The 115,343-nt window shown below is 66.2% G+C and carries 83 protein-coding genes, 2 pseudogenes and 1 other annotated feature (1 of these 86 running past the window's edge); of the genes and pseudogenes, 48 read left to right on the forward strand and 37 right to left on the reverse strand.

Annotation, left to right across the window (positions count from 1 at the left end):
- Positions 1-241 precede the first annotated feature (241 nt).
- From B2W22_RS04655 to B2W22_RS04675, 5 genes and pseudogenes are all read left to right on the forward strand, one after another.
- Positions 242-1,231 (forward strand): N-carbamoyl-D-amino-acid hydrolase, encoded by a 990-nt coding sequence (locus B2W22_RS04655; protein WP_286936390.1) that lies wholly within the window; start codon positions 242-244, stop codon positions 1,229-1,231.
- A gap of 35 nt (positions 1,232-1,266) precedes the next feature.
- Complete coding sequence (locus tag B2W22_RS04660) at positions 1,267-2,295, forward strand: threonine ammonia-lyase (protein WP_286936391.1); 1,029 nt, start codon at positions 1,267-1,269, stop codon at positions 2,293-2,295.
- Between the two features lie 139 nt (positions 2,296-2,434).
- The gene (locus tag B2W22_RS04665; RefSeq protein ID WP_286936393.1) at positions 2,435-3,421 is read left to right on the forward strand and encodes a Bug family tripartite tricarboxylate transporter substrate binding protein; all 987 of its coding nucleotides are present in this window, start codon (positions 2,435-2,437) and stop codon (positions 3,419-3,421) included.
- A 5-nt stretch (positions 3,422-3,426) separates the two neighbouring features.
- Positions 3,427-4,881, forward strand: a complete 1,455-nt coding sequence (locus B2W22_RS04670; RefSeq protein ID WP_286936395.1) for an N-acyl-D-amino-acid deacylase family protein — start codon at positions 3,427-3,429, stop codon at positions 4,879-4,881.
- A 224-nt stretch (positions 4,882-5,105) separates the two neighbouring features.
- Positions 5,106-5,609 (forward strand): annotated as a pseudogene (locus B2W22_RS04675) (type 1 glutamine amidotransferase); the annotation flags it as partial.
- A 192-nt stretch (positions 5,610-5,801) separates the two neighbouring features.
- On the opposite strand, the gene B2W22_RS04680 reads toward B2W22_RS04675, so the two are convergent.
- The 3 genes from B2W22_RS04680 to B2W22_RS04690 form a co-directional block, all read right to left on the reverse strand.
- Positions 5,802-6,506, reverse strand: coding sequence for a ribonuclease activity regulator RraA (locus tag B2W22_RS04680; protein ID WP_175121516.1), 705 nt, complete (start codon positions 6,504-6,506; stop codon positions 5,802-5,804).
- Between the two features lie 65 nt (positions 6,507-6,571).
- The gene (locus B2W22_RS04685) at positions 6,572-7,507 is read right to left on the reverse strand and encodes a dihydrodipicolinate synthase family protein (RefSeq protein ID WP_286936397.1); all 936 of its coding nucleotides are present in this window, start codon (positions 7,505-7,507) and stop codon (positions 6,572-6,574) included.
- Positions 7,508-7,549: 42 nt separating this feature from the next.
- The gene (locus B2W22_RS04690; protein WP_286936399.1) at positions 7,550-8,335 is read right to left on the reverse strand and encodes an SDR family oxidoreductase; all 786 of its coding nucleotides are present in this window, start codon (positions 8,333-8,335) and stop codon (positions 7,550-7,552) included.
- Between the two features lie 278 nt (positions 8,336-8,613).
- Between B2W22_RS04690 and B2W22_RS04695 the strand changes: the two genes are divergently transcribed.
- The 4 genes and pseudogenes from B2W22_RS04695 to B2W22_RS04710 form a co-directional block, all read left to right on the forward strand.
- Positions 8,614-9,522 carry a LysR substrate-binding domain-containing protein gene (locus B2W22_RS04695; RefSeq protein ID WP_286896269.1) on the forward strand — a complete coding sequence of 303 codons (909 nt, stop codon included), beginning with the start codon at positions 8,614-8,616 and terminating at the stop codon, positions 9,520-9,522.
- 67 nt (positions 9,523-9,589) lie between these two features.
- On the forward strand, positions 9,590-9,916 hold the full coding sequence (locus B2W22_RS04700) for an ArsR/SmtB family transcription factor (RefSeq protein WP_175121987.1): 327 nt from the start codon (positions 9,590-9,592) through the stop codon (positions 9,914-9,916).
- 39 nt (positions 9,917-9,955) lie between these two features.
- Positions 9,956-11,035, forward strand: coding sequence for an ACR3 family arsenite efflux transporter (gene arsB, locus B2W22_RS04705; RefSeq protein ID WP_286936401.1), 1,080 nt, complete (start codon positions 9,956-9,958; stop codon positions 11,033-11,035).
- 25 nt (positions 11,036-11,060) lie between these two features.
- Positions 11,061-11,156: pseudogene (locus B2W22_RS04710) on the forward strand (arsenate reductase); the annotation flags it as partial.
- A 38-nt stretch (positions 11,157-11,194) separates the two neighbouring features.
- Here B2W22_RS04710 and B2W22_RS04715 read toward each other — a convergent pair.
- The 4 genes from B2W22_RS04715 to B2W22_RS04730 form a co-directional block, all read right to left on the reverse strand.
- Positions 11,195-12,193 (reverse strand): HAD family hydrolase, encoded by a 999-nt coding sequence (locus B2W22_RS04715; RefSeq protein WP_175136783.1) that lies wholly within the window; start codon positions 12,191-12,193, stop codon positions 11,195-11,197.
- Between the two features lie 112 nt (positions 12,194-12,305).
- Positions 12,306-13,448, reverse strand: a complete 1,143-nt coding sequence (locus B2W22_RS04720) for a formylglycine-generating enzyme family protein (protein ID WP_286936402.1) — start codon at positions 13,446-13,448, stop codon at positions 12,306-12,308.
- A 55-nt stretch (positions 13,449-13,503) separates the two neighbouring features.
- Positions 13,504-14,826 (reverse strand): tetratricopeptide repeat protein, encoded by a 1,323-nt coding sequence (locus B2W22_RS04725; RefSeq protein ID WP_286936403.1) that lies wholly within the window; start codon positions 14,824-14,826, stop codon positions 13,504-13,506.
- 144 nt (positions 14,827-14,970) lie between these two features.
- Positions 14,971-16,014 (reverse strand): hypothetical protein, encoded by a 1,044-nt coding sequence (locus B2W22_RS04730; RefSeq protein ID WP_349679448.1) that lies wholly within the window; start codon positions 16,012-16,014, stop codon positions 14,971-14,973.
- A gap of 139 nt (positions 16,015-16,153) precedes the next feature.
- Between B2W22_RS04730 and B2W22_RS04735 the strand changes: the two genes are divergently transcribed.
- Both B2W22_RS04735 and B2W22_RS04740 read left to right on the forward strand, forming a co-directional pair.
- Entirely contained in the window at positions 16,154-17,815 is a 1,662-nt protein-coding gene (locus B2W22_RS04735; protein WP_286936404.1) for an arylsulfatase, read from the forward strand.
- Between the two features lie 154 nt (positions 17,816-17,969).
- Positions 17,970-18,905, forward strand: a complete 936-nt coding sequence (locus B2W22_RS04740) for an SMP-30/gluconolactonase/LRE family protein (RefSeq protein ID WP_175136495.1) — start codon at positions 17,970-17,972, stop codon at positions 18,903-18,905.
- Between the two features lie 8 nt (positions 18,906-18,913).
- On the opposite strand, the gene B2W22_RS04745 is transcribed toward B2W22_RS04740, so the two are convergent.
- Together B2W22_RS04745 and B2W22_RS04750 are read right to left on the reverse strand one after the other, a co-directional pair.
- Positions 18,914-19,399 (reverse strand): DUF6644 family protein, encoded by a 486-nt coding sequence (locus B2W22_RS04745; protein ID WP_286936405.1) that lies wholly within the window; start codon positions 19,397-19,399, stop codon positions 18,914-18,916.
- A gap of 13 nt (positions 19,400-19,412) precedes the next feature.
- On the reverse strand, positions 19,413-19,799 hold the full coding sequence (locus B2W22_RS04750; protein WP_286936407.1) for a DUF6152 family protein: 387 nt from the start codon (positions 19,797-19,799) through the stop codon (positions 19,413-19,415).
- A 537-nt stretch (positions 19,800-20,336) separates the two neighbouring features.
- On the opposite strand from B2W22_RS04750, the gene B2W22_RS04755 reads away from it, so the two are divergent.
- The 3 genes from B2W22_RS04755 (at position 20,337) to B2W22_RS04765 (ending at position 23,165) form a co-directional block, all read left to right on the forward strand.
- Entirely contained in the window at positions 20,337-21,686 is a 1,350-nt protein-coding gene (locus B2W22_RS04755) for an APC family permease (RefSeq protein ID WP_175121528.1), read from the forward strand.
- Between the two features lie 118 nt (positions 21,687-21,804).
- Complete coding sequence (locus tag B2W22_RS04760; protein ID WP_414631940.1) at positions 21,805-22,611, forward strand: SAM-dependent methyltransferase; 807 nt, start codon at positions 21,805-21,807, stop codon at positions 22,609-22,611.
- A gap of 89 nt (positions 22,612-22,700) precedes the next feature.
- Positions 22,701-23,165 (forward strand): Rrf2 family transcriptional regulator, encoded by a 465-nt coding sequence (locus tag B2W22_RS04765; RefSeq protein WP_286896287.1) that lies wholly within the window; start codon positions 22,701-22,703, stop codon positions 23,163-23,165.
- 7 nt (positions 23,166-23,172) lie between these two features.
- Here B2W22_RS04765 and B2W22_RS04770 read toward each other — a convergent pair whose 3' ends face one another.
- The 7 genes from B2W22_RS04770 to B2W22_RS04800 form a co-directional block, all read right to left on the reverse strand.
- A complete protein-coding gene (locus tag B2W22_RS04770; protein ID WP_286936410.1) occupies positions 23,173-24,480 on the reverse strand; it encodes a type II toxin-antitoxin system HipA family toxin in 1,308 nt (435 codons plus the stop codon).
- A gap of 16 nt (positions 24,481-24,496) precedes the next feature.
- A complete protein-coding gene (locus tag B2W22_RS04775) occupies positions 24,497-24,841 on the reverse strand; it encodes a helix-turn-helix transcriptional regulator (protein ID WP_175136502.1) in 345 nt (114 codons plus the stop codon).
- A 138-nt stretch (positions 24,842-24,979) separates the two neighbouring features.
- The gene (locus B2W22_RS04780; RefSeq protein ID WP_286936412.1) at positions 24,980-25,921 is read right to left on the reverse strand and encodes a S66 peptidase family protein; all 942 of its coding nucleotides are present in this window, start codon (positions 25,919-25,921) and stop codon (positions 24,980-24,982) included.
- Between the two features lie 269 nt (positions 25,922-26,190).
- Entirely contained in the window at positions 26,191-26,898 is a 708-nt protein-coding gene (locus tag B2W22_RS04785) for an RNA pseudouridine synthase (protein ID WP_254594280.1), read from the reverse strand.
- Between the two features lie 626 nt (positions 26,899-27,524).
- Positions 27,525-28,601 (reverse strand): AI-2E family transporter YdiK, encoded by a 1,077-nt coding sequence (gene ydiK, locus B2W22_RS04790; RefSeq protein ID WP_175121533.1) that lies wholly within the window; start codon positions 28,599-28,601, stop codon positions 27,525-27,527.
- A gap of 479 nt (positions 28,602-29,080) precedes the next feature.
- Positions 29,081-29,437 carry a hypothetical protein gene (locus B2W22_RS04795; protein ID WP_175121534.1) on the reverse strand — a complete coding sequence of 119 codons (357 nt, stop codon included), beginning with the start codon at positions 29,435-29,437 and terminating at the stop codon, positions 29,081-29,083.
- A gap of 37 nt (positions 29,438-29,474) precedes the next feature.
- Positions 29,475-30,242, reverse strand: a complete 768-nt coding sequence (locus B2W22_RS04800; RefSeq protein ID WP_175121535.1) for a hypothetical protein — start codon at positions 30,240-30,242, stop codon at positions 29,475-29,477.
- A gap of 137 nt (positions 30,243-30,379) precedes the next feature.
- On the opposite strand from B2W22_RS04800, the gene B2W22_RS04805 reads away from it, so the two are divergent.
- The 4 genes from B2W22_RS04805 to B2W22_RS04820 all read left to right on the forward strand — a co-directional run bounded on the left by B2W22_RS04805 (position 30,380) and on the right by B2W22_RS04820 (position 38,711).
- The gene (locus B2W22_RS04805) at positions 30,380-33,226 is read left to right on the forward strand and encodes an ATP-binding protein (RefSeq protein WP_286936415.1); all 2,847 of its coding nucleotides are present in this window, start codon (positions 30,380-30,382) and stop codon (positions 33,224-33,226) included.
- Positions 33,193-34,428, forward strand: coding sequence for an EAL domain-containing response regulator (locus B2W22_RS04810; protein WP_286936416.1), 1,236 nt, complete (start codon positions 33,193-33,195; stop codon positions 34,426-34,428). The genes B2W22_RS04805 and B2W22_RS04810 overlap by 34 nt, the downstream gene beginning before the upstream one ends.
- A gap of 9 nt (positions 34,429-34,437) precedes the next feature.
- A complete protein-coding gene (locus B2W22_RS04815) occupies positions 34,438-37,707 on the forward strand; it encodes a hybrid sensor histidine kinase/response regulator (RefSeq protein WP_286936418.1) in 3,270 nt (1,089 codons plus the stop codon).
- A gap of 335 nt (positions 37,708-38,042) precedes the next feature.
- Positions 38,043-38,711 (forward strand): response regulator transcription factor, encoded by a 669-nt coding sequence (locus B2W22_RS04820; RefSeq protein WP_175121538.1) that lies wholly within the window; start codon positions 38,043-38,045, stop codon positions 38,709-38,711.
- 118 nt (positions 38,712-38,829) lie between these two features.
- On the opposite strand, the gene B2W22_RS04825 is transcribed toward B2W22_RS04820, so the two are convergent.
- A complete protein-coding gene (locus tag B2W22_RS04825; protein ID WP_286936419.1) occupies positions 38,830-39,888 on the reverse strand; it encodes a DNA-binding protein in 1,059 nt (352 codons plus the stop codon).
- 340 nt (positions 39,889-40,228) lie between these two features.
- The gene (gene poxB, locus B2W22_RS04830) at positions 40,229-41,956 is read right to left on the reverse strand and encodes a ubiquinone-dependent pyruvate dehydrogenase (protein ID WP_286936420.1); all 1,728 of its coding nucleotides are present in this window, start codon (positions 41,954-41,956) and stop codon (positions 40,229-40,231) included.
- Between the two features lie 219 nt (positions 41,957-42,175).
- Between poxB and B2W22_RS04835 the strand changes: the two genes are divergently transcribed.
- The 3 genes from B2W22_RS04835 (at position 42,176) to B2W22_RS04845 (ending at position 46,981) form a co-directional block, all read left to right on the forward strand.
- On the forward strand, positions 42,176-43,294 hold the full coding sequence (locus B2W22_RS04835; RefSeq protein ID WP_414631937.1) for a site-specific integrase: 1,119 nt from the start codon (positions 42,176-42,178) through the stop codon (positions 43,292-43,294).
- 112 nt (positions 43,295-43,406) lie between these two features.
- The gene (locus B2W22_RS04840) at positions 43,407-44,957 is read left to right on the forward strand and encodes a sensor domain-containing diguanylate cyclase (RefSeq protein ID WP_286936422.1); all 1,551 of its coding nucleotides are present in this window, start codon (positions 43,407-43,409) and stop codon (positions 44,955-44,957) included.
- Between the two features lie 269 nt (positions 44,958-45,226).
- Positions 45,227-46,981, forward strand: a complete 1,755-nt coding sequence (locus B2W22_RS04845) for a GGDEF domain-containing protein (RefSeq protein ID WP_286936423.1) — start codon at positions 45,227-45,229, stop codon at positions 46,979-46,981.
- Between the two features lie 156 nt (positions 46,982-47,137).
- Here the strand turns inward: B2W22_RS04845 and B2W22_RS04850 are convergent, their stop codons facing one another.
- Positions 47,138-47,293, reverse strand: a complete 156-nt coding sequence (locus tag B2W22_RS04850; protein WP_175121543.1) for a hypothetical protein — start codon at positions 47,291-47,293, stop codon at positions 47,138-47,140.
- 331 nt (positions 47,294-47,624) lie between these two features.
- Here B2W22_RS04850 and B2W22_RS04855 point away from each other — a divergent pair, with 331 nt between their 5' ends.
- The 4 genes from B2W22_RS04855 (at position 47,625) to B2W22_RS04870 (ending at position 50,975) form a co-directional block, all read left to right on the forward strand.
- Positions 47,625-48,203 (forward strand): TetR/AcrR family transcriptional regulator, encoded by a 579-nt coding sequence (locus tag B2W22_RS04855; RefSeq protein WP_286936425.1) that lies wholly within the window; start codon positions 47,625-47,627, stop codon positions 48,201-48,203.
- Between the two features lie 55 nt (positions 48,204-48,258).
- Entirely contained in the window at positions 48,259-48,738 is a 480-nt protein-coding gene (locus B2W22_RS04860; RefSeq protein WP_286936427.1) for a DUF1348 family protein, read from the forward strand.
- Between the two features lie 236 nt (positions 48,739-48,974).
- On the forward strand, positions 48,975-49,445 hold the full coding sequence (locus B2W22_RS04865; protein ID WP_175121546.1) for a tripartite tricarboxylate transporter TctB family protein: 471 nt from the start codon (positions 48,975-48,977) through the stop codon (positions 49,443-49,445).
- Between the two features lie 3 nt (positions 49,446-49,448).
- Positions 49,449-50,975: a tripartite tricarboxylate transporter permease gene (locus tag B2W22_RS04870; protein WP_175121547.1), complete on the forward strand. Its 1,527-nt coding sequence runs from the start codon at positions 49,449-49,451 to the stop codon at positions 50,973-50,975.
- Between the two features lie 118 nt (positions 50,976-51,093).
- Here the strand turns inward: B2W22_RS04870 and B2W22_RS04875 are convergent, their stop codons facing one another.
- Positions 51,094-51,540, reverse strand: coding sequence for a carboxymuconolactone decarboxylase family protein (locus B2W22_RS04875; RefSeq protein WP_175121548.1), 447 nt, complete (start codon positions 51,538-51,540; stop codon positions 51,094-51,096).
- A gap of 150 nt (positions 51,541-51,690) precedes the next feature.
- Complete coding sequence (locus B2W22_RS04880; protein ID WP_175185278.1) at positions 51,691-52,011, reverse strand: SelT/SelW/SelH family protein; 321 nt, start codon at positions 52,009-52,011, stop codon at positions 51,691-51,693.
- Between the two features lie 88 nt (positions 52,012-52,099).
- Between B2W22_RS04880 and B2W22_RS04885 the strand changes: the two genes are divergently transcribed.
- Positions 52,100-53,305 carry a multidrug effflux MFS transporter gene (locus tag B2W22_RS04885; protein WP_286936430.1) on the forward strand — a complete coding sequence of 402 codons (1,206 nt, stop codon included), beginning with the start codon at positions 52,100-52,102 and terminating at the stop codon, positions 53,303-53,305.
- Here B2W22_RS04885 and chrA read toward each other — a convergent pair.
- Positions 53,302-54,558 (reverse strand): chromate efflux transporter, encoded by a 1,257-nt coding sequence (gene chrA, locus B2W22_RS04890; protein ID WP_175121551.1) that lies wholly within the window; start codon positions 54,556-54,558, stop codon positions 53,302-53,304. The two genes, B2W22_RS04885 and chrA, sit on opposite strands and share 4 nt — an antisense overlap.
- A 239-nt stretch (positions 54,559-54,797) precedes the next feature.
- Here chrA and B2W22_RS04895 point away from each other — a divergent pair, with 239 nt between their 5' ends.
- Positions 54,798-55,277 carry a carboxymuconolactone decarboxylase family protein gene (locus tag B2W22_RS04895; protein ID WP_175121552.1) on the forward strand — a complete coding sequence of 160 codons (480 nt, stop codon included), beginning with the start codon at positions 54,798-54,800 and terminating at the stop codon, positions 55,275-55,277.
- A gap of 21 nt (positions 55,278-55,298) precedes the next feature.
- On the opposite strand, the gene B2W22_RS04900 is transcribed toward B2W22_RS04895, so the two are convergent.
- Positions 55,299-56,750 (reverse strand): PLP-dependent aminotransferase family protein, encoded by a 1,452-nt coding sequence (locus B2W22_RS04900; RefSeq protein ID WP_286936432.1) that lies wholly within the window; start codon positions 56,748-56,750, stop codon positions 55,299-55,301.
- A 111-nt stretch (positions 56,751-56,861) separates the two neighbouring features.
- On the opposite strand from B2W22_RS04900, the gene B2W22_RS04905 reads away from it, so the two are divergent.
- From B2W22_RS04905 to B2W22_RS04920, 4 genes are all read left to right on the forward strand, one after another.
- Positions 56,862-57,320 (forward strand): GNAT family N-acetyltransferase, encoded by a 459-nt coding sequence (locus tag B2W22_RS04905; RefSeq protein WP_175185282.1) that lies wholly within the window; start codon positions 56,862-56,864, stop codon positions 57,318-57,320.
- Positions 57,317-57,955 (forward strand): FMN-dependent NADH-azoreductase, encoded by a 639-nt coding sequence (locus tag B2W22_RS04910; protein WP_175185283.1) that lies wholly within the window; start codon positions 57,317-57,319, stop codon positions 57,953-57,955. The genes B2W22_RS04905 and B2W22_RS04910 overlap by 4 nt, the downstream gene beginning before the upstream one ends.
- Positions 57,956-58,580: 625 nt before the next feature.
- Entirely contained in the window at positions 58,581-71,477 is a 12,897-nt protein-coding gene (locus B2W22_RS04915) for an autotransporter-associated beta strand repeat-containing protein (RefSeq protein ID WP_286936435.1), read from the forward strand.
- Between the two features lie 192 nt (positions 71,478-71,669).
- Positions 71,670-72,269 carry a hypothetical protein gene (locus B2W22_RS04920; RefSeq protein ID WP_286936436.1) on the forward strand — a complete coding sequence of 200 codons (600 nt, stop codon included), beginning with the start codon at positions 71,670-71,672 and terminating at the stop codon, positions 72,267-72,269.
- A gap of 25 nt (positions 72,270-72,294) precedes the next feature.
- Here the strand turns inward: B2W22_RS04920 and B2W22_RS04925 are convergent, their stop codons facing one another.
- The gene (locus tag B2W22_RS04925) at positions 72,295-73,872 is read right to left on the reverse strand and encodes a TerC family protein (protein ID WP_175185286.1); all 1,578 of its coding nucleotides are present in this window, start codon (positions 73,870-73,872) and stop codon (positions 72,295-72,297) included.
- 395 nt (positions 73,873-74,267) lie between these two features.
- Positions 74,268-74,675, reverse strand: a complete 408-nt coding sequence (locus B2W22_RS04930) for a hypothetical protein (RefSeq protein ID WP_239213311.1) — start codon at positions 74,673-74,675, stop codon at positions 74,268-74,270.
- A 113-nt stretch (positions 74,676-74,788) separates the two neighbouring features.
- On the opposite strand from B2W22_RS04930, the gene B2W22_RS04935 reads away from it, so the two are divergent.
- From B2W22_RS04935 to B2W22_RS04950, 4 genes are all read left to right on the forward strand, one after another.
- Entirely contained in the window at positions 74,789-75,547 is a 759-nt protein-coding gene (locus B2W22_RS04935; RefSeq protein WP_239213312.1) for a gluconate 2-dehydrogenase subunit 3 family protein, read from the forward strand.
- Complete coding sequence (locus B2W22_RS04940) at positions 75,540-77,312, forward strand: GMC family oxidoreductase (protein ID WP_175136521.1); 1,773 nt, start codon at positions 75,540-75,542, stop codon at positions 77,310-77,312. Before B2W22_RS04935 ends, B2W22_RS04940 begins: the two co-directional genes overlap by 8 nt.
- On the forward strand, positions 77,309-78,238 hold the full coding sequence (locus tag B2W22_RS04945) for a c-type cytochrome (protein ID WP_286936440.1): 930 nt from the start codon (positions 77,309-77,311) through the stop codon (positions 78,236-78,238). Before B2W22_RS04940 ends, B2W22_RS04945 begins: the two co-directional genes overlap by 4 nt.
- 97 nt (positions 78,239-78,335) lie before the next feature.
- Positions 78,336-78,388: a sequence feature (sul1 is cis-regulatory element that is thought to sense ions involved in sulfur or methionine metabolism; They are found in Alphaproteobacteria), on the forward strand.
- 117 nt (positions 78,389-78,505) lie between these two features.
- Positions 78,506-79,972, forward strand: a complete 1,467-nt coding sequence (locus tag B2W22_RS04950) for a SulP family inorganic anion transporter (protein ID WP_286936443.1) — start codon at positions 78,506-78,508, stop codon at positions 79,970-79,972.
- Positions 79,973-80,019: 47 nt separating this feature from the next.
- On the opposite strand, the gene B2W22_RS04955 is transcribed toward B2W22_RS04950, so the two are convergent.
- Genes B2W22_RS04955 through B2W22_RS04970 form a run of 4 tightly spaced genes read right to left on the reverse strand, consistent with a single transcriptional unit; the run spans position 80,020 to position 85,076 of the window.
- A complete protein-coding gene (locus tag B2W22_RS04955; protein WP_286936445.1) occupies positions 80,020-81,657 on the reverse strand; it encodes an ABC transporter ATP-binding protein in 1,638 nt (545 codons plus the stop codon).
- Positions 81,654-82,484 carry an ABC transporter permease gene (locus B2W22_RS04960; RefSeq protein WP_175185293.1) on the reverse strand — a complete coding sequence of 277 codons (831 nt, stop codon included), beginning with the start codon at positions 82,482-82,484 and terminating at the stop codon, positions 81,654-81,656. The genes B2W22_RS04955 and B2W22_RS04960 overlap by 4 nt, the downstream gene beginning before the upstream one ends.
- A 3-nt stretch (positions 82,485-82,487) precedes the next feature.
- A complete protein-coding gene (locus B2W22_RS04965) occupies positions 82,488-83,462 on the reverse strand; it encodes an ABC transporter permease (protein WP_239213319.1) in 975 nt (324 codons plus the stop codon).
- A gap of 9 nt (positions 83,463-83,471) precedes the next feature.
- Positions 83,472-85,076, reverse strand: a complete 1,605-nt coding sequence (locus tag B2W22_RS04970; RefSeq protein ID WP_286936449.1) for an ABC transporter substrate-binding protein — start codon at positions 85,074-85,076, stop codon at positions 83,472-83,474.
- A 197-nt stretch (positions 85,077-85,273) separates the two neighbouring features.
- On the opposite strand from B2W22_RS04970, the gene B2W22_RS04975 reads away from it, so the two are divergent.
- Genes B2W22_RS04975 through B2W22_RS04995 form a run of 5 tightly spaced genes read left to right on the forward strand, consistent with a single transcriptional unit; the run spans position 85,274 to position 90,110 of the window.
- Positions 85,274-86,041 carry an endonuclease/exonuclease/phosphatase family protein gene (locus B2W22_RS04975; RefSeq protein WP_175121567.1) on the forward strand — a complete coding sequence of 256 codons (768 nt, stop codon included), beginning with the start codon at positions 85,274-85,276 and terminating at the stop codon, positions 86,039-86,041.
- On the forward strand, positions 86,038-87,228 hold the full coding sequence (clsB, locus tag B2W22_RS04980) for a cardiolipin synthase ClsB (RefSeq protein WP_175121568.1): 1,191 nt from the start codon (positions 86,038-86,040) through the stop codon (positions 87,226-87,228). The genes B2W22_RS04975 and clsB overlap by 4 nt, the downstream gene beginning before the upstream one ends.
- Positions 87,225-88,226: a lysylphosphatidylglycerol synthase domain-containing protein gene (locus B2W22_RS04985; protein WP_175121569.1), complete on the forward strand. Its 1,002-nt coding sequence runs from the start codon at positions 87,225-87,227 to the stop codon at positions 88,224-88,226. The genes clsB and B2W22_RS04985 overlap by 4 nt, the downstream gene beginning before the upstream one ends.
- An 8-nt stretch (positions 88,227-88,234) precedes the next feature.
- A complete protein-coding gene (locus B2W22_RS04990) occupies positions 88,235-89,365 on the forward strand; it encodes a DUF3182 family protein (protein ID WP_175185296.1) in 1,131 nt (376 codons plus the stop codon).
- Positions 89,352-90,110 (forward strand): alpha/beta hydrolase family protein, encoded by a 759-nt coding sequence (locus tag B2W22_RS04995; RefSeq protein WP_286936451.1) that lies wholly within the window; start codon positions 89,352-89,354, stop codon positions 90,108-90,110. Before B2W22_RS04990 ends, B2W22_RS04995 begins: the two co-directional genes overlap by 14 nt.
- Before the next feature lie 37 nt (positions 90,111-90,147).
- On the opposite strand, the gene B2W22_RS05000 is transcribed toward B2W22_RS04995, so the two are convergent.
- The 6 genes from B2W22_RS05000 to B2W22_RS05025 all read right to left on the reverse strand — a co-directional run bounded on the left by B2W22_RS05000 (position 90,148) and on the right by B2W22_RS05025 (position 95,240).
- Positions 90,148-91,254 carry a DUF748 domain-containing protein gene (locus B2W22_RS05000; RefSeq protein WP_286936452.1) on the reverse strand — a complete coding sequence of 369 codons (1,107 nt, stop codon included), beginning with the start codon at positions 91,252-91,254 and terminating at the stop codon, positions 90,148-90,150.
- A 176-nt stretch (positions 91,255-91,430) separates the two neighbouring features.
- Positions 91,431-92,117 (reverse strand): PIG-L family deacetylase, encoded by a 687-nt coding sequence (locus B2W22_RS05005; protein ID WP_286936453.1) that lies wholly within the window; start codon positions 92,115-92,117, stop codon positions 91,431-91,433.
- A gap of 37 nt (positions 92,118-92,154) precedes the next feature.
- Entirely contained in the window at positions 92,155-92,583 is a 429-nt protein-coding gene (locus tag B2W22_RS05010) for a PRC-barrel domain-containing protein (RefSeq protein WP_175121574.1), read from the reverse strand.
- A 213-nt stretch (positions 92,584-92,796) separates the two neighbouring features.
- Entirely contained in the window at positions 92,797-93,138 is a 342-nt protein-coding gene (locus B2W22_RS05015; RefSeq protein ID WP_175121575.1) for a DUF883 family protein, read from the reverse strand.
- Between the two features lie 88 nt (positions 93,139-93,226).
- The gene (locus B2W22_RS05020) at positions 93,227-93,427 is read right to left on the reverse strand and encodes a hypothetical protein (protein WP_175121576.1); all 201 of its coding nucleotides are present in this window, start codon (positions 93,425-93,427) and stop codon (positions 93,227-93,229) included.
- Between the two features lie 40 nt (positions 93,428-93,467).
- On the reverse strand, positions 93,468-95,240 hold the full coding sequence (locus B2W22_RS05025) for a thiamine pyrophosphate-requiring protein (protein WP_286936455.1): 1,773 nt from the start codon (positions 95,238-95,240) through the stop codon (positions 93,468-93,470).
- 286 nt (positions 95,241-95,526) lie between these two features.
- Between B2W22_RS05025 and glgA the strand changes: the two genes are divergently transcribed.
- The 8 genes from glgA (at position 95,527) to treY (ending at position 114,596) form a co-directional block, all read left to right on the forward strand.
- Positions 95,527-97,095, forward strand: a complete 1,569-nt coding sequence (gene glgA / locus B2W22_RS05030) for a glycogen synthase GlgA (protein ID WP_175121578.1) — start codon at positions 95,527-95,529, stop codon at positions 97,093-97,095.
- Positions 97,096-97,239: 144 nt separating this feature from the next.
- On the forward strand, positions 97,240-100,305 hold the full coding sequence (locus tag B2W22_RS05035) for an alpha-1,4-glucan--maltose-1-phosphate maltosyltransferase (protein ID WP_414631941.1): 3,066 nt from the start codon (positions 97,240-97,242) through the stop codon (positions 100,303-100,305).
- Positions 100,302-103,679: a maltose alpha-D-glucosyltransferase gene (gene treS / locus B2W22_RS05040; RefSeq protein WP_414631938.1), complete on the forward strand. Its 3,378-nt coding sequence runs from the start codon at positions 100,302-100,304 to the stop codon at positions 103,677-103,679. The genes B2W22_RS05035 and treS overlap by 4 nt, the downstream gene beginning before the upstream one ends.
- The gene (glgB, locus tag B2W22_RS05045; RefSeq protein WP_286936462.1) at positions 103,676-105,880 is read left to right on the forward strand and encodes a 1,4-alpha-glucan branching protein GlgB; all 2,205 of its coding nucleotides are present in this window, start codon (positions 103,676-103,678) and stop codon (positions 105,878-105,880) included. Before treS ends, glgB begins: the two co-directional genes overlap by 4 nt.
- Before the next feature lie 4 nt (positions 105,881-105,884).
- Positions 105,885-107,996 carry a glycogen debranching protein GlgX gene (gene glgX / locus B2W22_RS05050; RefSeq protein WP_286936464.1) on the forward strand — a complete coding sequence of 704 codons (2,112 nt, stop codon included), beginning with the start codon at positions 105,885-105,887 and terminating at the stop codon, positions 107,994-107,996.
- Positions 107,993-109,780, forward strand: a complete 1,788-nt coding sequence (gene treZ / locus B2W22_RS05055; RefSeq protein ID WP_286936466.1) for a malto-oligosyltrehalose trehalohydrolase — start codon at positions 107,993-107,995, stop codon at positions 109,778-109,780. Before glgX ends, treZ begins: the two co-directional genes overlap by 4 nt.
- Positions 109,777-111,972: a 4-alpha-glucanotransferase gene (gene malQ, locus B2W22_RS05060; RefSeq protein WP_286936467.1), complete on the forward strand. Its 2,196-nt coding sequence runs from the start codon at positions 109,777-109,779 to the stop codon at positions 111,970-111,972. Before treZ ends, malQ begins: the two co-directional genes overlap by 4 nt.
- Positions 111,969-114,596: a malto-oligosyltrehalose synthase gene (gene treY / locus B2W22_RS05065; protein ID WP_286936470.1), complete on the forward strand. Its 2,628-nt coding sequence runs from the start codon at positions 111,969-111,971 to the stop codon at positions 114,594-114,596. The genes malQ and treY overlap by 4 nt, the downstream gene beginning before the upstream one ends.
- A gap of 117 nt (positions 114,597-114,713) precedes the next feature.
- Here treY and B2W22_RS05070 read toward each other — a convergent pair whose 3' ends face one another.
- Together B2W22_RS05070 and B2W22_RS05075 are read right to left on the reverse strand one after the other, a co-directional pair.
- On the reverse strand, positions 114,714-114,890 hold the full coding sequence (locus tag B2W22_RS05070; protein ID WP_175121586.1) for a hypothetical protein: 177 nt from the start codon (positions 114,888-114,890) through the stop codon (positions 114,714-114,716).
- Positions 114,891-115,053: 163 nt separating this feature from the next.
- On the reverse strand, positions 115,054-115,343 hold the 3' portion of the coding sequence (locus B2W22_RS05075; protein WP_175121587.1) for an EAL domain-containing protein. It continues 622 nt past the right edge of the window; 290 of the gene's 912 nt are visible here — the last part of the coding sequence; its start codon lies off the right edge, out of view — the gene reads right to left on this strand; it ends in the stop codon at positions 115,054-115,056.

Here is a 115,343-nt window from a genome sequence, read left to right on the forward strand (position 1 = left end):
AGCGCCGCTGCGCGCACACAACGGCTCCGCCATGACCTTTTGCGCGCACCCCATAACTAAATGCACAGTCCCCGCGCCGGTCCGCAAGGCCTGCGTAGCGCACAAAACGCATTGTTTTCAAGGCTTGGCGAGTCCCGGGTGCGAGCGCCGGACGGGTCATTTCGCTGGGCGGGCCGTCTTTGCGCGCCGCCGGCGCCGCGTCATGCTGCGAGCCATATCGCAACCCATCTCAGGATTTTCCATGTCCCGCATCGTCACCGTCGCTGCCGCCCAATTGGGTCCGATCCAACGTTCCGAAGGTCGCGATGTTGCGATCGGCCGCATGATCCGGCTGATGGAGCGCGCGCATCAGCGCGGCGCCCAGGTCGTGGTGTTCCCGGAGCTGGCGCTGACGACCTTCTTTCCCCGCTGGTATTGCGAGGACCTGGACGAGGCCGACGCCTGGTTCGAACCCGGCCTGCCGTCACCCGCCACACAGCCGCTGTTCAATGCCATCAAACGCTTCGGCTTGATGGTTTACCTCGGCTACGCGGAACTGGCGTGGGAACCGGACGAGCTAGGCGTGGTGCGCAAGCGCCGGTTCAACACGTCTGTCGTGATCGCGCCGAACGGCGAAATCGTGTTCAAGTACCGCAAGGTCCATTTGCCCGGCCACGCCGAGTTTGCCGAGCATCGCCAGGTCCAGCATCTGGAAAAGCGCTACTTCGAAGTAGGCAACCTGGGCTTTCCCGTCGTGCGCGCGCCGGTCGCACCCGGTGTCGACGCCAATCTGGGCATGCTGATCTGCAATGACCGGCGCTGGCCGGAAGCCTGGCGCGTGCTAGGCCTGCAACAGGTCGAACTGGTGATGCTGGGCTACAACACGCCCAGCCGGAACCAGGACAATCGCGGCTTCGAGGCGCACCACCTGAGGGTGCTGCATTCGCATCTGTCCATCCAGGCCGGCTGCTACCAGAACGCCACCTTTGCCGCGGCCGTCGCAAAGGCCGGCACCGAGGACGGCCACGAACTGCTGGGCCATTCCATCATCGTCAATCCGCAGGGCGAGATCATCGCGATGGCTGCGACGTGGGACGACGAGCTGATCGTCGCCGACTGCGACCTGGACTTGTGTGAATTGGGCCGCAGCACGGTCTTCAACTTCGCCAAGCATCGCCGGCCCGAAGCCTATAGCCGGCTGATCGAGCAGACCGGCAGCGTCGCGCCCGCCGTCTGGACGCCGTCCGCCTGATGCGTCCCAATTCTTCTCCCTTGCTGGATAGCTCCATGACCGCGATGCCCCTGCCTCTGACCATCGAACACGAAATGCTCGGCACCCTGCGCGTGCCGGTATACGCCGACGTGACCGCCGCCGCCCAGCGGCTGGCGCCCCATGTGCGCCGTACCATGCTGTTGCGCTCGCCCGTCCTTGATGAACTGGCGCAGGCGCCAGTCTGGCTGAAGCTGGAGAACCTCCAGGTGACGGGTTCGTTCAAGGCCCGTGGCGCGTTCAATGCCTTGCTGAACATGGAGCCAGCCCAACGCGAGCGTGGCGTGGTGGCGTATTCGACCGGCAATCACGGCCAGGCTGTCGCGTGGGCCAGCCGCTGCCTGCGCGTTCCCGCCACCATCGTGATGCCGGTCGACGCGCCGGAAAACAAGGTGGAAAAGGCGCTGCGCCATGGCGCCAGGGTCGTGCGCTACGACCGCACACGCGAAAGCCGTGAAGAGATTGGCATGCGTCTCCTGGCCGAAACCGGCGCCACGCTGCTGCCGCCCGGCGACCATCCCGACGTGCTGGCAGCCCAGGGCACGCTGGCGCTGGAAGCCCTGCAGGACCTGCCCGCCGCAGCGCTTGCAAACCTGGGGCTGTTCGCGACGCCGTGCGGCGGCGGAGGCATGGCGGCGGGCTGTTCACTGGTGTTGCGCGAGCTTGCGCCACAAGCCCGGATGGTGGCCGTGGAGCCCCTCGAATTCGACGACACGGTGCGGTCGCTGGCCTCCGGCAAGCGTGAAACCAATCCGGCGGGCGCCAAGACCTTGTGCGACGCGCTGCAGGCTGCGACGCCGGCCGAACTGCCCTATGCGATCAACAGCCGGTCCCTGAGCGCTGCCGTGTCCGTGAGCGACGACGAAGTCGCCGCCGCCATCCGTTTCGCGCTCGAAGAACTGCGCCTGGTGATCGAGCCGGGTGGGGCGGTTGCGCTTGCCGCGTTGCTGGCGGGAAAGCTGTCGGCCGACGGCCGCGATGCGGTCATCGTGCTCTCAGGCGGAAACATCGATCTACCGCTTTTGCGTCAGATCGCCCTGGACTAAGCGCTCGCGCCGCAGTCCGGAACGGCGGGACCCTTTCAGGCCTGCCGAGCAGTAAGGGCGCCCATCAGGCGCCTTGCACAACCCACGCGGGACGCAGAGCCCGCGCGGATACACCTATAACAGTCCAAGGAAGAAAACCATGTCCACGTACCAAAGCAGCGCCAAGCGCTGGCTCGCGGCCGCGAGCGCAGCATTTACCTTGATGGCGGCGTCCGCCGCGCAGGCCGCTTATCCCGAACATCCGGTCACGATCGTCGTGCCGTTCAATACCGGCACCACGCCCGACCTGGTGTCGCGCCTGCTGGCCGCGGAAATGGCCAAGCAGACGGGCGGCAACTTCGTGGTGCAGAACCGCACCGGCGCGTCGGGCATCATCGGCACCCAAGCGGTGGCGAACGCCGCGCCAGATGGCTACACGATTGGGTTTGCCAACGTCGCTACGCTTGCCATCAATCAAAGCCTCTACGCCAAGCTGCAGTACGACGCCGACAAGCAGTTGGCGCCTGTCGCGCTGACGGGCTCCGTGCAGAATCTGCTGGCCGCGCGCCCCGGCTTGAACGTTAAGAGCGTCGCCGATCTGATCGCCATGGCCAAGAAGGACCCGGGCAAGCTGGTCGTCGCCTCGGGCGGCAATGGCACCACCGGGCACCTGAGCGCCGCGATGTTCGGCACGATGGCGGGAGTGGAATTCATGCACGTGCCGTACAAGGGCGGCGTCGAGGCAGACCTGGCCGTGCTGCGCGGCGAAGCCGACCTGGTGTTCGACAACATTTCGTCCATCGCGGGTTTCGTGGAGCAGGGTAAGGTCGTGCCGCTGGCCGTCACCGATCTGCAGCGTGATCCGTCCATGCCCGATCTGGCGACGCTGGATGAGCAGGGACTGAAGGGCTACCGCGCCGTGGCCTGGACCGGCTATGTGGCGCCGGCGGGCACCGATCCGAAGGTTTTGGACTATCTGAACGCCGCCTTCAACAAGGCGTTGCAATCCCCAAACGTGCAAGAGAAGCTCAAGAGCATGGCCTACGTGCCGAACATCGGGCCGCGCCAGCAGCTCTTTGAGCGTGCGCATGCGGAGCGCCCGGTCTGGGCTCAGGTAATCCAGCAAGCCAACGTCAAGATTGACTGAACCTTATGAACGACGAACGCTACGACCTGCTGATCCGTGGAGGCACGGTAATTGATGGAACGGGCGCTGACCGCGTCCGGGCCGATGTGGGCCTGCGCGGCGGCCGGATTGCGGCCGTCGGCGACCTGGATGGCGCCCACGCCGATCAGGTGCTGGAGGCGGGCGGCCGGATCGTGTCGCCCGGCTTCATCGATACGCACACCCACGACGACCGCTACCTCTCGATGGATCCCGGCATGCCCGCCAAGCTGAGCCAGGGCGTCACCACGGTCGTGACCGGCAACTGCGGCATCAGCCAGGCACCGTGGCGTCCGGGTTGGCGAGGCGAGGTGCCGGCGCCGATCAGCCTGCTGGGCAACGAGTTGGCCGACTTCCCGTACGAGACCTTCGGCGCCTACCTGGAAAACCTGGACCGGCATCCGCCCGCCGTGAATGCGGCTTGTCTGGTGGGACACACGTCGCTGCGCGCCGCCGCGATGGCCGACCTGAACCGCCCCGCGACGGCGGCCGAGATCGAACACATGCAGGCCTTGCTTCGCGAAGCCATGGAGAGCGGCGCGATCGGCCTGTCGACCGGCACTGCATATCCGGCGGCCATGCCAGCCACGTTGGATGAACTGATGGCTGTTGCCAGCGTGCTGCGCGAGCATCGCGGGCTTTACGCCAGCCATATCCGCGACGAGGGCGACCGCATCTTCGCCGCGCTGGATGAGGCCTTCGCCGTGGGCGCCGCCGGCGATGCGCCCGTCCTGATCTCGCATCACAAGCTGATCGGTCCACGCAATCATGGCCGCTCGGTTCAAACGCTTGCGCACATCGACAAAGCGGGGCAGGGGCAGAAGGTGGCGCTGGATTGCTATCCCTACGTTGCAGGATCCACCATCCTGCGCAAAGACCGCCTGGCGGTGTCCAGTCGCGTCATCGTGACCAAGTCGGTGCCATATCCCCAGTACGCCGGACGCGATCTGGACGACATCGCGCTCGATATGGGTCTGAGCCCGGAGGACGCGGTCGATGCGCTGCAGCCGGCTGGCGCGATCTACTTCATCATGGACGAGACGGACGTCCAGCGCATCCTGGCGTACCCGGGCACCATGATCGGCTCGGACGGCATGCCGCACGATCCCGCGCCGCACCCGCGCCTGTGGGGCACGTTCCCGCGGGTCCTGGGCCATTACTGCCGCGACATCGGATTGTTCACGCTGGAGCAGGCCGTGCACAAGATGACGGACAAGCCCGCCGCTTACTTCCGCCTGCCGCAACGCGGCCGCATCGCGGTGGACTACGCGGCCGATCTCGTCGTTTTCGATGCAGACACCATCGCCGACACCGCAACCTGGTCGTCGCCGACGAGCCAGGCAGTGGGCATTGACTACGTGCTGGTCAACGGCAGCGTTGCGTGGCAGGCGGGAGTCGCCACTGGATCGCGCCGTGGCAAGGTGATTCGGCCGGGCCGCTGAGCACGCATGACCGGCGACTTGACCGGCTGATTGCACCGGGACAAAGTGGGCCACGGGAAGATCTCTCCTGGCCCTAATCAATTACGCATAATGTGTATTATGTAAAGTACTAAATAGGCGTTTTTGTCACGCCACCACGCCGCCATCAGATAAGATGCGCGCCAAGCCTCCCAACCCATCCCCATCCAGACTCCATGACCCCGCGCGTCGCCATCATCGAAACCATGGAGAACACGCAGCTCGGCCTTCTGCTGAGCGCGCTGAATGAAGCCCAGGCCGACATCACCTGGTTCCGCGTCTATCGCGACGGTCTTGGCGACATTGCCCTTGACGACTTCGACGCCCTGATCGTTCCCGGCGGCTGGCCGAGTGCGCAGGACGATGATCTTTATCCTTACCTGCCCAAACTGGTCGCGCTGATGCGCACATTTGGCGACGCCGGCAAGTCCGTGCTGGGCATCTGCTTAGGTGCGCAGGTGCTGGCCCGCGCCTACGGCGCCGACAACCTGTTGGGAGTGGCGCGGGAGTTCTCCTGGACGCCGCTGACCGTGACGGACGATGGGCGCGCCGATCCGCTGTTTGCCGAATTGCATGGCGGCTTCACCAGTTTCCAGTGGCACGTCGACACCTACACCCTGCCCCCGTCCGCCCTCCTTCTGGCCCGATCCGAAATGGTCCAGAATCAGTGTTTCCGCCTGGGACGGGCAACTTACGGCATGCAATTCCACTTTGAAGCCAGTGGCGACGTGGTTCACGACTGGACGCGCGGCAATCCCGAGCGGGTCAATCGCATTGCGCCGGGCTGGCTGGAGACCCAGGCGGCCGAGGACCGGGCCCGCTTTGCCGCCGACTCGACACCGGCCCGAACAAAAAAGGCGATGCCAGGTTTCCCGGCATCGCCTTTTTGCTTTCACCGAGGGTCAGCGCTTCTTCGACGCCTCGTATTTCGCCTTGTTGGCTTCGTTCGGCGGGTACAGGCCCGGCAGCACGGCGCCATTGTTGACCTCGTCCATGATCCAGCCTTCAAAACGTTCCTGCTCGACGGCGGCGTCAACCACGTCGGCCAGCAGCGCGGCCGGGATGACGACGGCGCCGTCCTGGTCGGCAACGATCACGTCATCGGGAAAAACGGCCACGCCGCCGCAGGCGACGGGCTGCTGCCAATCCACGAACGTCAGGCCGGCCACCGACGGAGGCGCCGCCGCCCCGCTCGCCCAGACGGGCAGCTTGGTGCCCAGCACACCGGCCAGATCGCGCACGACGCCGTCGGTCACCAAGCCTGCAACGCCGCGCTTGGCCATGCGGGCGCACAGGATGTCGCCCCAGATGCCGGCGTCTTTCACGCCCATGGCGTCGACCACCGCGATGCAGCCAGAGGGCATCTGCTCGATCGCGCCGCGGCTGGATTTGGGCGAGGACCATGATTCTGGCGTGGCCAGGTCTTCGCGGGCCGGCACGAAGCGCACCGTGAACGCGCGGCCGACGATGCGTTCGAGGCCTTGCGCCAACGGGAAGGCGCCGCGGATCCAAACGTTGCGCAGCCCTTTCTTGAGCAGAATCGTGGTCAGTGTTGCCGTCGTGACGCCGGACAGCGCCTTGAAATGAACCTCGTCCGAAACGGTCATGGGTTTTTCTCCCTGTGAAATCAGAATGGGCGCTCAGCGCGCCCGAGTTCGATGCGGCAGATGCCTTAAACCAGATCCCGCGCGCGCGCGTCGCGCTTGCCCAGGCGCGCCAACAGATGATCGACCTCGGTCCGCGCCTGGTTGGTCAGCGCAGCACCCGGCCGGCGTTGCGCCGCACTGGTCAGGATGCCCCGGCGCATCATCACGTATTTGCGCACGGCCAGGCCGACACCCGGCTGCTGTTCGTAGCGCAGCAGCGGCAGGTGCGCATCGAACAGATCATGCGCCTCTTCGGTCCTGCCCTCGCCTACCCATTTGACGAAGTCGCACAGCATGTCCGGAAAGCAGTATCCGGTGTTGGCGCCGTCGGCGCCGCGCGCCATTTCGTAGTCCAGGAACAGGCCGTTGTTGCCGCACAGGATCGAGATATGCCGCATGGAGCCTTCGGCTTCAAAGCGGCGCAGCGCCGAGATCTTCTCCAGGCCCGGCCAGTCTTCGTGCTTGAGCATGACGCACGAAGCCAGATCGGTCACGATCCGCCGGATGACCGTGGGCGCCATCTGCACCGAGAACGTCAGCGGATAGTCCTGCAACACAAACGGAACGTCGTCGCCAATGGCCTCCACCGCCTGGTGGTAGTAGTTGACGATCTGATCGTCGGTGCGCAAGGTGTTGGGCGGCGCGATCATGACGCCGGCCGCGCCGCGGTCCATCACCTCGCGCGTGAGCGAACGCATGGAGGCGAAGCCGGGCGCGGACACGCCCACCACGATGGGAATGCCCTGCGATTTGCCGATCACCTGCGAAGCGATTTCCAGGGATTCCGCGAAGTCCAGTTTGGGCGCTTCGCCCAGTTGGCCCAATACGGTCAGGCCGGTCGAGCCGCAAGCCAGATAGAACTCCATCATGCGGTCGATCGAGGCGTGGTCGACGGAACCATCGTCAAAGAACGGCGTCGGGGCGATGGGATATACGCCTTTCGCGTCAGCAGTCAGTTTCATGGTCTGTTTCTTCAAGAAGTGGGTTGAGTCAGGCGTCAGGCCTTAGATGCTTGCGATGAGGCCGCCGTCCACCCGGATCGTCGATCCGGTGATGTAGCTGGCCCGCGCGCTGGCCAGAAACGCAACTGCATCGCCGTATTCCTGCGGGTCACCGTAACGGCCCACCGGAATGGCGCTGGTGCTTTCGCGGCTGACGTCCTCTACGCTGCGCCCTTCGCGCTTGGCCCGGGCTTCGTCCAGAAAAGAGATGCGCGCCGTCGCAATGCGGCCCGGCAGCACGATGTTCGACGTGACGCCGTCCTTGCCCACTTCGCGCGCCAGCGTCTTGGACCACCCCACCAGCGACATGCGCAGCGCGTTGGAGATGCCCAGATTCGGAATCGGCGCGATCACGCCCGACGAAGTGCTGGTGATGATGCGGCCCCACTGCCGTTCCCGCATGCCCGGCAGGATGCGATCAGTCAGCTTGATGACGGACAGCACCATGCCTTCAAAATGCTCGCGCCAAAGATCGGCTTGCTGCCCGAAAGACGGCGTGGGCGGCGGGCCGCCGGTGTTGTTGACCAGGATATCGACAGGACCCACGTTGGCCTCGATCCACGCCACCTGGCTGTCAAAGGCGTCCAGTGCACGCAGATCCCATTGCAGGGCAAAGGCAGACAGGCCCTGAGCCTTGATGCCGTCGGCGGTGGCCGTTGCGGCGTCAAGGTTCAGATCGGCGACGACCACCTTGGCGCCTTCGCGCGCCAGCGACTGTGCAATGGCGCTGCCCAGGCCACCGCCGCCGCCCAACACCAGCGCCGTCTTGTCTTTGATACCCAAATCCATCTTTACCTCCGTACGTAAAAAGCGTGATCAGTCAGCGATGAGCGCTGGCAGGCCTATCTTGACCGCGTCGCGCCACCCTGCGCCTGATGGATCGCAAGGTGAACCATGTAGACCTCATTTTCTTGCCAAAGCGCGTCGCGGAAAAACGGAAAATTGTTGGATAGATCATTCGTTTTATGAATGATTTGCCAGTTGCAACGTATGCGTCTCCCAGCGTGAAAACTGTCAACGCGGGCAATTCCGCTATATTGGGGCCACCATTTTCATGCACGAATTGAATGAACCCGCGCCGCCTCACCCCCTCCATGTCCCTGCTGTTGGCCTTTGAAGCCAGCGCCCGTCATCTGAGCTTTACGCGAGCGGCTACCGAGCTTGCGCTGACGCAAAGCGCGGTTAGCCGGCAGGTGCAGGCGCTGGAGGATCTTCTGGAAGTCGCGCTCTTTCGCCGGGAAAAGCGGCGGATTGTGCTGACCGAGGCGGGCACGGGATACCAGAAAGAACTGGCCGCCGCCCTGCAGCGCATCCGCAGCGCATCGCTTCAGGCGATCTCGCACCGCACTGGCCGAGGCGCCTTCCACCTGGCCGCGTTGCCCACGTTTACGGCCAAGTGGCTGATGCCCAGGCTGCACCGCTTCTATGCGCGCCATCCCGGCATTCTGGTTCACCTGCATTCACGCGTGACGCGCTTCGACCTGGATCTGGCCGGCATCGACGCCGTCATTGCCGTGGGCGATGGCGACTGGCCGGGACTGGTCCCGCATCGGCTGATGAATGAACACGTCATCCCGGTCATCAGCCCCGACATCGCCGCGCGCCAGACCATCCGCAGGCCCGCAGACCTCATCCAGCACGTGCTGCTGCAAGTCGCGGCCCGGCCGGCCGTGTGGCAACGCTGGTTCGAAGCCCACGGCCTGCCCGTGCGCTCGATGCGCTGGGGCGCGCAGTTTGAACTGACAACGCACCTGATCCAGGCGGTGGCGTCGGGCTTGGGCGTGGGGCTGTTGCCGACCTTCCTGGTGGAGGATGAGTTACGGCAAGGCGTGCTGGCGCCCGCATTGGATGAGGAATTCAGCACGGGCGCGGGATACTTTTTCCTTGCGTCGCCAGACAAGTTGGCCATCCCGGCGGTGGCGGCGTTTCGGGATTGGTTGCTGGATGAGAGCGCGGGGGGTGAATTCCCGCGTTGATCTCAAGCGGGCCGCATCCGCGTTCACCACTATTCAACAGTTCAACAATCGTTGTATTATCCGGCGCATGAATGAAGAACATGCCGTGCTCGCCCTCGCCGCCTTGGCCCATTCCCAACGCCTGCGCGTATTCCGCGCCCTGGTCGTCGCCGGACAAGAAGGCCTGACCCCCAGCGTGCTTGCCGACCAGCTTGCCGTGGCGCGCAACACGTTGTCATTCCATCTGAAAGAGCTGGCGCATGCGGGACTGGTCTCCATCGAACAGCAAGGCCGCAACCTGATCTACCGCGCCGACTTTTCCCGCATGAACGGCCTGCTGGGCTATTTGACCGAGCACTGCTGCGCGGGCGCGCCTTGCGCAGTCACCGATCGCGGCGCGTGTGAATCCTGCTGACCCAGCCCCCCTACCTACCGCCCTTCTCTCCTGCAACCCATGCCCTCCACCGCACCCGCCGCACGTCTGGCGCCCCAGCGCCCTTCCATGAGCGTCTTCGAGCGCTATCTCACCTTGTGGGTCGTTCTCTGTATCGTCCTGGGCGTGACATTGGGCCAGGCGGCCCCCGGCGTGTTCCAGGCCATCGGTCGCATGGAAGTCGCCCAGGTAAATTTGCCGGTCGGCATTCTGATCTGGGTGATGATCATCCCGATGCTGCTGAAGGTGGACTTTGGCGCGCTGGATCAGGTCAAGCAACACTGGCGTGGTATCGGCGTGACGCTGTTCATCAATTGGGCAGTCAAGCCGTTCTCCATGGCCTTTCTGGGCTGGCTGTTCATCCGCCACCTTTTCGCCGCCTGGCTGCCGGCCGACGAGCTCGACAGCTACATCGCGGGTCTGATCCTGCTTGCCGCCGCCCCGTGCACGGCAATGGTGTTCGTCTGGAGCCGGCTGACGGGCGGGGATCCGGTTTTCACGCTATCTCAGGTGGCGTTGAACGACACGATCATGGTGTTTGCCTTCGCCCCGGTGGTTGGACTGCTGCTCGGCCTGTCCGCCATCAGCGTGCCGTGGGACACGTTGCTGGTTTCCGTTGGGCTGTACATCGTGGTGCCGGTCATCCTGGCACAGGTGTGGCGCCGCGCGTTGCTGCGGCGCAGTCAGGCGGCGTTCGATGCCGCGTTAGCGCGGATCGGTCCGTTCTCGATGGCCGCCCTGCTGCTGACGCTGGTCCTGCTGTTCGCGTTTCAGGGCGAAGCCATCATCGGGCAGCCCTTGGTGATAGCGATGCTGGCGGTGCCCATTCTGATCCAGGTGTTCTTCAATTCCGGCCTGGCGTACTGGCTCAACCGGCGCGTCGGTGAAAAGCACAGCATCGCGTGCCCGTCCGCGCTGATCGGCGCGTCCAACTTCTTCGAACTCGCGGTCGCAGCTGCGATCAGCCTGTTTGGCTTTCAGTCCGGGGCGGCGCTGGCAACGGTGGTCGGCGTGCTGATCGAGGTCCCCGTCATGCTGCTCGTCGTGCGGATCGTGAATCGGAGCAAGGGCTGGTACGAAGCCGGCGCCGCGCGCAACTGACGCTGCGATGGCCATCGGACATGCCATGAGTTCGATCACGATCAATCACAACCCTGCTTGCGGAACCTCCCGCAAAGTCCTTGCGCTCATTCGCAACAGCGGCGAAGCCCCCACCATCGTCTGGCCCGGACGATAGGCGCCGCCGCCCTCCGCTGCGGATCACTGCCAATCCTGCGCGTAGATCCGCTTCCACTCCTTCTCCATATCGACAACCGTCCATCCATTGGCCCGCGCCGCGTCCAGGGCCTTGTCCAGACGGCCGACGCTCGAATCCCGGTCGTAGGCCCATTCGCGCTTGGCGTCGGTGTGGTGAACGATGCCGCCAAAGCGCTTGCCCGGCCCGGCGGTGGTCCATTGCAGCATCTGCAGGTCGCCGTCCGAGTTGCCGAAGGCCAGTATGGGACGCTTGCCGATGTGACGCTGGATGGCCACCGGTTTGCCGGGGCCGTCGTCGTTGAAGTCCAGCTTCGGCAACCGCATCAGCGCGTACCCGTCGCCGCTTGCCACGAATTCGCTGCCGAACGCCGTGCCGATGACCTGTTCCGGCGGGATGCCGTAGGCCTTCTGCGTCCAGGCCCGCATGAACTCGGTTTCGCCGCCCGACACGATGTAGGTCTTGAAGCCGCGCGCGCGCAGGTAATCCAGCAGCTCCCGCATCGGCACGTACGTCATGCTGTCGTACGGCAGTTTGGTGCGCGGATGGCGCGCGGTTTGCAGCCACTGATCGACGCGCTGCGTGAACTGCGCGACGGGCATGCCGGTGTTGGTCGCCAACACGATTTCCATCATGCCGCGCTCGCCGGACTTGGCCACCGCGGCATGATCGTTCTGCAGCACCGCCATGAACGGCTGACGCGTGGCCCAGTCCGGATGCGATGGCGCCAGCGCGTGGACCTCGTCCATCGAGAACATCACCTGGAAGTAGATCGGCTTTTCGCTCCACAGCGTGCCGTCGTTGTCGAACACGGCGATACGATCTTCCTCGGGCACGAAGTCCGGGCTGCCCGGTTCGGTGACTGCCTTCACGAACGCGACGATGGCCACACGGGATGGCCCGTCGGTCCAGGACGCCAGCTCCGCCTGCTTCTGGCGGTCGGACGCGGCGCAGCCGGCCAGCAGGCACACGATGCAGAGCCACATCCAGGCCAGCCGCCGCATGGAGCGATATTGAATCGAAGCTTGCATGACGATCTCCCGAGCGCGCGCATGGCGCGGTGGTGACATCCTTTGATCGATTTCCTCTATCCGCGCCCCGCACGGCGAACGGGCATCAACGGCTGGCGATGCTGTCTTGAGACGCCTGCGCCGCCTTCCACTGCTGCGGTGTCATGACGGTGCGAAAGCCGATATGCGACATGGGGTTGAGCGGATCCGTGCCGCGCCGCGCGCTGGCGCGGTAACTGATGCAATACGTGTCGCTGCAAAGAAAGGATCCGCCGCGGGTCACGCGCTTGGGCGCCGACACGGGCGTGCCGCCGTCGTCGGGATCAAAGCTGTCGGCGGGTCCGGCCGGGTCCTGCGGCGGCTGGCGGTACTGCGCCTGAAACTTGAAGGCATCCGCGCGATACCAGTCCGACGTCCATTGCCAGACGTTCCCCGCCATGTCGTACAGGCCATAGCCGTTGGGGGCGAAGCTGCCTACCGGCGTGGTGCCTACCTGCACCTTTTCATCCTTGACGACGGGAAACGGCTGCGGCTGCCGGGTGTCCCAGATGTTGGCCATCGCCTTGCCCTGCGGCAGCAGCTCGTTGCCCCACGTATACGTAGCCTGCTCCAGGCCGCCCCGGGCAGCGAATTCCCACTCGGCCTCCGTCGGCAGCCGCTTGCCCGCCCACGTGGCGTAGGCTTGCGCATCTGCGTAAGACACCTGCACGACCGGGTGATCGTCCTTGCCGTCGATGTTGCTGCCCGGCCCCTCGGGGTGCCGCCAGTTTGCGCCCGGAACAAAGCGCCACCAGCGCGAATAGTCGCGCAGCGACACCTCGGTCTCCGTGCCGGTGAACACCATGGCGCCCGCCAGCAAGGCGCTATCGTCCGGACGCAGCGTACCAGTCGGAAGCTGGACACGCAGGTCTTCCCAGCGCGGCTTCTGCTCGGCGGTCGTCACATAGCCGGTCGCCTCGACGAAACGGCGGAACTGCGCGTTGGTGACGTCGTGCACGTCCATCCAGAACCCGCTGACGCGCACTTTGTGCGCCGGGCGCTCGTTCGGCTGGGACATCTGGTGGTCGTTGCCCATCAAGAATTCGTTGCCGGGTATCCAGGCCATCGCCGCCGGTCCCTGCTTGCCGTCTCCCAACGTGATGACGTGCGGCCCCGCCGGTGGCGCGGAGACCACGACATACGCGCCGATCGCGCCTGTCGCGCCCAGTATTGCCACCAACGCCAACCCGATCTTCGCGTGCTTTTTCATGCGCGTTCTCCTTGAAGAGAATCCTTTCGCGATGCAGGCGTATCTTTTGATGCCGTTACAGCGCCGCAGCCCGCGAGGCCAGCTTGCGGTTGCCCTCGCTGTTGGGCTTGAGACTCATGCGTTCGGCGGTCAGCACCTTCGCAAGCGACCGCGCGCCACCACGCAGCGCCGCCTCGACCAGCGTCAGCGCCAACACGTCGCGCTGGGCGTGGCTGCCGCCGAACCGGTGCGCAATCAGGCGCACGTCGCGCAACAGATCCGCGGCCAATGCGTAGTCTTCGCGCGTGAAGGCCACCAGCGCGTGCGCCACCGGCAGCCCCACGTCGCGCGTCATCATCGCGTTGGTCCCGGCGCCCTGCGCGGCGGCTTCCATGGATTCGATCAGCGACTGCGCCGCTGCCCCGTCGCCGGCGCCCAGGTAGGCCATCAGGGCATGCACATCGTTGAAGGCGTAGTAGCCCGTGCCGCCGCGCGCCTGCCAGACTTCGGCAAGCTGCCGCCACCGCCAATCGACATCGATCCCACGCAGCAACAGGCGCCACAGCATGGCCGACGCGTCGATCAGGTCAAGCACCTGCCCGGTGGATGTTTCGCGCAGCCGGTCGTCGTACATGGCAAGCACTTCGGCGATGTCCTCGCGGTCGAGGTGGAACAGGGCCAGGTGCCACCAGTTGTGGATGGACAGCATGTTGTCGCTGGACCAGTCGTCGCGCCGGCCGTTCAGCCAGGCAATGCCCTCGTCCACCCTGCCCTGCATTTCCAGCACATGAGCCACCGCGTGCACGGCCCACGGATCGCGGGGGTTCAGGTCCAGCGCGCGGCGGCCCTGGGCCTCCGCTGCGGCATAGAGATTGGTCTCTTCCAGCCCGAAGGCGTGCATGCCCAGCACGTAGCCGTAGTCGGGCATCTTGCAGGTCCACGCGGGCAGAATGCCGGCCACGCGGTCGCGCAACATGGCCGAGCGGCCAAGCAGGAAGTCGCCGATGTGGCCCACCTGCAGCGCCAGGGTGTCGTGCGGGTAATCCGCAAGGATGTCAGCGTAGCGCCGCAACGCGGTAGAGAAATTGCCGTCGAGCCAGGCGCGCGCCGCCGCCGTATGACGGCGCTCGCGATCATTGGCGATATCGACGAGTGCTTCGGCAGCCTCAACGCTTTCGCGTAGCAGCGGTTCGACGCACTTGTCGCTGGCGGTGATCATCATGCCTGCGCGCAGCAGGTGGCCCATGACGAAGACGGGGTCTTCGGAAAGCGCCCCGTCGATGATGCCCAAGGGATCGCCGTAGTAGCCGTGGAACAAGCTTTGCGCCTGTTCGTATGCGGCCATCGACGCCGGTTCATCGCTGGAAACGGGATTGCCCCGCACATCGCTCAGCGCCATGGTGATCTCCCAAAGGGCCGGCCCGCGACGGGCTTCGGAAATATAAGCACGGATGCCGTGTGCCGGCAAAACGCAACTGCGCTAGTGCGACTGCACCGGATTCGCGGGTATGGGCATACGCCTGCGCTTACGGTAGCCGCGGCGTCACGGGCGGGAAGACGGCGGATCAACCATGGCCTGGCGTTGCGACACCAGCAACGCGTCGCTCTGGTCAATGCGTATCGTGCCGATTCGTGGAAATTCAAAGTCGATGATGATGTACAGCGCCGCGGTCATGACCAGCGCGTAGATCAGCTCGTGCAGTAGCGTCCCCCGCTGCGTTGCGGCCAGCTTCACGCCCACCAGGCCGGCGCAGATCAGCGCAAGAAACCCCAGGAAAACGTAGGCCGCCATGGGCGGATGCACCTTCTGGGCGGCGACAAGCGCGGTCGCCGCATCGAACATGTCATTCACTGCCTGCACGTACGAGGCCGCCAGCGGCGGCGCAACATCGTCCCGCGCCGCCCCGACGGAGGCCCGCCAGATGTCCATTTGCAGCGCGCTGGCCTTGGCCGCAATTCCGGTCCGCGCATCCAGATCGGCGACATGGCGTTCATAAAGGATCCGTTGATCGACGTAGTGGCGAAATTGCGCCCGCAGCGCCGGCTGCGCAGCGGGAGGCAGCAGATCAACCCGCAGCCATGCCGTGCCGATGGCGTTGACTTCCTGGATCAAGAGATCGCGCCGGTCCGACATACGCTGCGCCGCGCCCGAGAACGTAAACGCGACCAGCAGCCCCAGCAGCGCAAACACCGATGCCTCGATCGCCGCCACCCCTGCCCCGCCGTTCTCCTCAAGTTTTCTGCCCAATCGCTTGCCCAATGCGATAGCGCCAAACAGCGCCACAAAGAACGCCGCCGCCAAGCCTGCCAGGAGAAACGAGTAGTCCATGGGAACCTCGCGTGTGCAATTACCGGAGGAACGTGCGAGCGGTACGCTGGCGCGTCCGGAACGCATCAACGATAAGAGCAACGCGCGCGGGCTGGCAATCGCGCAAGCGCAGCCAACGCGTGATACAGCCGTGCCGGTCCGTGTTGACCAATGCGGCGCACGCATGCAAGCGCATTGCAGAATCTCGTTGACAGGCGGGAAAGGAAGATGAAAATTATTGCAGTTCAAATCCCGCGGACGATGCATGCCGGACTGCAAGTCCCGGAGTCTGCGTTCCGGACTACGCGTCCCGGACTGCGCGTCCCGGATTGAACACCCCCAAGTACGTAGGCCAATGTGAACCGCACGGTTTGCAGCTTCGTGCGGTTGATTTCACTCTCACACGACGGAGTTGAAAATGGCGACCAAACGAACGCTCACTTGCGGTGCCGCAGCACTTTTCATGGCGGGAGCGGCAATCTGTGCCCCCGCCTCCGCGCAGGATCAGCGCAAACCCAACATCATCCTGCTTGTCTCCGACGACACCGGTCTCGGCGATCTCGGTCCGTATGGCGGCGGCATCGGCCGCGGCATGCCAACGCCCAACATCGACCGGCTTTCTTCCGAAGGCATGACCTTCTTCTCGTTCTACGCGCAACCCAGCTGCACCCCCGGCCGCGCTGCCATGCAGACCGGCCGCATCCCCAATCGCAGCGGCATGACCACCGTGGCCTTTCAAGGCCAGGGCGGCGGCCTGCCGGCGGCCGAATGGACACTCGGTTCGGTGCTGAAAACCGCCGGCTACAAGACGTTCTTCACGGGCAAATGGCATCTGGGCGAAGCGGACTACGCCTTGCCCAACGCCCAGGGCTACGACGAGATGAAGTATGCGGGCCTCTATCACCTGAACGCTTACACATACGCGGATCCCACGTGGTTCCCGGACATGCCTGCGGACGTGCGCGAGATGTTCCAGCGCGTCACCAAGGGCGCATTGTCCGGCAACGCCGGCGAAAAGCCGCGCGAGGAGTTCAAGATCAACGGTCAATACGTCGACACGCCCATGGTCAACGGCCGTGAAGGCGTCGTCGGCATTCCGTTCTTTGACCGGTATGTCGAAAAGGCCTCGCTGGACTATCTGGACCGCAACGCCAAGTCCGAGCAGCCGTTCTTCATGAGCATCAACTTCATGAAGGTGCACCAGCCCAACATGCCGGACCCCGACTACATCCATAAGTCCATGTCCAAGAGCAAGTACGCGGATTCGGTCGTGGAACTGGACGCACGGATCGGGCGCATCATGGACAAGATCCGCGAGCTGGGCCTGGACAAGAACACGCTGGTGTTCTACACGACGGACAATGGCGCCTGGCAGGACGTCTACCCCGATGCAGGCTACACCCCGTTGCGCGGCACAAAGGGAACGGTGCGCGAAGGCGGCAACCGGGTCCCCGCGATCGCGTGGATGCCCGGCAAGATCGCCGCGGGCGCCAAAGATCACAGCCTGGTGGGTGGCCTGGATCTGATGGCGACGTTTGCCGCGGTTGCCGGCGTGAAGCTGCCCACGAACGACCGCGAAGACAAGCCGATCATCTTCGACAGCTATGACATGTCGCCCGTCCTTTTTGGCACCGGCAAGTGCGACCGCAAGTCGTGGTTCTACTTCACCGAGAACGAGCTGTCGCCGGGCGCCGTGCGCGTTGCCAACTACAAGGCGGTGTTCAACCTGCGCGGCGACGACGGTGCGGTGACGGGCGGGCTTGCCGTGGACACGAACCTGGGCTGGAAAGGCGCGGAGTCCTATGTGGCGACGGTGCCTCAGGTCTTCGACCTTTGGGCCGACCCGCAGGAGCGTTACGACATCTTCATGAGCAACGTCACGGAGCGAACCTGGACGATGGTCATGATCAACGACGCCGTCGCGCCGCTGATGAAGACGTACATCGACTACCCGCCCCGCAAGATGCAAAGCGAAGGCTATGACGGACCGCTGACCTTGTCCGGCTACGAGCGGTTCCAGTACATCCGCGACAGTCTGGCGAAGGACGGCTTCAAGCTTTCCCTGCCCACTGGAAACTGACGCCGGCACGCCGCGGTTCACCTGGTTCAGGTGAACCGCACGGACGCGGGACCCGTCCGGGCAGGCGGCTTGCTGCTACAGGCGGATGGACGCGGCAATTCCATCCCGGCAAGCTAGCCGCCTGCCAGCTTGCGACCCGGCTACAGGAGGTCCCATGTGGGAACCCAGCGAACGCTATCCCGATCCGGCCATTGAGGTGCTGGATCCCCGATTCCGCAATATCCGGCTCAATAACGCGGGCATCGAACGCCTGGCGACCGGTGTCCGCTATGGCGAGGGCCCGGTCTGGTTCGGAGACGGCAGGTGCCTGATCTGGAGCGACATCCCCAACAACCGCCTCTTGAGATGGGACGAGGAAACGGGTGCGGTATCCGTGCACCGTCAGCCTTCCGGGTACACGAACGGCAACACGCGCGACCGCCAGGGCCGGCTCGTCAGTTGCGAACATGGCGAGCGGCGCGTGGTGCGGACCGAGTACGACGGCTCAGTGACGGTGCTGGCCGACCGGTTCGAGGGCAAACGCCTGAATGCGCCGAACGACGTGGTTGTGCGGCGAGATGGATCGATCTGGTTCTCCGATCCGGTATTCGGCATTCTGAGCAACTACGAAGGCTTCAAGGCCGACCCGGAACTCCCGACGCACGTCTATCGGCTGGACCCCGGCACTGGGGAGCTGCAGGCCGTGGTCCGGGGCATCCACAATCCCAACGGTCTGTGTTTTTCGCCGGACGAACGGCTGCTGTATGTCGTGGACAACGGCTCTTCTCCTAACCGCATCCTGGTCTACGGGGTGGGAGAGGACGGCACGCTGGATGAAGGGCGCACGTTTGTTGAGGCAAGCCTTGAGGCGATCCCGGACGGCATCCGCTGCGATACCGAGGGCAATCTTTGGGCCGGCTGGGGACCGGGTCCGGAACTGAGCGGCGTGATGGTCTTTGCACCCGACGCCACGGCCATCGGCCGCATCGCCCTGCCCGACCGCTGCGCCAATCTGTGCTTTGGCGGCGCGCGGCGCAACCGGCTGTTCATGGTGACCGGACAATGCCTGTTTGCGCTGTATGTGAATGCGCAGGGCGTCCCCTACTGCTGACCGGGCCGCTACAGAAACCCGATCCAACGCCCCGCGACCAGGCATCCCAGCCAAAGCGCCAGCGACGCACCTGCCTGCGCGCGAAGCATCCCGGCTGGCCGGCCGCCGTTTTCGACGCCGGCCCACGCGCGGCCCCGGTGCACGAGCCAGGCGTTGACCGCACCGGCGGCCAGCAGCGCCATCTTCACGAGGAATGCGGGATTTTCCAGATACTCAAGCGGACGCACCGAAAACAGCATCGCGCCCGTCAGCACCGCCAATGCAAGGCCCGTGGCGGCAGTGCGCGCCAGCACCGGCGCCAGGACGGCCAGCGCGTTCGGCTTCAGGATGCCGAGCAGGCGCAGATCCAGCGGCACGATAGACCCGATCAACAGGCCGATGGCGCCAATATGCGCGGCGTTCACCAGCAGATAGAGAACGCCGGACCGGCGCAACCACAGCGCCGGCGGAACGGATTCAAGGTGTTCGAGCGCAAGCCGCAGCAGTTCAGGCATCCGGCGCGGGTGCTCAGGGTTTCTTGATGCGGCTTGGGTAAATGTCGTAGGTCTTTCCGCCCACGGTCACCTGGACGGCCTTCATGCGTTTGGCGGCCGCGTCCTGGTCACGGTTGCCGACGGCGGTGATCGCATCGCCGGGCTTGGCGGAACCTTCCACGAATCCGGCTTCCTTTGTCTGGCTGGGGTTGCCGAGTTCCACCGTCCACACGCCGTCCTTGGCCCGGACCTTGAGCGTGGGGTGCGGCGGGGCGATCTGCACCTGTTCGACCGTGCCCTGCAATGTCATTTGTTCGGATTCTGCCCACGACCAGCCGTGGTGCGCCATGGCTGAGGGGACGACGCCGCCGATGGCAGACAGCGCCAGTGCGGCGATCAACGCGCGATGGGAAAGCTTCATGTCGATGCTCCTGAAGTGCGGTGGCTGCCGTTCGTCCGCGCGAAGGCGCAGGCGTGAGCGCGAAAAAGCAGGATAGCAGCCGACTCTTGAGATGGGTGTGAATTTATTTGGCGGTCGGGAGGCGAAAAATCAGCGCTCGAATCCTGAGAATTTACTTCTAAGGATTTACCTTAGCTTGCGGCTGTTCCTTTTTAATTATCTGATGATTAATCAATAGCTTAACGCCGATTAATGAGATAGCGGATGAAGTCGAAATGGCGCCCCGCGTCGCTTGCGTCTGCCGCGTTCACCCAGGAAAACCCTGCGGAACTTTCCCTGTTCGGTAACGGTCGCTTTATGTTCAGGCAATTGTCAGCATATGCCGACATTTGCCCAGAAGCCGTTTCCGCGCGTCCACCCCCGGGAGAATTGCATGTCATTGCTCCGCTCGCGTTTCCTCGCGAATCTGCCCTCCACTTCCACCGCGCGCCCCCCTGATCTCCCTTCTCTCCACGCCCTTTCGCTGCGTACCGATCCATGTCCACGCGGCGTGCAACCATGAGCGCCGTTCCTGACGCCGTGAACAATCGCGCGCCCACCGGCCTGTCGGTCATGGACGCAACCATGGTGCTGGTCGGCGTCGTCATCGGCATCGGCATCTTCGGTTTCCCACCTCTTGTCGCGCAACATGCCCATTCAGACGCCATGTATATCGGCCTGTGGTGCGCGGGGGGGCTCGTCATGCTGGTGGGCGCTCTCTGCTATGCCGAACTTGGCTCGGCGTATCCCGGCGCCGGGGGCGAATACCTGTACCTGACCCGGGCTTGGGGTGCGCGCGTTGGGCTGATGTTTGCCTGGGCGCGCTGCTCCGTCATCCAGACTGGCGCGATTGCGGTCGTGGCGTTCATCTACGGCGACTATGCCAACCGGCTATTGCCATTGGGATCACAAGGGCCGGCCGTGCACGCGGCCATCTCGGTGGTCGTGCTGACGGGCCTGAACATGATCGGCACGCGTTATTCCAAGCGGCTGCAATGGGTCTTTACCCTGCTGACGGTGATCGCCCTGGCCGCGGTGCTGATCGCCTGCCTGACGGCTTCGGGTGGCGAGGCGCTCAAGACCCCGGACCCCGCGCCGCTGTCGGGGAACACCGCAGGCCTGCTGGGCATGGGCATGGTGTTCGTGCTGCTGACCTATGGCGGATGGAACGAAGCCGCGTACCTCAGTGGCGAACTGCGCGACCCCGGGCGGAATATGAGCCGGGTGCTGCTGATCGGCACGGCGGTCGTCACCGGCGCCTATGTGCTGACCAACATCGCCTTGCTGGAAATCTTTGGCTTGCAGGGGCTCCGCGACACGCCCGCGCTGGGCGCCGAGGTCATGCAACTTGCGGCCGGCCCCTATGCCGCCGCACTGCTCAGCCTGACCATTTGCGCCACGGCGCTCAGCACCATCAACGGCACCATCATCACCGGCGCGCGGGTGTATTACGCGCTGGGCCGGGACGTGCCGCGGCTGCAGGCGCTGGCCGGCTGGAGCGACCGCAACGAAACGCCGGTCAGCGCGCTGGTGGCCCAGGGACTGATCACGCTGGCGCTGGTGGCGCTGGGCGCCTTCAGCCAGAACAGCGTGCAAACGATGGTGGCGTACACCGCGCCCGTGTTCTGGCTGTTCATGATGCTGGTGGCCGCGTCCGTCTGGCGCCTGCGCCGCCTGGATCCCGATCGCCCCCGGCCCTTCCGCGTGCCGCTCTTTCCGCTGCCTCCCTTGCTGCTGGCGCTGACCTGCGCCGGGCTGGTGGTTTCCAGCGCCATGTATGCCGGCGCCGGCGCCCTGATCGGGCTGGCCGTGCTGGCAGCTGGCGTGCCGCTCATGCGACTGCTCAAGCCCGCCCAGGCCATCGGCTAACTGGTTCTTCCCTGTCCTCTTCGTCCAAGGAACCCTCACCATGCAACGCTCCAACGTACGCTTCAACGCATCTTCCAAGTCCGCGGTTCAGGTGTTCACGCCGCGCCTGCGTCTCGCAATGCTGGCCTCGGCAATGGCGTTCGCGCTCTTGGGCGCGAGCGCCGCCATGGCGCAGACCGCCGCGGCGCCCGCCAAGGCCGGGGAACAAAAGGCCTATGTGCCCGACGTCGGCCAGGAAGGCAAGGACGTCATCTGGGTCCCGACCCCGCAAAGTCTCGTGGACAAGATGCTCGACATGGCCAAGGTCACGCCCAAGGACCGGCTGATGGACCTGGGATCGGGCGATGGCCGCACGGTCATCACGGCCGCGCAGCGCGGCCTGACCGCGCAAGGCATCGAGTACAACCCCGACCTGGTCGAGCTGTCGCGCCAGAACGCCAAGCGCGCCGGCGTGGCCGACCGGGCCACCTTTGTGGCGCAGGATCTCTTCACCACAGACCTGTCGCAGGCGGACGTGATCACGATGTTCCTGCTGTCGACCATCAACGAGAAGCTGCGGCCAAAGCTGCTGGAACTGCCGGCCGGCACCCGCGTTGTGTCCAATACGTTCCGCATGGGCGACTGGGAGCCGGACGCCTCCGAGACCGTTACCGAGAACTGCCAGACCTATTGCACGGCGCTGTTGTGGATCGTGCCGGCCAAGGTTCAAGGCAAATGGGATCTGGGCGGCCAGACGCTGCAGCTGGATCAGCACTATCAGGTGCTGTCCGGCAAGCTGGGATCCGTGCCGATCTCGGACGCCCGCCTGGACGGCACGTCGATCACCTTCACCGCCGACGGCGTGCGTTATGCGGGCGTAGTGAACGGCCGCACCATGAGCGGCACCGCCGCCGGCAAGGGCAACTGGCAGGCCAAGCGGAGCTGATCTTCGTGCGTTGGACGTCGCGCGCGGCGCGGCCTTGTGTGGCCGCGTCGCGTTGACCGTCCCCGGCGTCATGCAATAGCATCTGTTGCATGAGAAGAGACAGCAAGCTTTCCGGCGTCCTGCACGTTCTGCTGCATATGGCCGAGCACCCCGGTCCCATGACCTCCGACGACCTGGGCCGCGTCATGCAGACCAACCCCGTGGTGATCCGCCGCATCATGGCCGGCCTGCGAGAGCAGGGTCTGGTCCGCTCCGAAAAAGGCCACGGCGGCGGATGGACGATTTCCTGTGACTTCAACGCAGTGACGTTGCGCGATATCTACGACGCCCTGGGCGCACCGGAGATCTTTGCGATGGGCAATCGCAGCGAGTCGCCGGGATGCCTGGTGGAAGAGGCGGTGAATGCGTCGCTGGACGACGCGTTCGAAGAGGCCCAGCGGCTGCTTCTGGATCGGCTCGGCAAAGTCACGCTGGCCGCCCTGAGCCGCGATTTTCACGCGCGCATGGTGGAGCGCGGGCAAGCGTTTGATCCGCAGGCCATCCACGAGGGGTGATCGCCCCCTACTTCCACGGCTGACGCCACGCCATCAACGACGCTTCGACGTGCGCAATTTCGGCCTGCGACATCCCGGCTTCTTCGTAAAATCGCTGGCGCTCGCGCACCACATTCAGGACGCGGTCGATGATCGATCGGGCGGCCGCTTCCGACCGGAGTCCGAAACGCCGGTACTCGGTCAGGCAATTGGCAAAGGTGCTGTCACGGCCCTCGGCGCCGATGTGCAGGTAATGCCGCGCCGACCCTTCCTGGGTCACCACATCAAACAGCGGCGACATCCGGTAGGTGTGCGCGCCTTCGTCCTTCAGGAAGCCGACGTTCTTCAGGTGATCGTCCGTGTTGTGAACGGCCACGTTCAGGACCATCCGCGCATACAGCTCCAGCAGATCCTGCACGGGGTTCGACGAGATGCGGCGCGCCACGTCGGCCAGCCGCGCGTAGGAATACGTGGCTTTACCGCGCGGCCCGTCCAGCTCGCGCTTGCCAATGTGCACGGACGGGCTGATCAGGGAAGCGCCGCTCAGGAAATGCCGCCGCGCAATGACTGGATCCGCCCCTTGCTGGACCGGCAATAGCTCGCGGTCGAACCGGTGCGTCAGCAGCACCGCGCCAAGATGGGTCTGCGCCAGGCGGATTTCGGGCACGTTCAGCCCGATGGCGCGGGCCATCTGCAGGTTGGCGTACTCCACGCGCTGGCGGTCGTAGGACTCGCCCTTGCGGGGAAACTTCGCGATCCACATCTCGCCTTCCGCATCCCGGACGATCGTTTTGGGACGCGCGCCGCCGATATCCCACGAACTGCCCAGGATGTCGCGATACAGCCCCTTGGGCTTGATGCCCTGGTCGATGTCGGTCAGCAGGTCCGCCAGGGATTCGAGCTGGCTGACTTCGGGCAGCCGATAGGTCTTGCGCATGTTGGGCGTCAACTGGCGGGCGCTGAAAAACAGCGCTCCCACGCCCATGCCGCGGCCCTTGAGCAGGACTTCGTTTTCGGTCACCCGGGCGCCCGCATTGTCCACGCGCATCACATTGCGGCCCCAGGCATCCGGCGCGGCATCGAAAATGGCGCCCAGTGTTTGATAGCGGCTTTCGGTGCGGAATGTAGTCGTCGAATCGGTGAGGGGCAGATTCAGCGGGTCCAGCGAAAACGCGCGCGGATCGTTCACGTAGGACTGCACATACGTGAACTCGGCAAAAAAATGGTTCTCGTCGGTGTCGTCCAGGGTCAGGATTCCGGCCAACACGGCCTCGCCCCGGATATCCACGTAGACGAAAAGCTCGCTTTCGACGGTTTTATGCTTTTTGGCTGGCACGATGGCGACCGCCGCGTTACAGGCTGGAAGGATCGGCGCGATGCGAATGCTGCGCCTTGCCGCTGCCCCGGGCGGGCCGGCGCATGGCATCCAGCCGTTTGCCGACGCCATCGAGGTCAGGATCACCCAGCGCGAACAACTGGTCGCCAAAGCCGTACTGCAGCAACGCTTCAAATGCCAGCGCCAGGGATACGCCCCCATCGCCGCGCTCAAGCCGGTTGATGGTCGCTCGCGAAACCCCCATGCGGCTGGCCAGCATCGCTTCTGTTTCGTTGCGGCGCAAGCGCGCGGTGCGGATGCGCGCACCTAGACGAGCCAAAGCTTCGGCCGCCTCGAAACTGGGTTCGATCTTCTTTTTCATGACGCAATAATAGTGCTTTAAACGCGTTAATGCACTATTAATAAGTCAAACCCATCACAGAAGGAAGCCGCATTTATAACGCACAAATGCAACTAATGCGCCATTAATGAGGCAAATCCCTGCCCCGCAGCGCATTCCTCACCGCGTCACGGCCTGATCCAGCCGCAACGCCGCCCGCCCGGTGTCCAACGTGACGCGCGCGCCCAGCGGCAGGGTCAGATTGGGTTCGCCGTGTCCGCTGGGCCAACCGGCCAGGACCGGGATGCCGCGCGCGGCAAACTGTTCGATCACCAGCGGATACAGCAGGCTTTGCGCCTGCGCATCCTCCAGATTCGTGCCGATGATGCGAGTGAAATTACCCACGATCACGCCCTTCAGACCGTCAAACTTGCCTGCGGCGGCCAATTGACTCAATAGCCGGTCCACGCGAGGCAGCGCCTCGTTGACGTCTTCAAAAAACAGAATGGCGTCGCGGGTATCGATCTCGTGCCGGGAGCCGATCAATGCGGCGATGAGCGCCAGGTTTCCGCCGACCAGTCGTCCGCTTGCCGTGCCCGCAACCAGTTCCACCGCGCGAGTATCCGGCGGAGGTTGAATCCAGGCACCCTGCCCGATCTGCCCGCCCAGCATGGCCAGCAGATGGGATTCAGTGGGCTCGCGCTTGCCCGCGACCAGATCCTGCGCCAGCATCGGCCCGTGAAACGTCACAAAACCGGCGTGGCGCTGCATGGCCAGATGCAGGGCCGTGATGTCGCTGTAGCCGATGAAGGGCTTGGGATGTTGGCGAAGCAACGCGAAATCCAGCTTGTCCAACAGCCGCCATGAGCCGAAACCGCCCTGCAGGCACCACACCGCGCCGATATCCGGCGCGGCAAACGCGGCATGCAAGTCGTCCAGGCGCTGGGCGTCGGTACCGGCCAGGTATTCATAGGGGGCGTCGAGCCGCGTGCGCGATGCCGGCATGACCACCGGCGCGAAGCCCCGGTCTTCCAGCCATTCCGCGGCAAGATCGCTGGCGTTTGGCGCCGCGGACGCAGGCGCCACGATCGCGACCTTCGCGCCGGGCCGCAGGACTGGCACAGGGGCGGCCGCCGGTTTCGCGTGAGAAGGCGGCGGCGCGGTGTCACGCCGTGCGGCGGCATTCTGGGCAGACTGGGATGCGGCATTCGGCGCACCTTCCCGCCCGCCTGCGCAACCTGCCAGGCCAAAGCCGGCCAGGCAAAGCGCGCCGGCATTGAACAACATCCGTCGACGTCCGGTGTCCGGAGAGCCGCCATCAACGCGCGGCGTGGGCTGCGGATGCGCCGCGAACACAGAATCGGCAATCTGGGAGCTGGTTGGTCCGCCCATCAGAATCGCTCGTAGTCCAGCCGGTAGCGCCATTGTCCCGCGGCAAGGCCTGCCATCGGCAACCGCCCGATCCGCAGACGCCGCAATGCCAGCAAGCGCAAGCCCGCCGCATCGCACACGGCTTCAATGAACCCCGGCAGGGGCGACTTCAGCGCAAAGCGCAGGTGGTTTTCGTTCTGCCAGCTGACCTTCATCGGCGTGGCGGCGCGGCCTTCATAGGCCATGCCGCGCTGCATGCGGGCCAGGTCCGCTTCGCTGAGCTTGCCTTCGACATGCGCGATATATTCCTGCTCCACGTGCCGGCCCTCCTCCACCAGCTTGCGGGCCACGGCGTACTCCTGGGAATAGACGACCAGGCCGCTCGCAGCGCGCTCCAGCGGCGTCACCAGCTTGAGTCCATTGAACATGCGTTTCAGGTAGCGCTGGCCCGACCGGTCTCCAGGCATCAGGTTCTCGGGCAGGATGAGGTCGCGCGCCGAGCCGGGCTGGTCGTCGGCATACATGCCGGCCGGCTTGTGGACCAGCACGGTGACCGGACGGCCTTCTTCGAGCCGTGCGCCGGGCATCAGACTCACAACCTGGAAGGGCGCGACTCGCAAACCCGGCTCTTCCTGCACTTTGCCGTCGACGGTTACCCAACCGCCTTCGATGTAGCGCTCGGCATCGCCGCGCGAACACGGCAGCTCGGCCGCCAGGCGCTTGGCCAGGCGATCGGTGTTGCTTGCGGCAGCTTGTGCGGAGGGGTTGGAGCGATCGCGGCGTTCGGGGGTATTGCGCACGGGCCGGGCGACGGCGCCCTTCGCGCTGGCTTTGGGGCCGCCCGCTTGCGATTTAGCGCCATAGCGGTCACCGGGCTTGCGTTCACCGGGCTTGCGGTCGCTGGGCTTGCGGTCGCTTGCAGCGCGTCCGCTGCTTTGGCGTTCGGTGGCTTTCGGCCAGTCGCTTTTCGCCTCAGTGGCTCGACGTGCTGTTCCCTTGGATTCGATGGCCTTGCGCTCAAACGCCTCAGTCTTTCCGGCATTGGAGACGCCCCGGCTTTGACCAGCCGGGGCACGCTGGAACGGTTTGCTCGTCGCAGCGGACTCGTCCGATCTCGCCGGACGTGCACTGCGGTTTGCCGCGCTGCGCTTGGCGGGACGGGAGGTCAGCGTGAGCGTGCCGGGCTTGGTGGGCCGCATCGTGTTGCTCATCGTCCCCCCTCCTGATGCAGCGGATTGAAACGGTGAAGGAAAAGGTCAGGCACGCCTGCAGGCGCCAGGAGAAAAAGCATTGTCATCGGTGTTGCCGGGTATTGCGAAAAGCGGGCCACATGGCCCGCACCTTGAGACGGATGTTACGCCCTTTTCTGCCGCGGTCCGTCGGGCGGGTCCACGTTCAAGGCGGCTTCGTCCGGGTAGACGTCTGCGGGCGGCGGCACTTCATCGATCCAGGCCTTGAGCAGCGTCGACGTCACCGCCAGAATCACCGGACCAATGAACAATCCGACGATGCCGAAGGCGAACATGCCGCCCAACACGCCGGAAAGTATCAGCAGCATCGACAGGTTCACCCCGCGCTTGATAAGCAGTGGCCGCAGCAGGTTGTCCAGCGTTCCCACCACAATGGCCCAGACCAGCAGCACGGCGGCTGCCAGCTTCATATCGTTCTGGAACAGCCAGGCAACCCCGCCCAGCATTGGCAGAAACGGGCCGAGCTGCGCCAGGCACAGCATCACCATGAGCGCGGTCAGAATCCCCGCCGCCGGCACGCCCGCAATCCAAAGCCCGATACCGCCCAGCGCCGATTGCACGACGGCGGTCACAACGATGCCTAGCGCCACCGCGCGGATCGCAGACGCGGCCAGCCTGATCGCGGCGACGCCGCGCTGGCCCGCGAGCCGGTTGGCAAAGCGCCGCGCAAAATCGGCCGCAATGTCGCCTTTGCTGTAGAGGATGCCAGCGATGATCACGGTGATCAGCATGTGCATCACGAACACGCCGACGATGGCGGCGTGACCGAGCAGCCAGTGCGCGGCGGTGGTCAGGTACGGTTCAATCCGCGCCAGCAGCCCGCCAGCGCCCGCGTCCGACAACGTCTGCCATTCCTGGGCGATGCGGGGGCCGGCCAGCGGAATGCTGCCGATCCACGCCGGCGGCGCCAGCAGTGCATAGTCGGGCAGGCTCTTGACCGCCGCCATAATGGCGCCGCCGTGCAGCGCCAGCGTGGAGATCGCCTGATACAACGGCAGCACGATTACGAACAGCAGGATGAGCAGCATTGCCACAGTGGCCAGCCAGCGCCGCCCGCCGCAGTGCCGCTGAATCGAGAGCAACACCGGCCAGGTGGCGACCACGATGGTCGTGGCCCAGATCAGCCCGGGCAGAAAGGGACGCAGGACATACAGGCTGCCGATCATCAAGGCCAACAGCATGACGATCACAAGCAGAACCCGGGCTATGTCGACGGACTGGCGTGGTATCACCCGCGGCTCCTGGCGGGGCTTTCGCCCCAGGTTGCGGTGGATGCGGACTGGCGGCGCCCGCCCTGCCAGCCATCGCGATCAATCGAATGTATCCGAAATCCGCGCGAAGCTGAATGGGAACATTACTTGCTCGGCTTGCCGCTGCGGCCGGCCGGGTTCGCCGGTCCGGGGCGCAGGCAAACAGTGTGGAGGTGTGCCATGAAAAACATGGCTTTCGCCAGCGTATTGCTGGCAATCGTGTTGAGCGGCTGCAGTTACATGGATTCCCACCGCTCCGACGGGTCGCACGCCGCGCGCGCAACCCATTCCGACCCCGCCAATTACCATCGGTCTGATTTTGGCGAGCCAAACAACGAACCATTCCAGGGAACTTACCCGGGACGCTGACCCGCCGATGGGCCGAACGTTGCTACCGTCGGGCGCAAGGGCTACGAGACGCCCAGCATCGTGCGAATCCGGCTGCGGATCGCGCCGGAATACGCCCAGCACCAGACCGCGAGGGCCAGCATCGCCACTGTGAAGTAGGCGCGTGCGCCCTCCGGCACGGGATTCATTTGCGACAGGGTTGGGAAGGGTTCAAAGCCGATGAAGTCGGTGGCCGCCAGCGTGCTGAAAATCAGGGCCAGCACCGGACCAGTGAACCGAGGGCGCTCGCCCCGAGTCTGGGGGGAAGCAAGAAAGCACCAATGTAACCAGCGTATGAGCTGGATGCCCACCGCGACCAGGGGAATAAGCAGCGCAAGCTGTAGCACCAGCAGCGCCAAAATGACTTGAGTAGGAAGCATGCGCGGATTTTAATCGGATCCGCGGTGTGGCCCTGGCCTATGCCCCCATTTGAAAAGCGCGCCAACTGGGGCCTGCGCTGGCCAGCCACTCCTGGACATACTGAAGGCTCAAGGCGATTGACAGGGCCTCGCCCTGAAACAGGACGTCAGGCTGCGCGCGAAGCCAGTTGAAGTCGTCGATTCTGCGGATGTCTTGCGCCAAGACCTTCAGGCCTTGGCGTGACGCTTGCCCCAGCAGGCTGAAGAAGCGCTCTTGCAACGGGCGACGGGTACAGATACCTTCCGGAATGCCCACCCGCAGGCCCGTGGCGCGAAGTGTGCCGAATGGAACTTGCGCCGAGGGCAGCAGCCGCACGCGTAACGCGGGCTGCAGTTCCTGGTAGCTGTGAAAAAGCGTCGCGCCCTGCGCCAGGCGGTCGCTGAGGGGGACGTTGTACGTGACTTTGGCGCAGGGATAGATCGGCTGGCTGAGCTGCGCTTCTTGCAGCGTGTCACGCAGTTGGTCGCCGGCCACGGCGCCAATGCGCAGATCCTGGCATAGCTGCTGTGGAAGCAGGATATCGGAGTGGACGTTGAGCGGATGGTCCATCGACAGCGTTGCCATGCAGCCCGCCGCGCGGAAGATTCGCCCGGCGCGGCGCAAGGCATCTGCTGAAGCGGCATTGGCGAGCAACGCGGAAGTAAGGCGGCTGTGACCGCCGACCAGCGCCATTTCGCGGACGACCCCTTTCGCGTCCAGCACGGGTTGGATTCGTAACGGCTCGCTGACGAGTGAGGCGGATTCGGCCTGGTTGATAGCGTTCATAAGGCGACGAGTTTATGGAGCGCAATTTCACAAACCAATCGTAAAAGTACGATTTGCGTTGCCATTTGCCCGCGTCATCGGCGCATTTTCAAAATTTTCTTATATCCGCCGTTTGGGGCCATACCTACGATGGGCGCATGCCTGTCAAGGAAACCAATACCCTCTCGCCAGACGTCCAGCCAGTCCCCCGAGCCCCCACGCTGCTCTTGCATCTCTTCGCCGCCGCATTGCTCGCCTGCATCGCAGCGGCCGCTGCATTTCTGCTCTACTGGTCCTTCACCGGCACGGTTTCCACCTACCGGCGCCAGATGAACGCGGCCGCGTACAACGCACAGATCTTCTTCGATCAGCGGGAGTCGCTGCTTCGCTCGCTGGCGTCCAGCCTGGTCCGCAACACCGATTCCGCGCCGGCCTCCGAAACGCCGCGTCACTTTGGCAACACCGGGCAGATCAACGTCTTCCCCCTGCACGAAGGTCCCAACGCCTACGACTGGGCGTTGATTCTCACCCCGCGCGATCTCAACGACATTGCGTTCGCGCAGACGCAACTGCTCTTCAGTTCCGTCCGAAATGGGCAGACCACCTATCTCACGCCCCGCCCCGGCCAACCCGCCGGTCCGGATCACGCCGCGCAATCCTGGCTCGCGCGCAAGCTCGCCGTCGCCAATCCAAACGCTGCGCACGGCGGGCAAAACGCCATCAGCTGGCTCAAGCCTCAGCTGAATAACGCCAAACCCCTGTATCTGTACACGCCTGTCGATGCTTCCGCGCCGAGCGCCGGATGGATCGGCCTGGAACTCGGCGACATCAACGCGGCCATCGACCCGTCTTCGCTGCAGGGCGGCAGCTACCTCCTGCATGACCAGGATGGCGCGCCCGTCCTGCATAGTCCGGACGACGCGCAAACCCTGGCGGGGCTAAGCCGCTACGCCGGGCGCGAGGACTCATTCGGCTTGTGGGGATCCGGCCTGCTACCCCGCTACGTCGTGCTCAGCAAGTCCGTCGGCGAAGACGGCTGGCGGTTGGTCTACTACATGCCGATCAGCCGGATCCTGGATGACGCCGCCTACGCCATCCAGGCCACGCTGGGCGGCGCGCTTCTGCTGTGCGCTGCGGTCATCGTCGGCATTCGGCACATCCGCCGGAAACTCGTCGCCCCCGCCCTGCGCCAGTACGAGGCCCTGGCAGAAAGCGTGTCCCTGAATCGAAGACTGGTCGAAGTCGCGCCCGTGGGCCTGTGCCTCTTGCGCCGGGCAGATGGCATGCCGCTGCTGTCGAACGAGCTCGCCAGGGATTGGTTGCTGGAAGACCCGGCACTATTGGCCCGGCTGCTGGCCGACGACGGTCATGGCGCCCAACACGAATACCCGCTGGAAGACGGCCGGTGCCTGCACCTTACCTTCGCGCCCATCACCTATCGCGCCGAGGAAGTCATCCTCTGCGGCATCAACGACATCACTGCATTCAAACGGGTCGAGCACTCCATCACCCAGGCCAAGTTGCACGCCGACGCCGCGAACCACGCCAAGACGGTGTTCCTGACCACCATGAGCCACGAGATCCGGACACCGCTGTTCGGCATCCTTGGCACGCTCGAACTGCTTGGCCTGACCACCATGGACGGCCAGCAGCAGCAATACCTTCATACGATGCAGCAGTCCTCGGCAACCCTGCTCAGCTCCATCAACGACACGCTGGACCTGTCGCGCATCGAGGCCGGCTACCTGAAGCTCGAAACCTCGGAGTTCTCGCCGGTCCAGTTGCTGGACAGCGTCATTGGCACCTATGCGGCGCGCGCCGACGCCAAGGGACTGCACCTGTACGCACTGGCCGACGTGGCCGCGCCGGCGCAAGTTCTGGGCGACTCGACCCGCGTCCGCCAAATCCTCAACAACCTCGTCAACAACGCCATCAAGTACACCAGTTCCGGCCAGGTGGTGCTGCGCCTGCAGGTACTCAGCCAGGACGCGCATTTCGCCACCCTGAAATTCCAGGTGGCGGACACCGGCATGGGCATCTCGGCAAAGCACCACGCGCGGCTTTTCGAACCCTACTTCCGCGCTGAATCCGGTGATAACCAGAATGTCCCTGGCACCGGCCTCGGGCTTGCCATCTGCCGGCGCCTGTCCGAGATGATGAACGGAACGCTCAGCGCCGTCAGCGAACCCGGCCTGGGCACCAGCATGTCGCTCATCCTGACCCTGCCGCGCGTCGGCGGTGTGCGCACGGACCTGGGTGTGCGGCTGGATTCCAGGCCGGTCTTCGTGCGGGGCGCCAACAACGAGGTGGTCGCGAATCTGTGCCAGTGGTTGCGTCACTGCGGCGCCGTGGCAATGCCCTACAAGGCCACCCTCCATGGCCGGCGCGAGGGCAGCGTCCTTGTGGAAACATGGTCACGCGATTTGACGCCGGCCGTCTGGAGCGGCGCTCGGGTTTTTGCACAACCCCCGGGCGTTCAGCCGCGGCCGACTCGCAACACCTGGACGGCCGACAGCCATAGCCTCGCCAGTATCGTCGCGGCGGTCCGGCTGGCGCAGGACAGCGTCGCCACCAAGACGCTCCCCGTGCTGGAGCCGTCGCGAGACGCGCTCGACATGCACCTGCTGGTCGTCGAGGATAACCCGGTCAGTCGTCAAATCCTGCGCGAACAGCTTGAACACCTGGGATGCACGGTGGTCGTGGCGGCAGACGGCAACGACGCGTTGGCGCTGCCCGACCTCCCAGAGTTCCACGCCATCCTGACCGACCTGCACATGCCAGAGCTGGACGGCTACGCCCTCACCCGCGCGCTCAGAAGCCAGGGCTACACCCGCCCGATCGTGGGAATCACCGCCAGCGCGTTTACCGAAGACCTGCGGCGCAGCTCGGAAGCCGGCATGAACACCGTGCTGCTCAAACCGCTGCCGATTGCCGCGTTATGCCAGGCGTTGATGCCGTTCAAGGAAGCCGCATGGCGAGAAAGCTGTCGGAGTACAGGGTGCTGATCGTGGACGATCATCCATTTCAATGCGTTCACCTGGCCGACCAGCTCGCCTCGGCCGGATTTGGCCGGGCGGATGTGGCGTCTTGCGCCGAGACCGCCCTGGCCAAGACCGCGCGGCAGCCGTATCACCTGGTGCTGATCGACCTGAACATGGCCGGCATGGATGGCGTGCAATTCATCGACCGGCTGTCCCGGCAGGAACAACCTCCCATGCTGGCTATTGTGTCGGCCTGCCTCAAAGGCATCATCAACAGCGTTGCCATGATGGCCAAGGAAAAGGGACTTGACGTGCTGGGCTCGTTCTCCAAGCCGTTTACCCCGCACCACGCCTCCCAATTGGCCGGCCTGGTCAGCCGCAATCCGCCTGAATCAAAGGCACACACGAAACCGCAACTCGCGCGCCGCACGACGGGCCCCGTATTGGACCGTGCCGCGATCGATAACGCGCTGCATCGAGGGCACCTGCAAGCATGGTTCCAGCCCAAACAGTCGCTTGCAACCGGGCGGATCGTCGGCGCTGAGGCGCTGGCGCGGTGGCTGCACCCGGCATTCGGCTGCCTGCCGCCAGACACATTCCTCGCCGCGGTGCGGGGGCACGGGCTGGACAAGGCTCTGCTGCGACATATCCTGGAAGCCGCGCTGAACGCGCACATGCACTGGCGCCAGATGGGCTTTCGGGTGCCCGTCTCCGTCAATTTGCCCACCCAGTGCCTGGACGACCCGGATCTACCCGACGACCTCGAGGAAATCGTGGCGGCCAAGCGCGTGGCGGCGTCCGAAATCACCTTCGAACTACTCGAGGACGAGACACCGACCATACAAGGCCAATACTATATGGGGGCCAGCCGATTGCGGTTGAAGGGTTTCGGGTTGGCACAGGACGACTTTGGCCGAGGATACAGCTCCATGTACAGCCTGATTTCGACGCCGTTCACCGAACTGAAAATTGACCGCGCCTTTGTCAGCGGCGCGGCACACGACGAAAGCCGGTCGGCGGCGCTGGTGTCTTCGGTACGGCTTGGGCGGCGATTGGGCTTGCAGGTCACCGCCGAAGGCGTGGAAACCGCCCACGATCTCGCGTTCCTCCGTCGCATCGGTTGCGACTGCGTCCAGGGGTATTTCATATCACCCGCCGTCACTTCCGACCGCTTCAGCCAGATGCTCGCCAGCGAGCGGCAGGCGGCAAATCCTAAGCATCGGTGAGAACCGGCCATGCGAAAGCCCGATACCCCGTTTGCCCGGATCACCCGTACCTCTCGCTGGCTGAATTTCGCCCTCTTCGGCATCCTGCCCTTTGCCCTCGTCCTGGTCGGCGCGCTTTATTGGGGACTGAACCGCATCGTCGAGCAAGAGAGCGATCGTCTGAAGCTCGACTTCTCCATTCTGGTCGGCTACATCCAGGCCCAGGAGCAATTCCTGGGAAAGCTCCGCGCCCACAGCCCCTCGCTGCCCACCGAAAACCTCTCGACAGAGATCACCCTGCAGGCGACCGACGTGCCAGAGCGCTTCGGCATGCAGCTCTTTGAAGGTCAACATTCCTACGCGGAAATGGCTTTCTCGCTGGCATGCGAGCAGGCCTCTGACTGCCCTACCGCAGGTCGCCGCCTTGCGAACCTGGGCGAGTTCGTGGCGGACTTCTATTCAAGCTACTGGGCGGCGTCCTACTATCCCGCCTCCACGATCTTCCTGATAAACCAGTCGGACAGCATCAGCATGAGCGTGCCCGCCGTCGGCGCCGTGTCGGGTTACGAGCGCCTGAGTCCCGCCGCTTTCCTGACAGTCACCGACGCCATCAGAACGGAGTTGCGCCGCCTGCAGACGGTCCGCCAACGCCTTATCGATCAAGACCTTCCCGGGCATCGCGACCCTCCCAGATCCGGACGCGTCCATTGGTTCAGGTTGGAAGCGCTTTCCGGCAGCATGCTGGGTTTGCTGTACGCCGACATGCCGCAATCTGTCTGGTCCACGGCACGGGATGGAACGTCTGCCGTCTACGCGGCCACGCAATTCAATCATCAGCGGATCAACATCTTCGAAAAGACCCTGCGCAAGCCGCTGCACGGCGGGTTCTGGCTGACGCACCGCAGCGAGGGGCTGCTGCTCGGAGAACCGCCCGGACCGACCGGAACCAAGGACGGCCTGGAATACACGGCGGAAGGGATCGTGCTGCGTATCACGGACCCGTCGGGAGTTTGGACTGGCACTTATCGCGTCAGTTATGGCGCCTTCTTCCAGGACAACCTTTGGCTGCCCGCCATCGCGGGCCTGCTGATTCTGCTCAGCCTTGGGACCGGCATCATGTCTTCGCGATGGTACAGCCGCCACGTCATTGCCCCTGCCTCGAATGCGCAACGCGACATCGTCGAAAAGGAAGAATTCAGCCGGACATTGATCGAGACCGCACCCGTGGCGCTGTGCGTATTGGCGCGGCCCGGTGGCGAAGTCGTATTCGGCAACAGCCTGGCGCTTCAATGGCTGGGCGCGGAGGCCGGCCGGGAGCTGGACAACTCGCCGCAGACCAACCTGTTCCTGAGGCAGGTGCTCGGCGCAGCCGGTCCGGGCACGATCGCCAGTTTTCAGGCCACGGATGGACGTCCGTTGTACGTGGCCTATGCACCTACCCGCTACAACCACCAGGACGTGGTGTTGTGCGCTTTCTCGGACATCAGCGCCCGCGCAGTCGTTGAGCAGGCCCTGACGGAGGCCAAGCGCGAGGCAGACAGGGCCAACGAAGCAAAGTCGACCTTCCTGGCCACGATGAGCCACGAGATCCGAACTCCTCTCTACGGGGTGCTGGGCACGCTGCAACTCATGAGCCTCACCACCTTGGACGCCGAACAGCGCCAGCACCTGGAGCGCATGCAAAGCTCGTCGGCGATCCTGCTGCAGCTCATCAGCGACGTTCTGGACATCACCAAGATCGAAGCCGGACAACTCGCGCTGGAGTTTTCGGAGTTCAACCCCCGCGAACTGGTCGAAGAATGCACCAACGCCTACGCGGCGATGGCCGAACAGAAGGGGCTGCTGCTCTTTTGCTGCGTGGATGTCGCCGTGCCCGAATGGATGACGGGCGACCCCGTGCGTATCCACCAGATACTCAGCAACCTGCTCAGCAACGCCATCAAGTTCAGCGACTCCGGGCACGTGATCGTCCGGCTGACAGTGGCGCAAGTGCTGGCCGACCGCACGCATCTAAGGCTGCAGGTGGTCGACACGGGGATCGGCATCCCCAAGGAAGGACAGGCGCAGCTTTTTGTGCCGTTCTATCAGATCGACAGCGGCTCACATACCGTGCGCGGCGCGGGCATCGGATTATCCATCTGCGCACGCCTGGCCGGACTGATGGGCACCAGCATCAGTGTCACCAGCGAACTCGGGCTGGGCAGCAGCTTTTCATTGGATTTGCCGCTACAAGTGGCAGCCGGCCAGCCATTCAGCCCCCCCGACTTGAGCGGCCTGACCGTATACGTCCGAAGCCCGCATCACGAACTGTCCGAAAACATCAGCCAGTGGCTGAAACGCTGGGGCGCCAAGGCAGTTCCCACGCCCGCTCCCCTGCCCGCGGGCACGCCAGACGACATCCTCGTGGATGTCCTGCATCCGGGCAGCGGCAACCTGCACGACTGGGCCGGCCACCATGTGCTGGCCAGCGCAAGCGCCAAGCCACCCACCGCGCGCACCGTCCGGGTCATTGCCAGCATCGAACACATTGCCGCCGGCATCCTGGCCGCGGTTCGCGGAGAACATACCGTGGACCTCGAATCCGACATCAGCGCCTTAGCCCCGCTTGGCCTGTCGATCCTCGTCGCCGAGGACAATCCGATCAATCAGGCGACGCTGCAGCATCAACTCGAACAACTCGGCTGCGAGGTCACCCTGGCGTCCGACGGCGCGGAAGCGTTGATGTTGTGGGGGCTTACGCGTTACGACGTGGTCCTGACCGACGTGAACATGCCGCGCATGAATGGCTATGAACTCGTGAAAACATTGCGGGCCGAGGGCGCCACCGTTCCCGTCATTGGCGTCACCGCCAACGCCATGCGCGAAGAAGAAGAGCGCTGTCTGGCGGCGGGCATGACCTCCTGGCTGGTCAAGCCCATCAGCCTTTCCACACTGCGACGGCATCTTCAGGGAAGCCGCGCGCCATCGGCTGACATTGCGGACGCCACGGCCCCGCCGCGCGCAACGCGCCAACCCGAGCCCGCGCCGGCCGTGCCGGAAAAGTACCGCGCATTGTTCGTCGATACGATGGAAGCCGATATCGCACAGATGGTCCGGGCCCTCGAAACGAACGACCAACGCCTGTTGAGCCGCACGCTGCACCGGATGCGCGGCGCATTGAGCGTCATGCAAATGACCGCAATCACCGAACGCCTGGAAGCATTGGAGGAGCAGTTGCGCAGCGCCGGGCTGAATGCGGCTGCCCTAGCCGAAAGCCATGCGGTGGTCGAGCTGCTGCGCGATACGCTGGCCCAGGTCTAGCCTTCAAATTCGGGCGCCGAACAATCCGATATTGCGCCGAAGCCGACTCGCTTTCGAAGCTTGTCTATGTATTGAGTGGGTATCGGGCGGTAGATTCAGCGGCTTTCTCAGTAGCCCTGGCCGCCTGCTTCGCGCGTTTTCTGCCTGCAGCCCAACCGTTTCTCCTCGCCTTTTCAGTGGAGTTTGAACATAAAATGGTCACCGACGGACGTACCGAAATTCCTGGCGCTCTCAGCCTGGCGGGGCCAGCCACGGACCGGCTTCCCCGTGCCGTGTCGCAGTCCGGACACCCGGGATTACCAGGCGCAGTCGAACATCAACGCGATGGCGGGATCATGATGAAGCTTTCGTCCGATCAGGATGTTCGGATCATCGTCGCCGACGACCATCCCATCATTTCCCTCGCGCTCGCGGATTCCCTGAACGATGTGCCCGGGTTTACGGTGGTGGCCACGGCTCGATCAGGCCTCGAACTCGTCACTGCCGTGCAGGACCATCCCTGCCATCTCATCGTCACCGACTTTTCAATGGCCGCCCGGTCCGCGGACGAAGACGGCTTGCGGCTGATTGAGCGGTTGCAACGCCTGTTCCCGGAAATTCCCATCGTGGTCTTCACGATGTTGTCCAACAGCGGCATCCTGAACCAGCTTCGCCAGGTGGGCGTGGCGGGAATCGTCAGCAAGGAAGAGCCGATCGATGAGCTGGTGTCCATCTGCGTGCGCGCGCTGAGCGAAAGCGGGCCGATCCTGTCGCACAGCATCAGCCAGCGGCTCAGCCAGAACGACGTGACCATGGGACGTGCCGGCAAGGGAAAGGGGTTGTCGCCGAAAGAGCTGGAGGTGGTGCGGATGTTTGCGCAGGGCCTATCCGTTACCGAGATCGCGCGGCGCCTTCATCGTTCAGTGGCAACCATCGGCACGCAAAAACAGTCGGCGATGCGCAAGTTGAACATCGAGACCAACGCCGAACTGCTCCGGTACGCGGATGAGCAAGGTTTTTCCTGAAGATTGAGAAGGCAGCGCCCCGGAAGATCGGCTTTCGGGGCATCTTTTTCGGTTCTTTCCCGGCACGCTGCTCGCATCGAAATATACGAAATCGGGCGCGCCATCCACCACGCGTGAATCACGGTCCTTCAGCACGCGCCGCCACTACCGGATCCGCTTGCTGCGAAGACTGCGCCGGTTTTGGCGTTTCCTGGATTGCCAGCAAGCGGCTCGCCAAATCACCGAACTGGGCGTCTCGCGACTTCAATTGCGCCAACAGATCATTCACCTGCGCGGATGCCGTAGCCAGGCGCTGCGCCAGTTCGGATTCGCGAGCCTGACTGGCCTGTAGCGCATTGGCCGCGGCCACGGCTTCGGTTTGTTGCAGACGCTGGTCGGCCAACCCCTGCGCCTGCAAGGCGGCCGCCTGTTGTTCCGACGCGCGAAGTTGCGCTTGGGACGCAGCGAGCGCTTCCCGCAGTTGATCTGCCTGTTGCTGGGCGGCGGACAGCGATGCATCCAGGCGGGTTTGCAGGCGCTTTACGCTTCCTCGCTCCGCATCCAGTTCGTTGAGCCATCGCCGCTCGTGGGTAGCGTGACGCGCTTCCAACGCTGCAATGGCCTGTGCGTGGCGGTCGCGATCCTGTTCGGCGTCAGCCAGCAGGGCCTTGTTGGCGCCGCGGGCGTCCTCCAGGCTGTCCTGCGAGGCGGCCAGCGCCTTGTCTCGCTGGTGCAATTGCGCTTCTGCCGCTTGCAGGCGGGCTTCGGTGGTTGCTAGTTGGGCCGTGGCGACTTTCAACGCTTCCTGCAGGTCGTGCTCGCGCTCAAGCAGTTGCGCTTCGCGCTGTTCCAGCTGCTCGGCTTGCGCCGCAAACCGTTCCCCTTCCCGTGCCAGCTCTTCCCAGCGCTCCTGATAAGCCTGGGCCTGTTCTGCCCTGGCCGCAGCCAGCGCCGCTTCCCAGAAATGCGTCGCCGCTTGTGCGATCGGATCCGGCACCTCAGGCGGTGCAGCGAAAGCGCCGGGATCCTGGATGCGCGCGCCAAGGGCGCGAAACCAGGTTTCCAGGTGCGGGCTTACCGTGTTGGGAGAGCCCCGGCCGATCTTCTGCCGTACCCGCTCGATGGTGGGCCGGGCACCTTCGAGCAACAGCGCGTCTGCCGCGGTCCAGACATCTGATTCGGTGATTCCAGTGGCCATGATGATGTTTTTGTCGAGTTAGACGGTCGAATTAGTCACGATAATGGAACCTTATCGCGAGTTATCTGCCATTAATGCTGTATATCTTACATCGTACATATGATTTCGTACATTCAAAGCGCAAGATGTGCGTACTGCCGCTAGCGCGCAAGTCAGCAGGACGTCCGCGCTCTTCGAGACGCTTCGGCCGCAAATATTCGGTGGAACTCGGTTAGTCGCTGAGCAAATCACAAGACAGGCGCAGGCACGAGGCTGCTGCCCCTTTCCTCGCGATTTCGCAAAAGACCCACTCGGCTAACGCGCCGGGCCCGTCGCCAGAATGCCGCCCGCTCGTTTCAACTCACCGCCCCAGATTTGTCCTCGCCAATTCGATTACCTCGTCGCCCCTGCCATTCATGATGGCCTTCAGCATGTACAGCCCAAACCCTTTAGCCTGTTCGAGCTTTATCTTGGGCGGGACGATCAATTCTTGCGACGAGGTCAACACATCGACCAGCACCGGGCCGGGATGGGCAAGCGCTTCCTGCAGCGCGGCATCCAGGAATTCGGACGATTCAACCCGGATGCCGCGTACGCCGACGGCTTCGGCCATGGCGGCGAAATTGGGGTTTTGCAGGTCGGTGCCGGTATCCAGGAACCCGGCCGCTTTCATTTCCATGGAGACGAAGCCGAGCGAGCCGTTGTTGAAGACGACGATCTTCACGGGAAGCTGCAACTGCGACAGCGACAGAAAGTCTCCCATCATCATCGTGAACCCACCATCGCCGGACATTGAAATCACCTGCCGGCCCGGCGCCGCTGCCTGCGCGCCGATCGCCTGGAGCATGGCGTTGGCCATGGAGCCGTGGTTGAAGGAACCCAGCAAGCGGCGCTTGCCGTTCATGGTGAGATATCTTGCCGCCCATACGGTGGGCGAACCGACTTCCGCTGCAAAGATGGCGTCGTCATCGGCCAATTCGTTGATGCGCCGGGCCAGATACTGGGGATGCAGCGGCCGGCCGGCGGCCGCGGGAGCGGCCAGGTTGTCGAGCTCTTTGCGGGAGTCCCGGTAGTGCCGAAGCGCGGCGTCGAGGAAGGCGCTGTCCTGGCGGTCGTCCAGTTGCTCGAGCAGCGCGGCGATGGTCTCGCCCACGTCGCCAGCAATACCCATCGTCAGCGGCGCGCGCCGGCCCAGGGCGCTGGGATCGCGATCGACCTGCACGATCTTGGCGTGTTTGGGATAGAACGGGCGATACGGAAAGTCCGTGCCCAGCATCAGCAGCAGGTCGGCGTTCTCCATTGCGTGATAGCCGGAAGAAAAGCCGATGAAGCCGGTCATGCCGACGTCGCAAGGGTTGTCCCATTCGACGTGCTCTTTGCCGCGCAACGCATGGACGACAGGAGCCTTGAGCCGCTGGGCCAGCGCGACCACGGCATCGTGGCTGCCGGCGCAGCCGCTACCGGCCAGGATCGACACCTTCCCTGCCCCGTTCAGCAGCTGGGCCAGCTCCTTCACCGCTGTCGCGTCCGGGCGGACGTGAGGAGGCGCCGGAGGCTGCGGCCACGAGGCCGGCACGTCCGAAGGCGCTGCAGCGAGCGCCACGTCGCCAGGTATCACCAGGACGGACACGCCTTGCCTGCCGACCGCCGTATTGATGGCGCGGGCCAGTATTCCCGGAAGTTGCGCCGGGTTGGAGACAAGCTCGACGAAGTCGGAGCATTCCTTGAACAGGTCCTGCGGATGGGTTTCCTGGAAATATCCCAACCCGATCTCGGACGACGGAATGTGGGCGGCGATGGCCAGCACGGGGACGCGGCTGCGCTGGCAGTCGAACAGGCCATTGATCAGGTGCAGATTGCCGGGTCCGCAACTGCCGGCGCATACCGCCAGCGTGCCGGTGATGGCAGCTTCTGCGCCGGCGGCGAAAGCCGCGGTCTCTTCGTGGCGGGTGTGCATCCACTCGATCCGGCCCATCCTGCGAAGGCTGTCGTTCAGTCCATTGAGACTGTCGCCTGTCACGCCCCAGATGCGGCGGACGCCAACTTCAGCAAGCACTTTGACAAGATAGTCTGCGACGGTTGCGGCCATGGATTGCTCCTTGAAGGAACGCCGCCGGGACACTTACCGCTACGGTTTGCCCTAGCGTCGGAAGTTGACTTGCGTGCGGGAAATCGTAGCACCGCGCCCGGCGCCATGCGCAACGGCCGGACGCCGGTAGCCCCACGCTCACCGGCTAACATGACGGGATTATTCGACTGTTTTATTACCAAAACCAAAGGGACGGCCAACTGCCGTGGGCGCGGAAACATGAATGATTTGCCTGGCATGGCCCCGGCGCTGATAGCCGCCCTGGCGCCGCTGGATCCGGACACGCTCGACAGCCACGCCGACGCCGCCGTGCGCGACCTGCTGCGCGAAGGCAGTTCGGCCAACACGGCATCAAGCTACCGCGCGGCGATCCGATACTGGTCGGCGTGGTTCGGGTTGCGGTATGGCAAGGCCTTCGCCTTGCCCGTGTCCGAGGCCGCGGTCATTCAATTCGTGGTGGACCACGCGCAACGGTCTTCCGATACCGGCCTGGAGTGGGAGCTGCCGTTGGCTCTGGACCGGGAACTGGTGCGGCTGAAGGCGAAAGGCAAGCTTGGCGCGCCGAGCCTGAACACGCTGTTGCAGCGCTTGTCCGTGCTGTCCAAGGCGCATGAGTTGCTGGGGCACCCGAACCCCTGTCGCGGCGCCGCTGTGCGGGAGCTGGTGTCCAAGACCCGCCGGGCCTATGCCCGCCGCGGCGTGGCGCCCGCCCGCAAAGAGGCGCTGACGCGCGAACCGCTTGAAGCCATGCTGGAGACCTGCGACGACTCGTTGCGCGGCAAGCGGGACCGTGCGCTGCTGCTGTTCGCCTGGGCGAGCGGCGGCCGCCGCCGCTCGGAGGTGGTGCGCGCCACGATGGAAAACACCCGCCGCACGGGCGATGGCTATCTTTATACGATGGCGCATTCCAAAACCAACCAGACGGGCGTTGTCCGGGCGCAGGACCAGAAGCCGATCCTGGGCAAAGCTGCTGAGGCGCTGGCCGACTGGCTGACAGCCAGCGGCGTCCAGCAAGGGCCGATCTTCCGGCGGGTCCGGCGAGGCGATGTCGTGGGCGAGCCGCTGGCGGCCGCGGCCGTGCGCGACATCGTGCTGGAACGCAGCCGGCTGGCGGGGCTGGACGGCGCGTATTCGGCGCACAGCCTGCGCTCGGGTTTTGTGACGGAAGCCGGCCGGCGCAACGTGCCGCTGGGCGACACCATGGCGATGACCGGCCACGCCAGCGTGGCGACGGTGATGGGGTACTTCCGGGCCGGGGCGGCGGCCCAATCGCCCGCGGCACGCCTGCTGGACGACCCGCCTGCCCCAGACCTACAGGATCCGCGCAACCTGCCGTAATGGAGGCAGTGACTTTACAATCACTGCGCTCCGGCCCTCGTCCCGACCGATATCCTTCGACTAAGCGGCAAGCGCCCGGACGCCTGGCTCGTCCCCTGCCCGTTCCGATCCCATGCAAATCAATCTCCGCGGGCTTGTGCTTGCGCTTACCGTCTTCAGCGCCATCGCCGCCACGGCCAATGCCCTGTATGCAAGCTATCGCGTGCAGCGGGAGCAATTGATCGAGAACACGCTCGAATCGAACCGCGTCTATGCGACGAAGCTGGCCGAAGGCGCGGCCAGTTTTCTGCGGTCGGCGCAGCAGCAGTTGGGATACAGCGCCCGGCACATGCCCGATCTGATGGCGTCCCCGGATCGCCTGGCTGCCGAAGTGATGCGCGTGCAGCAACAGACGGACAGCTTCAACTCGGTGGGCGTGGTGGGCGCGGACGGCACCATCCTGGCCACCACGGCGTCTTTCCGCAACTTTCTGGGCGTGCAGGTCGACAGCCCCGGCAGCCGCGCCGCCTTGAGCAAACGCCAGCCCATGATCAGCAAGCCGTACGTGTCCATCGCGGGCAATCTGCTGATCAATGTCACGCACCCGATCTTTTCGAACGACGGCATCTACATGGGGTACGTCGGGGGCACGATCTACCTGCGCAATGAAAGCGCGTTGAACGAGCTGCTGGGCAAGCATCACTACCACGACGGATCGTATCTCTATGTGGTGGATGGCGATGGACAGCTTCTCTATCACACCGATCCCGCGCGCGTCGGCGAAATAGTCCTGACGAATCCGGTGGTCGCCTCGGTGATCAAGGGCAATACCGGCGCAATGCGCGTCATCAATACCAAGGGCGTCGACATGCTGGCCGGGTACGCGCCGGTACCCATCAGCGGCTGGGGCGTGGTGGCGCAGCGCCCCGCCCAGGTCACGCTGGAACCGATCCACGACCTGATCTGGGCTTTGCTGGGCTATGCCGCACCGCTGGCGGTGGCGTTCCTGCTGGCCATCTGGTGGTGCGCCCGCATGATTTCGCTGCCGCTGTCGCAACTGGCCACGAACGTGGAGCATCAGGACGTATCCGTGGCGATGCAGCGCGTGCAGTCGGTGAAGGCCTGGTACTTCGAGGCCGAACGGCTCAAGCGCGCCGTGATGGCCAGCTTCACGAGCCTGCAGGACAAGATCGGCAAACTGAACCTGGCGAGCATCACGGACCCGCTGACCGGGCTGCGCAACCGACGCGGCACGCAGGACGCGGTGGACCAGATGCAGGCCGGCAGCACGCCGTTTTCGGTGGTGGCGCTGGATATCGATCACTTCAAACGCATCAACGATACCTACGGCCACAACGTCGGCGACGAGGTGATTCGCGATATGGCGCAGATCATGCGTGAATGTTCGCGGCCGTCGGACGTGCTGTGCCGCAATGGCGGTGAGGAGTTCCTGATCCTGTTGCCCGGCGTGGCGGCGCGGGAGGCGGTGAATGTGGCCGAACGGCTGCGGGCGCATATTGCAGAACGGCCATTGCACGGCGCCAACCGCGTGACGGTATCGGCGGGCGTGGCCCAGTGGCCGTCGACGGGGCCGGACGTGGATGAGACGTTCCGGGCGGCCGACGCGGCGTTGTATGTGGCCAAGCAGCAGGGGCGCAATCGCGTCGTCATGCACGAGGCGTGAAGCCCGTCGGGTGAATTCGCCGTGGCGGCGCCGAGCCGCAGCGGCTCGGCACCAGGATCCAGGTGCGCGTTCCAGCGAGAGGCCTAGGCAGATATGACGAAGACTGGCTGGCGCAAGGTTTCGCAGAAAACCGCAATTAACTGCATTCCAGCGAAATATTCTTGCCCGCATAAATTGAAATCCGGCGGAATCTGCCAAAACCCCAATATCAGCAAGGGCAATTACAGTATTCTGCGCAGCTTCGACTTTGCCTGGACCTGCACGCCGAGATGTTGCGCCCCGCCGTCGCGCCAAAATCCCTGGAACGTCATTTCATCGCGCTGGCTGTAGGCGTGCTGTTGCTGGTGTCGGTGCTTGCCGGCATCCTGCTGTACCAGAACTGGCAGTCGTACGGCGCGGCGTCGCAGGCGCGGCAGGCATTTGCCTCGGTGCGCGCGACGATCCGCGTCATGGAGCGAGCCTCCGCCGAACGAGGCCCCATGAACGCCGCGCTGGGATCTGCCCTGCCCGTGCCGCCGGAGGTCATGGCATCGCTGGCCGCGGCTCGGACACGCACGGACAGCTTGATCGAGGCGCTGCTGGCGCTGCACGCCGGCGCCGACGGCAATGCCAAGCGCGGCGAGATCCAACGCATACGCCTGTCGCTAGCCGAAGCGCGCCAGGACGTTGACCGACTGATCGCCGCCTCGCGCGATCAGCGATCCGGCCAGATGCTGTGGGACGCGGTCAGCGCCATGGTGCGCATCATTCCGCAATGGCAGGCGAGCCTGGCCGCCAACGCGGGGCTGGTCATGCGCAGCGAAGCCAATGCGCCCAGCCTGTTGACGCTGGCACTGCTGGCCAGCGAGCTGCGCGAACAGGCCGGCCTGCTCGGTTCCACCTACACGCCCGCTTTAAGCCAGCGCCGGCAGTTGACCGACGAGGAACAGTTCCGTATCGAACGCGTGCTCGGCAGGATCGACGAGTTGCACGCGCTGATCAGGGCTCGGATGGCGACACATCCGGATGTGCGGGCGACCGAGGTGTATGCGCGGATGGAAGCGCGCTACTTTGGCGAAGGCCTGGCCTACCTTGACGATGTACGCGAGCAGGCATCGCGGCATTGGGACGAAGCCTCTGTTTCGACTGGCGATCTGGCCGCAGCCTATGTGCCGATGATGGGCGCCATCACCGAGTTCCGCGACGTGCTGCTGGACGAGATGGAACGTCACATCGACGCGCACCGCATGTCAGCGGCCCGATTGCTTGCCGTGACCCTGGCGGCGACCGCCCTGCTCGTGGCGGCGCTGGCCGTGGCGCTGGTGCAATTCCGCAAGCGCGTGATCCAGCCTTTTGCATTGGCCACGCGCATCATCGGATCAATCGCCAGCGGGTCGACGCCGGCCAAGATTCCGCCGGGCAAATACCATGGCGAAGTCGAGGAGGTCTTCAATGCGCTGCGCGTGTTGAAGGAAAACGCCGCGGCGCGCAAGCGCCTTGAGACGGAGCGCGACCGGCTGATTGCGGACTTGGCGCATACCGCCGAAACGGACTACCTGACGGGATTGTTGAACCGGCGCGCCTTCGAGAAGCGGTTTGAGGCGGCGTGCGCCCAGTGGGACGAAAGCCAGCCGATGCTGGCCTTCATCCTGTTCGATATCGACCACTTCAAGAGCATCAATGACACGTACGGCCATGCGAGCGGCGACCTGGCACTCAAGGCCGTGGCCGATCTATGCCGCACAGTCTGGCGTCAGTCGGACGTGGTCGCGCGCGTGGGCGGAGAGGAATTTGCCGTGCTGTGCCGCACGCGGGGCGCGCAGCAGGCGCTGGAGATGGCGGAACGGATGCGTGCAAGCATCGGCGCAAGCACCGTTACGTCGGAAAGCGGCGCCACGTTTGGCCTGACGGCCAGCTTCGGCGTGGCATGCATTTCCTGGAGCCATGCGGAATCCGTCAGCGGTCTTTTCCGGGCCGCTGACGAACTCTTGTATCTGGCGAAATTGAATGGGCGCAATCAGGTCCAGCAACGCACCTTGGGGTGACATCGTTTCTGACGGCCCGGAGTTCCGTGGCCCAGAAGCTTGACGGCCCAGAAGCTTGACGGCGGCTGGGCCGGTTGACTTCTGGGCCGATGGGCGATGCGCTCAGCGGATTACCTGACTACTGCTACCTGCAGAGCGGATTGCCCGCTTGCCGGATTACGACTTGACGCGTGAAACGTCGGCCTGCTTGGAGGTCTCGGCGCTACGGGAAGGCGCGTCGTGACGGTCGGACTGCTTGTTGGATTCGGGCGCTTTCCAATTCAGCGGGGGGATCTCGAAGCTTCCCTTCTTGGCAGTCAATTGATGAGTCATAAGCATGCTCCTGGACAGGCACATGGCTTCCCCCGCCGAGCACCATGCACAGATTCTGGCGGGCCATGAATGCCGCGGGTGCGGGGGAGCATTCAGAAAGCAGGCGGCGCCGGGAAGAGGTATCGGCAGTTTTATTGTTTTTTTGCCGATAGATGAAAGATTTTAGCTCAAAGTTGACAGAAATAGCAAGCAGGAGTACCGGACGCCGGTTAATCGCGCCATCCATGCGAAGCCGAGCGGTGCTGATAACGACCCAAGACTGCGAGTGATTGACTTTGGAGAATGATCGTTCTACCATCTGCTCATTGCAGATAGAACGATCATTCTCCATATGTCCGACACCGCCCATACCCCCGCCTCCGACGTGCATGAAAAGCTGCTGCGCGCCACCGAACATCTGATCTATGGTGGCGGCATCAATGCCACCGGCATGGACCTCATCGTCAAGACCTCTGGCGTATCCCGCAAGACCATCTACAACCACTACGGCACGAAGGAAGTCCTGGTTGCCGCTGCATTGACGGCCCGCGACGAGCGTTGGATGCAGTGGTTCATCGACGCCACGACCCGCGCGCCCTCGCCGCGTGCGCGCCTTCTGTCCATCTTTGATGCGCTGCGCGAATGGTTCGCGTCGGACGGCTTTCGCGGCTGCGCGTTCATCAACGCCGCCGGCGAAATTGGCGACGCGGACAGCCCGATCCGCGCGGTTGCCCGGCGCCACAAGGAACGTCTGCTTGCCCACGTGCTGTCGCTGGTGCAGGCCGCAGGTCTGCCGCACGCCGATGAGCGCGCGCGCCAATTGCTCGTGCTGATCGATGGTGCGATTGCCGTGGCCATGGTCACGGGCGATGCGTCCATCACCGACAGCGCCGAACGCGCCGCCCAGGCGCTGCTTGACGCGGACCACTGAGTCCGCGTCCTCCTCTTGCTTGTTTCCACCCCCCCCAGTCCATGAGGCCTTTGCCATGACGCCCCCCTCCGAAGTCCGCCCGCCCCTCCCCCCCTTCACGCACGAAAGCGCCATCCAGAAGGTCCGCCTGGCCGAAGACGGCTGGAATAGCCGCGATGCCGACAAGGTTTCGCTGGCCTACAGCCTGGACACGCACTGGCGCAACCGCGCCGAGTTCGCAACGAACCGCGAGGAAGCGCGTGCGTTTCTGGCGCGCAAATGGGCGCGCGAGCTGGACTACCGCCTGATCAAGGAGCTGTGGGCCTACAACGGCAACCGCATCGCCGTGCGCTATGCCTACGAATGGCATGACGATTCGGGCAACTGGTTCCGTTCGTATGGCAACGAGAACTGGGAGTTCAACGAAGACGGCCTGATGTTCAACCGCTATGCGTGCATCAACGACATGCCGATCAAGGAAGCGGACCGCAAGTTCCATTGGCCGCTGGGACGCCGTCCCGACGATCATCCGGGGCTGTCGGAACTGGGCCTGTAGTACCCATCAATAGCCATGCGCGCATGTGATCCGCATGCGCGCAACGTCTGCTTTTCGCTTGAAAACAGCCTAGGGATTTCCCCCGGTTTCGTGGCGATACGCACACCCGCGCGCAACTTTCGCGAACCTTGAAAGGTGAACGGAAGTTTGGATTTTTAGACTCCCGCATTCATTGCAGTGTCAGCTTTTGTTCAGACCGCAGTCAGACATAAGCACAACAACGGGAGGAAAAGACCATGCAATCAAAAAGCAGCGCCGTACGGCGCGAGGCGTGGGCCGCGGGCACGATGATCGTGCTGGGCCTGGGCGCCATCGCGCAGGCGTCAACCTACACATTGGGAAGCCTTGATCGCATGGGTCCTGGCATGTTCCCCGCGATTCTGGGCGTACTGCTCGTCCTTCTGGGGCTGGCCATTGCCAAGACGGCGACGTCGCCCGTCGTTGCCGAGGAAGATGCCGAAGAAGTGGCGCCGCCCGAGTGGCGCGGCTGGGGCTGCATCATCGGCGGGTTGCTGTCCTTCATTCTGATCGGCAAGTTCGGCGGCCTGGTGCCGGCGACCTTCGTGCTGGTCTTCATCTCTGCCATGGGCGATCGCCAGCACACCTGGCGCAGCGCAGCCATTCTTGCCGCCGGTGTCACGGTGCTTGGCGTGGCGGTTTTCTCCTGGGCCCTGCAGCTCCAGTTTCCGTTGTTCCGCTGGGGTTGATCCATGGAAATCTTCAATAACCTGATGCACGGGTTCTCTGTCGCGTTCGCGCTGGACAACCTGATGTGGGCCATCTTCGGCGTGTTCATGGGCAACCTGATCGGCGTGCTGCCGGGCATGGGCGTGCTGGCCGCCATTTCGATCCTGCTGCCGCTGACCTACACGATGACGCCGACCGCGGCGTTGGTGATGCTGTCCGGCATCTACTACGGCTCGCAGTACGGCGGCGGGATCACGTCGATCATGCTGAACCTGCCGGGCACCGCGTCGCATGCGGTGGCGTGTCTGGACGGCAATCCGCTGGCGCGCAACGGCAAGGCCGGCTCGGCGCTTTTCATGCTGATGTTCTCGTCGTTCTGCGGCGCGTCCGTCGGCATCCTGGCGATGATCCTGTTCTCGCCGCTGCTGGTTGACGTTGCGTTCAAGTTCGGTCCCGCCGAGTACTTCTCGATGATGATGCTGGGCCTGCTGGCCGGCGCCACGCTGGCCAAGGGATCGGCGATCAAGGGCGTGGCGATGGTCGTGGTCGGCCTGCTGCTGGGCGTGGTGGGCACGGACGTCAACACGGGCACGATGCGCTTTCACTTCGGCATCCTGGAACTGTCCGATGGCCTGCAGATCGTGGCGCTGGCCATGGGCCTCTTCGGCGTGGCGGACTTCCTGAAGAACATCAATCGCATCGGCGGCGACAGCAAGGTCACGTCCGCGAAGGTGAGCCTGAAGTCCATGCGTCCGGAAGCCGGCGACATCAAGCAATCGCGCGGCGCGCTGGTGCGCGGCACGGCCATCGGCGCGGCGTTCGGCATCCTGCCGGGCACGGGTCCGACCATTGCGTCGTTCATCTCGTACGCAACGGAAAAGAAGGTTGCAAAGGAACCGCGCCGTTTCGGCCGCGGCGCCATCGAAGGCATCGCCGGTCCGGAAGCGGCCACCAGCGCCTCGACGCAGACCAGCTTCATCCCGACCATGAGCCTGGGCATCCCTGGCGACCCGGTCATGGCGCTGATGCTGGGCGCGCTCATCATCCACGGCATCCAGCCGGGTCCGCAGATGATGATCGAGCACGCCGACATGTTCTGGGGGCTGATCGCCAGCTTCTGGGTCGGCAACGTGCTGCTGCTGCTCTTGAACCTGCCGCTGATCGGCATGTGGGTGCGCCTGTTGACCGTTCCCTTCCGCTATCTGTTCCCTGCCGCGCTGTTCTTTGTCTGCGTGGGGGTCTACAGCACGAACAACAACCTGTTCGACGTGGGGATGGTGACCTTGTTTGGCGCGGCGGGTTACGCGCTGATCCGGCTTCGGTTTGAACCGGCGCCGCTGCTGCTGGGCTTTGTGCTCGGGCCGATGGTGGAAGAAAACTTCCGCCGCGCCCTGCTGCTGTCGCGTGGTGAGCTGTCGATCTTCGTGACGCGGCCCATCAGCCTGGGCTTCATCCTGGCGTGCGTGGGACTGATCGCGTTGCTCGCGGTGTCGGCCCTGCGCGCACGCAAGGCGCGCGAAGCGCTCAAGCACGCGGAGTCTGCTGCGTAACCGCAAGGCAAGTTTCGGGGTAGTGCTGCTTTGGCCGGTCTCGCAAGGACCGGCCTTTTTTTGCGTATCGCTGGCTGACCAGAAACGCCGCGCACGTCTGGCTGGCGTTGTGGGGCCGTTATGCCTTGGCGGCGACGGGAACCCGGAAGGGAACGCCCAATCGATTGAACGCGTTCATGGCAGCGATCGCGATCGTGAGATCGACCAGGTCCTTGGGCGCGAACGCGGCCGAGGCGGCGGCGTAGGCTTCGTCCGAGGCATGTGTTTCGCTGACGCGGGTCACTTCCTCTGCCCACGCCAATGCGGCGCGCTCCTGGTCGGAGAACAGGTGGTGAACTTCGTCCCACACGGGCACCAGCGTGATCTTGTCGACCGACATGGTCTTGCGCAGGTCACGGGTGTGCAGGTCGATGCAGTGTGCGCAGCCATTGATCTGCGAGACGCGCAGGAAAACGAGATGCACGAGTTCCGCGGGAAGCGCCGTGCGCTGCGTGACGTAGTGGTGGATACCAAAGAGCGCTTTCGCGCCATCGGGTGCGGTTTCTTGCCAGTTCAGGCGGGTCATTCCAGTTCCTTTTGCTGTGGTTGATGACCGCAACATTACCCTGCCGCATGCCGGTGCAACAGGGCCAAGAATTGGCGTATTGACTGATCCAAGATGACCGGGCCCCTTCCTGGCCAGCGTCATTGCCTACCTTTTCCCGAAGGCGGCCTTTCAGCGTTCGGGTGCGGACGCGTCGCTGCCGCCATGACCGTCGATGTGCCCAAGCGGGCGGCCTGGATCCAGGCGGTCGCGCACGCGCTGCTTCAGCACCTTGGCGTCGGGAAAACCGCCGTCGCGCTTGCGGTCCCAGATCAGGTCGCCGTTGTAGGTGATCTGGAAGATGCCACCTGTACCCGGCTGCAGCGCCACTTCGCCCAGATCGGTCGAAAACGTGGATAGCAGTTCCTGCGCCATCCAGCCGGCGCGCAGCAGCCACTGGCACTGCGTGCAGTAAAGGATGACGATGCGAGGGCGCAAGGCGGGCGGGTTCATGGGTGAGTGATTCTACTCCGGCGCGACCGCCCGCGATCCTGGATAATGTCGGGTTTTCCCGGGTCTGCAATGGGCCCTAGAGCCTGCAATGAAGTCTGCCTTGACGCCCCGAGGCCAGCGCTGGCTGATCGGTCTTTTGATGGGACTGGTCACGCTTACGCCGATGGCCATCGACATCTACCTGCCCTCTCTGCCCGCGATGGCGCACGCGTTTGACGAGCCCATCGGCGCGCTGCAGGCCAGCATCACGCTTTTCATCTTCGCGGTCGGTCTGGGTCAGGTCTTGATCGGACCGCTTGCCGACCGCTATGGCCGGCGGCCCGTGGCGCTGTGCGGGGCGCTGGCGTATCTGGCGGGCTCCGCGCTGGGCGCGGCGGCAACTTCGCTCGACGTGTTCTATGCCGCGCGCATTGTGCAGGGACTGGGCGCGTGTTCCGCGTCGCTGGTGGCGTTTGCCGCCGTCCGCGATTGCTTCAGCCCGGCCGTCGGCGCGCGCGTCTATAGCTATCTGAACGGCGCGCTGTGTACGGTGCCCGCGCTGGCGCCGATGGTGGGCGGCATGCTGGCGCTCCATGCGGGCTGGCGCAGCACGTTCGTGTTCATGGCGGTGTTCGCGCTGGCGTTGGCGGGGCTGCTTGCGCTGCGCTTCGAGGAGACGCGGGCCAAGCCGGCCCACCGCCCGGGCGCGCTGTACAGCCTGCCCCGCTATGCGCCCATCGTTGCCAGCGGCAGGTTCCTGTACTTCGCGTGCTTCGGCATGGCGGGCATGGCCATGATCCTGGTGTTCGTGTCGGCCGCGCCGGTCGTGCTGGTGCAGCAACTCGGCTATTCAGAGCTGGGATTTTCGGCGTGGTTCGGTGGCAATGCGGCCATCAACATCGCCGCGTTCTTCCTGGCGCCGGCGTTCATCGCCCGGTATGGCCGCTACACCATGGTGCGCGTCGGCATGGCGGCGCTGCTGCTGGCGTCGGCGCTGCATCTGGGGGCATGGCTTTGGGCGCCGCTTTCCGCCTGGATCTTCATGCTGCCCGTGGCGGTGCTGACCGTGGGGTTCTCGCTGGCGTTGGGATCGGGGTTGAGTCTGGCGCTGGAACCGTTCGCGGACCGCGCGGGCACCGCTGCAGCGGTCTACGGGTTGTTCCAGATGAGCGGGTCGGCCGTAATCGCGACCGTCTTGCTCGATAGCGGGATGGCGCCGCAGGCCGCCATGGCGTTGATCGGGGCGGTGATTGTGGCGCCGTTGCTGCTGTTGTCGCCGGCACTGGGCCGGCGGATTGATGCACGCAATGGCTAGACCAGCCAGCCCAGCGACCAGCCGCTGACGGCAGCCAGCAGCACCACCCACACCGGCGACCACCGGCCATAGACCAGCAGCGCGAACAGCAGCAACGCCAGGCCGAAGTCGGCCTTGCCGAGAATCGCACTGGTCCAGACGGGGTCGTACAGCGCGCCGAGCAGGATGCCGACGACGCTGGCATTCACGCCGGCCACCATGTTGCGCACGCCGGGCCGGCGGCGCAACGTATCCCAGAATGGCAGCGCCGCGGCGAGCAGCAAAGCGCCCGGCACAAAGATGACGCACAGCAGCGTCAGGCCGCCCGCCCAGCCGGACAAGGGGCCGGACGACATGGCGCCCAGGAACGCCGCGAAGGTGAACAACGGGCCGGGCATGGCCTGCGCCGCGCCGTATCCGGCCAGAAATTCCGCGTTGGACACCATTCCGGAAGAGACGGACGCGGTTTCGAGCAGCGGCAGCACCACGTGCCCGCCGCCGAAGACCAGGGCGCCGGCGCGGTAGAAGCCGGCGATCTGGCTGGCCAGCGCCCCGTCCGACAGCAGCGCCCACAATGGCAACCCTGCCATCAACGCGGCAAACAGGCCCAGCGACACCAGACCCGCCACGCGCGGCACGCCCGACGATGCGTTGGACAGGACGGGCCGGGGCGGCAATTGCAGGAAGGCCGCGCCGATCACCGCGCCCAGCACGACGGCCCCGATCTGCGCCAGCGCCGTGGGCAGCACCACGGTGAGCAATGCGGCGGCGATAGCCAGCGCGGCGCGCGGCCTGTCCGGACAGAGCGATCTGCCCATGCCCCAGACCGCCTGCGCCACGATGGCGACCGCCGCGACCTTCAGGCCATGGATGGCGGCTGATTCGGACAGCCAGCCATAGTGAGCAAGTCCCATGGCAAAGCCGATCAGGGCGAGCGCCGATGGCAGCGTGAATGCGATCCACGCGGCCAGCATGCCGGCCCAGCCGGCCCGGCGCAGGCCGATCGCCATGCCGACCTGGCTGCTGGCGGGGCCTGGCAGAAACTGGCACAACGCGACCAGATCGGAAAACGCGTAGTCATCGAGCCAGCGTCGCCGGTCGACGAATTCAGTGCGGAAATAACCCAGGTGCGCCACCGGTCCCCCAAAGGACGTCAAGCCCAGGCGCAGGAACACCAAAAACACTTCAAGGCAGGATCCGCGGCCCGTCTGGGCGCGTGCGCCGGTGGCCGGCTTGCTGTCGACATGTTCGTCATGGGGGGATGGGTGCGGCATCGGCTCGGGCTTCTTGGGAGTCGGGGCGGCGATGTCTTTCGGGCCCCAGTTCCAAGCTTATAGCCGGGCCACGGCCGGGATTCAATCGGATAAATGTCAGGAATTGGCGCTTGCTGCGCCTTGCTCGCGGCGGATCATGGCCCATACCAAAAGCGGATTCATGGCACTTCAGCGTTAGGCCAATCGGCCGCATCATGGTCCGGTCAGTTCAACTTCCATCCCATCAGAAAGGTATGCACATGAGCCAGCGTTTGAATTACTTCCAGGTGTCCGAAGTCCTGTCGAAGAAGTATGTCGATCTGAGCATGGCGCTCAAGAAAACCGCCGTGGTCCAGGAATTGGGAGACCTGGTCGATATCCGCGCCTCGCAGATCAACGGCTGCGGATTCTGCCTGGACATGCACGTAAAGGAAGCGACGATCAAAGGCGAGCGCGCGTTGCGCCTACATCACGTCGCCATCTGGCGCGAATCGCCGCTTTTCTCGCCCCGTGAACGCGCTGCATTGGAATGGACCGAGGCGCTGACCACCCTGCCCCCCCATGGCGTGCCGGACGCAATCTACGACGCCGTGCGCGCCCAGTTCACGGAAAGCGAGCTGTCGGACCTGACGTTCCGGGTGGTCGCGATCAATGGCTGGAATCGCCTGAACGTCGCCTTCCGCACTGTTCCGGGTTCGGCCGACCAGGCCTTTGGCCTGGACAAGGCGGGCCTGAACTGACCAGCGCTTGCCTTCTGCGTTTCACATCAGTTGCAGGATCCGGCGTGCCAGTTGCTCCGCCTGTTCGGCCGACACGATGTTGGTGAAACTCATGAGCAGGCCGGAGCGCGCATCGGGCGCCGCCGACCAGTGCGACAAGGCTTGCGCATACAGGCCGTGCTGGAGCATGCGCGACGCCAGTTCGCGATCGGTCTGATGGCCTTCCAGGCGCGCCACCAGGTGCATGCCGCCCGGCTGCAAATCGATGCGCAAGCGGGACCCCATGACATCGGTCAATGCTGCCGCCGTGGCGTGGCGCCGTTCGCTGTACAGGCGGCGCATGCGCTGGATGTGACGCGCAAAATGGCCTTCGTTGATGAATGACGTCAGCACGGCCTGCGTCAACGCCGGCGCGCCGCCCGCCAGCAGCATGCACAGGCGCTCGAAACGCGGCACCTGCTCTTCGGGCACGACCAGATAGGCAAGCCGCATGCCCGGGAACAGCACCTTGCTGAAGGTGCCCGAATACAGCACCCGGCCCTGCCGGTCCAGACTTTTCAGCGCGGGTAGCGGACGGCCGACGTAGCGGTACTCGCCGTCGTAGTCGTCTTCCACGATCCACGCGCTGTTGCGTTCGGCCCAGTCCAGCAAGGCCTGGCGCCGGGGCAGCGACAGCGACAGGCTCAGCGGACTTTGATGCGCGGGCGTCACGACGGCCGCCCGGGCCCGCGGCTCCTGCGCGATGCCCGCCTCCACCACCAAACCTTCCGCGTCCACACGCACGGGCACGGCCTGCATCCCGGCCTGCGCCAGCAGCACCCGCGTGGGCGGATAGCCGGGGTCTTCCACCCAGACCGAATCGCCGGGCTTGAAGAGCGCCTGCATGATGAGCTGCATGGTGTTGTTGTAGCCCGACGTGATGAACACCTGGCGCGGCGTGCACTGGATGCCGCGCGCGACCTGCAGGTAAGCCGCCGTGGCGGTCCGCAGCCCAGGCAGTCCGGCGGGATCCGGGTAGCCGAGGTCGGGCGGCTGCATGCCGCGCAGATGCCGCGCGCCCAGCCGCGCCCAGATCTTGCGCGGAAAGGCGTCTAGCGCGGGCAGCCCCATCTGGAATGGCAGCGGCGCGGCCGGCCGCGGCCAGCGATCTTCGACCGCCTCGGCGGGCCGGGCCCGGGCCGCCGGGGCCGCCGGGGCCGCCGAGGCCACCGAGGCCATACGCGCGGCGGGTTGCAGGTTGGGTGCGACCACGGTGCCCGCTTGGCCGCGCGCCTGGATGTACCCTTCCGACGCCAGCAGCGAGTAAGCGACTTCAATGGTGCCGCGCGCCACGCCGATTTCCTTGGCGAGCGCGCGTGCCGACGGGATGCGGTCGCCGGGTTTGAGGGTGCCTTCGGCGATGGCGCTACGGAAACGCTCGTAGACCTGCCGGTACAGCGGGAGGCTGGCGGTGTCGGCGACGGTTTGCAGAGCGTCGGGTGTTGCAGGAATCATGGCATAGTCCGTAAGCGCATTTATGGCCCTTCAAATTATGGCATGTGCTTTTTAAGATTCGTACTCACGGTGGGCGTACGTTCAGCGCCCCAACCCCTGAGGGACTGATCCATGCATACATCCTCCACTGAGCCGGCACTGCGCCATCTGGAGACACCGGAAGAATGGCGGGCTTGCCTGCCGCTGATGCGCGAACTGCGTCCGCATCTGGCCCAGGCGGACGACTTCGTCCAACGCCTGGCCCGGATGCACCAGGAGAACTACCGGCTGCTCGCCGTCATGCGTGACGGCCAGGCAGTGGCGCTGGCGGGATACCGCTATCAGGAGAACCTGATCTACGGGCGCTTCATGTACGTGGACGACCTGGTGGTGGATCCGTCGGCGCGCGGCAGCCGCTGGGGCGCCCGGCTGATCGCCGAACTGGATCATCTCGCTCGCGATGCGGACTGCGACAAGTTTGTGCTCGATACCGGGCTGGGCAACGCGCTGGCGCAACGTTTCTATTTCCGGCAGGGCCTGTTGACCAGCGCCATCCGGTTCAGCAAACCCTTGAAAGGAAGTTCCGAATGAGCATTCTTCGAATTCGCTGCAGCCCGCGGGGGCTCGAGTCCGAAAGCTATCGTCTGTCGCAGCAGATCATCGACCGGCTGACCCGGACGGGTCCGGCCGGCGGCCTGGACGTCGTGGAGTTCGACGCCACCACCCTCACCCATGCGGATGGCGACTATGCGGCTGTGCTGGCGGCGCGAGACGAACCCGAAGCCGAGGGACTGGAAAACGGCTCGCTGCTCGCGTCCGGCGATCTGATCCGGATGCTGGACGAGGCCAGCCACGTCGTGCTGGCGACGCCGATGCACAACTTCACCGTGCCCTCCTCGCTGAAAGCGTGGCTGGACCACGTGGTCCGGGTCCGCCACACGTTTCACATCACGCCCCAAGGCAAGGTTGGCCTGCTCGCGGACCGGCCGGTGTATGTCGCGATTTCGTCGGGCGGCGCGTTCAGCGGTGAAGAGGCCCGTCAGCCGGACTTCCTGACGCCGTACCTGCGTCACGTGCTGGCGACGATCGGATTGACGCAGGTGACCTTTGTCGCGGTCGAGGGAACGGCCCGGGGACCGGAATGGCTGGAGGTTGGCCGGGCGCGTGCCCAGGCTGCGCTGGGCACAATTTTGTTCGAAAGAACGTCGGAGGAAACGCCCGCCTGAGGCCGTTTACGCTTGCTTGCGTTTTGATGCGAACGACGCACCTGACAGTCCCGAAATCCCGCCGGATTTCGGGACTTTTCATTTCCGGATTTAGCGCAAAACGAGGCGCGGATTATCAGGCGATTCGCAATTGATTTATCCGAACCCAGCAATTCGCATTCCCGGATCGCCAGATGAAATAACGTGCCGAAGAAATTTCATAGCAGCCCGCTGCGGCCATATCGTAGAAATACATGCGTATTTTCAATGGCTTGAGACACTATGTTGGATTCAATTCTGCAATCGTATTCAAGTATTAATTTTCCTCATAAATCTGCGAACGATTAAGTGTCATTGCGCCGCAACATTATCAATCGCGAGTACTTCAAACTGAAACGTCAGAAACTAAACGTAGGTTGCATACAGAGATAATCCGCAATTATGTCGAACTATGTCGTTACGTTTGACGCGAATTGTTTACAGCCGCGACCCTCATTTGCCCCCAACACTGACCCCTATTCAGCGGACGGGACAACAACATCAACCGCCGCCGGGTACCTGAAGTTGCAGCACCGCCTTGTCCGTTTGCGGCTGGTTGATGTGTGCGAAAAACGGGTAAGGCTCCTTCCGTCCCCTGGAGCTGACAATGACATCTGGCCACCGGCATGGCTATTTCCCCGTTCCCCTTCATCTGAACTATGTCTGGCGCGTCCTCGCGCTGCTAATGCTGCCCATGCCAGCCGCGCTGGCATGCACGGCGACCGGCTCCAGCATCCTCTGCAATGACGCGTGGACGCTGTTGAATCCGAACACGGTCACCAGCAGCGCCAACGACGTTTCGGTACTGGTGACGCCGGCAGGCCAGTCCTCAGGACCTTTGGTTGCACTGCCGGGCTCGGCCGCCGTCAAGCTGACCGGGCGCAACACCACGCTCACCAACCAGGGACTGATCGATCCCACGCTGTCCCTGGCGGCGGTCGGCACCTCGGGCGCGATCATGGGCAATGCGTCAAACGCCGGCGCAGTGCGCGTCAACAACAGCGGCACGTTGTACGGCGCCGGCCTGTCGGTGCTGGGTCTGCAGGTGCTCACCACGCTGGACGGCGCCGCCCTCTCCCTGCGCAGCAATGCCACGGGCAGCATCAACATCGACAACTCGGGCACGATCGGCCTGAAACCGGGCCTGCTTTCCCAGTCGTTGCTCAATCTCAGCCCCGTCATTGCCGCCTATGGCGGCGCGCCGGTCACCGTGAACAATGCAGCGGGCGGTGTCATCAACGGCCGTGTGGGCCTGGGCCGATCGGCCACCGGCAACAGCTTCGTCAACGCGGGCACGATCAATGGCAGCGTGAGCATGGGGCAAAACAGCACCAACACGTTCACCGCCGTGACCGGGTCAACCATCTCGGCGGGCGGCCCGGACGTGGGCGTCGACCTGGCCGTGGCCGGCCTGGACGTCAGCATCGCGCTGGGCTTTGCCCAGGGCGGCACGGTGGACGGCGGCGCGAACGGCAACAACACGCTGGTGTTGCAAAACCCCGGCGCAACCGGCACCACCGGCACCGGCACGGCAAGCTCGACGGTGTACCGCAACTTCAACAACCTGCGCGTCAATGGCGGCACCTGGACGATCAACGGACCGCTGGTCAGCGGCCAGACCACGCTGAACGGCGGCCTGGTCAACTTCGACAGCAACACCGCGTTCGGCGCCGGCACGCTTGTCGGCAACGGCGGCGCCATTGCGCCCGCCACGTCGGGACTGTCGTTGGCGAACGCCATCCAGCTCAATGCGGGCGGCCTGGGCGTCCAGGGCACGAACAACATGACGCTGGCCGGCAACATCTCCGGCGCCGGCGCGCTGGACAAGTCCGGCGCGGGCGTCCTGACGCTCAATGGCACGAACACGCACATTGGCGGCGTGCGGCTCGGCGGCGGCGGATTGGCGCTGGGCGGCAACAGCGCGCTGGGATTGGGCGACCTCGTTGTGTACGGCGCGTCGTCGCTGCAGCCCGGCAGCGCCACCAGCCTGTCCAACAACATCGTGCTCGGCGCCGACCTTGCCCTGACCAACCCCTCCGCCCTCACCCTTTCCGGCGCGCTGTCGGGCGGCTCGGCGCTGGTCAAGAGCGGCGCCGGCATCCTGACCCTCTCGGGTGCGAACTCGCATGGCGAGACGCGCATCAGCGCCGGTGGATTGGTCGTGGGCAACAACACGGCGCTGGGCGCGGGGCCGCTCACCGTCAACGGTGCGGCGACACTGGCCTCATCCACCAGCGTCGCGCTGCAGAACGCGATGGTGTTGAACAATGCACTGACGCTGAACGGCGCCGAAACGCTGACCTTGAACGGGCCGATCAGTGCAGCGGGATCGCTGGTGAAGACCGGGCCGGGGGTGTTGAACCTGAACGGCGCCAACACCTATGCGGGCGGCACCACGCTGGCTGGCGGCACGGTCAACGTGGGCGCGTCCGGCGCCCTAGGCACCGGCGTGGTCACCGTCAGTGGCGCGACCACCCTCGCCGGTTCGGGCGTGGCGTTGGGCAACAACTTTACGCTCGGCAACGCGCTGACCGTGGCTGGCGCCAACAACCTGACGCTCAACGGCACGTTGTCGGGCGCCGGCGGCACGCTGGTGAAGACAGGCACCGGGTCCTTGACGCTGAACGGCACCAACAGTTTCGGCGGCGGCACGCTTGCGGCGGGAACGATCATCGCAGGCGCGAACAACGCGCTGGGCACCGGCGTGGTCAACGTGACCGGCGCGGCTACCGTGGACAGCACTGCGCCCGTCAGCCTGGGCAACCAGTTCGTGCTGGGCGACCGGCTCACCGTGGGCGGCAGCCAGGCGCTGACCCTGGCCGGCGCGCTATCGGGCGGCGGCACGCTGGTCAAGAACGGCAATGCGAATCTGACCTTGTCTGCCGTGAACACGCACTCCGGCGGCGTACTGCTCAACGCGGGCCAGTTGACGCTGGCGAACGCGCAAGGCCTGGGCTCCGGACTGCTTGACGTCCAAGGACCGGCGACGCTGGCCGCGGGCAATCTGACCGTGGACAACAACGTCCGCCTCGGCAACACGCTGGGCATCGCCACCGGCGGACAGGCGTTGAACCTGTCGGGCAACCTGTCCGGCGGCGGCGCCATCGCCTTGAACGACGCCGGCACGTTGACGCTCTCGGGCAACAACACGCATGGCGGCGGGGTCGCGCTGAACGCGGGGACGCTGATCGCCGCGAGCGACACCGCGCTGGGCAGCGGCACACTGGCCGTCGGCGCAGACGCCACGCTGCAGAGCACGGCGGCGCGAAACTTCGTCAACAACGTTGCACTGACCGGCAACCTGACGGTGGCCGGTGCGAACGATGTCGGATTGGCCGGCGCGATTGCCGGACCCGGGCGCGTGGTGATGAACGGCCCGGGCACGCTGACACTGTCGGGCGCCAACACGCATGGCGGCACAACCATCAGCAGCGGCACCGTGCTGGCTGGCGCGGGCAGCCTGGGCGCGAGCGTGCTGAACAACTCGAAGCTCGTGATCGGCCAGAACGTGGATGCGACCTACGCGGGCGCGATCAGCGGATCAGGCAGCGTGGACGTGGCGGCCAACGCGCAGACGCTGGTGCTGAGCGGCAACAACACATTCACCGGCGGTTTGAACCTGCTGTCCGGCACGGTGGAGACGCGCGGCGGACAGGCGCTGGCTGACAGCGTGGCCGTAAACCTGGGCACCGGCACGGTGTTGCGGCTGGCGGACAGCGAGACGTTCGGCTCGCTTGCCGGCGCCGGCCGGCTGGACCTGGGCGCTGGGGCGACGGTGCAGATGGGGCAGGACAACGCCAGTTCGATTTTCGGCGGCGCGCTGACGGGCGCGGGCAATGTGGTCAAGAACGGCACCGGCACGCTGACGCTTACGGGCAACAGCACGCAAAGCGGCTCGTTCGACGTGGTGTCCGGCGGGCTGGACGTGAACGGCAGCCTGGCCAGTACGCAAGTGAATGTGGGCGCCGGCGCGACGCTGGCGGGCTCGGGCGTCCTGAGCGGCGCGACGACGATTGCCTCGGGTGGCGCGCTGTCGGCCACATCAGGCCAGACCCTGACGCTAGGCGGACTGACGCTGAATCAGGGCTCGCAGTTCAACGTGGCGCTGGGCGCGCCGCAGGCCTCGCCGCAGACGCTGGTGCAGGTCAACGGCAACCTGACGCTGGACGGTGACCTGAACGTCACCGACAAGGGCGGCTTTGGTGAAGGCGTATACAGGCTGATCACCTACACCGGCCAGCTCACGGACAACGGGCTGGCGCTGGGATCACTGCCCCCGGGCACCGTGCCGTCGAATCTGCAGATCCAGACCGCCGTGAACCAGCAGGTGAACCTGGTGGTGCAGACCACGGGCAGCAGCGTGCAGTTCTGGAACGGCGCCAAGCAGCTTGCGGATGGCACGCTGGGCGGCGGTGCAGGCACCTGGCAGGCGGGTTCGACCAACTGGACCAATCAGGCGGGCGCGCTGACCCAAAGCTGGGCGGGCAACTTCGCGGTGTTCGGCGGCGCGTCGGGTGGCGCGGTCACCGTGGCCGGCGAACAGGCCGTGACCGGCATGCAGTTCTTCACCGACGGGTACGCGCTGCAAGACGGCGCAATCCGCCTGGCTGAGGGCCCCAACAATTTCCGCGTGGATCCGGCGCTGACCGGCACGGTGAACAGCGTCATCCGTGGCGCTGGCGCGCTGAACAAGCGTGACCAAGGCACGCTGGTGCTGGGCGGCGCGAACGAATACACCGGCGGCACGCAGATCAGCGAAGGCGTGCTGCAAGTCAGTGCCGACAACAACCTGGGCGCGGCGGGCACGGGTCTGGCCTTTGCCGGCGGCACGCTGCGCGTGACCGGCACCGGCTACACCGGCACCTCGCGCGCCATCGACATCGGCGCCGGCGCGGGCTTCGACATCGCCGATGCCGGCAATGTCTTTACCCTGAACCAATCCCTGTCCGGCGCGGGCCGCATCACCAAGTCGGGAGCGGGCACGCTGGCACTGGGCGGCAACAACGCCGGCATCGGCGGCGTGACGCTGGCGGACGGCACGATTGCCGCGGGCAGCAACACGGCATTGGGCTCGGGCGTGCTGAACGTCACGGGCGGCGGCGGACTGACTGCGACAACCGCCCTGACGCTGGCGAACGACGTCGCCATCGGCGCGGGCGCGACGTTGACCAATGCAGGCACGAACGACTTGACGCTGAACGGCGCGGTGTCGGGCGCGACCGGCTCGCTGGCGAAGGCGGGTAGCGGCACGCTGACGCTCGCCGGCAACAACACCTATGGCGGCGGCACGGCGTTGATCGGCGGCGCCATCCGCGTCGGTAGCGACACTGCGCTGGGCACGGGCGCGCTGAACGTAGCCGGCGCGTCCAGTCTGTTGTCCGACGGCACGCATGCGCTGAACAACGGCATCGTGCTGGACGCAGCGCTGACGACCGGCGGGGCCGGCAATCTGACGCTGAACAACACGATCTCGGGCAACGGCGCCCTCATCAAGTCGGGCGCGGGCACGCTCACGCTCAACGGCGTGAATGCGTACGCAGCTACACGTTTGGACGGCGGCCGTCTGGTGCTTGGCAACAATGACGCGCTGGGCGCGGGCGCGTTGACCGTCACGGCCGACGCCGCGGTGGACAGCGCCACCGGCCTGACGCTGGGCAACGCCATCAATGTGGCATCCGGGGCCGATCTGACGCTGGCTCAATCGCAGGACTCCACGCTGCTCGGGACCATCAGCGGCGACGGCGGCCTCATTGCTGGCGGCGCGGGCACCACGTTGACGCTTTCCGGCGCCAACACGTACACGGGCGGTACGCAACTGAACGGCGGCAATCTGCAGTTGGGCCAGAACGGGTCGCTCGGCACCGGCGCCCTCCTCGTCAACGCCGACGCCGGCCTGTCGGGTACGACGGGCGGCCCGGCGTTGAACCTGATCAACGACGCGACGCTTAACGCGGCCCTGAACGTGACCGGAGACCGCGACATCACGCTGAGCGGCGTGGTTGATGGCGCAGGTTCGCTGACCAAGAGCGGCCCATCGACGCTGACGCTTGCCGGTGCAAACACCTATACCGGCGGCACAACGCTGGCGGCAGGCGTCTTGCGCGTTGGAGGCGATGCGGCGCTGGGGACCGGCGATCTCACGGTGACCGGCGCGGCGACGCTGGGTTCGACCCAGGCCGTAACGCTGGCCAATAACGTCATTCTGGGTCAGGCATTGAACCTGGATACGACCAACGGTCTGCGTTTTGACGGCGAGATTTCCGGCGCCGGCGGTCTTGCCGCCACTGGCGCGGGCTCGCTGACACTGGCCGGCGCCAATACTTACGCGGGCGGAACGCAGCTCGATGGCGGCACGCTGCTGGTCGTCGGTGATTCCTCATTGGGGAGCGGCGACCTGACGATTGGTGGCGCGTCGATTCTGCAGGCGCTGAGCGCGCCGGTGACGCTGGCCAACGCCGTGGCGTTGAACGGCGGCCCGCTGCAAGTGTCGGGCGCGCAGAACGTGACGCTGGCGGGCGACGTGTCCGGCGCGGGCGGTCTTGCCAAACTGGGCGCCAACACGTTGACGCTGACGGGCGAGAACACCTATCAAGGCGGAACGACGCTGGGACAAGGCCAGATCGTGATCGGATCGGACAAGGCGCTGGGCACGGGCGCCCTCACCGTCTCCGGCGATGCGGCGCTTGATGCGGCCGCGGCCACGACGCTGGGCAACCAGATTGCACTGGCCGGTGGCGATCTGACTGTGATCGGCAGCCAGGATCTGACGCTGACGGGCGACATCAACGGCGGCAACGCATTGATCAAGAACGGCGGCGCGACGCTGACCCTGTCGGGCAACAACGGCTACGCCGGCGGCACGACGCTGTCGGCCGGCACGCTGGTCGCTGGCAGCAGCACCGCGCTTGGGACGGGCGCGCTGGATGTCACGGGTAGCGCAACACTATCGGCGGCCGACGGCGTGACGCTGGTCAACGCCGTGGCGCTGACCAACTCCCTGACGGCGGACGGCGCGGGCAACTGGACGCTGGGCGGCGACATTACCGGCAACGGCGCACTGGTCAAGACCGGCGCGGGCACGCTGACGCTGGCCGGCAACAACAGCTACGCCGGCGGCACGCAGCTCCAGGCCGGCGCCATCACGGGCGACACGGACAGCATCACCGGTCCAGTCGTCGCCAATGCGGGCACCACCCTCACCTTCGATCAAGCCGCCGCAGGCGCCTACACGGGCGCGCTGTCCGGCGCGGGCAATCTGGAAAAGGCGGGCTTGGGCACGCTGACCCTGGCCGGCAGCAATGCCCTGACCGGCGGCGCCGGAGTGTCGCAAGGCACGCTCGTCACGCAGGGCAACAATCTCCTGGAATCCGCTTCCGGCGTGCGCGTCGATGGCGGCGCTACGCTGCAACTGACCGGCGCTGAGTCCATTGCGGCGCTGTCGGGCGCGGGCAAGCTGCAGGTGGACGGCAGCCTGGGCCTGGGCGGCGCGGCCGATAGCGTCTTCGGCGGCGACCTGGCCGGCGCGGGCAGCATCGCCAAGACCGGCGCCGGCTCGCTGGCGCTGACGGGCGCCAGCAGCCACACCGGCGTCTTCAACATCAACGACGGCACGGTGAACCTGGGCGGCACGCTGGCCAGCAACACGGTCAACGTCAACGGCCCGGCCGCCACACTGACCGGCACCGGCACGGCCAACGGCAACGTGAACGTGAACAACGGTGGCCGGATTGCGGTGAGTTCCGCCGCGCCCGGCGCGCTGATCCTGGGCTCGCTGACGTTGGACAACGCATCGTCGATCGACGCGCAATTGGGCGCGCCCAACGCGGGCAGCCTCATCAACGTGCATGGCAACGTCGATCTGAACGGCACGCTGAACATCGATGGCACACCAGACTTTGGCGTGGGCGTGTACCGCATCATTGCCTACTCGGGCACGGCGACGTCCATGAACCTGGCGCTGGGCACCCTGCCGCCGGGCGTCATCACGCTGCAGACCAACGTGGCCGGCCAGGTGAACGTGCTGAACGAGTCCCAGGCAGGCGAGATCCAGTTCTGGCAAGGCGGCACGGGCACCTGGGACGCAACGAGCCAGAATTGGGCCGACGCCACCGGCACGGCTGGTACGTGGGGCAGCCGCTTCGGCGTCTTTGAAGGCACCGCGGGCACGGTCACGCTGGCCGGCACGCAAGGCTTCCAGGGCCTGCAGTTCTCAACCGATGGCTACACCCTGACCGGCGGCGCGCTGAACGCGCTGCCTGGCAGCGATGGCGTTGCCACCTTGCGCGTCGAACCGTCGATGACGGCAACGCTGGACACGACCCTCCAGGGCAATACGACCATCGCCAAGCGCGACGGCGGCACCCTGGTCTTCACGCAGGCCAACAGCTACGTCGGCGACACGCGGCTGGAAGGCGGCGTGCTGGAGATCAGCGCGGACGACCAGCTTGGCAACGCCGCCAATCGCGTCGTCTTCGACGGCGGCACGTTGCGCTATGCCAATACCGCGCCCGGCACGACTGCACGGGAGATTGCGCTGGAAGGCACGGGCGCCATCGACGTTACCGGCGGCGCGCTCACCGCGGCAGGCACGATATCGGGCGCCGATCCCGCGGCCACGCTCACCAAGACCGGCGCGGGCACGCTGGTGCTCGCAGGCGCCAACACCTACGCGGGCGGGACGGTGCTGCAAGATGGCGAGATCAAGGTCGCCTCGAACACGGCACTGGGCACCGGCCTCTTCACGGCGGCCGACGGCACCACCCTGTCGAACGACATCGCCGTCGCGCTGGCGAACGATGTCGCCCTGCAAGGCGGCGTGACAATCGCGAATGGCGCGGCCATGACGCTGTCCGGCGATGTATCGGGCGCGGGCGGCATCATCAAGACCGGCCCCGGCACCCTGACGTTGTCAGGCGCGAACGCCTACGAAGGCGGCACGCGCCTGAATGCCGGCCAGATCACCGTGGGTGCGCCGGGCGCGCTGGGAACTGGCACGCTGACGGCGGCCAACGGCACGGCGCTGGACGCGTCGGCGCCCGTGGCCCTGGCCAACGACGTGCAGCTTGACGGCACGCTGACCTTGCCGGGCAGCGCCACGCTGACGCTGAATGGCGACATCGGCGGGACTGGCGGCCTCATCAAGAATGGGACGGACACGCTGGCGCTGAACGGCGCAAACAGCTTTCAGGGTGGCGTGGCGCTCAACAGCGGCACGCTCGCGCTGGGCAGCGATACGGCCCTGGGCGTCGGACGGCTGACCGCGGCCGACGGCACTACGCTCTCGGCCAGCGTGCCGGTCAACGCCAGCAACGCCATCACGCTGGCCGGCACGACGACGATCACCGGCGCCGATTTCGGCTTGTCTGGCGACATCGACGGCGCGGGCGGACTGGTGAAGACCGGCGCCGGCGTGCTGACGCTGTCCGGCGACAACAGCTACCAAGGTGGCACGCAGCTTTCCGGCGGCACGCTTGCCATCGGCAGCGACACCGCCTTGGGCACGGGCGCGCTGACCGCGGCGGGCGGCACCACCCTGCTGGGCCTGGGCGCGGCGCTGACCAACGACGTGCAACTTCAAGGTCCGGTCACCGTTGGCGGCGCGGGCAACCTGGCGCTCAATGGCGTCGTGTCGGGCTCCGGTCCGCTGACCAAGGATGGAACGTCGACGCTGACGCTGGGCAACGCCAACACCTACGACGGGGGCACCGTGCTGGCCGGCGGAACGATCATCGCGGGCAACAACGCCGCACTGGGCACCGGCGGCCTGACCGTCGCGGGTGCGGGCACGCTGCAGGCCGGCGCGCCCGGCATTGCGCTGGGCAATGATATTGGACTTGGCGCGCCACTGACGGTTTCGGGCGTCAACGACCTGACGCTGGCCGGCAACATTACCGGCCCCGGCAGCCTCATCAAGACCGATGCCTCGACCCTGACGCTGACGGGCCAAAACCAGTACAGGGGCGGCACGACGCTGGCGGGCGGCACGCTGATCGGCGACACCAGCAGCCTTACGGGCAACATCGCCACCTCGACGGGCACGTCCGTCGTCTTCAACCAGGCGCCGGGCAGCGGCACGTACGCCGGCGCCATCACCGGCGGCGGTGGACTGGTCAAGGACGGCGCGGGCACGGTCACGCTGACGGGTCCCAATGCCTATACGGGCGGCACGGTAGTCAACGCCGGCACGCTGGCCGGCAACGCCACCAGCCTGCAAGGCAACATCACCGTGGTGGACGGCAGCGCCATCGTGTTTAACCAGAACGGCGCCGACGGCACCTATGCCGGCAACATCAATACGGCCGGCAACAACACCGGCACGCTGACCAAGGACGGCGACGCGTCGCTGACCTTGACCGGCTCCAATAACGTTGGCGGCGGCACCACGGTCAACAGCGGCACGCTGCTGGTCGACGGCACGCTGACCGGTGGCCCCGTCACGATCAACCCCGGCGGCAATCTGGGCGGCTCGGGCTCCGTCGCGGCAGACGTGGAATTGGAGGACAACGCGCGACTGGTGGCGGGCACCCCCGGCAATCCGATCTCGTTTGCGCGCAGCCTGGCGCTGTCCAACGGGACGCAGCTCGACTTCACGCTCGGCACGCCGAATTCGGCCACGACGGCCGTGACGGTGGCCCAGAACCTGCGGCTGGATGGGGTGCTGAACATCACGGACGGCGGCAACCTGGGCACGGGCGTCTACCGCCTGTTTGCCTACGGCGGCACGCTGACGGACAACGGCGTGCAGTTCGGCACGCTGCCGTCCAGCCTGGCTACGGCTGACCTGCAACTGCAGAACCAGCCCAACCAGATCAACCTGGTGCTGCAGACGCAACCCGGCGAGATCCAGTTCTGGAACGGCGCCAAGACCACGCCCGACGGCATCATTGCGGGTGGCACCGGCACGTGGAACGCCGCGGGCACCAATTGGACCGACACGGCGGGGACCACCGCCGACCGCTGGAACGGCAAGTACGCGGCTTTCTCGGGCGCGGCGGGCACGGTCACTGTCGAAGGCACGCAGAACGTGACCGGCCTGCAGTTCCTGACCGACGGCTACACGCTGGAACCGGGCACCGCCGGCGCCATCGCGATCGCGCAGGCGCAGACGCCGGTCCGGGTTGAAAGCGGCGCCACCGCCACGATCTCCGCGCCCATCACCGGCGCCGGCGGCATCGAGAAGCTGAACGGCGGCACGCTGGTCCTGGACGGCATCAACACCTACACCGGCAACACCGCCATCCGCAGTGGCGTGCTGGAAGTCAGCGCCGACGAGCAGCTTGGAAACGGCGGCGCCGTGTCGCTGGACGGCGGGACGCTGCGCATCGCGGACTCGGCCTTTGCCACGACGGCGCGCAACATCTCGCTGGATGGCGTGGGCGGCGGCATCGATGTCGTCGCGGCAGGTCAGACCTTCACGCTGAACCAGGCGCTCAACGGCACCGGGGCGCTCACCAAGCAAGGAGACGGCACGCTGGTGCTGAACGGCGCCAACGGCTACACCGGCGGCACGGTCATTGCGGGCGGCACGCTGGAAGGCAGCAGCACCAGCATCGCCGGCGCGGTCAGCACGGCGGCCGGCACGACGCTGCGTGTGAACCAGTTCACGGACGGCGTCCTGGCCGGCCCGGTCAGCGGACAGGGCCAATTGGTGAAGGAAGGCGCCGGCGCATTGACGCTGGCCGGCCTGTCGAGCTACAGCGGCGGCACCCAGGTCAATGCCGGCACGCTGATCGGCGACACGTCCAGCCTGCAAGGCGCCATCGCCAACAACGCGGCGCTGGTCTTCAACCAGGGCGCGGACGGCGCGTTCAGCGGGACGTTGTCCGGCAGCGGCAGCCTGGTCAAGCAAGGCAGCGGCACACTCGCTATCAACGGCAGCCACGCGTACACCGGCAATGCCACGATCGAGGGAGGCACGGTCGTGCTGGGCAGCGCGCAGTCGCCCGCCACGCTGCCCGCGTCCGTCCAGGTCAGCCCCGGCGCCACGCTGGCCGGCACTGGCACCATCGCGGGGCTGGTCAACGCCGGCACGGTCCAAAGCGCGCCCGCGGCGGGCGGCGGCCTGAAGGTCAGCAACAACTTCAGCAATGCCGCCGGCGCAACGCTCGCCGTGAATGTGGGGCCCAGCGCGGCCACCAACCTCCACGTGGCCGGCACCGCAACGCTTGACGGCGCATTGCAGGTGACCAACACCGCGCCACTGACCGCAAACAGCGCCTACACGGTGGTGACGGCGGACCAGGGCGTGCAAGGCACCTTCGCCTCGACGGCCCTGCCCCAGCTTGCCTTCCTGGACGGCGCGGTGGTCTACGACCCCAACAACGTCACGGTGACCTTCCAGCGCAACGACACCGGGTTCGAGACGGTTACGGACACGGCGAACCAGAACGCGGTGGCGCAGGCATTGGGACAGATCGATCCGGACTCCCCGCTGTATTCGTCGATCGTGGGATTGAGCCGGGACGAGGCGCCGGAGGCCTTCAAGCAGTTGTCGGGCGACAGTCACGCCTCGTTGTCGTCGGCAATCGTGCGCAGTTCGGAATCGGTGCGGACGCTGCCGCTGAATCACCTGCGCGACAGCCTGCGTAGCGAAGGCCGCGGCCAGGAAGGCGCGTGCGGCGAAGCCGGCCGCAGCGCGGGCGGGTACGCCGAGCGCTTCTCGTGCCAGCGCAATGTGTGGACCGAGGTGCTGGGCAACTGGCAGAGCCAGGACGGCGACGGCAACGCGCCCAGCTATCGCCAGCGCACCGGCGGCGTGTTGGCCGGCGGCGACATCCGGGTCGGTGACGGCTGGCGCGTGGGCGTTGCGCTGGGCTACCAGGACAGCACGATCTGGCAGGACAGCCGTAATGCCAAGGCAGACGTGGACAGCTACAGCGTCGCGGTGTTCGGCGGCAAGTCGTTCGTCCAGCCCAGCGGCAACGCGTGGAACGTCATGGCCGGCGCGGCGTACAGCTGGCAGGATATCGAGACGAAGCGCAACCTGGCCATCGGCGGCGCAAGCCAGGAGCTGAAGGCGGATTACCGTGGCAACACCACGCAGATCTTCGGCGAGCTGGGCTATGCCATGCCGGTCTCACCGGATGCGACCGTCGAACCCTTTGTCGGCGCCGCGTGGATCAAGCAGCGCATGGGCGGCTTCTCGGAAAACGGCGGCTCCGCGGCGCTGTCGGCAGACAGCCAGAGCAACGACATCACCACCACCACTGTCGGCTTGCGCGGCAACCTGGACACGCAGATCGCGGGCGCGCCCGCCCGCCTGCGCGCCACGCTCGGCTGGCGCCATGCGATGGGCGACGTCGATCCCGACCGCACGATGGCCTTCGGTTCCGGCCCGGCGTTCACGGTCGCGGGCACGCCCATCGCCCGCGACGCCGCGGTGGCTGAGGTGGGCGCGGAAGTCGCCGTGTCCAAGAACGCCGCGATCGGCCTGAGCTACCAGGGCCAGTTCGGCAGCGGCAGCCGCGAGAATGCGGGCTTCCTGAACGTGCGCTGGAACTTCTGACGCACGCGGCGCCATCCGGCTGGTATCCGGATGGCGCCTGTCCGACCCGCTGGCGGCCGAGGGCGCAATGCCTTCGGGCGATCCGTTCGGGCCGCATTGACACCCTTGATTTAGGCGCTTTACGCTACCCCGCACTCGTGGTCCAACCGGGCGTGGTTCTGCCCTGGCGCACCAAGGTGCGGGAGGCGCGTCATGACGCTGAGCAGACCTGGCGCATTCGCGTGCGCGTTGCTGATGCTGGCTTTACTGGCGCCGGCCGGCGCGCTGGCCGCATGCAGCGACAAGACCTTGCGCGGGATGTCCGACGCGGGCCGCAGCGTGGCCACGATTGCCAAACGCTGTGGCATGAGCGCGGCGGCGGTGAAGGAAAGGCTGGGAGCGGGCGACGCGAAAGCCAACCGCGCGCCCGCCGAAACAGTGGCGCCGCGCGCGACGCCTGGTGCTGAAACGCGCGCGGCGGCGGCAGGATCCGCCGCGACTTCTGCAGCGCAGTCCGCCGAAAACGCCGCCGAAAAGCCCGCAGCAAAATCCGCGGCAACTGCCGCGACGAGATCGGCGGCAACCGCAGCCACGGCGCCGTCGGCCAGCGCCGCCAAACCGTCGGGCAAGGCGCCGACCGAGCCGCAGAAGCACCCGCCGGGCACCGTGCTGGAGCTTTGCGGATGCTACGGCAGCATGGAATACGGCTTTACCGAGCCGAACGAGCAGTGCGTCAGCGGCTTGGCGGTAGCGACGCGGTGCCCGGGCTATTGCCCGGTGAACCGGTCGCCGTGGCGCCGCATCTGCAGCTGAGGCGGTCGCCCGCCCCGCCCTTCGATCAATCGGCCGCGCTGGCCTGCGGCTGATGCGGCCGCGCATGCACCTGGTCGATGCGCAGCCCGTCACGACGCGTCACCTCAAAGCCCCAGTCACGCAGCATCACGGTGTCGCCCGTTTCCGGGATCCGGCCGCCCGCGCGCAGCAGGCACCCGGCCAGCGTCGCATCGGGGTAATCGTCGGCAAGCGCCGGCGCTTCCAGCAGGCGCGCCGCTTCGTCCACGGACAGCCGTCCGCCCAGCAACCACGAACCGTCGGAAAGCTGCAAGGCTTCGGGCTGGTCTTCCTGGTGTTCCGGCATGTCGCCCGCCACCGCTTCCAGCACGTCCATCGGCGTGACCAGGCCTTCGCACACGCCGTGTTCGTCCACGACGATCAGCATGTGATCGCGCGAGGCGCGCAGTTCGTCCAGCACCTTCAGCACCGGCGTGGTTTCCATCACGTAGCGCGGTTCGCGCGCCAGTTCCACCAGGTCGATCGGGCCGGGGTTCTGCAGCAGCGGCAGCACTTCCTTGAAGTGCAGCACGCCCAGCACGTTGGCCGGGTCGCCCGCGCACAGCGGCAGGCGCGAGTGGCCTGTCGCGAACTTGCGCACGATGACGTCCGGCGTGTCGGCAACGTCCAGCCAGATCATGTCGCCGCGCGGGACCATGATGGACCGGATGTCGCGCGCGCCGATAGACAGCACGCGTTCGATCATCGAGCTTTCCTCGGGCGCAAAAGCGGGCTCGTCGCCGGCGCCGTCGACCAGCGCCACAACTTCGTCCGCTTGCGACACGGGTTGGCCGGCACGGCCGCCGCGCAAGAGGCGCAGCACGGCCTGCGCCGTCCGTTGACGGCGGCCCAGCGCATGCGTGCCGCGGGCGCGGTTGCGGCGCGCCAACTGGTTGCACAGCTCGATCAGGATCGAGAAGCCGATGGCCGCGTACAGGTAGCCCTTGGGAACATGGAAGCCCAGGCCTTCGGCGACCAGGCTGAAGCCGATCATCAGCAACAGGCCCAGACACAGGATCACGACCGTCGGGTGGCGGCCCACGAAGGCCATCAACGGGCGGCTGGCCAGCATCATGACGGCCATCGCGACCACCACGGCGATCATCATGATGCTCAGGTCCTGCACCATGCCCACGGCGGTAATGACCGAGTCCAGCGAGAACACGGCATCCAGCACCACGATCTGCAAAATGACCTGCCAGAACACCGCATGCTGCGGCTTCTGCGCCTGGTCATGGCTGGCGCTGCCTTCGACGCGTTCGTGCAGCTCCATCGTCCCCTTGAAGAGCAGGAACAGGCCGCCCAGGATCAATATCAGGTCGCGTCCGGAAATCTCGGCGCCCATCACTGTGAACAACGGCGCGGTCAACGTGACCACCCACGCAATACTGGCGAGCAGGCCCAGGCGCATCACCAGCGCGAGCGTCAGGCCGATCAGGCGTGCGCGGTTGCGTTGCTCGGGCGGCAGCTTGTCCGCCAGGATCGCAATGAACACCAGGTTGTCGATACCCAGCACAATTTCAAGCACGACCAGCGTCGCCAGGCCAAGCCAGGCGGTAGGGTCGGACATCCAGTCGAAAATCATCAGGTTTCCACGGAAAACGTAAGCGGACGCGCAAGCGATGCGCGCCGGTGGGAAGGCGTAGTGTTAGAGGCGCGCAGCAGAGGCTGCACAGGCGCGCCGACGGGCACGGCCTGGCGAGGCGGCGCGCGGCCGCCGAGTCGCGGCGTGGCCGCGGAGGCGCTGGGGAATGCGACGCGCAGGGAAACAGCCCTTGCCGCGGCAGTGTGGGGAGAAGATAACGGGCGCCGGCAGATCCGCGGCGCCCTGCTAGGAGGAGGGTCTTCGTTCATAGATGGCGGATGGCTCCAGGCTGCCGGGGCAGCAAAAAGTCGGAATATCCGCCGCGCTCTCTTTCTTACAGGATCCTGAATATTACCTGAATCGGAAATCCGCACGACTAGGGGATGTCACCACCTTCATTGGCCGCGCGGATCCGCCGTGCCGCCTGAACCCGACGAAGCGCCCGACCCCGGCATGCCCCCGTGCCCCGTGGACCCCGTATTGCTGCCCGGCGTTCCCTTCGCCCCGCGCGTGTCGGTGCCGGCGTCGTCCTGCCGCGGACTCGACCCGGCACGCGACGCATCGCGCTTGCCGTGATCGCCCTTGTCTCCTTGTTTGGATTGGTGCGGCATGGACTTCTCCTGTGCCGGCGTCTTCGGCGTGCCCGCCTTGCGATCCGGTTGGGTCTGGCTGCCGGTGCGGCTGTCAGGCGTGGTCGTCTGCGCCTGGGCGACTAGCGTTTTTTCAATGCGCTGCGCGGAAACGCTGGTGGCAAGCAAGCCGCTCATCGCCGTAGCGCACAGATACAGAATCGGTTGTTTCATGGTTGCTCCCTCGTCGACAACGGTGACACACTGAGCCCCAGGCCAACGAGCTGACGCGGGATCTCTATTCATCCAGGGGCAAGTCGCGTGCCTGCCTCGCCATGGAGCAAACCATGAGTGATAAACCTGTACCCGGCCGGCGGGGGCTGCTCAAAGCGCTGGCCGTCGGTGTCCCCGGCGCAGCGTGGGCGCCCCGCGCGATCAGCGCCCCGGACCCTGCCTCCCCCACTCCCCATCAAGACGCAGCCGCCACTGGCGGCGCCGCCAACCGAACGCTCAAATTTTTCAACGCGCAGGAAGCCTTGACGATGGATGCCATCGCCGCGCGCCTGATTCCGGCCGACGACCTGGGGCCGGGCGCCAAGGAAGCTGGCGTGACGCTCTTTCTGGACGGCCAGTTGGCCGGCGCCTGGGGTGCGGGCAGCCAGCTCTACCGGCAAGGCCCGTTCGAACAAGGCACGCCGGAACAGGGCTACCAGCTGTCGTTCACGCCGGCCGAGATGTTCCGCCGCGGACTTGCCGCGCTGGACGCCGCCGCGCGCAAGCGGGACGGCAAGCCTTTCGCCGAGCTGGACGCCATGCGGCAGGACGCCTGGCTGCGCGACATGCAGGAAGGCAAGCCGGATTTTTCGCCGCTGCCGTCAGGCGTGTTCTTTCAGGCGCTGCTCGAAGGCACGATCGAAGGCTTCTTTTCCGACCCGCTGTACGGCGGCAACGCCGACATGGTGGGCTGGAAACTGGTGGGATTTCCCGGCGCGTTTGCCTCGTTTTCCAACGATATCGAACGCCACGGCGTGATCTGGGCCGGCCAGCCGGTCTCCATTGCCAACGCCGTGGGCCACAAGATGACGCCGGGAGGCAAGCATGGCTAAAACGCTGCCTGCGGTAGACGTGGCAATCATCGGCGGCGGGTGGACCGGCGCCATCATCGGCAAGGAACTCGCGGCCGCCAAGCAGCGGGTCGTGGTGCTGGAACGGGGCGAGGCGCGTTGGCCCTCGCCCGATTTCCAGGGGCCCAACGTCCACGACGAACTCAAGTACACGCGGCGCCATGAACTGCACCAGGACGCCGCGACGGAAACCTACACGTTCCGCAACAACACGGACCAGAAGGCGCTGCCGATGCGGCGCTGGCAGTTCGCCTACCCCGGCACGCATCTGGGCGGCGCGGGCAATCACTGGTCGGGCGCCTACTACCGCTTCGATCCGACCGACTTCGTCATGCGCAGCCATTACAACGAACGCTATGGCAAGGACATCTTCGACAAGGAGCTGACCTGTCAGGACTGGGGCGTGACGTACGACGAACTCGAGCCCTACTTCGACCGCTTCGACTACCTGATCGGCGCGTCGGGCCAGGCCGGCAACATCAAGGGCGAAAAGCAGGAAGGCGGCAATCCGTTCGAGCCTTGGCGCTCGCGCCCCTACCCAAACCCGCCCATGAAGGTGCCCTACGCGCCCGCGCTGTTCGGCGAGGCCGCGCGCAAGCTGGGCTATCACCCTTACGTGCAGCCGTCCGCGCTCTGTACGCGGCCGTACGTGAACTCCGAAGGCCTGCACATGAGCGCGTGCGTGTACTGCGGGTTCTGTTCGAACTTTGGCTGCGAGCACTTTGCCAAGGCCTCGCCGCAGGTCTGCATCCTGCCCGTGGCCATGAAAATGGAGAACTTCGAGATCCGCACCGGCGCGCACGTGCTGCGCGTGGAGCTGACACCGGACAAGAAGCGCGCCCGCGGCGTGACGTACGTGGACGCGGCCGGCGAAGAAGTCTTTCAACCCGCGGACATCGTTTTCCTCTGTGCATTCGGCATCAACAACGTGCGCCTGCTGCTGCTGTCCGGCATCGGCAAGCCGTTCGATCCGGTCACGAACACCGGCGTCGTGGGCCGCAACTACACGCACCAGACCACCTCGGGCGTGAATCTGTTTTTCGATGAGTCGGTCAACATCAACCCGTTCATGGGGGCCGGCGCGGTGGCGGTGACGATGGACGACTTCAGCGCCGACAACTTCGACCACGGGCCGGTGGGCTTTGTGGGCGGCGGCTATCTGCAGATCCAGGTGGTCAGTGGCGCGCCCATCGGCTTTCATCCGACGCCCAAGGGCACGCCGTCATGGGGATCGGAATGGAAGAAGGCCGTCGCGCGCCACTACAACCATGCGGCGAACATCACCATCACGGGCTCGGCGCAGCCGTGGCGCGGCGGGTATTTGAGCCTGGATCCCACGTATAAGGACGCGTGGGGCCTGCCGCTGTTGCGCGTGACCTACGACTTTCCCGACAACGACATCCGCATGTCGGCGTTCCTGACCGAGAAAGGCGATGAGATCGCGCGCGCCATGAAGGGCATCGCGCGCACCGAGCCTGGACCGCGCAAGCGGCCGTTTTCGGCCACGGCCTACCAGTCCACCCACCTGACGGGCGGCGCGGCCATGGGCGATGACCCAAACACCAGCGTCGTCAACCGCTACGGACAGTCGTGGGACGTGCCCAACGTGTTCGTCACGGGCGCGGCTTTGTTTCCGCAAAACTCGGGCTACAACCCGACCGGCACCGTGGGCGCCACCGCCTACTGGATCGTAGAGAAAATCAAGGCGGACTATCTGCGTTCGCCGGGCCCGCTGGTGTCATCATGAGCGAACATCGCAAAGGCATCTTTTTCACCGTCGGGCTGATGATCGCGGTGCCGGTCATCACGCTGGTCGCCACCGGCGTCCAGATGATGGGCGCCGGCGGCGACGAGGCGATCCGGGCCTCCGCCGTGCCGCAGCCGCCGCCACCGGCAGCCAGCCCGGCGCCGCAGGCGGCGGCTGGCCAGGCCTCTGTGCCTGCCGCACCCGCAGCAGCACCTTCGGCAACAGGCACAACGCCTGCCGCCCCTGCCGCTCCGGGCGCCGCTCCCGCCCCGATGAAACCCGTGCCCGGACGCAGCGCCACCGATTTCACCGCGTCGCGTCCCGACTGGGAAAAATGGCTGAACGAGGCCGATCCCGAAGCGGGCAAGCAGCTTGCCGCCAACGGCAAACCCGGCGTCGCGGTGCAGGCCTGTGTGGCCTGTCACGGACCCGCCGGCATCACGCCAACCGGCGGCATCTTCCCCAACCTGGCCGGCCTGCGCAGCGAGTATCTGGCCAAGCAGCTTGCCGACTTCCGCTCGGGCACGCGCGTGCAGCCGCTGATGAATACGATTGCCCGCGCGTTGACCGAACAGGAAATCGGCCAGGTAGCGGCCTACTACGGCACGCTTGCCGGCCCGCCGCTGCACGTGGGCGAGTTTGGCGGCGAGGCCGCCCGCCGGCTGGACGTTGACGGCGACGGCGCACGCGCGCTGCCCGCCTGCGCCAACTGCCACGGACTGCGCGGCATGGGCGAAGGACCGCTGCTGCCGCGTCTGGCCGGTCAATCGCGCGAGTATTTCACCGACCAGATGAACGCGTTTCGCAATGGCTCCCGCCAGAACGACGACGTGGGCGTGATGCGGGCGTTTTCGCAACGCCTGACCGATGCCGAGATCCAGGCGCTGGCGGCGTATTACGCCGGGCCTGCGCCCGCGCCGCGCTAGTGCCGCTGGCGTCATGACGGCGTAACGCCCCAAGGGAGTACAATCGCGTCCGCCGCACCCGCAACGGGTGCGCGGCCGCGACGCTGTCGCGATCCCAGATGGACCCGGCTTGCCGGGTGGCTCGGCCGGGCGCCTATCCCTCGGACAACTCTCAAGCACCAAGGGCGTTCGCCCTCATTTGCCATAGTCGGCTGCCGCACTCCGCTGCCGCGCACACCGGCAACGCGACCCACGCCTGGCGCTTGTTCAATTCAGCTTAGCCAATCAATGTCAGTTCTTTCCAAGCTTCGTCGCGACTGGATGGCCAATCCGCGCGCGGACATTCTCTCGGGCGTGCTCGTCGCCCTTGCCCTGATCCCCGAAGCCATCGGCTTTTCCATCATCGCTGGCGTCGACCCCCGCGTCGGCCTGTACGCCTCGTTTTCCATCGCGTTCATCATTTCTTTCATGGGCGGGCGGCCCGGCATGATCTCGGCCGCCACGGCCGCCGTCGCGGTGCTGGTTGCGCCACTGGTGCGCGATCACGGCGTCGGCTACCTGTTTGCCGCGACGGTGCTGATGGGTGTCGTGCAGATCGCAGCCGGCTTTTTGCGGCAGGACCTTCTGATGCAGTACGTGTCCCGGTCGGTCGTGACCGGCTTCGTCAACGCCCTCGCCATCCTGATCTTCATGGCGCAGTTGCCGCAGCTGATCGGCGTCACGTGGGTGACCTATGCCATGGTGGCCGCCGCGCTGGCCGTCATCTACCTGCTGCCGCGCCTGACCACCGCCGTGCCGTCGCCGCTGATCGCCATCATCGTGATGACGGCCGTGTCCATCTTTGCCGGCCTGGACGTCAACACGGTGGGCGACATGGGCACGCTGCCGTCGGCCCTGCCGTCGTTCGCGATTCCCGACGTGCCCTTCACGCTGGAGACGCTGCGCATCATCCTGCCGTACTCGCTGACGATGGCCGCAGTGGGTTTGCTGGAATCGATGATGACGGCGCAGATCGTGGACGACATGACCGACACGCCCAGCGACAAGCGGCGCGAATGCAAGGGCCAGGGCATCGCCAACCTCGTCACCGGCTTTCTGGGTGGCATGGGCGGCTGCGCCATGATCGGCCAATCGGTCATCAACGTGCGCGCCGGCGGCCGCACGCGGCTGTCGACCTGCGTGGCGGGCGTCTTCCTGCTGTTCCTGATCGTGGCGCTGGGCCCGCTGGTGGCGCAGATTCCGATGCCGGCGCTGGTGGCCGTGATGATCATGGTGTCCATCGGCACCTTCAACTGGCGCTCGTTGCGCAACCTGGGCTCGCATCCGTGGCAGTCATCGGTGGTCATGCTGGCCACCGTGGCCGTAGTGGTCTGGACGCATGACCTGGCGCGCGGCGTGCTGGTCGGCGTGGTGCTGAGCGGCCTGTTCTTTGCCGGCAAGGTGAAGGGGCTGCTCGACGTGGACGCGTCGCTGTCCGAGGACGGCCGCACGCGCACCTACCGCTATGCCGGCCAGATCTTCTTCGCCTCGGCGTCGCGGTTCTCGGCGGCGATCGACTTCCATGAGGACGTTGACCGCGTGGTGATCGACCTGTCGGCCGCGCACTTCTGGGACATCTCGGCCGTCGGCGAACTGGACAAGGTGACGCTCAAGCTGCGCCGGGCCGGCCGCCAGGTCGACGTCGTAGGGCTGAACGAGGCCAGCGCGACGCTGGTCGGCCGCTACGCGCAGCCGGGCGCGTCCGCGGGGCATTGACCCGCGCCGCGCCTGTCATCTGGCCCAGGATTCGATGAAGGCCAGGTTCAGGCGGCGAGCCGCGTGACTACCGCGGCCGGATCCCAGCGGCGGCCCGGCACCGCTGCCAGCAGCGCCTGCGTGTAGGGATGGGAGGGATTGCTGAACACGTCGGCGCACACACCCTCTTCCACAACGCGGCCCGACTTCATGACAGCGATGTGGTCGCAGACCTGTGCGGCCACGCGCAGGTCGTGCGTGATGAACACGATGGACAGGCCCAGTTGCTGGCGCAGCCGGGCCAGCAGCGCCAGCACCTGCGCCTGCACGGATACGTCCAATGCCGACACCGGTTCATCGGCGATCAGCACTTGCGGCCGCATCGCCAGCGCGCGCGCCAGGCCGACGCGCTGGCGCTGGCCGCCCGAAAACTCGTGCGGAAAGCGCCGCACGGCGTCAGGCGACAAGCCCACCAGTTCAAAGAGTTCCTGCGCGCGGGCCAGCGCCTCGCGGCGCGGCGTGCCATGCACGATGGGGCCCTGCGCCACAATCTCGCCGACGCGCTGGCGTGGGTTCAGCGATCCGTACGGATCCTGGAACACCATCTGCACGCGCTGCGCATGGGCGCGGCGGGCGCGCGCGCCCTTGAACGACAGCGGCTCGCCGGCCAGCGTAATGTCGCCGCCATCGGGCGGCAGCAGTCCCAGCAGCGTGCGCGCCAGCGTGGACTTGCCTGACCCGCTTTCGCCCACGATGCCCAGCGTGCCGCCGCGCCGCAGCGTCAGCGTCACGTCGTCCACCGCGTGCGTCACACGGCCGGGCCGGCCGAACCAGCCGCGCTTGCGGTAGGTCTTGGACAACCCCTGCGTGGTCAGGATCGCAGGCGCGTTCCCGTCAAGGTCGACGCGGACCGGCGCGGGCGCCAGCGGCGGCACCGCGGCGATGAGCGCGCGGGTGTACGGATGGCGCGGATGTTCCAGCACCTGGTCGGCCGTGCCGCTTTCCACCAGTTCGCCGCGCTGCATGACGGCGACGCGGTCGGCAATCTCGGCCACCACGCCAAAATCGTGCGTAATGAAAAGGACCGCCGTACCCTTGCGGCGCTGCAGGTCGTGGATCAGGTGCAGGATCTGCGCCTGCGTCGTGACGTCCAGCGCGGTCGTCGGTTCGTCGGCAATCAGCAGCGCCGGTTCCAGCGCCAGCGCCATGGCGATCATCGCGCGCTGCCGCTGTCCGCCCGACAGCTCGTGCGGATAGGCGCCCAGCGCCTGCGCGGGGTCGGGCAGCCGGACGGATTCCAGCAGGTCCAGCGTGCGCTGACGGATCACGGCGCGCGACAGCCGCGTGTGCGTGCGGAACACCTCGGCGATCTGGTCGCCGATGGTGCGCAGCGGGTTGAGCGCGGTCATCGGTTCCTGGAAGATCATGCCGATGCGCTGGCCGCGCAGCCGGCGCAGCGCATCGGGCGCGAGCTTCAGCATGTCCTGCCCCTCCCAGAGCACGCGGCCGGCACTGGCGTGCACGCCTTGCGGCAGCAGGCCGAGAACCGTGCCGGCCGTCAGCGATTTGCCCGATCCGCTTTCCCCGACGACGCAGACGATCTCGCCCGGGTTGACCGCCAGCGTCAGGCCCTTGAGCGCATGCGGCCGGTCGGCGCCGGGCGGCAGGTCCACGGAAAGGTTTTCGATGCGAAGCAGTTCGGTCATGATCGTTTCAGCCTGGGATTGAGAGCGTCGTTCACCCCCTGCCCGACCAGCGATATCGCCAGGACGGTCAGCAGGATGGCAATGCCGGGAATGGCGGACACATACCACTGCACCCGGATCACCCCGCGGCCGCCGCCGATGAGGTTGCCCCAGGACGGCACGTTGGGGTCCGACAGGTTCAGAAAGGCCAGCGCGCTTTCCAGGAGGATCGCCGTGGCCATGATGACGCTGGCGTAGACGATCACAGGCGGCAAGGCGTTGGGCAGGATCTCGCGGAAGATGAGGCGCAGGTCGCCCATGCCCAGCGCCCGGCCCGCCTGCACGAACTCGCGGGTCTTGAGCGTCAGGAATTCAGAGCGGGTCAGCCGCGCCACCGGCGGCCACGACACCAGCCCGATCGCCAGCACCACCGTGCGCAGGTCCGAGCCGAACACGGCCACCAGCACCAGCAGCAACAGGAAGTTGGGCAGGATCTGGAAGGCCTCGGTCACGCGCATCAGCAGGTCGTCGGCCAGGCCGCCGTAATAGCCCGCCACGGCGCCCAGCACCACGCCGATCAGCACCGACACGACCGTCGCGGCAAGGCTGATGGCCAGCGTGACGCGCGCCCCGTGCAGAATCTGCGCGGCGATGTCGCGCCCCACTTGATCGGTGCCCAGCAGAAAGCGCGCGTTGTCGCCGGGCCACTGAAGCGGACGGCCGGCCAGACTGAGCGGATTGCGCGGATACCAGAAGTCGGCGCCCAGCGCGGCCGCGCAGACGGCCGCCAGCAGCACAAGGCCCAGCACGGCGACGGGGCTGTGGAAGTAACGGCGTAGCGTTTCCATGGTTCAGCTCCGGACAATGCGCGGGTCAAGCCGCGCATACAGCAGGTCGACGATGAAGTTGATGGCGATCACCAGCAGCGCGGACACGAACACGATGCCCAGCAAGGTGTTCAGGTCGCGCTGCACGACAGATTCGTACGCCAGGCGGCCCAGGCCGGGCAAGGCGAAGACGCTTTCGACCACGACCGACCCGCCCAGCATGGTCCCGGCCTGCAGGCCCAGCAGCGTCACCATCGGCAGCAGCGCATTGCGCAGCATGTGCCGCGCCACGACTGCCGTTTCGCGCAGCCCCTTGGCGCGGGCGGTGCGGATGAAATCGTGCGAGGCCACTTCCAGCATGGATGCGCGCATGATGCGCAGGTAGATGGCCAGGAAGATCAGCGCCAGCGTCGCGGTGGGCAGAATCAGATGCCACGCGATGTCCAGGATGCGGGTCAGGCCCGTGTAGCCGGACGCAATGGTCTCGAACCCGCCGGCCGGCACCCAGTCCAGCCACACCGCGAACACAAAGATGCCCATCAGGCCGAACCAGAACGATGGCGTGGCGCAGAACACCAGCCCCAGCGTCGAGATCAGCCCGTCGGCCCAGCCGTTGACGCGCCGCGCCGCGATGACGCCCAGCGCCATGCCGCCCGCAAAGGCGAATGACAGCGCCGACCCCATCAGCAGCAGGGTCGCCGGCAGGCGCTCGGCGATCACGGCGGCCACCGGCTTGCCGTAGATGGCGGAATAACCCAGGTCCAGATGCGCCAGCCGCCACAGATAGTTGCCAAGGCGCGCGCTGGCCGACTCGTCCAGCTGGTAGTGCGAGCGCATGGCCGCAATGGTGGCGGGGTCGGCGCCACCAATCTGCGCCACCAGTGCGTCGACGGTATCGCCGGGCGCCAGCTGCAGCAGCAGGAACAGGCCCGCCAGGATGATCAGAAGCGCGGGCGCCGCCGCCAGAAGCCGCCGCACCGCAAGAGTCAGGAACCCCATGCCGCGGTCCTAGGCCGACAGCCAGGCGTCATGCCAATCGCTGGACGGCCACCGCGCATTGTTATGGCCGTTCTGCAGCTTCCGGCTCGCCACTGAATAAAACTGGCGTTCGGTCGCCATCCAGATGGGCAGTTCGTCGTTGACGGCCTGCACCCACTCGGCGTACAGCGCGCGGCGGCGGGCTGCGTCGATCTCAGACGCGGCGTCGTCGATCAGCTTGTCCACCTTGTCCGACTGCCAGCCGTACTGGTTTGTCCACGGCGCGCCCGCCGGGCTGCCCGATCGGTACCAGACCGTCGTGGACACCGCCGGGTCGCCGCGGTACTGGTGCCAGCCCGTGGCGATGTCGAAGTTGTGTTCCTTATAGACGGAAGACAGCGCGCCCGCGATGTCGTACTGCACGATCTCGACCTTGATGCCCACGGCTTCCAGCGACTGCTGGATGAAGGTCGCCAGCAGCGGCACGTCTTCGCCGTTCTGGATGGGCACCAGCTTCAGCGCGAAGCGCACGCCGCCGGCGCCGCGCTTGTACCCGGCCTCGTCCAGCAGCGCCTCGGCGCGCTTGACGTCAAACGGATACGGCGGCTTGCTGCCCGCCGGGAAGAAGGCCTCGGACGACGACGGAATGGGACCGGTGGCCGGCTTGCCCAGCCCATACAGGAAGTTCTCGATGAAGAACTCGATGTCGATGGCGTGGACAATGGCGCGGCGCACGCGCACGTCGGCCAGTTCCTTGCGGCGGAAGTTGAATTCCAGCGTGTTGTTGAACACGTTGGCCTCCAGCCCCTTGCTGCGCACCTCGAACTGCGGGTTCTGCTTCAGGCGGTCCAGGTCGGCGAGCGTCAACTGCGAATAGGCGCTGAGCTGAAGCTGGCCGGTTTCCAGCGCGGCCGTGGCGGCCGACTTGTCCGTGATGATGCGCCAGACCACGCGGTCCAGATAAGGCTCGCCCTTGCGCCAGTAATTGGGGTTGCGCTCGGCAATGATGAACTGCCCGCGCTGGTACTGCACGAACTTGAACGGGCCCGTGCCGACCGGCGCGGTGTTTGCCGGGTTCTCCAGCACGTTGGTGCCTTCGTACAGATGGCGGGGGACCACATACCCCAGATCGGCCAGCGCGCGCAGCAACAGGTCCAGCGGCATCGGCCGGCTGTAGCGGAACACCGCCGTATGCGCGTCGGGCGTGTCGACTGCCTCCAGATAGAGCTGCAGGGCGGTGCCGAAATTCAGGTGTTTCTTCCACAGTTCCAGCGCGTTGTACTGGACATCAGCCGACGTGAACGGCTTGCCGTCGTGCCAGGTCACGCCTTCACGCAGCTTGAAGGTGATGGTCCTGCCGTCCGGGTCGGCGGTCCACGCGGTGGCAAGCTGCCCGACGGGTTTGCCGGCCGCATCCAGGTCCACGAGCGATTCGATGATCTTGCTGGTAACGATGTACACGCCGGTCGAGGCGCGCAGCGCCGGATTCAGGATCCGCTGCTCGGACCCAAGGTGCACGTTCAGCACGCCGCCATGACGCGGCGCGGCGGATTGCGCGAAGATCGACGTGGGAAATGCCATCGCGGCGGCAAGCGCCCCGGAAGACAACAGGAAATCGCGGCGGGTGGTGCGCATGTCGGACTCTGGTTCTGCCTGGTTGGAAGCTGCGGATCTTAGGCCTGCGCGACATGGCTTGAGAAATGCTGATTTCTCATTTGCTCATGCGTCCCCCCGTGTCGCTGCCGATAGAACAAGTCGTGTCGTCTCACGTTTCGTTACCTGACAGGCACGCCACTTGCTCAAACCGACGGATCGCATCTGCCGGAGTTTTCATGCCCGCTTCGCATTCCCTCGACACCACGACGCTGACGGTGCTGACGGTCAATACCCACAAGGGCTTTACCAGTTTTAACCGCCGCTTCATGCTGCACGACCTGCGGGAAGCGCTGCGCACCGCAAAGCCGGACGTAGTGTTCCTGCAGGAGGTCCTGGGTGAACATCAGACGCATGCCGGCCGCCACGAGTCATGGCCGGCGCAGTCCCAGTACGAGTTCCTGGCCGACACGCTGTGGACGGACTTTGCCTACGGCCAGAACGCCGTTTATCCGGAAGGTCACCATGGCAATGCCATCCTGTCGCGCTACCCGATCGAAAGTCACCACAACCACGACGTGAGCGTGGACGGCCACGAGGGGCGCGGTCTGCTGCACTGCGTGCTGCGGCCCCCTGCCCTCGCCTCGCCCGTGCATGCGATATGCGTGCATCTGGGCCTGCTCGAGCGTCATCGCGGCGAGCAACTGCGCCGCTTGTGCAAGCTGGTGTCGAACGACGTGCCGGCCGACGACCCGCTGCTGATTGCCGGCGACTTCAACGACTGGCGGCTGCGCGCTGATGCCTTGATGCGCGAGTGCGGGACCTCGGAGGTATTCACCTCGCGGTTGGGCCGGCCCGCGCGGACGTTTCCCGCGCGCTGGCCGCTGCTGCGGCTGGACCGCATCTATGTGCGCAGCGTGCGTGACTGGCAGCCGGTGCCGCTGGCGTCCCGCGTGTGGTCTCGCCTTTCCGATCATGTGCCAATTTGCGCGGAGATTGCGCTATGAACCTGGGCTGGCGCGAAAACAACCGATACACCCTGCTGGAAAACGGCACGGAGTACTTTCCCGCGGTCGTCGAGGCCATTGACTCGGCGGCCAGCGAAGTGCTCGTGGAAACCTTCATCCTGTTCGACGACGTCGTCGGCAAAGAGATCCAGCAGGCCCTCATCCGCGCGGCGCGCCGGGGCGTCAGCGTCGACCTGCTGGTCGACGGTTACGGCTCTGACGAACTGAGCGAGGCCTTCATCGGCGCCATGACCGAGGCCGGCGTGCGCTTTCACGTCTTTGATCCGCGTCCGCGCTTTCTGGGGGTGCGCACGAACGTGTTCCGGCGCATGCACCGCAAGATCGTGGCCGTCGACCGCCAACGCTCCTTCATCGGCGGCATCAACTTTTCCGCGGACCACCTGCCCGATTACGGACCGGAAGCGAAACAGGACTACGCCGTTCTGGTGGAAGGCCCGCTGGCGGCCGACATTGCCGACTACGCGCGCGCGGCGCTCGGCAAGGGCAAGCGCGGGCTGCGGCGCCGTCCTGCGCGCATGGATCCCCTGCCCGCCGGCGACGGCGGGGGCCGGCTCGTGGTGCGCGACAACGTCAGCCATCGCAGCGACATTGAACGCTATTACCGCGCGGGCGTGCGCTCGGCACGCTCGGACGTGCTGATCGCCAATGCGTACTTCTTTCCCGGCTACCACCTGCTGCGCGATCTGGTGAAGGCCGCCCGCCGCGGAGTGCGCGTGCGCCTGCTGCTGCAGGGCGAACCCGACGTGCTGGTCGCCCGGCTTGCCGCCTCGATGCTCTACGACTACCTGATGGACAACGGCGTGGAGATCCACGAGTACTGCAAGCAGCCGCTGCACGGCAAGGTGGCGTGCGTGGACGAGGACTGGTCGACGATCGGCTCCAGCAATCTGGACCCCCTGAGCCTTGCGCTCAATCTGGAAGCCAACGTCGTGGTGCGCGACGCGTCGCTGAATGCGGCCCTGCGCAAGAGCCTGGACCGGCTGATTGCAGAGGACTGCCGCCCCGTCGAGATGCCCAAGAACTCGCGGCGCCGGTTGCGCCGTCTGTGGCTGGGGGTGGTGGTGTTCCACTTTCTGCGGCGCTTTCCCGCATGGGCTGGCAGCCTCCCGGCGCACAAGCCGCGCCTGCAGACCGTCACGGCGGACACCGGCAGGGAGACGGCATGAAGATCCTGCACTCGTCGCCCATGCGGGCCCTGCGGCGCCGCTGGCCGCGGATCAAGCGCATTCTGCCCGTGCTGGTCCTGATCGTGGTGGCCGGCCTGCTTTATTACTTCGGGCGGTCCGTGGATTGGCCGCAGGTGTGGGTGGCGATGCGCAAGATTCCCGGGCAGACCATTGCCATTGCGGCCGGCCTGGTGGTGGCGGGTTACCTTGCCTATGGCAGCCTGGACCTGCTCGGCAAAAAGTACACACGGCATCACCTGCCCGCGCCCAAGGCGCTGGGCGTGGCCATGTTGAGCTACGCGCTGAACCTGAACCTGGGCGTGCTGGTGGGCGGCCTGGGTGCCCGTCTGCGGCTGTACACCCGGCTGGGCTGCCGCAAGTCTGTGGCGACGCGCGTCGCCCTGTTTGCGGCGGCATCGAACTGGATCGGCTATGCGTGGCTGGCGGGCATCGTGTTCGCCTTGGGCGTAGTGCCGGTGCCGGCAGGCTGGGAAATCGGCTCCGGGATGTTGCGTCTGCTGGGTCTGGCCCTGCTGGCGTTCGGGATCGCCTACGTGGTGACATGCGCGAGGGCCAAGCGCCGCAGCGTCACCTGGATGGGCCACCACATCACCTTGCCGCGCGCCCGCATGGCGGTGGCGCAATGCGCCGTGGCCGCGCTGTCCTGGTCCCTGATGGGCGCCATCTGCTTTGTGCTGTTGCAGGGCAAGGCGAGCTACCCCGCGGTGCTCGGCATCCTGTTGTGCACCAGCTTCGCGTCAGTCATCACCCGCGTGCCCGGCGGCCTGGGCACCACCGAGGCCATCTTCGTGGCCGCGCTGGGTTCGCAGATTCCGCCCACCGAAGTGCTCGGCGCGGCGCTGGCGTACCGCGCGGTGTATGCGCTGGCGCCGTTGTGCCTGGCGCTGGTGGCCTATCCCCTGATCGAGCTGAAACTGGGCATGCGCAAACGCAAGGGAGAAGCCGCTCCCCCCGGTCAGGCTCGCCATCTGCCATGAGGCCCGCCATGAATCGACCCCAACCCGACTCAGCAGGCACCGTCGCCGCCTACCCCCGGCGAACCGGCGCGTCCGAACACGAAATTGCGTCGCAGGAGGCGCTGGCGTTGCGGATCGCGGCATTGCTGGGCCGGCGCTTCGTGCCGGACTTCCGGCCGACCCGCAATCGTGGCGAACCGCCGCCCTACTACGTGCCCGACCGCAGCATCACCAGCCTGGCCCGCGCGAACAAACTGGGCATCACGCGCGCGGCCGACTTGTTTGGCGGGGTGACGCCGCACGCCTTCGTGGCGACCAAATCCATCACCCATGGCGTCGTCGACGCGCAGGCGAAATCGCCGCAGGGCTGGGTGCGCCCGCTGGCCGGCGAGCTGGATGAGGTCGTGTTGCGCGGGTACACCGCGTTCACGCTGGACGATGCGCACCGCGCGGGCGAACGTCTGCTGCAGGCGGGCGCGCTGCGGCTCAAGCCGGCCGACGCCAACGCCGGGCGCGGCCAGGTCGTCGTGCGCAATGCGCAGGAACTGCGCGCTGCGCTGAACGGCCAGGACGCCGCCACCATGCGCCGGCTGGGGCTGGTGCTGGAAGAAGACCTGGCGCAGATCGCGACCTACAGTGTGGGCTGGATCCGCGTGGGCAAGCTGGAAGCGTCGTACGTGGGCACGCAAAGCCTCACCCGGGACAACAACGGCGAGCCGGTGTACGGCGGCTCGGCGCTGACATTCGCGCGCGGTGGGTTCGACGAACTGCGGGCGTTGAACCTGTCTGACGAGGAACGGCAGGCAGTGGACCTGAGCTGCCGTTACGACACGGCAGTGTCCACCGCGTATCCCGATTTTTTCGCGTCGCGCCGCAACTACGACGTGGCGATCGGCCAGAATGCCCGCGGCGAGCCCCGCGCGGGCGTGCTCGAGCAATCGTGGCGAGCCGGCGGCGCCAGCATCGCGGAGCTTTCCGCATTGCAGGCCTTCATGCTGTCCCCGTCGCTCAAGTCGGTGTCCGCCTTTACGCGCGAACGCTACGGCGCGGACGAACCGGCGCCCACCTCGGAACAATACGTGTATCGCGGCGAGGATTCCGCCGTGGGTATGATCACCAAATCGGGGGGCATCCTGGAGGACGACAATGGCCGCCTTTAGCGACCCAATCGACATCGAGGTGGCGGACCAGCGGCTGGCCGGCACCTTTCTCACGCCCGAAAGCAAGGTGCCGGGCGTGCTGTTCATTCACGGCTGGGGCGGCGACCAGAAATTCGACCTGGCCCGCGCCAAGGGCATCGCCGCGCTGGGCTGCGTCTGCCTCACGTTCGACCTGCGCGGCCATGCCGCCACTCAGGCGCAGCAGATGCAGGTCTCGCGCGACGACAACCTGCGCGACGTGATGGCCGCCTACGACCGGCTGGCAGCGCATCCGTCGCTGGACAGCGGCTCGGTGGCGGTGGTGGGCAGCAGCTACGGCGGCTACCTGGCCGCCATCCTGACCGGCATGCGCCGCGTGCGCTGGCTGGGCCTGCACGTGCCCGCGCTGTACCGCGACGACGAATGGATGCTGCCCAAGAACCAGCTCAACCGCGAGACCCTTCGCGCCTACCGCAACTCCCACATCGAACCCGAAAGCAACCGCGCGCTGTCGTGTTGCGCCAACTTCACGGGCGATGTGCTGATCGTGGAGGCTGAGCACGATGTCTATATCCCGCACTCCACGATCATGAATTACCGGTCGGCGTTTCGCAGGTCGCATTCGCTGACGCACCGCATCCTGGACGGCGCGGACCATGCGCTGACCGACAAGGCCTCGCAGCAGGCCTACACCTCGATCCTGGTGAACTGGGTGACGGAGATGGTGATGGGCGCGCGGGTCGGCCGGGCGCGGCCTGTGCCGTAGCCGCGGCCGGCGGCAACGGCAAGCCGCGCGACGCCGATCAGGGCTTCGGGCTCAGCATGTCCGACAGCGCGTCGCCCAGTTCCTTGACGGCGCCCGCGACGCCTTCCGCCGCGCCTTCTGCCCCCACCCCGATGGCGTGCCCGAACCCGCGCGCCACCTGCGCGGAAAAGCCGCGCGTGACCGAGAACTTGGGGTTGTCCAGGCTGCCGGCCAGTGCGAATTCAAACCGGATGACTCCGCTCTTGTCCTTCATGGCCGCCAGCACCGCCTTGCGCGGCAATGAAAAGAGGCTGCCGTCGCCGCTGAACTTCAGGTTGTGCAACGCCACGGTGCCCGACGCCTTGAGTTCGCGGCGCGCGATGGCTGTCTTCATGTCCAGGTCCATGGAGCCGCCGGACAGCGAGCCCGCGCCGTTATCGGCCAGATAGGGCGCCGCATGGCGGATATCCATGTTGCGCACCGCCACCGTGATGTCGGCGTCCGCACCGCCCACCACCAGCTTGCCCTTTGCCCGCACGGTGGCCTCGCCGTTGCGGTTGTCTTCGACCTTGCCGGTGAATTCCAGGTCGCTGGCCGTGCCGTCGCCAGGTATCACGACGGGCTGCAGGTGAGCCTGCACGTCCTTGAACGGAATGCGATGCGGCGGCTTGGACACTGCGCCGTCCAGATAATCCAGGCGGCCATCGCGCAGGATGAGCTCGGCCACGCGGATGGGACCGTTGCGCCGGGTCTTGCCATCGCCGTCGCCGGCGCGCAGCGCCGCCTGCAACGCGGGAGAAATCTGCATGTCGCCGTCGGGATTGCGCACCACGGCGAAGTCGAAACCTTCGACGATGATCCGCTTGAACACGGCCTCGCGGCGCAGGAAAGCGGTCCATTCCGGTTCAAGTTCAACGCGCCGGGCACGCGCGCCGGGTTGCCCGGACGCGCCCGGCACGGCGACGTCTGTCAGCACCACCTGATGCAGGCCAACCTGCACGTTGCCGACCTGGCTACGCGGACCCAGCATGCTGGCGATGCGCTGCTCGACCACGCGGGTGGCGGCCAGCGCCAGCACCGCGACGACCGCGCCAATCAACAACAAAATCGCCAGGGCGGTACCCCAGCGTGACCGGCCACGCGTGTCGGCTGCGTTCGAACTCATTATGGTTTCCGAAGTTGTAGGGGACGTCGGCGCGAAAGCCGCCGCATGCCTTGCACCATAGCGAGGCGCGGCGGCCGGCGCAACCTGACCATCGTCCGGGATGCGCAATCGTTCATCAATGCTCGATAAGGATGAGACGGTTTGCGGCGCAAGGATGCCTCAATCCGTTCTACGCCTCAAACCTTGTCACGCCGCCACGACAGGCGCCAGTAGCGTTCGGGACGGAAGGCCGACGCTCCTGCCAGCGACATGTCAGGCTGCTGCGCATCGAGCGGATCAAGCGCCAGGCTGCTGCGTGCGGCCAATGCGCGTTGCCGGGCGCGGCCGACGTCAACCTCCGGCCCGACATCCAGCGGCGAGGCCAGGATCCTGCGGCCTAGCAAATCGGCCAGGCGTTGCTGGACGGCCCCCGGCTCGGCCTCCGCGACCTCTTCGTAGGTAACCCACTCCACACGGTGGAACAGCGCGCGCAGGGTCAGGCAAGCCTCGGACACGCGCACGTGCGCGGCAGTGCACAGTCCAAGCGGCATCAGAACGACACGCGGCCGCAGGGCGGACACTGCCGCGGCCAATGCGCCCGTCAGGCGTCCCTCCTCGCCGCTTTCCAGATACTCGTCGTGCAGTAAATCCATCTGCACGCCCCGCACGCCAAGCAGCGACAAGGCGCGATCGTTGCGGGCCCGGCGGTCAAGAACGGCCTGCCGGCCGTTCTTGACTCCGCAGTCGCGGTCCGCCGCGGTGTTCGCTTCGGCCACCAACGGCAAGCCGGAGTACACCGTCAGAACGGTGCTGTCCGGACGCGCGGCGAGCAGCCCCGCACAACTGACGACAGCGTCGTTGAAGCAGGAAGAAACCGCGACCACTCTGCCTTCTCGAAGCATCCCGTCCTCGCTGTCCGGCTTACCAGTACGGGGGTTGGTTGTAGTACTGATGGATGCCGCGCGCCCAGGTCTCGTCCGCCATGCTGGGCCAATTGTCCTTGTCGAACCCCTCCGCGTTCTTGAGCACGTCCTTGTCCACATTCAGCACGAAGCATTTGCGGTCGGTATCCAACGTCAGCGCGCTCCACGGAATGGCGTACAGCTTGTCGCCGATGCCAAGGATGCCGCCGCGCGACAGCACGGCATACGCAATGCGGCCGCGTGGCACGTCCACCATGATTTCCTGAATGCTGCCCAGCGTTTCGCCGGCGGGGTTGTACACGTCGTTGCCTTCCAGCGTGCTGGCCGCCATGACTTCCGGTCCGGGTCCGCTTGGATCGCTCTTCGGGCCGCCCACGATCTTGGTTTCACCTTGCGCCTGGCCGGCGCCCGTCAATGGTTGGTTCATGGTGAGTCTCCTTCGATGAATGGTCCGCGTGGCGAACGGCTCGCCACGCGGACCACCATCAAGCAAGCCGTGTGCCAAAGCCGCAGACTCCCGCCTGCCTGGGACCGGCGCCCGAAGCAGCGGCATTTTTTACATTCGTCCCCACAAAAATGCCGGGGCCGGCCCTGCACTGCGCAGACCCGGCCCCGGCGGTGGCGTTGCGCCCGGCGGGCGTTACCGGCGCTTGCCGTGATCCGACATCATGCAGATGCCGGCCAGTACGCCCAGCAGCACCGCGCCTGCGATGCTCTTCCAGGCGTTTTCATGCACGTAGTCGTCCGTCGCGTGCGATACCTCGCGTGCCCGCGACCACGCGGCGCGTTCCCAGCCGCGTGCCTGATCGCGCGCGGCGTCCAGCCGCTGCTTGAGCTTGTCGCGCGCGGATTCGATTTCGGATCCGCTGTAGCTGGCAGTGCTGCGCAGCAGATCCTCGGTGCCCGAAATCAGGTCACGCATCGTTTGCGAAGACGTGTCCGACGAGTGAAACATATCGCGCAGCCTATCTCGCTTGTTCATGAGTTCTCCTTGAAAAACTGCGGGTCGCTCCCCCCGCGGCACGGCGCACGCGGAGCGCGGCCCGCAGGCCGCATGCCTTGCAGGACCGTCACAGATGGTCGATGCCCGGCGTCTGCTGCGGGTCCAGACCCGGCATGGGATTCGGAATGCTGTCGGGAGGCCAGTTGCCTTTCTCGTCCTTGCCCGTTTCCGGGACATCCGGCTTGGGTTGTTCGGCGGGCGAATGGTCGGGCGTTTGCTGACCGCCCTGCCCGGGCTGTTGGGAACTCGTCCCTCCGGTATTTGCCATGATGTGCCTCCTGAAATGAAAAGATCGTCGGGCCGGCGTGTCAGCCCGCCCACCATTGCTTGATCGTGGCGCGAAGCGCGGCGCCGCCCGAGGCGGCATCTTCCTTGCGCAATGCCTTGAAGTACGCGCCGATCTGTTTGGCCGGAATGTGCGGGGGCAACGGCGGCATCTCGGGATCGGTCACCATCTCCAGCACCACCGGACGTCCTGCTGTCAGGGCGCGGTCCCACGCCGGGCCCACGTCGTCGGGGCTGTCGACCCGGATGCCTTCCAGGCCCAGCATCCGGCCATACTCCGCATACGAAAACTTGGGCAGCCACTGCGAATCCGGAAAACGCGGATCGCCGCCCATCACCCGCTGCTCCCACGTCACCAGGTTCAGGTCACCGTTGTTCAGCACCATGACGACCAGCGTGGGGTTGGTCCAGTCCTTCCAGCGATGGGCGATAGTGATCAGTTCGTTGATGCCCAGCATCTGCATGGCGCCGTCGCCCACCAGCGCGATGACCGGCCTGTCGGGATAGGCCACCTTCGCCGCGATGGCGTACGGCACGCCGCAACCCATCGTGGCCAGCCCGCCCGACACCGATCCCATCATGCCCGCCTGAATGTCGACGTTGCGCGCGTACCAGTTGGCGGCCGAGCCCGAATCGCACGTCAGGATGGTCTGCGGCGGCAGCCGCTTGGACAGCTCCAGGAACGGCCGCTGGGGATTGATCGGCTTGGCGTCGACCATGGCGCGGGCATGCACCGTCTCGCGCCAGGCGGACACCTGCTTTTCTATCCGGTCACGCCAGCGGCGCGCTTTCTTGGGTTCCAGCAGCGGAATCAACGCCTCCAGCGTCAGCCGGCTATCACCCACCAGGCCGATTTCGACGGGATAGCGCAGACTGAGCTTGCGCCCGTCGAGGTCGATCTGCACCGCGCGCGCCTGGCCTTCCTGGGGCAGGAATTCCGCATACGGGAACGACGTCCCCACCATCAGTAGCGTGTCGCACTCGTTCATCATGTCCCAGCTGGGCTGCGTGCCCAGCAGGCCGATGGCGCCCGTCACGTAAGGCAGGCTGTCCGGCAGCACGGCCTTGCCGAGCAGCGCCTTGGCCACGCCCGCGCCCAGCAGTTCGGCGACCTGGCTGACCTGCTCGCCCGCCTGCAGCGCGCCGGCCCCGACCAGGATCGCCACCTTTTCGCCGCGATTCAGGATGTCGGCGACGTTGCGCAGCGCGTCCGGCCCCGGCACGGCGGCGTGGGATGTGATGCCGATGCCCGTGTGCACCGTGCCGTGCTCGCGCGGCGGCACCGGCACGGCCGGCAGATCCTGTACGTCGTTGGGAAAGATGACGCAGGTGACGCTGCGGCGCTCCAGGGCGATGCGCATGGCGCGATCCACCATGTGACGCGCCTGCTCGGCGGTCGTCGCCATCTGCACGTAGTCGTGCGCCACATCCTTGAACAGGCTGATCAGGTCGACCTCCTGCTGGTAGTCGCCGCCCAGTGCGCTGCGCGCCTGCTGCCCGACCAGCGCAACTACCGGCTGGTGATCCAGCTTGGCGTCGTACAGACCATTGAGCAGGTGGATGGCGCCCGGCCCCGACGTCGCCAGGCACACCCCCACCTGACCGGTGAACTTTGCGTGCGCGCAGGCCATGAATGCCGCGCTTTCCTCGTGACGGGCCTGTATGAATTCCAGCGGCTCCTCGGTGCGGCCGAAGGCGCCGATGAGCCCGTTGATGCCATCGCCGGGGTATCCGTACACCTTGCGCACACCCCACTGCGACAGCCGCTTCAACACGAAGTCCGACACTGTTTCCATACATTTCTCCCGGCGGTCGTCGTTGAAAGCGACTGCATTCAGCAACCCCCGTTCCTGGCCCCGATGGGAATTTGGGAGGGCGTGCGCAGCTAAAAATTACAAAGCGCTCGGGCGATAAGCGTTGCGCGCGCCGCCTGTCCATCATTTGGATGACAGGTATTTCTGCTGCATTGCGCAATTTTTAGTGCGGGCCATGGTTTGGGCACAGCGCTTGCGTAAGGAGAGGCCTCGGCGTAATCGCGATCGAGTCGCAACTGTCTCGACCGGCCTATCAACTGGAGCAAGCATGGCAAAGACGAGAATCCTGATCGTGGCGGGAGAAGCTTTCCCTCTGGCCAAAACAGGCGGCCTGGGAGATGCGATAACGGGGATGGCGCGCGCGCTGATCGAGGCGCGAATGCCCCTGAGCGTGATGTTGCCCGGGTATCGGGGCGTCAAAGCCAAGCTGAACCGCGTCCGCCAGGTTGCCACGCTGCAGGACCTGCCGGGCGGCCCGGCCGCGCTGCTGGAAGGCAAGTGCCCGCAGTCCGGCATCGACTACCTGATTCTGGAAAACGATGCGCTGTATGACCGCGGCGGCCTGTATGTCGACGAGCACGGCAAGGAACATCCGGACAATGGACTGCGCTATGCGGCCCTGGCGCACGCTGCCGTGCGCGTGGCGGCCGGCCTGCCGGGCGTCATGCGCCCCACACTGGTGCACGCGCACGATTGGCACGCCGGTCTGGTGCCGCTGCTGCTGCGCGCCGCAGACCTGCCGGACGTCAAAAGCGTGATGACCATTCACAACCTCGCGTTCCAGGGCCTGTTCCCGATGGCCCACGCGGACGAATTCGGGGTGCCGGAATGGGCCCGCAACGATGACGGCGCGCAGGCCTGGGGCCAGCTCAATTTCCTGAAGGCTGGCATCCGCTACGCCGACCGCGTGACGACGGTCAGCCACACGTACGCCCGCGAGATCATGACCCCCGCGTTCGGCTGCGGCCTGGACGAGCTGTTGCGCAGCCGTGCGGACGACCTGTTGCCGATTCCGAACGGCATCGACGACGTGCTGTGGAATCCTGCGCGTGATCCGTACCTGCGCAGCCATCGCTATTCCGTCCGCGACCTGACCAACAAGATCCACTGCAAGGCCGCGCTGCAGCGCGAATTCGGCTTGCGCCCGGATCCGGGCGCGACGCTGATGGGCATGGGCAACCGCCTGACCGAACAGAAAATGGCAGACGTCGCGGTGCATGCGCTGCCGGAAGCGCTGGACCGCCACCCCAACCTGCAGATTGCAATCCTGGGCCAGGGTGACCATCGGCTTGAAGAAGCGTTGCAGGACATCGCCCGGCGCTACCCGGGGCGCTGCAGCACCCACATCGGCTACGACGAGGGCATCGCCCATCGCCTGCACGCGGGGTCCGACATTCTGCTGCACGCCAGCCGCTTCGAGCCCTTCGGCCTGACGCCGCTCTACGCCATGCGCTATGGCACGCTGCCCATCGGGTCTCGCGTCGGCGGCATGGCCGACACCATCCAGGACCCGGGCCCGCGCGCGCCGCTGTCGGCCATGTCATCGGCCACCGGCCTGCTCTTCGAAGGCGACACGCCGCAGGCAATGAGCGCGGCCATCGAGCGCGCAATCGATCTGCGCGCCCACGGCATTCTGTGGCGGCTGATGCAGCGCAACGCGATGAATACCGACTTTGGCTGGCGCGCCGCCGTCAGTCTGTACGCCAGCCTGTACCGGTCGCTGGTGGAGCCGAACTACCGCGATGCGGCGCCCGCTCCTGCCTTGCAGCCGGCCAGCGTTTCCGCCGTCAACCGCCGCCAGCCGCGCACAGGTGGCGCCATGCCAGCCGCCATCTAAGGAGCGACACCGGTGTCCCATCCCGCCGTCCCCGCGCCGTCCCGCGCCCCGATACGTCTTTATCACGCCCGCAACGGCCTGCCGGAGGGCGAAGCCGCCGTCCAGGCGCTGAGCAAACGGCTTGCCCAACGCGGCTTCAACGCCATGCTGGTGCCGGCCCCCTGGCTGACTGGGCCGCAGCCGGGTTCGCTGGCCGCGCAGGACGCCGACACGGCGATGCGGGATGGGCAGGCAACGCCGATCATCGAGTGGTACACGCAGGCCTCGGCGCAATTGGCGGCCCACGGATTGGCGCTGTTCGTGGATGTGATTCTGGACCGCAGCGCGCGCAACGCCGTGGCGGCAACCGCAGCGCCGGGCTGGTACCGCTCGCTGCATGAAGAACCCGCGCGCGATCCGCGGCTGACGCAGGAAGAGCGGGGGGTGCTGCATTTGCCCGAAGGCGCCCTGCCCCCCGGATTTCTGACCGCGTGGACGGAACGTCTGCTGGGCTGGGCCCGTAGCGGCGTCAAGGGACTGGTTTTCCAGGCGCCCCACCGCTTGCCGGCAGAGGCTTGGCATGAGTTGGGCGGCGCGCTGCGCGCACAGAACCCCGACGTGCGGCTGCTGGCGTGGACACCCGGTCTGTCACCCGCGGATCTGGCGGCCTTGCGCGACGCGGCGTTCGACGCGGCGTTCTCGTCGCTGCCGTGGTGGGACTTCAAGTCTTCATGGCTGGCCGAAGAAGACGCGCGGCTGCGTGCCATCGGCGAGGTCATCGCGGCGCCGCCGCAGTCCGGTGCGCTGCGCCCAACGGAGGACGGCAGACGCGCCATCTGGAGCGCGGCCGTCACCGGCGATGGCTTGATGCTGACGGACGAGGACGAACGGCGGCTGCCGGATGTGGAAACGGTGAACGCCTGGTTTGCCGGACCGCGGCTGAAAGGGCCACTGTGCATGCTGGGCGGCCGCGATGGCAGTTGCACGGCGCTTCTGCGCGACGCGGGCGAAGGCGCCACGCTGGCGCTGGCGATCAACCCCTCGGCCACCCAGGATGCGGCGATGGACTGGGACGCGCTGGCGCCTATGCTGCCGCCGGCAGATCTCGTGCCGTTCACCCCGCCCACCGGTCTGCAGAATCAGGCCAATGATCTGGCGGGCGGCGAGTGCGCGATGCTGATGTTCCAGCCGACGCAGCCGGTGCGCGACGCCGTGCGCCATCACCGCACCCGGGCCGATGATCTGGCCAACCAGCGCGTCGCGCTGGAGAACATCAGTCCGGCCGTCGATGGCGGGGCCTATCCCGTCAAGACCATTCCGCACGCGCGCATCGTCGTGCAGGCCGACATCTTCATGGACGGCCACGATCAGCTGGCCGCTGAAGTGCGCTGGCGCGCCAAGGACGAGGCCCGTTGGCACACCGTGCCCATGACGCGCGGCCTGAACGACCGCTGGGAGGCCCCCTTCCGGCCGCGCCGCATCGGCGCGCATGAATTCGTCGTCGCCGCCTGGTTTGACGCGTGGCACACATTTACGCATGACATCGAGGTCAAGCACCAGGCCGGCCGCGACCTGAGCCTGGAAGTACACGAGGGGTTGGCACTGCTGCGGGATGCCCTGGCGCGGGCGCAGGCGGGCTCACCCGCCGGCGCTGACGCGGAGCCGGTGCGTGAGGCGCTGGCCGCCTTTGCGGACGCCGACCTGGGCAACCCCGTTCCGCCGACGGCCGAGCAAGTCGCCGTGCTGCTCGATCCCGCGCTGGCGCGGGCGATGCACGAACTGGACGACCATCCGTTTGAAGCCGTCACCGCCATTGCCTACCCGGTCTGGGTGGACCGCGTCCAGGCTTGCCATTCAAGCTGGTACGAGCTGTTTCCGCGATCGCAAGCCGCCGAACCCGGGCGCCACGGCACCTTCGACGACGTGATCGCGCGGCTGCCCGACGTGCGCGAGATGGGCTTCGACGTGCTGTACATGCCGCCCATCCATCCGATCGGCCAGCGCAACCGCAAGGGGCGCAACAACAGCCTGCGCGCCGAGCCCGGCGACGTGGGCAGTCCTTACGCCATCGGCGCGCAAAGTGGCGGGCACGACGCGATCGAGCCCGCGCTGGGTACGCTCACGGAGTTCCTGAACCTGGTGGATGCCGCCGCGCAGCACGGCATGGAGATCGCGCTGGACTTTGCCATCCAATGCTCGCCGGACCACCCGTGGCTGGCCCAGCATCCGGACTGGTTCTCGTGGCGGCCCGACGGATCGCTGCGCTACGCCGAGAATCCGCCCAAAAAGTACGAGGACATTGTCAACGTGTCCTTCTATGGCGGGCAGAATCGCCGCGGACGCAAGCTGGGCCTGTGGCGCGCGCTGCGCGACGTGGTGCTGTTCTGGGTGAACCATGGCGTTCGCATCTTCCGCGTCGACAATCCCCACACCAAGCCGCTGCCGTTCTGGCAGTGGCTGATCTGCGAGGTCCAGGCCAAGCACCCGGACGTCATCTTTCTGTCCGAGGCCTTCACGCGCCCGAAGATGATGTACCGCCTGGCGAAGATCGGCTTCACGCAGTCGTACACCTACTTCACGTGGCGCAACGAGCGGGCCGAACTGGAAGCCTATCTGCAGGAGATCTCGTCGCCGCCCGCGGCCGACTTCTTCCGGCCGCATTTCTTTGTGAACACGCCGGACATCAACCCGTTCTTCCTGCAGACCTCGGGACGCCCAGGCTTTCTGATCCGCTCGGCGCTGGCCGCGCTGGGGTCGGGCCTGTGGGGCGTCTATAGCGGCTTCGAGCTTTGCGAAGGCGCGGCGCTGCCGGGCAAGGAAGAGTATCTGGACTCCGAAAAATACGAGCTGCGCCAACGCGACTGGCACGCGCCGGGCAACATCCGCGCCGAAATCACACGCCTGAACCAGATCCGCCGCGCCAATCCGGCGTTGCAGACGCATCGCGGCCTGACGCTGACCACCAGCACCAACAACCGTGTGCTCGCGTTCTACAAGTCCACGCCGGGCCACGGCAACGTGGTGCTGGCCGTCATCAGCCTGGATCCGTTCCAGGCGCAGCAGACGCGGGTCGAGGCGCCGTTCTGGCTGTTCGGCGAGGCCGATGCCGGCCAGCTGTCCGCCGAAGACCTGCTGACGGAAACCCGCGAGACCTGGCACGAGAAGCACCGCACGCTGACGCTGACCCCCGACCAACCTTATCGCGTGTGGCGGCTTTCGCTGCACGGATGAAGCCCGCGCCCAACGCCATGATGAGTAAATCCCAACCCATTCAGGACGATCCCCTCTGGTACAAGGACGCCGTCATCTACCAGTTGCACGTCAAATCCTTTTTTGACTCGAACGGCGACGGCGTCGGCGACCTGCCAGGCCTGATCTCCAAGCTGGACTACATCGCCAGCCTGGGGGTCAACACCATCTGGCTGTTGCCCTTCTACCCCTCGCCGCGCCGCGACGACGGCTACGACATCGCCGACTACCGCGGCGTGCATCCGGACTACGGCACCATTGCCGACGTGCGCAAGCTGATCCGGGCCGCGCACGCGCGCGGCCTGCGCATCATCACCGAGCTCGTGGTCAACCATACGTCGGACCAGCACCCGTGGTTTCAACGGGCGCGCGCGGCCAAGCCCGGTTCGGCGGCGCGCAATTTCTATGTGTGGTCCGACAACGACAAGGCTTATGCCGGCACGCGCATCATCTTCTGCGACACCGAAAAGTCGAACTGGACCTGGGACCCGGTGGCCAACGCCTATTTCTGGCACCGCTTCTATTCGCATCAGCCTGACCTGAACTACGACAACCCGCAGGTGCTCAAGGAAGTGCTGTCCGTCATGCGCTATTGGCTGGACATGGGCGTGGATGGTTTGCGCCTGGACGCGGTGCCCTACCTGGTCGAGCGCGAAGGCACCAACAACGAGAACCTGCCCGAGACGCATGACGTGCTCAAGCAGATCCGCGCGGTGATCGAAGCCGAGTATCCGGGCCGCCTGCTGCTAGCCGAAGCCAACCAGTGGCCCGAAGACGCGCAAGAGTATTTCGGCGCGGGCGACGAATGCCACATGTCCTTCCACTTTCCGCTGATGCCGCGGATGTACATGGCGATCGCACAGGAAGACCGCTTTCCGATCACCGACATCATCCGCCAGACGCCCGACATTCCGCCCACCTGCCAATGGGCCATCTTCCTGCGCAACCACGACGAATTGACGCTGGAAATGGTGACCAGCCGCGAACGCGATTACCTGTGGAATGTCTATGCCGCCGAGCCGCGCGCCCGGATCAACCTGGGCATCCGCCGCCGCCTCGCGCCGCTGCTCGAGCGTGACCGCCGCCGCGTCGAGCTGATGAACAGCCTGCTGCTGTCGATGCCCGGCACGCCGGTGCTGTACTACGGCGACGAACTGGGCATGGGCGACAACGTGCATCTGGGCGACCGCGATGGTGTACGCACGCCGATGCAATGGTCACCGGACCGCAATGGCGGTTTCTCTCGCGCCGATCCGGAGCGCCTGCCGCTGCCGGTGTTGATGGGCCCCTTGTACGGTTACGAGGCCGTCAACGTCGAGGCGCAGCAGCGCGACCCGCATTCACTGCTGAACTGGACGCGCCGCCTGCTGGCGCAACGCGGCCAAAGCCATGCATTCGGGCGCGGCACGCTGCGTTTCATCTTTGCCGGTAACCGCAAAATTTTGGCCTACCTGCGGCAATGGGAAGACACCACGATCCTGTGCGTCGCCAACCTGTCGAACGCGGCGCAGCCGGTCGAGCTTCACATGCAGGAGTTCAATGGCCGGGTGCCGGTGGAGATGCTGGGCGGCACGCCCTTCCCCGCCATCGGTGAACTGCCTTACCTGCTGACATTGCCGCCCTACGGCTTTTACTGGATGGACCTGAGCCAGGACGCCGCGCCGCCCGGATGGCATGCGACGGCGCCCGAACAGATGCCCGAACTGATCACGCTGGTGCTCAAGACGCGCGGTGGCGCGGCGCTGACCGATGCGTCGCGCGCCACGCTGGAACGTGAAATCCTGCCGCAGTATCTGGCGCGCCAGCGCTGGTTTCCCGGCTCCGAACCGCCCTCTCGTGCGCGCCTGGCCTACGCCACCCCGTTCGAATCGGCGGACGGCGAATACTACTGGGCCGAGATCGAGCCCGAGGACGGCGCCAAGGGTATCCGTGCGCAGGCGCCCTTCGTGCTGGTCTGGGACGAAACCGCCGTCATCCAGTACGCGATTGCCCGCGTGCGCCGCGGCGCCGAGGTCGGTGTGCTGGCCGACGCCTTCCTGCAGCCGGGGTTCGTGCGCAGCACGCTCAAGGCCATGCAGGCCGGTGCGGAGCTGGACGGACGCAGCGGCGGCAAGCCGGGCGACAAGCCGGGCGTGATCCGCTTCCTGCCCGAGGCCGGCCTGAAAGACATGGACTTCGATGGCGACGTGGACATGCATTGGTTGTCGGGCGAACAGTCCAACAGCTCGGTCATCGTCGGCAACCAAGTCATCCTGAAGATCATCCGCAGCGTGCAGCCGGGCCTGTCTCCGGAATCGGAAATGACGCGCTACCTGACCCGCGCGGGCTACGGCAACATTCCGCCGCTGCTAGGCGAAGTGCAGCGCATGGACGCCGACGGGATCGTGCATACCTTGGCGGTGGCGCACGGCTACGTGCCCAACGAAGGCGATGCCTGGAGCTGGACGCTGGACTTCCTGAAGCGCACGCTGGCCAACGCGCTGCTGGTGGGGACCTCGCCCGAGGAGTACGAGGAAACGCTGCAGGGCTACGCGGTGATGGCCGCAACCATCGGCGAGCGCCTGGGCCAGATGCACACGGTGCTGGCGGCGCCCACCGATGACGCCGGCTTCCAGTCGCGCCCGGCCAGCGAGGCCGACGCCGAGGCCCGGGCCGAACAGGTGCGCGCGCTGCTGGACCGCGCCGAAAAGAACCTGCGGACCGCGCTGGACAAGCTAGAAGAGCCGTCGCGCGCCTGCGCCGAATGGTTCTTCGAGCATCACGCGCGCCTGGCCGAGCGGGTGTCCGCCATGGCGCAGGCCGAGGCCGGGTCGCCCTGGCTGCGCATCCATGGCGACTTCCACCTGGGCCAGGTGCTGGTCGCGCAGACGGACGCCTACCTCATCGACTTCGAGGGCGAACCGATCAGCAGCCTGGAGGCGCGGCGCGCGCTGGCCTCGCCGTACAAGGACGTGGCCGGCATGCTGCGCTCGTTCGACTACGCGGCGGCATCCATTGCCCGCACCGACCTGATTGGCGGCGCGCATCTGGACGCCAACGCGGGCGCGGACGAGGTGCCGGCGCCGACCGTTGCGCCGGCCGAACAGCGCGACGCACTGCTGTCGCGGTTCCGGCAGCAGGCGTGCGACGCCTTCCTGCAGGGTTACCGTGGCGCGCGCGGTGGAGACCTGGCCGACGGCGCGGACCGCGAGAACACGCTGCTGACGCTGGCGCAGCTTGAAAAGGCCGCCTACGAAGTCAGCTACGAAGCCGCCCACCGTCCGGACTGGATCTCGATTCCGCTGTGCGCCCTGACAGAACTGGCGCGCAGTGTCCTGCTTTCCGCCGCCATCGACGCCGAAGGAAAAACGCCATGAGCGGAGCTCAAACCTCTTCGCCCTCCGCCGATGTGGCGGAGGGTCATATCAACCCGCAGGAACTCACCGCGCTGGCCCACGGGCTGCATGACAATCCATTCGGCGTGCTGGGCCCGCAGAATGGCTGGCTGCGCGTCTTCGTGCCCGGCGCCTCAAAGGTGGCGGTCCTGGATCCGGACGGCGAACGCACGGCATTGACGGAACAGGCGCAAGGCCTCTTCATCGGCCGCGCGCCCTACGCCCAGGCGGGTGACGGGTCGTCGTACCGCCTGGCGATCCAATGGCCGGCGGCCGAGCAGATCACCGCGGACCCATACGCCTTCGGCGCGCTGCTCGACGACACCACGCTGCAACGGCTGGCGCAAGGCGCCTGGCGCGAGGCTGGCGAGGCGCTCGGCGCGCATCTGGTCGAGGTCGACGGCGTCAGCGGCCTGCGCTGCGCGGTCTGGGCGCCCAACGCCCGACGCGTCGCCGTGGCGGGCGACTTCAACGGCTGGGACGCCCGCCGCCATGGCATGCGGCTGCGCCATGCGGCAGGCGTCTGGGAGATCTTCATTCCGGGCGTGCGCCCTGGCGAACGCTACAAGTTCGCGATTACCGACCGCAACGGCAATCAGTTCATGAAGGCGGATCCGATGGCGCGGCGCAGCGAGATGGCGCCGGCCACGGCTTCGATCGTGGACGACCCCGCGCCCTACACCTGGTCCGATGAAGACTGGATGCACGGACGCGGCGCGCGTCAGTCGCCCGATGCCCCCATCTCCATTTACGAAGTCCACGCCGGGTCCTGGGCAGACTGCGAGTCTGGCGTCTGCGGCTGGGACCAGATGGCCGACAAGCTGCCCGGCTACGCCCGCGCCATGGGGTTCACGCATCTTGAGCTGATGCCGATCATGGAGCATCCGTTCGGCGGCTCGTGGGGCTATCAGCCCCTGGGCATGTTTGCGCCGACCGCGCGCTACGGCCCGCCCGAGGCCTTCGCGCGTTTCATCGACCGCTGCCACGCGGCAGGCATCGGCGTGATTCTGGATTGGGTGCCCGCCCACTTCCCGGACGATGCGCACGGGCTGGCCGCCTTCGACGGCACCTCGCTCTATGAATACGAGGACCCGCGCGAAAGCTATCACCCCGACTGGCACACCATGGTCTACAACCTGGGCCGCAACGAGGTGAAGGCCTTCATGATCGCCAGCGCGATGCATTGGCTGCGGCGTTTTCATATCGACGGGCTGCGGGTGGACGCCGTGGCGTCGATGCTCTACCGCGACTACAGCCGTCAGCCTGGTGAATGGATCCCCAACCGCTATGGCGGCCGCGAAAACCTGGAAGCCGTCCAATTCCTGCAGGAGTTGAACGACACGGTGCGCGCCGAGGTGCCGGACGCGATCATGGTGGCCGAGGAATCGACCGCGTGGCCCGGCGTGACCGCGCCCGTGTCGGAAGGCGGCCTCGGGTTTCACTACAAATGGAACATGGGCTGGATGCACGACACGCTGCGTTATCTGTCGCAGGATCCCATCCATCGCCGCTACCACCACCACGACATCACGTTCGGCATGGTGTATGCCTTCAGCGAGCGCTTCATCCTGCCGCTGTCGCATGACGAAGTGGTGCACGGCAAGGGTTCGCTGCTGGGCAAGATGCCCGGCGACACGCAGACCCGGCTGGCCAATCTGCGCGCGTACTACGGCTTCATGTGGGCGCACCCCGGCAAGAAGCTGCTGTTCATGGGCGGCGAACTGGCCCAGCCCGCCGAATGGAACCACGACGCCACGCTGAACTGGAACCTGCTGGATCACGCAGGCCACCTGGGCATTCAGCGCCTGGTGGCCGACCTGAACCGGCTGTATCGCGACGTGCCGGCGCTGCACGCGCGGGATGCGGACCCGTCAGGTTTCGCGTGGACGATCCTGGACGATCAGGACAACAGCGTCGTCGCCTTCCTGCGCACCGACGGCCAGCAGCAGATGCTGGTGGTGTCGAACTTCACGCCGGTCACCCGGCACGATTACCGCATTGGCGTTCCGCGCGCCGGCCGCTGGGCCGAACGGCTGAACACCGATGCGTCCCACTACGGCGGGTCCGGCCAGGGCAACCAGGGCGGGGCTCACACCGGCGACATGGCTGCCCATGGGCAGCCGCAGGCCCTGTCGCTCACCCTGCCGCCTCTCTCGACCCTCTTCCTGATGCACGAAGGCTGAATCCATGGATCCGTCCCAACTGACCCGTATCACCGGCGGCCAGCCGACACCGCTGGGCGCCACCAGCGACGGCCTCGGCGTGAACTTCGCCGTGTTCTCCGCGCACGCCACCCGCATCGAGCTGTGCATCTTCGACCCCAAGGGCCGCAAGGAATTGCGGCGCTTCGACCTGCCCGAATGCACGGACGAAATCTGGCATGGCTACCTGCCGGATGCGCAGCCCGGCCTGCTGTATGGCTACCGGGCCCACGGCCCGTACGATCCGCAGAACGGGCACCGCTTCAATCCCCACAAGCTGCTGCTGGACCCGTACGCGCGCCAGTTGAGCGGGCCGCTGCACTGGAGCCCCGCCCTATTCGGCTACCGCATGAATCATTCGCGGGCGGACATGAGCTTTGACCGCCGCGACAGTGCGCCCGCCATGCCCAAGGCCATCGTGGCCGATGAAGTCCCGTTCAACTGGGGCAACAGCAAGGCGCCGTGCACCTCGTGGAACGACACCACCATCTACGAGGTCCACGTGCGCGGCGCCTCGATGCAGCGCGAAGACCTGCGCCAGCCGCTGCGCGGCACCTGCGCCGCCCTGGCCGATCCGCATTTCATCGAACATCTGCAACGGCTCGGCGTGACGGCGGTGGAGCTGCTGCCTGTCTACGCCTTCCTGCAGGACCACTTCCTGACCGAGCGTGGCCTGCGCAATTACTGGGGCTACAGCACCCTGTCGTACTTTGCGCCCGAGCCCGGCTACCTGATGCAGCACCCCAACGAGCTGCGGCTCGCCATCCGCCGCCTGCACGCGGCGGGCATCGAGGTCATCCTGGACGTGGTCTACAACCACACCTGCGAAGGCAACGAGATGGGGCCGACCTTGTCCTGGCGCGGCCTGGACAACGCCAGCTATTACCGCCTGATGCCGGGCGAAGAGCGCTACTACATCAACGACACCGGCTGCGGCAACACGGTCAACATGTCGCATCCGCGCGTGCTGCAGATGGTGACCGACTCGCTGCGCTATTGGGCCACGTCCTACGGCGTGGACGGCTTCCGCTTCGACCTGGGCGTGACGCTGGGTCGCGAGGGCAACGGCTACGACCCCGGCTCGGGGTTTTTTGATGTCATCCTGCAGGACCCGGTCCTGTCCAAGCTCAAGCTCATTTCCGAGCCGTGGGACATCGGCCCCGATGGCTACCAGCTGGGCAACCATCCGCCCGGGTTCGCGGAGTGGAACGACAAGTTCCGCGACACCACCCGCCGCTTCTGGCGCGGTGACGAGGGCATGCGCGGCGATATGGCGGCCCGGCTGTGCGGGTCGCGCGACATCTTCGATCGCCGCCATCGCCGCCCCTGGTCGACCGTCAACTACGTGGCCTCGCACGACGGCTTCACGCTGGCAGACATCGTCAGCTACGACGGCCGCCATAACGAGGCCAACGGCGAGGACGGCAACGACGGCCATTCCGAGAACTTCAGCCACAACTGGGGCGCCGAAGGGCCCACCGACGATCCGCAGATCGTGGAGACGCGCGGCCGCGTGCAGCGCGCGCTGCTGGGATCGGCCATGCTGTCCGACGGCACGCCGATGCTGCTGGCCGGCGACGAATTCGGCAACAGCCAGGAAGGCAACAACAACGCCTACTGCCAGGACAACCCGATTTCGTGGCTGGACTGGACGCAGGCGCAGAGCGACGCCGGCCGCGCGCTCAGCCGCTATGTCGGCCGCCTGACCGCGCTGCGCCGCGCGCATCCCAGCGTGCGCAGCGCCCGCTACGGCGATGCCGGCCAGGAGATCCTGCCGGGCATCCCCGCGATTTCCTGGTTCGACGCTTCCGGCGCGCAGCTGGACGGTCCGGCCTGGGAAGCGGAGCAGGAACGCGTGATGGGCTTGCGGCGTGCCGCGCAGCGCCCCGAAGGCGGCGCCGACGTGACGCTGTTGCTGATGAACCCTACCCACGAAGCGGTCACTTTCACGCTGCCGGAGCCCGCGATCGCCTGGTCGTTGGAGCTGGATTCGGACAAGCCCGCCGCGCCCGCGCCGTGGGACGAGCCGACCGTGACGGTGGCCCCGCATAGCCTGGTCCTGCTGGCCCAGCGTGCGGAACCCGGAGAAGCGCCATGACGCATTCGTATTCCTATGGCGCGATTCCGCTGGAGAGCGGCGTCACGCGCTTCCGGCTGTGGGCGCCCAGCGCCCCGCCCGGTCTCGCGTTGGAGGTCGAGGGCCATCCGCCCATTCCGATGCGCCCCGGCCCGGATGGCTACGCGCAGGCCGACGTGGACTGCGCGCCGGGCACGCGCTACCACTATCGGCTGGACGAGAACACCGTCATGCCCGATCCCGCCTCCCGCCTTCAGGACGGCGACGTGCATGGCGACAGTATCGTCTTGGAGCCTGGCGCCTACCGCTGGCGCCACCCGGAGTGGACCGGCCGTCCGTGGGAAGAAACGGTCATCTACGAGGTCCACGCGGGTCTGGCCGGCGGCTACGCAGGCCTGATCGCGCGGTTGCCGGAACTGGCGGCCATGGGCATCACCATGCTGGAACTCATGCCCATCGCCGATTTTCCCGGCGAACGGAACTGGGGCTACGACGGCGTGCTGCCGTATGCGCCCGACACCGCATACGGCTCGCCGGACGACCTGAAACAGCTCATCGACGCAGCGCATGGCCACGGCATGGGCGTGATGCTGGACGTGGTCTACAACCACTTCGGGCCGGACGGCAATTATCTGTCCGGCTACGCCGCGCCCTTCTTCCGAACCGACATCGACACGCCGTGGGGCGCCGCCATCGACTTCCGCCAGGAAGCCGTCAGCACGTACTTCAAGGAGAACGCGCTGTACTGGCTGACCGAATACCGCTTCGACGGCCTGCGTCTGGACGCCGTCCACGCCATCGCCGGACACGAGTGGCTGCACGAGCTGGCCCGCTTCGTGCGCGATGGCGTCTCGGCCGAGCGCAACGTGCATCTGGTCGTTGAAAACGACGACAACCGGGCCAGCTTGCTGCGCGGCGACTTCGAGGCGCAATGGAACGACGATGCGCACCATGTGCTGCACCATCTGCTGACCGGCGAATCGCGCGGCTATTACGCCGACTACGCCGAGGCGCCCGCGCAGGCGCTGGCCCGCTGCCTGGCCGAGGGCTGGGTGTACCAAGGCCAACCGTCGCCCTATCGCGGCGGCCAGCCACGGGGCGAGCGCAGCGCGGACCTGCCGCCCACCGCCTTCGTGCTGTTCCTGCAAAACCATGACCAGACCGGTAACCGCGCACGCGGCGAACGGCTGACCGCCCTGGTCGACAACACCCAGCGGCTGCGGGCGGCCGTGGCGCTGCAACTGCTGGCGCCGCAAATCCCCTTGATCTTCATGGGCGAGGAACGGGGATCGCGCGCGCCGTTCCTGTACTTCACGAGCCATACCGACCCGGAACTGGCGCAGGCCGTGCGAGACGGCCGACAGCGCGAGTTCTCGGCCTTTCCGGAGTTTGCGGGCGACTCGCCCACCGCGCAGCTGCCCGACCCGAACGACGAATCCACCTACCACGCCAGTTCGCCCTGGCAGGACGAGCCGGATTCGGCCGAGTGGATGCGCGACTATTCCGCGCTACTGCAACTGCGGGCGCGGTCGATTGCGCCACGCCTGGCGGGTGCGGTCAGCCTGGGTGCCGCGGCGGTCGGCGATCGCAGCGTGTTCGCGCGTTGGGAACTGGCCGACGGCGCCCGCCTGACGGTCTACACCAACCTGGGTCCCATGCCTCAGACCGTGCCGGAATCGCTCATGCCCGGCCCGGATGTGTTCACGACGTTGCTCTTCGAATCACCCGCCGGCGGGCGCGACCGCCTCTCACAAGGCGAGCTGTGCCCGGACTGCACCGTGTGGCTGCTGGAGGAACCGGCATGAAGCGCGCCAAGGCCGAGCCGGACGGCTTATCCGCATTGGCCCAAGACGCCGGCATCGCGGAACACTGGTCAGATGCTCGGCAGCGGCCGCAACAGGTGTCGCCCGATACGTTGCGTGCGCTGCTTGCCGCCATGGACCTGCCGGCCGCCACGGCGCGCGACATCGAGGACAGCCGCCGCCGGCTGGCGGAGCAGGCCGCGGACGCCCTGCCGCCCATGGTGGTGACGCGCTGCAACGCCCGCACCGCATTGCCCAAGACGGCGCGCGGTCCGTATCGCATCCTGTGCGAGTCTGGCCGCATCCTGGACGGCCACCTACAGGCGGGCGCGGACGGCGTGCCCTGCCTGGTTGCGCCTGACGAGCCCGGCTACCACCGGCTGCTGCTGACATCCGCCGAGGCGACGCTGGCGGTTGCCCCGCAAAAGGCGCCCAGCCTGGCCGACCTGACCGGCGCGGCCAGCCCGCGCTGCTGGGGTCTGGCCGCGCAGGTCTACAGCCTGCGCCAGGATGCCCATGCCGCCGTGCCGCGCACGCACGGCTTCGGCGATTTCGGCGCGCTGCGCGAACTGGCGGTGGCCGCCGCGGAGCAAGGCGCCGACATGCTGGCCATCAGCCCCGTCCACGCGATGTACACGGCACAACCCGAGCGCTCCAGCCCGTATTCGCCGTCCAACCGCCTCTTCCTGAACGTGCTGTACGCGGCGCCCGCCTCGGTGCTCGGGCAGGACGCGATGATGCGCGCGCTGTCCGGTGTGGAACCGGCCGAACTCACCGCGTTGGATGGGCTGGATCTCATCGATTGGCCGGCAGCCGCAGCGATCCGGTTGCGGGTGCTGCGCGCGCTGCATGCGGAGTTTGGGCGCAGCGGCGCCGTCAGCCAGCGGGCGCGCTACGCGCAGTTCTGCGAAGACCGCGGCCAGGCGCTGCGCGATCACGCGACCTTCGAAGCACTGCATGCCGCGCAGCGCGCGCCGGACGGCACCATCCCGCCGTGGCAGAAATGGCCGGCCGCCTTGCGCGATCCGGCCTCTTCACAGGTCAGGCGTTTTGCGCAGGACCATCCGCTTGAAGTGGATTTTCATCAGTTCGCGCAGTGGCTCGCAGCAGAAAACCTGGCCGCGGCACACGCGGCCGGCCGCGAGGCGGGCATGCGTCTCGGCCTGCTTGCCGACCTGGCAGTGGGCGCCAGTCCCGACGGCAGCCACGCATGGAGCCGGCAGGCCGACCTGATGCGCGGCATGTCGGTCGGCGCGCCGCCTGACATCTACAACCCGCTTGGACAGGGTTGGGGCCTGACCGCGTTTTCACCGCGCGCGCTGCACGCGAACGGCTACGCCGCATTCATCGAGATGCTGCGCGCGGTGCTGGCCCACACGGGCGGCGTGCGCATCGATCACATCCTGGGCATGGCGCGGCTGTGGCTGGTGCCGGAAGGCGCGTCGCCCGCCGACGGCGCCTATCTGCGCTACCCGCTGGACGAGATACTGGCGCTGATTGCGCTGGAGGCATGGCGCCACCGCGCCTGCGCCATCGGCGAAAACCTGGGCACGGTGCCCGAAGGGTTCGACGACCGGTTGAAGGACAACGGCGTGCTTGGCATGAACGTGCTGTGGTTCATGCGCCAGGCGCCGCAAGCGCAGCCGGAAGCGGGGGCCGAAGTTGCGAAGGCGCCGCGCTCCCATGCTGCGGGTGCAGAAGACGTAGGCCCAGACGAAGTGGACGCCGAATCGCCTGCCGGATTCACGCCGCCCGCCGAATGGCCGGAGAACGCCGCCGCCATGACCACCACCCACGACCTGCCGACTCTGCTCGGCTGGTGGGAAGCGCGCGACATCGACTGGCGCGTCAAACTCGATCTGCTGGGCGCCGACGACGACGAGGCCAGCCTGCGCGCCGCCCGCGCGCAGGACCGGGAGATGCTCTGCCGCGCCCTGGACCTCGATGTCGAAGCACCGCCCGACGAGGCGCCGGTCCCAGAGCTGTTGCGCTTCGTGTCGTCCAGCCCCTGCCCGCTGCTGCTGGTGCCGATGGAAGACATCGCCGGCGTGCTGGATCAGCCGAACCTGCCCGGCACCATCGATACCCATCCCAACTGGCGCCAGCGTTTGCCCTTGAGCATCCGCGCGACCTTTGCAGACCCCGCCGCGCAAACCCGCCTGGATGCCGCGCGCGCCGGAAGGAGACAATCTTGAGCACACCGCTAGCCACCGCCCGCCTGCAACTGCATGCAGGATTCACGCTCGATGACGCGTGCGCGCAGGTGGACTATTACGCAGACCTGGGCGTCAGCCATCTGTATCTGTCGCCCATCACGCGCGCGCGCGAGGGCTCCACCCACGGCTACGACGTCATCGACCATGCCGTCGTCAGTCCGGAACTGGGCGGCGAGCCCGCCCTGCTCCGCCTGGCCAGCGCCGCCCGCGCACGCGGCCTGGGCCTGATCGCGGACATCGTGCCCAACCACATGGCGGCGAATCCCGCGAACGCGTGGTGGCGCGACGTGCTGGCCAACGGCCCGGCAAGCGCGTTCTCGGGCTACTTCGATATCGAATGGAACCCGCCCGCGCCGGCACTGCGCAACAAGGTGCTGCTGCCGGTGCTGGGCGACCCGTACGGCGCGGCGCTGGAGCACGGCGCCATCACGCCGCAATGGGACACCGGCGCGTCCGCCCCCGAGCTGGACGTGCATGGACAGCGCTTTCCGCTGACGCCATCGTCGGTGCCGCGTGGCGCGGAGCGCCAGGCCTGGCTGCGCGAGCACGACCCGGCTCAGGCCGGCGGGCGTCAGCGCCTGCATGAACTGCTGGAACGCCAGCACTACCGTCTTGCGTGGTGGCGCACGGCGCCGGACCAGATCAACTGGCGGCGCTTCTTTGAGATCAGCGAACTGGTCGGCGTGCGCGTCGAGGACGAAGCCGTGTTCGACGCCGTGCACGCGCTGGTCCTGCGGCTATACGCGCAAGGTGTGCTCGACGGCCTGCGCATCGACCATATCGATGGACTGGCGTCGCCGGGCGGGTATCTGCGCCGGCTGTCGGCGCGGCTTGAACAGGCCAACGCCAACCGCCCCGCGGCGCTGCGCCAGGAGCAGCCCTACCTTGTGATCGAAAAGATCCTGGCGCATGACGAGGCGCTGGACCCGCGCTGGCTGACGGACGGCACCACCGGCTACGACTTCATGGATCAGGTGAGCGCGGTGCTGCACGACCCGCAGGCCGAAGCGCCGCTGCGGGAGTTCTGGCAAACGCTGACCGGCGATGAACGCGACCCCGCTGAACAGTTGCGCGCAGCGCGGGTGCGCATGCTTGCCCGCCATTTCCCGGCGGAAAGGCAGGCGCTGGTGCGCTGCCTGGAACAGATCGCCGCCCGCGACCTGCGCACGCGCGACTGGACCGCCACGGCGATCGACCGCGCGCTGAGCGCCCTGCTGGCCGCCTTCCCCGTCTACCGCACCTATGCGGAGGACGAGGGCCGCAATCCGGCGGACGCGCAGCAGCGCGAGATCGCGGTCCAGGGCGCGGCGACGGCGATGGCGGCCCGCGAAGGCTCCGCCGACACGACGCTGCTGGCGCAGCTTGCGCAGTGGTTGAACGGCGAAACGGATCACCCCACCGCCCTGCGCCGCTTCCAGCAATTGACGCCGCCGCTGGCCGCCAAGGCGCTGGAAGACACCCTCTTCTACCGATACGGCCCGCTGCTGTCGCGCAACGAGGTTGGCGCGTCGCCGGCCTGCTTCAGCCTGTCTGCCGAGAGCTTCTTCGCCGCCAGCGTCGCCCGCGCGCGGACGCATCCCCGCGCCATGCTGGCCACCGCCACGCACGACCACAAGCGCGGCGAAGATACGCGGATGCGGCTCGCCGTCCTGACCGAAATGCCCGAACGCTGGCAGGAAGCGGCGCGCGGCTGGATAGACGCATTGCCCGGGGGCATCAGCCGCGCAGACCGCTACATGCTCATCCAGACGCTGATCGGCGCCTGGCCCTGCGAATGGCGTGCGGACCCGGCCGACTGGGCGCCCGACGCCCTGCAGCAATGGCTGGACCGGATCGGCCAATGGCAGGAAAAGGCCCTGCGCGAGGCCAAGCTGCACACGAGCTGGACCGATCAGGATCCCACCTACGAAGCCGCCGCGAAAGAATGCCTCGCATGGCTGGGCGGTGATCCCGAAGGCCGCCGCGTGCTGGCCAGCATTGCCGCCTTTGCGCTCGACATTGCGCCAGCCGGGATGGTCAACAGTTTCACGCAGACGCTGCTGCGCAATACGTTGCCGGGCGTGCCGGATCTTTATCAGGGCACGGATCTGTGGGATTTCAGTCTGGTCGACCCCGACAATCGCCGGCCGGTCGATTACGCCCTGCGCGCCAAGCTGCTCGCGGATGGTTCGCACGACGTAGCGATGGACCTGTCCGAATCGGCCTGGCGCACGGGTGCGGTCAAGCAGGCGTTGATCCACCGGCTGCTGATGGCCCGCCAGCGGGCACCCGAGCCTTTTACGGACGGTGACTTCCATGCCGTCGCTGCCGTGGGCGCCCGAGCCGATCTTGTCCTGTCGTATGTGCGGCAACACGACGGCCAGATCGCCCTCATTGTCGGGGCGCGAACGTGCGCACTGCAATTGACCGGTTATGCGCGCGGCAATGCAGCTGCGGCGCGGGCGTTCTGGACCGATACGGCGCTGCGTCTGCCTGCGGGCATCCCTGGTCTCTCGCTGCATGACGCGTTGACGGGACGCCGCGTGCGCGCAGGCGCAGACGGCTTGCTGCCGATCACCGAGCTGCTGCGAGACGGCCCGGCAGTACTCTGCCTGTCGGCCTAGCAAGGCTTTCAGACACAATTCGGCCCCGGACACGTCACGGAGGGAGACGCGGCCGGGGCCGTCAGGCACTACGCATCGAACCGCGCGCTGGTCACGCGGCTAGCGCAGCCAACGCATTTAGCGCTGAGTCTTGTTTTGCTGATTGGAAGACTGACCCTGCTGATTGCGGTCTTTTTCCATCTGCTGACCCGATTGGCCGGGTTGCTGACCCGGTTGGTTGCGGTCCCGGGGATTCTCCTGGGATTGTTGCTTTTGCGGTTGCTTCTGCTGGTCGGGTTGGTTCTGGTTGGCCATTACACGTCTCCTGAATAGAAGCGGAGATATTCCGCACTTATCCTTGAGCAACCGCCGTGCCCAACCCGGTGCGCAGGGGGGAAGCGGGGATGGCTATTTTCGGGGACGGAGGCAGCGGGCGGAATTCCCGCGCCGATCGGTAAAAACTACCCTTGCACAGGCGCTACAGCAAGGTGGAGTGCACAACCGGGCGGCCCGGTTCCGCTTCCTGGCTGGGACCGTCGAACGCATCCAGCCAAGACGACGCATAGGCGGCGGGCGCCGCCAGCGGCTCGCCGCCGTCGCGCTGCGTCCGCAGGCGCATGATCAACTCGTCAAGCGGCATGGGACGGCCCAATGAAAAGCCCTGACCATAGCGGCAGCCGGCCGCACGCAGAGCGGGTATGTCGGCCACGTTCTCCACGCCTTCCGCGACCACGCGCCAGCCCAGGCGGGTCGCCAGCTCCGCAGCCG

The organism is Achromobacter sp. UBA4530 (assembly GCF_002388205.1).
Classification (GTDB): domain Bacteria; phylum Pseudomonadota; class Gammaproteobacteria; order Burkholderiales; family Burkholderiaceae_B; genus Achromobacter; species Achromobacter animicus.

Bases quoted from the DNA above. Each gene is read 5' to 3' on its own strand.
- B2W22_RS04875 (WP_175121548.1), bottom strand. From the start codon at position 51,540: ATGACCCGCCTGAACTGGCAAGAAACCGCACCCGATGGCGCGAAAGCG.
- B2W22_RS04680 (WP_175121516.1), bottom strand. From the start codon at position 6,506: ATGACCGTTTCGGACGAGGTTCATTTCAAGGCGCTGTCCGGCGTCACG.
- B2W22_RS04715 (WP_175136783.1), bottom strand. From the start codon at position 12,193: ATGCGGCGGCTGGCCTGGATGTGGCTCTGCATCGTGTGCCTGCTGGCC.
- B2W22_RS04665 (WP_286936393.1), top strand. From the start codon at position 2,435: ATGTCCACGTACCAAAGCAGCGCCAAGCGCTGGCTCGCGGCCGCGAGC.
- B2W22_RS04960 (WP_175185293.1), bottom strand. From the start codon at position 82,484: ATGGAAACGCTACGCCGTTACTTCCACAGCCCCGTCGCCGTGCTGGGC.
- B2W22_RS04970 (WP_286936449.1), bottom strand. From the start codon at position 85,076: ATGCGCACCACCCGCCGCGATTTCCTGTTGTCTTCCGGGGCGCTTGCC.
- chrA (WP_175121551.1), bottom strand. From the start codon at position 54,558: ATGCCGCACCCATCCCCCCATGACGAACATGTCGACAGCAAGCCGGCC.
- malQ (WP_286936467.1), top strand. From the start codon at position 109,777: ATGAAGCGCGCCAAGGCCGAGCCGGACGGCTTATCCGCATTGGCCCAA.
- glgA (WP_175121578.1), top strand. From the start codon at position 95,527: ATGGCAAAGACGAGAATCCTGATCGTGGCGGGAGAAGCTTTCCCTCTG.
- B2W22_RS04895 (WP_175121552.1), top strand. From the start codon at position 54,798: ATGAGCCAGCGTTTGAATTACTTCCAGGTGTCCGAAGTCCTGTCGAAG.
- B2W22_RS04765 (WP_286896287.1), top strand. From the start codon at position 22,701: ATGAGAAGAGACAGCAAGCTTTCCGGCGTCCTGCACGTTCTGCTGCAT.
- B2W22_RS04860 (WP_286936427.1), top strand. From the start codon at position 48,259: ATGACGCCCCCCTCCGAAGTCCGCCCGCCCCTCCCCCCCTTCACGCAC.
- B2W22_RS04735 (WP_286936404.1), top strand. From the start codon at position 16,154: ATGGCGACCAAACGAACGCTCACTTGCGGTGCCGCAGCACTTTTCATG.
- B2W22_RS04870 (WP_175121547.1), top strand. From the start codon at position 49,449: ATGGAAATCTTCAATAACCTGATGCACGGGTTCTCTGTCGCGTTCGCG.
- B2W22_RS05025 (WP_286936455.1), bottom strand. From the start codon at position 95,240: ATGGAAACAGTGTCGGACTTCGTGTTGAAGCGGCTGTCGCAGTGGGGT.
- B2W22_RS04755 (WP_175121528.1), top strand. From the start codon at position 20,337: ATGAGCGCCGTTCCTGACGCCGTGAACAATCGCGCGCCCACCGGCCTG.
- arsB (WP_286936401.1), top strand. From the start codon at position 9,956: ATGCCCTCCACCGCACCCGCCGCACGTCTGGCGCCCCAGCGCCCTTCC.
- B2W22_RS04720 (WP_286936402.1), bottom strand. From the start codon at position 13,448: ATGAAAAAGCACGCGAAGATCGGGTTGGCGTTGGTGGCAATACTGGGC.
- B2W22_RS05000 (WP_286936452.1), bottom strand. From the start codon at position 91,254: ATGAGTTCGAACGCAGCCGACACGCGTGGCCGGTCACGCTGGGGTACC.
- B2W22_RS04940 (WP_175136521.1), top strand. From the start codon at position 75,540: ATGGCTAAAACGCTGCCTGCGGTAGACGTGGCAATCATCGGCGGCGGG.
- B2W22_RS04685 (WP_286936397.1), bottom strand. From the start codon at position 7,507: ATGAAACTGACTGCTGACGCGAAAGGCGTATATCCCATCGCCCCGACG.
- B2W22_RS04700 (WP_175121987.1), top strand. From the start codon at position 9,590: ATGAATGAAGAACATGCCGTGCTCGCCCTCGCCGCCTTGGCCCATTCC.
- B2W22_RS04815 (WP_286936418.1), top strand. From the start codon at position 34,438: ATGCGAAAGCCCGATACCCCGTTTGCCCGGATCACCCGTACCTCTCGC.
- B2W22_RS04670 (WP_286936395.1), top strand. From the start codon at position 3,427: ATGAACGACGAACGCTACGACCTGCTGATCCGTGGAGGCACGGTAATT.
- B2W22_RS04910 (WP_175185283.1), top strand. From the start codon at position 57,317: ATGAGCATTCTTCGAATTCGCTGCAGCCCGCGGGGGCTCGAGTCCGAA.
- B2W22_RS04885 (WP_286936430.1), top strand. From the start codon at position 52,100: ATGAAGTCTGCCTTGACGCCCCGAGGCCAGCGCTGGCTGATCGGTCTT.
- B2W22_RS04905 (WP_175185282.1), top strand. From the start codon at position 56,862: ATGCATACATCCTCCACTGAGCCGGCACTGCGCCATCTGGAGACACCG.
- B2W22_RS04820 (WP_175121538.1), top strand. From the start codon at position 38,043: ATGATGAAGCTTTCGTCCGATCAGGATGTTCGGATCATCGTCGCCGAC.
- B2W22_RS04930 (WP_239213311.1), bottom strand. From the start codon at position 74,675: ATGAAACAACCGATTCTGTATCTGTGCGCTACGGCGATGAGCGGCTTG.
- B2W22_RS04990 (WP_175185296.1), top strand. From the start codon at position 88,235: ATGAATCGACCCCAACCCGACTCAGCAGGCACCGTCGCCGCCTACCCC.
- B2W22_RS04920 (WP_286936436.1), top strand. From the start codon at position 71,670: ATGACGCTGAGCAGACCTGGCGCATTCGCGTGCGCGTTGCTGATGCTG.
- B2W22_RS04805 (WP_286936415.1), top strand. From the start codon at position 30,380: ATGCCTGTCAAGGAAACCAATACCCTCTCGCCAGACGTCCAGCCAGTC.
- B2W22_RS04795 (WP_175121534.1), bottom strand. From the start codon at position 29,437: ATGCTTCCTACTCAAGTCATTTTGGCGCTGCTGGTGCTACAGCTTGCG.
- B2W22_RS04690 (WP_286936399.1), bottom strand. From the start codon at position 8,335: ATGGATTTGGGTATCAAAGACAAGACGGCGCTGGTGTTGGGCGGCGGC.
- B2W22_RS04775 (WP_175136502.1), bottom strand. From the start codon at position 24,841: ATGAAAAAGAAGATCGAACCCAGTTTCGAGGCGGCCGAAGCTTTGGCT.
- B2W22_RS04855 (WP_286936425.1), top strand. From the start codon at position 47,625: ATGTCCGACACCGCCCATACCCCCGCCTCCGACGTGCATGAAAAGCTG.
- treS (WP_414631938.1), top strand. From the start codon at position 100,302: ATGAAGCCCGCGCCCAACGCCATGATGAGTAAATCCCAACCCATTCAG.
- B2W22_RS04925 (WP_175185286.1), bottom strand. From the start codon at position 73,872: ATGATTTTCGACTGGATGTCCGACCCTACCGCCTGGCTTGGCCTGGCG.
- B2W22_RS04835 (WP_414631937.1), top strand. From the start codon at position 42,176: ATGAATGATTTGCCTGGCATGGCCCCGGCGCTGATAGCCGCCCTGGCG.
- B2W22_RS05015 (WP_175121575.1), bottom strand. From the start codon at position 93,138: ATGAACAAGCGAGATAGGCTGCGCGATATGTTTCACTCGTCGGACACG.
- B2W22_RS04655 (WP_286936390.1), top strand. From the start codon at position 242: ATGTCCCGCATCGTCACCGTCGCTGCCGCCCAATTGGGTCCGATCCAA.
- B2W22_RS04985 (WP_175121569.1), top strand. From the start codon at position 87,225: ATGAAGATCCTGCACTCGTCGCCCATGCGGGCCCTGCGGCGCCGCTGG.
- B2W22_RS04725 (WP_286936403.1), bottom strand. From the start codon at position 14,826: ATGGCGCTGAGCGATGTGCGGGGCAATCCCGTTTCCAGCGATGAACCG.
- B2W22_RS04660 (WP_286936391.1), top strand. From the start codon at position 1,267: ATGACCGCGATGCCCCTGCCTCTGACCATCGAACACGAAATGCTCGGC.
- B2W22_RS04880 (WP_175185278.1), bottom strand. From the start codon at position 52,011: ATGAACCCGCCCGCCTTGCGCCCTCGCATCGTCATCCTTTACTGCACG.
- B2W22_RS04740 (WP_175136495.1), top strand. From the start codon at position 17,970: ATGTGGGAACCCAGCGAACGCTATCCCGATCCGGCCATTGAGGTGCTG.
- B2W22_RS04745 (WP_286936405.1), bottom strand. From the start codon at position 19,399: ATGCCTGAACTGCTGCGGCTTGCGCTCGAACACCTTGAATCCGTTCCG.
- B2W22_RS04915 (WP_286936435.1), top strand. From the start codon at position 58,581: ATGACATCTGGCCACCGGCATGGCTATTTCCCCGTTCCCCTTCATCTG.
- B2W22_RS05070 (WP_175121586.1), bottom strand. From the start codon at position 114,890: ATGGCCAACCAGAACCAACCCGACCAGCAGAAGCAACCGCAAAAGCAA.
- ydiK (WP_175121533.1), bottom strand. From the start codon at position 28,601: ATGCTGTTGGCCTTGATGATCGGCAGCCTGTATGTCCTGCGTCCCTTT.
- B2W22_RS05010 (WP_175121574.1), bottom strand. From the start codon at position 92,583: ATGAACCAACCATTGACGGGCGCCGGCCAGGCGCAAGGTGAAACCAAG.
- B2W22_RS05035 (WP_414631941.1), top strand. From the start codon at position 97,240: ATGCTGGTGCCGGCCCCCTGGCTGACTGGGCCGCAGCCGGGTTCGCTG.
- B2W22_RS04955 (WP_286936445.1), bottom strand. From the start codon at position 81,657: ATGACCGAACTGCTTCGCATCGAAAACCTTTCCGTGGACCTGCCGCCC.
- B2W22_RS04825 (WP_286936419.1), bottom strand. From the start codon at position 39,888: ATGGCCACTGGAATCACCGAATCAGATGTCTGGACCGCGGCAGACGCG.
- B2W22_RS04900 (WP_286936432.1), bottom strand. From the start codon at position 56,750: ATGATTCCTGCAACACCCGACGCTCTGCAAACCGTCGCCGACACCGCC.
- B2W22_RS04975 (WP_175121567.1), top strand. From the start codon at position 85,274: ATGCCCGCTTCGCATTCCCTCGACACCACGACGCTGACGGTGCTGACG.
- B2W22_RS04760 (WP_414631940.1), top strand. From the start codon at position 21,805: ATGCTGGCCTCGGCAATGGCGTTCGCGCTCTTGGGCGCGAGCGCCGCC.
- B2W22_RS05020 (WP_175121576.1), bottom strand. From the start codon at position 93,427: ATGGCAAATACCGGAGGGACGAGTTCCCAACAGCCCGGGCAGGGCGGT.
- B2W22_RS04850 (WP_175121543.1), bottom strand. From the start codon at position 47,293: ATGACTCATCAATTGACTGCCAAGAAGGGAAGCTTCGAGATCCCCCCG.
- B2W22_RS04695 (WP_286896269.1), top strand. From the start codon at position 8,614: ATGAACCCGCGCCGCCTCACCCCCTCCATGTCCCTGCTGTTGGCCTTT.
- B2W22_RS04965 (WP_239213319.1), bottom strand. From the start codon at position 83,462: ATGGGGTTCCTGACTCTTGCGGTGCGGCGGCTTCTGGCGGCGGCGCCC.
- B2W22_RS04845 (WP_286936423.1), top strand. From the start codon at position 45,227: ATGTTGCGCCCCGCCGTCGCGCCAAAATCCCTGGAACGTCATTTCATC.
- B2W22_RS04950 (WP_286936443.1), top strand. From the start codon at position 78,506: ATGTCAGTTCTTTCCAAGCTTCGTCGCGACTGGATGGCCAATCCGCGC.
- B2W22_RS04935 (WP_239213312.1), top strand. From the start codon at position 74,789: ATGAGTGATAAACCTGTACCCGGCCGGCGGGGGCTGCTCAAAGCGCTG.
- B2W22_RS04800 (WP_175121535.1), bottom strand. From the start codon at position 30,242: ATGAACGCTATCAACCAGGCCGAATCCGCCTCACTCGTCAGCGAGCCG.
- glgX (WP_286936464.1), top strand. From the start codon at position 105,885: ATGGATCCGTCCCAACTGACCCGTATCACCGGCGGCCAGCCGACACCG.
- B2W22_RS04865 (WP_175121546.1), top strand. From the start codon at position 48,975: ATGCAATCAAAAAGCAGCGCCGTACGGCGCGAGGCGTGGGCCGCGGGC.
- B2W22_RS04995 (WP_286936451.1), top strand. From the start codon at position 89,352: ATGGCCGCCTTTAGCGACCCAATCGACATCGAGGTGGCGGACCAGCGG.
- B2W22_RS04750 (WP_286936407.1), bottom strand. From the start codon at position 19,799: ATGAAGCTTTCCCATCGCGCGTTGATCGCCGCACTGGCGCTGTCTGCC.
- treZ (WP_286936466.1), top strand. From the start codon at position 107,993: ATGACGCATTCGTATTCCTATGGCGCGATTCCGCTGGAGAGCGGCGTC.
- B2W22_RS04810 (WP_286936416.1), top strand. From the start codon at position 33,193: ATGGCGAGAAAGCTGTCGGAGTACAGGGTGCTGATCGTGGACGATCAT.
- B2W22_RS04945 (WP_286936440.1), top strand. From the start codon at position 77,309: ATGAGCGAACATCGCAAAGGCATCTTTTTCACCGTCGGGCTGATGATC.
- glgB (WP_286936462.1), top strand. From the start codon at position 103,676: ATGAGCGGAGCTCAAACCTCTTCGCCCTCCGCCGATGTGGCGGAGGGT.
- clsB (WP_175121568.1), top strand. From the start codon at position 86,038: ATGAACCTGGGCTGGCGCGAAAACAACCGATACACCCTGCTGGAAAAC.
- B2W22_RS04840 (WP_286936422.1), top strand. From the start codon at position 43,407: ATGCAAATCAATCTCCGCGGGCTTGTGCTTGCGCTTACCGTCTTCAGC.
- poxB (WP_286936420.1), bottom strand. From the start codon at position 41,956: ATGGCCGCAACCGTCGCAGACTATCTTGTCAAAGTGCTTGCTGAAGTT.